The sequence below is a fragment of the Halobacteriovorax sp. HLS genome, from assembly GCF_004006665.1.
GTDB lineage: Bacteria > Bdellovibrionota > Bacteriovoracia > Bacteriovoracales > Bacteriovoracaceae > Halobacteriovorax.
Map to the genome: position 1 here is coordinate 115,344 of NZ_QOCL01000009.1, position 115,343 is coordinate 230,686.

General features: G+C 35.3%; 111 protein-coding genes (2 of these 111 cut by a window edge). 66 read left to right on the plus strand and 45 right to left on the minus strand.

Annotated elements, in window-relative coordinates; all coding sequences use genetic code 11:
* From DPQ89_RS10105 to DPQ89_RS10145, 9 genes are all read left to right on the plus strand, one after another.
* Positions 1 to 352: the 3' portion of a heme-binding domain-containing protein gene (locus DPQ89_RS10105; RefSeq protein WP_127716816.1), read on the plus strand. 116 nt of this gene lie to the left of the window's left edge; 352 of the gene's 468 nt are visible here — the last part of the coding sequence; its start codon lies off the left edge, out of view; it ends in the stop codon at positions 350 to 352.
* Positions 349 to 1,554: a TolC family protein gene (locus DPQ89_RS10110; RefSeq protein WP_127716817.1), complete on the plus strand. Its 1,206-nt coding sequence runs from the start codon at positions 349 to 351 to the stop codon at positions 1,552 to 1,554. Before DPQ89_RS10105 ends, DPQ89_RS10110 begins: the two co-directional genes overlap by 4 nt.
* Positions 1,547 to 2,920, plus strand: a complete 1,374-nt coding sequence (locus DPQ89_RS10115) for an efflux RND transporter periplasmic adaptor subunit (protein WP_127716818.1) — start codon at positions 1,547 to 1,549, stop codon at positions 2,918 to 2,920. The genes DPQ89_RS10110 and DPQ89_RS10115 overlap by 8 nt, the downstream gene beginning before the upstream one ends.
* Before the next feature lie 8 nt (positions 2,921 to 2,928).
* Positions 2,929 to 6,054: an efflux RND transporter permease subunit gene (locus DPQ89_RS10120; protein WP_127716819.1), complete on the plus strand. Its 3,126-nt coding sequence runs from the start codon at positions 2,929 to 2,931 to the stop codon at positions 6,052 to 6,054.
* Positions 6,044 to 6,580, plus strand: coding sequence for a DUF3347 domain-containing protein (locus tag DPQ89_RS10125; RefSeq protein ID WP_127716820.1), 537 nt, complete (start codon positions 6,044 to 6,046; stop codon positions 6,578 to 6,580). The genes DPQ89_RS10120 and DPQ89_RS10125 overlap by 11 nt, the downstream gene beginning before the upstream one ends.
* A 149-nt stretch (positions 6,581 to 6,729) precedes the next feature.
* Positions 6,730 to 7,464 (plus strand): protein kinase, encoded by a 735-nt coding sequence (locus tag DPQ89_RS10130; protein WP_127716821.1) that lies wholly within the window; start codon positions 6,730 to 6,732, stop codon positions 7,462 to 7,464.
* Positions 7,451 to 8,230, plus strand: a complete 780-nt coding sequence (locus tag DPQ89_RS10135) for a PP2C family serine/threonine-protein phosphatase (protein ID WP_127716822.1) — start codon at positions 7,451 to 7,453, stop codon at positions 8,228 to 8,230. The genes DPQ89_RS10130 and DPQ89_RS10135 overlap by 14 nt, the downstream gene beginning before the upstream one ends.
* A 35-nt stretch (positions 8,231 to 8,265) precedes the next feature.
* Positions 8,266 to 9,276, plus strand: coding sequence for a succinylglutamate desuccinylase/aspartoacylase family protein (locus tag DPQ89_RS10140; RefSeq protein ID WP_127716823.1), 1,011 nt, complete (start codon positions 8,266 to 8,268; stop codon positions 9,274 to 9,276).
* A gap of 66 nt (positions 9,277 to 9,342) precedes the next feature.
* On the plus strand, positions 9,343 to 9,963 hold the full coding sequence (locus DPQ89_RS10145) for a LysE family translocator (protein ID WP_127716824.1): 621 nt from the start codon (positions 9,343 to 9,345) through the stop codon (positions 9,961 to 9,963).
* Between the two features lie 14 nt (positions 9,964 to 9,977).
* On the opposite strand, the gene DPQ89_RS10150 is transcribed toward DPQ89_RS10145, so the two are convergent.
* Positions 9,978 to 10,751 (minus strand): TSUP family transporter, encoded by a 774-nt coding sequence (locus tag DPQ89_RS10150; RefSeq protein ID WP_127716825.1) that lies wholly within the window; start codon positions 10,749 to 10,751, stop codon positions 9,978 to 9,980.
* Between the two features lie 188 nt (positions 10,752 to 10,939).
* On the opposite strand from DPQ89_RS10150, the gene DPQ89_RS10155 reads away from it, so the two are divergent.
* From DPQ89_RS10155 to DPQ89_RS10170, 4 genes are read left to right on the plus strand one after another with little or no spacing between them, the layout of a single operon-like run.
* A complete protein-coding gene (locus tag DPQ89_RS10155) occupies positions 10,940 to 12,400 on the plus strand; it encodes a DEAD/DEAH box helicase (protein WP_127716826.1) in 1,461 nt (486 codons plus the stop codon).
* A 1-nt stretch (position 12,401) separates the two neighbouring features.
* Complete coding sequence (locus DPQ89_RS10160) at positions 12,402 to 12,905, plus strand: hypothetical protein (RefSeq protein ID WP_127716827.1); 504 nt, start codon at positions 12,402 to 12,404, stop codon at positions 12,903 to 12,905.
* A gap of 6 nt (positions 12,906 to 12,911) precedes the next feature.
* Positions 12,912 to 14,012 carry a chromate transporter gene (locus DPQ89_RS10165; protein WP_127716828.1) on the plus strand — a complete coding sequence of 367 codons (1,101 nt, stop codon included), beginning with the start codon at positions 12,912 to 12,914 and terminating at the stop codon, positions 14,010 to 14,012.
* Positions 14,003 to 14,539: a YaeQ family protein gene (locus DPQ89_RS10170; RefSeq protein ID WP_127716829.1), complete on the plus strand. Its 537-nt coding sequence runs from the start codon at positions 14,003 to 14,005 to the stop codon at positions 14,537 to 14,539. The genes DPQ89_RS10165 and DPQ89_RS10170 overlap by 10 nt, the downstream gene beginning before the upstream one ends.
* On the opposite strand, the gene DPQ89_RS10175 is transcribed toward DPQ89_RS10170, so the two are convergent.
* The 3 genes from DPQ89_RS10175 to DPQ89_RS10185 all read right to left on the minus strand — a co-directional run bounded on the left by DPQ89_RS10175 (position 14,536) and on the right by DPQ89_RS10185 (position 16,954).
* A complete protein-coding gene (locus DPQ89_RS10175; RefSeq protein WP_127716830.1) occupies positions 14,536 to 14,742 on the minus strand; it encodes a hypothetical protein in 207 nt (68 codons plus the stop codon). The genes DPQ89_RS10170 and DPQ89_RS10175 overlap by 4 nt on opposite strands.
* Before the next feature lie 38 nt (positions 14,743 to 14,780).
* Positions 14,781 to 15,362, minus strand: coding sequence for a hypothetical protein (locus DPQ89_RS10180; protein ID WP_127716831.1), 582 nt, complete (start codon positions 15,360 to 15,362; stop codon positions 14,781 to 14,783).
* A 173-nt stretch (positions 15,363 to 15,535) separates the two neighbouring features.
* Entirely contained in the window at positions 15,536 to 16,954 is a 1,419-nt protein-coding gene (locus DPQ89_RS10185) for a YdiU family protein (protein ID WP_127716832.1), read from the minus strand.
* Between the two features lie 193 nt (positions 16,955 to 17,147).
* Between DPQ89_RS10185 and DPQ89_RS10190 the strand changes: the two genes are divergently transcribed.
* The 7 genes from DPQ89_RS10190 (at position 17,148) to DPQ89_RS10220 (ending at position 24,536) form a co-directional block, all read left to right on the plus strand.
* The gene (locus tag DPQ89_RS10190; protein WP_127716833.1) at positions 17,148 to 18,200 is read left to right on the plus strand and encodes a M14 family zinc carboxypeptidase; all 1,053 of its coding nucleotides are present in this window, start codon (positions 17,148 to 17,150) and stop codon (positions 18,198 to 18,200) included.
* Positions 18,201 to 18,309: 109 nt separating this feature from the next.
* Entirely contained in the window at positions 18,310 to 19,305 is a 996-nt protein-coding gene (locus tag DPQ89_RS10195) for a hypothetical protein (RefSeq protein WP_127716834.1), read from the plus strand.
* A 160-nt stretch (positions 19,306 to 19,465) separates the two neighbouring features.
* Complete coding sequence (locus DPQ89_RS10200; RefSeq protein ID WP_164848347.1) at positions 19,466 to 20,998, plus strand: GH3 auxin-responsive promoter family protein; 1,533 nt, start codon at positions 19,466 to 19,468, stop codon at positions 20,996 to 20,998.
* Entirely contained in the window at positions 20,986 to 21,588 is a 603-nt protein-coding gene (locus tag DPQ89_RS10205; protein ID WP_127716836.1) for a LysE family transporter, read from the plus strand. The genes DPQ89_RS10200 and DPQ89_RS10205 overlap by 13 nt, the downstream gene beginning before the upstream one ends.
* Before the next feature lie 11 nt (positions 21,589 to 21,599).
* Positions 21,600 to 23,615, plus strand: coding sequence for a C45 family peptidase (locus DPQ89_RS10210; RefSeq protein WP_127716837.1), 2,016 nt, complete (start codon positions 21,600 to 21,602; stop codon positions 23,613 to 23,615).
* A gap of 90 nt (positions 23,616 to 23,705) precedes the next feature.
* A complete protein-coding gene (locus tag DPQ89_RS10215; RefSeq protein WP_127716838.1) occupies positions 23,706 to 24,209 on the plus strand; it encodes a TetR/AcrR family transcriptional regulator in 504 nt (167 codons plus the stop codon).
* Between the two features lie 84 nt (positions 24,210 to 24,293).
* Complete coding sequence (locus DPQ89_RS10220) at positions 24,294 to 24,536, plus strand: DUF1456 family protein (RefSeq protein ID WP_127716839.1); 243 nt, start codon at positions 24,294 to 24,296, stop codon at positions 24,534 to 24,536.
* Positions 24,537 to 24,571: 35 nt separating this feature from the next.
* Here the strand turns inward: DPQ89_RS10220 and DPQ89_RS10225 are convergent, their stop codons facing one another.
* Both DPQ89_RS10225 and DPQ89_RS10230 read right to left on the minus strand, forming a co-directional pair.
* Positions 24,572 to 25,303: a YebC/PmpR family DNA-binding transcriptional regulator gene (locus DPQ89_RS10225; protein WP_127716840.1), complete on the minus strand. Its 732-nt coding sequence runs from the start codon at positions 25,301 to 25,303 to the stop codon at positions 24,572 to 24,574.
* Positions 25,304 to 25,312: 9 nt separating this feature from the next.
* Positions 25,313 to 25,867: a YceI family protein gene (locus DPQ89_RS10230; protein ID WP_127716841.1), complete on the minus strand. Its 555-nt coding sequence runs from the start codon at positions 25,865 to 25,867 to the stop codon at positions 25,313 to 25,315.
* A 100-nt stretch (positions 25,868 to 25,967) separates the two neighbouring features.
* Here DPQ89_RS10230 and DPQ89_RS10235 point away from each other — a divergent pair, with 100 nt between their 5' ends.
* On the plus strand, positions 25,968 to 26,570 hold the full coding sequence (locus DPQ89_RS10235; protein WP_127716842.1) for a trimeric intracellular cation channel family protein: 603 nt from the start codon (positions 25,968 to 25,970) through the stop codon (positions 26,568 to 26,570).
* On the opposite strand, the gene DPQ89_RS10240 is transcribed toward DPQ89_RS10235, so the two are convergent.
* Positions 26,571 to 26,792: a hypothetical protein gene (locus DPQ89_RS10240; protein WP_127716843.1), complete on the minus strand. Its 222-nt coding sequence runs from the start codon at positions 26,790 to 26,792 to the stop codon at positions 26,571 to 26,573. It abuts the gene before it with no gap.
* A gap of 112 nt (positions 26,793 to 26,904) precedes the next feature.
* On the opposite strand from DPQ89_RS10240, the gene DPQ89_RS10245 reads away from it, so the two are divergent.
* Positions 26,905 to 27,240, plus strand: coding sequence for a hypothetical protein (locus tag DPQ89_RS10245; protein ID WP_127716844.1), 336 nt, complete (start codon positions 26,905 to 26,907; stop codon positions 27,238 to 27,240).
* Between the two features lies 1 nt (position 27,241).
* Here DPQ89_RS10245 and DPQ89_RS10250 read toward each other — a convergent pair whose 3' ends face one another.
* Positions 27,242 to 27,538 carry a DUF6172 family protein gene (locus tag DPQ89_RS10250; RefSeq protein WP_127716845.1) on the minus strand — a complete coding sequence of 99 codons (297 nt, stop codon included), beginning with the start codon at positions 27,536 to 27,538 and terminating at the stop codon, positions 27,242 to 27,244.
* 115 nt (positions 27,539 to 27,653) lie between these two features.
* On the opposite strand from DPQ89_RS10250, the gene DPQ89_RS10255 reads away from it, so the two are divergent.
* The 5 genes from DPQ89_RS10255 to DPQ89_RS10275 all read left to right on the plus strand — a co-directional run bounded on the left by DPQ89_RS10255 (position 27,654) and on the right by DPQ89_RS10275 (position 32,474).
* Positions 27,654 to 28,538: a D-Ala-D-Ala carboxypeptidase family metallohydrolase gene (locus tag DPQ89_RS10255; RefSeq protein WP_164848348.1), complete on the plus strand. Its 885-nt coding sequence runs from the start codon at positions 27,654 to 27,656 to the stop codon at positions 28,536 to 28,538.
* Position 28,539: 1 nt separating this feature from the next.
* The gene (locus tag DPQ89_RS10260) at positions 28,540 to 29,010 is read left to right on the plus strand and encodes a hypothetical protein (RefSeq protein WP_127716847.1); all 471 of its coding nucleotides are present in this window, start codon (positions 28,540 to 28,542) and stop codon (positions 29,008 to 29,010) included.
* 61 nt (positions 29,011 to 29,071) lie between these two features.
* Positions 29,072 to 30,067 (plus strand): RimK/LysX family protein, encoded by a 996-nt coding sequence (locus DPQ89_RS10265; protein ID WP_127716848.1) that lies wholly within the window; start codon positions 29,072 to 29,074, stop codon positions 30,065 to 30,067.
* Between the two features lie 2 nt (positions 30,068 to 30,069).
* On the plus strand, positions 30,070 to 31,593 hold the full coding sequence (locus DPQ89_RS10270) for a 7TM domain-containing protein (RefSeq protein ID WP_127716849.1): 1,524 nt from the start codon (positions 30,070 to 30,072) through the stop codon (positions 31,591 to 31,593).
* Positions 31,593 to 32,474 carry an alpha-L-glutamate ligase-like protein gene (locus DPQ89_RS10275; RefSeq protein WP_127716850.1) on the plus strand — a complete coding sequence of 294 codons (882 nt, stop codon included), beginning with the start codon at positions 31,593 to 31,595 and terminating at the stop codon, positions 32,472 to 32,474. The genes DPQ89_RS10270 and DPQ89_RS10275 overlap by 1 nt, the downstream gene beginning before the upstream one ends.
* An 11-nt stretch (positions 32,475 to 32,485) precedes the next feature.
* On the opposite strand, the gene DPQ89_RS10280 is transcribed toward DPQ89_RS10275, so the two are convergent.
* Positions 32,486 to 33,352, minus strand: coding sequence for a LysR family transcriptional regulator (locus tag DPQ89_RS10280; protein ID WP_127716851.1), 867 nt, complete (start codon positions 33,350 to 33,352; stop codon positions 32,486 to 32,488).
* A 90-nt stretch (positions 33,353 to 33,442) separates the two neighbouring features.
* Between DPQ89_RS10280 and DPQ89_RS10285 the strand changes: the two genes are divergently transcribed.
* Genes DPQ89_RS10285 through DPQ89_RS10295 form a run of 3 tightly spaced genes read left to right on the plus strand, consistent with a single transcriptional unit; the run spans position 33,443 to position 35,205 of the window.
* Complete coding sequence (locus DPQ89_RS10285) at positions 33,443 to 33,982, plus strand: YceI family protein (RefSeq protein WP_127716852.1); 540 nt, start codon at positions 33,443 to 33,445, stop codon at positions 33,980 to 33,982.
* Positions 33,983 to 33,989: 7 nt separating this feature from the next.
* Positions 33,990 to 34,880 carry a pirin family protein gene (locus DPQ89_RS10290; RefSeq protein ID WP_127716853.1) on the plus strand — a complete coding sequence of 297 codons (891 nt, stop codon included), beginning with the start codon at positions 33,990 to 33,992 and terminating at the stop codon, positions 34,878 to 34,880.
* 40 nt (positions 34,881 to 34,920) lie between these two features.
* Positions 34,921 to 35,205, plus strand: coding sequence for a hypothetical protein (locus DPQ89_RS10295; protein WP_127716854.1), 285 nt, complete (start codon positions 34,921 to 34,923; stop codon positions 35,203 to 35,205).
* Here the strand turns inward: DPQ89_RS10295 and DPQ89_RS10300 are convergent.
* Genes DPQ89_RS10300 through DPQ89_RS10320 form a run of 5 tightly spaced genes read right to left on the minus strand, consistent with a single transcriptional unit; the run spans position 35,202 to position 39,093 of the window.
* On the minus strand, positions 35,202 to 35,855 hold the full coding sequence (locus DPQ89_RS10300; RefSeq protein WP_241558829.1) for a thioredoxin domain-containing protein: 654 nt from the start codon (positions 35,853 to 35,855) through the stop codon (positions 35,202 to 35,204). The genes DPQ89_RS10295 and DPQ89_RS10300 overlap by 4 nt on opposite strands.
* Positions 35,848 to 36,270, minus strand: coding sequence for a disulfide oxidoreductase (locus DPQ89_RS10305; protein ID WP_127716855.1), 423 nt, complete (start codon positions 36,268 to 36,270; stop codon positions 35,848 to 35,850). The genes DPQ89_RS10300 and DPQ89_RS10305 overlap by 8 nt, the downstream gene beginning before the upstream one ends.
* The gene (locus tag DPQ89_RS10310) at positions 36,270 to 37,391 is read right to left on the minus strand and encodes a hypothetical protein (RefSeq protein ID WP_127716856.1); all 1,122 of its coding nucleotides are present in this window, start codon (positions 37,389 to 37,391) and stop codon (positions 36,270 to 36,272) included. Before DPQ89_RS10310 ends, DPQ89_RS10305 begins: the two co-directional genes overlap by 1 nt.
* Entirely contained in the window at positions 37,388 to 38,326 is a 939-nt protein-coding gene (locus DPQ89_RS10315; protein ID WP_127716857.1) for a hypothetical protein, read from the minus strand. The genes DPQ89_RS10310 and DPQ89_RS10315 overlap by 4 nt, the downstream gene beginning before the upstream one ends.
* The gene (locus DPQ89_RS10320; protein WP_164848349.1) at positions 38,323 to 39,093 is read right to left on the minus strand and encodes a phosphatase PAP2 family protein; all 771 of its coding nucleotides are present in this window, start codon (positions 39,091 to 39,093) and stop codon (positions 38,323 to 38,325) included. The genes DPQ89_RS10315 and DPQ89_RS10320 overlap by 4 nt, the downstream gene beginning before the upstream one ends.
* Before the next feature lie 155 nt (positions 39,094 to 39,248).
* Between DPQ89_RS10320 and DPQ89_RS10325 the strand changes: the two genes are divergently transcribed.
* Positions 39,249 to 40,019 (plus strand): metal-dependent hydrolase, encoded by a 771-nt coding sequence (locus tag DPQ89_RS10325; RefSeq protein WP_127716859.1) that lies wholly within the window; start codon positions 39,249 to 39,251, stop codon positions 40,017 to 40,019.
* Here DPQ89_RS10325 and DPQ89_RS10330 read toward each other — a convergent pair.
* Together DPQ89_RS10330 and DPQ89_RS10335 are read right to left on the minus strand one after the other, a co-directional pair.
* Positions 40,016 to 40,216: a hypothetical protein gene (locus tag DPQ89_RS10330; RefSeq protein WP_127716860.1), complete on the minus strand. Its 201-nt coding sequence runs from the start codon at positions 40,214 to 40,216 to the stop codon at positions 40,016 to 40,018. The genes DPQ89_RS10325 and DPQ89_RS10330 overlap by 4 nt on opposite strands.
* Entirely contained in the window at positions 40,216 to 40,620 is a 405-nt protein-coding gene (locus DPQ89_RS10335) for a hypothetical protein (protein WP_127716861.1), read from the minus strand. Before DPQ89_RS10335 ends, DPQ89_RS10330 begins: the two co-directional genes overlap by 1 nt.
* Positions 40,621 to 40,688: 68 nt before the next feature.
* Between DPQ89_RS10335 and DPQ89_RS10340 the strand changes: the two genes are divergently transcribed.
* The 4 genes from DPQ89_RS10340 to DPQ89_RS10355 all read left to right on the plus strand — a co-directional run bounded on the left by DPQ89_RS10340 (position 40,689) and on the right by DPQ89_RS10355 (position 43,378).
* The gene (locus DPQ89_RS10340; RefSeq protein WP_127716862.1) at positions 40,689 to 41,147 is read left to right on the plus strand and encodes an ASCH domain-containing protein; all 459 of its coding nucleotides are present in this window, start codon (positions 40,689 to 40,691) and stop codon (positions 41,145 to 41,147) included.
* Between the two features lie 3 nt (positions 41,148 to 41,150).
* Positions 41,151 to 41,348 carry a DUF1232 domain-containing protein gene (locus DPQ89_RS10345; RefSeq protein WP_127716863.1) on the plus strand — a complete coding sequence of 66 codons (198 nt, stop codon included), beginning with the start codon at positions 41,151 to 41,153 and terminating at the stop codon, positions 41,346 to 41,348.
* A gap of 1 nt (position 41,349) precedes the next feature.
* Positions 41,350 to 41,994: a LysE/ArgO family amino acid transporter gene (locus DPQ89_RS10350; RefSeq protein ID WP_127716864.1), complete on the plus strand. Its 645-nt coding sequence runs from the start codon at positions 41,350 to 41,352 to the stop codon at positions 41,992 to 41,994.
* Positions 41,995 to 42,073: 79 nt separating this feature from the next.
* The gene (locus tag DPQ89_RS10355) at positions 42,074 to 43,378 is read left to right on the plus strand and encodes a cytochrome-c peroxidase (RefSeq protein ID WP_127716865.1); all 1,305 of its coding nucleotides are present in this window, start codon (positions 42,074 to 42,076) and stop codon (positions 43,376 to 43,378) included.
* Here DPQ89_RS10355 and DPQ89_RS10360 read toward each other — a convergent pair.
* The 3 genes from DPQ89_RS10360 to DPQ89_RS10370 all read right to left on the minus strand — a co-directional run bounded on the left by DPQ89_RS10360 (position 43,358) and on the right by DPQ89_RS10370 (position 46,529).
* Entirely contained in the window at positions 43,358 to 44,665 is a 1,308-nt protein-coding gene (locus DPQ89_RS10360) for a deoxyribodipyrimidine photo-lyase (RefSeq protein ID WP_127716866.1), read from the minus strand. The two genes, DPQ89_RS10355 and DPQ89_RS10360, sit on opposite strands and share 21 nt — an antisense overlap.
* Positions 44,665 to 45,621, minus strand: a complete 957-nt coding sequence (locus tag DPQ89_RS10365) for a DUF523 and DUF1722 domain-containing protein (protein WP_127716867.1) — start codon at positions 45,619 to 45,621, stop codon at positions 44,665 to 44,667. The genes DPQ89_RS10360 and DPQ89_RS10365 overlap by 1 nt, the downstream gene beginning before the upstream one ends.
* Before the next feature lie 65 nt (positions 45,622 to 45,686).
* Positions 45,687 to 46,529 carry a hypothetical protein gene (locus DPQ89_RS10370; RefSeq protein WP_127716868.1) on the minus strand — a complete coding sequence of 281 codons (843 nt, stop codon included), beginning with the start codon at positions 46,527 to 46,529 and terminating at the stop codon, positions 45,687 to 45,689.
* 83 nt (positions 46,530 to 46,612) lie between these two features.
* Here DPQ89_RS10370 and DPQ89_RS10375 point away from each other — a divergent pair, with 83 nt between their 5' ends.
* Complete coding sequence (locus DPQ89_RS10375; protein WP_127716869.1) at positions 46,613 to 47,107, plus strand: TerB family tellurite resistance protein; 495 nt, start codon at positions 46,613 to 46,615, stop codon at positions 47,105 to 47,107.
* Positions 47,108 to 47,109: 2 nt separating this feature from the next.
* Entirely contained in the window at positions 47,110 to 47,640 is a 531-nt protein-coding gene (locus tag DPQ89_RS10380) for a GNAT family N-acetyltransferase (RefSeq protein ID WP_127716870.1), read from the plus strand.
* Here DPQ89_RS10380 and DPQ89_RS10385 read toward each other — a convergent pair.
* Positions 47,637 to 48,872, minus strand: a complete 1,236-nt coding sequence (locus tag DPQ89_RS10385; protein ID WP_127716871.1) for a hypothetical protein — start codon at positions 48,870 to 48,872, stop codon at positions 47,637 to 47,639. The genes DPQ89_RS10380 and DPQ89_RS10385 overlap by 4 nt on opposite strands.
* A gap of 130 nt (positions 48,873 to 49,002) precedes the next feature.
* Between DPQ89_RS10385 and DPQ89_RS10390 the strand changes: the two genes are divergently transcribed.
* The 6 genes from DPQ89_RS10390 to DPQ89_RS10415 all read left to right on the plus strand — a co-directional run bounded on the left by DPQ89_RS10390 (position 49,003) and on the right by DPQ89_RS10415 (position 52,533).
* Entirely contained in the window at positions 49,003 to 49,965 is a 963-nt protein-coding gene (locus tag DPQ89_RS10390; protein ID WP_164848350.1) for a serine hydrolase, read from the plus strand.
* Positions 49,966 to 50,250 (plus strand): hypothetical protein, encoded by a 285-nt coding sequence (locus DPQ89_RS10395; RefSeq protein WP_127716873.1) that lies wholly within the window; start codon positions 49,966 to 49,968, stop codon positions 50,248 to 50,250.
* Positions 50,251 to 50,362: 112 nt separating this feature from the next.
* Positions 50,363 to 50,644 carry a DUF2282 domain-containing protein gene (locus tag DPQ89_RS10400; protein ID WP_127716874.1) on the plus strand — a complete coding sequence of 94 codons (282 nt, stop codon included), beginning with the start codon at positions 50,363 to 50,365 and terminating at the stop codon, positions 50,642 to 50,644.
* The gene (locus DPQ89_RS10405; protein ID WP_127716875.1) at positions 50,644 to 51,450 is read left to right on the plus strand and encodes a DUF692 domain-containing protein; all 807 of its coding nucleotides are present in this window, start codon (positions 50,644 to 50,646) and stop codon (positions 51,448 to 51,450) included. Before DPQ89_RS10400 ends, DPQ89_RS10405 begins: the two co-directional genes overlap by 1 nt.
* Positions 51,447 to 51,926, plus strand: a complete 480-nt coding sequence (locus tag DPQ89_RS10410) for a DNA-binding domain-containing protein (protein ID WP_127716876.1) — start codon at positions 51,447 to 51,449, stop codon at positions 51,924 to 51,926. The genes DPQ89_RS10405 and DPQ89_RS10410 overlap by 4 nt, the downstream gene beginning before the upstream one ends.
* Positions 51,927 to 51,936: 10 nt before the next feature.
* Positions 51,937 to 52,533, plus strand: a complete 597-nt coding sequence (locus tag DPQ89_RS10415; RefSeq protein WP_127716877.1) for a YceI family protein — start codon at positions 51,937 to 51,939, stop codon at positions 52,531 to 52,533.
* Between the two features lie 4 nt (positions 52,534 to 52,537).
* Here the strand turns inward: DPQ89_RS10415 and DPQ89_RS10420 are convergent, their stop codons facing one another.
* A complete protein-coding gene (locus DPQ89_RS10420; protein WP_127716878.1) occupies positions 52,538 to 53,473 on the minus strand; it encodes a MerR family transcriptional regulator in 936 nt (311 codons plus the stop codon).
* A gap of 79 nt (positions 53,474 to 53,552) precedes the next feature.
* On the opposite strand from DPQ89_RS10420, the gene DPQ89_RS10425 reads away from it, so the two are divergent.
* Both DPQ89_RS10425 and DPQ89_RS10430 read left to right on the plus strand, forming a co-directional pair.
* The gene (locus tag DPQ89_RS10425) at positions 53,553 to 54,491 is read left to right on the plus strand and encodes a TIGR01777 family oxidoreductase (RefSeq protein WP_127716879.1); all 939 of its coding nucleotides are present in this window, start codon (positions 53,553 to 53,555) and stop codon (positions 54,489 to 54,491) included.
* A gap of 12 nt (positions 54,492 to 54,503) precedes the next feature.
* The gene (locus DPQ89_RS10430; RefSeq protein WP_127716880.1) at positions 54,504 to 55,025 is read left to right on the plus strand and encodes a lipocalin family protein; all 522 of its coding nucleotides are present in this window, start codon (positions 54,504 to 54,506) and stop codon (positions 55,023 to 55,025) included.
* Between the two features lie 19 nt (positions 55,026 to 55,044).
* Here DPQ89_RS10430 and DPQ89_RS10435 read toward each other — a convergent pair whose 3' ends face one another.
* Together DPQ89_RS10435 and DPQ89_RS10440 are read right to left on the minus strand one after the other, a co-directional pair.
* The gene (locus tag DPQ89_RS10435; protein WP_127716881.1) at positions 55,045 to 55,560 is read right to left on the minus strand and encodes a hypothetical protein; all 516 of its coding nucleotides are present in this window, start codon (positions 55,558 to 55,560) and stop codon (positions 55,045 to 55,047) included.
* Positions 55,553 to 56,089, minus strand: a complete 537-nt coding sequence (locus DPQ89_RS10440; protein ID WP_127716882.1) for an RNA polymerase sigma factor — start codon at positions 56,087 to 56,089, stop codon at positions 55,553 to 55,555. Before DPQ89_RS10440 ends, DPQ89_RS10435 begins: the two co-directional genes overlap by 8 nt.
* Before the next feature lie 249 nt (positions 56,090 to 56,338).
* Here DPQ89_RS10440 and DPQ89_RS10445 point away from each other — a divergent pair, with 249 nt between their 5' ends.
* The 4 genes from DPQ89_RS10445 (at position 56,339) to DPQ89_RS10460 (ending at position 61,372) form a co-directional block, all read left to right on the plus strand.
* Complete coding sequence (locus tag DPQ89_RS10445) at positions 56,339 to 58,555, plus strand: NADP-dependent isocitrate dehydrogenase (RefSeq protein ID WP_127716883.1); 2,217 nt, start codon at positions 56,339 to 56,341, stop codon at positions 58,553 to 58,555.
* A gap of 120 nt (positions 58,556 to 58,675) precedes the next feature.
* A complete protein-coding gene (locus tag DPQ89_RS10450) occupies positions 58,676 to 59,155 on the plus strand; it encodes a hypothetical protein (RefSeq protein ID WP_127716884.1) in 480 nt (159 codons plus the stop codon).
* Positions 59,156 to 59,216: 61 nt separating this feature from the next.
* Complete coding sequence (locus tag DPQ89_RS10455) at positions 59,217 to 60,335, plus strand: M14-type cytosolic carboxypeptidase (RefSeq protein ID WP_127717333.1); 1,119 nt, start codon at positions 59,217 to 59,219, stop codon at positions 60,333 to 60,335.
* A 122-nt stretch (positions 60,336 to 60,457) separates the two neighbouring features.
* Positions 60,458 to 61,372, plus strand: a complete 915-nt coding sequence (locus DPQ89_RS10460; RefSeq protein ID WP_127716885.1) for a hypothetical protein — start codon at positions 60,458 to 60,460, stop codon at positions 61,370 to 61,372.
* Between the two features lie 24 nt (positions 61,373 to 61,396).
* On the opposite strand, the gene DPQ89_RS10465 is transcribed toward DPQ89_RS10460, so the two are convergent.
* Complete coding sequence (locus DPQ89_RS10465; protein WP_127716886.1) at positions 61,397 to 61,906, minus strand: hypothetical protein; 510 nt, start codon at positions 61,904 to 61,906, stop codon at positions 61,397 to 61,399.
* Between the two features lie 229 nt (positions 61,907 to 62,135).
* On the opposite strand from DPQ89_RS10465, the gene DPQ89_RS10470 reads away from it, so the two are divergent.
* The 3 genes from DPQ89_RS10470 to DPQ89_RS10480 are packed head-to-tail and all read left to right on the plus strand — an operon-like array spanning position 62,136 to position 63,810.
* Positions 62,136 to 62,939 (plus strand): hypothetical protein, encoded by an 804-nt coding sequence (locus DPQ89_RS10470; RefSeq protein ID WP_127716887.1) that lies wholly within the window; start codon positions 62,136 to 62,138, stop codon positions 62,937 to 62,939.
* Positions 62,920 to 63,363, plus strand: a complete 444-nt coding sequence (locus tag DPQ89_RS10475) for a hypothetical protein (RefSeq protein WP_127716888.1) — start codon at positions 62,920 to 62,922, stop codon at positions 63,361 to 63,363. The genes DPQ89_RS10470 and DPQ89_RS10475 overlap by 20 nt, the downstream gene beginning before the upstream one ends.
* A 24-nt stretch (positions 63,364 to 63,387) precedes the next feature.
* Positions 63,388 to 63,810 (plus strand): GatB/YqeY domain-containing protein, encoded by a 423-nt coding sequence (locus DPQ89_RS10480; protein WP_127716889.1) that lies wholly within the window; start codon positions 63,388 to 63,390, stop codon positions 63,808 to 63,810.
* On the opposite strand, the gene DPQ89_RS10485 is transcribed toward DPQ89_RS10480, so the two are convergent.
* Both DPQ89_RS10485 and DPQ89_RS10490 read right to left on the minus strand, forming a co-directional pair.
* Entirely contained in the window at positions 63,811 to 64,392 is a 582-nt protein-coding gene (locus tag DPQ89_RS10485) for a YiiX/YebB-like N1pC/P60 family cysteine hydrolase (protein ID WP_127716890.1), read from the minus strand.
* Positions 64,393 to 64,398: 6 nt separating this feature from the next.
* Positions 64,399 to 65,193 carry an RNA methyltransferase gene (locus DPQ89_RS10490; protein ID WP_127716891.1) on the minus strand — a complete coding sequence of 265 codons (795 nt, stop codon included), beginning with the start codon at positions 65,191 to 65,193 and terminating at the stop codon, positions 64,399 to 64,401.
* 89 nt (positions 65,194 to 65,282) lie between these two features.
* Here DPQ89_RS10490 and metG point away from each other — a divergent pair, with 89 nt between their 5' ends.
* The 3 genes from metG to DPQ89_RS10505 all read left to right on the plus strand — a co-directional run bounded on the left by metG (position 65,283) and on the right by DPQ89_RS10505 (position 70,116).
* On the plus strand, positions 65,283 to 66,986 hold the full coding sequence (metG, locus tag DPQ89_RS10495) for a methionine--tRNA ligase (RefSeq protein WP_127716892.1): 1,704 nt from the start codon (positions 65,283 to 65,285) through the stop codon (positions 66,984 to 66,986).
* A gap of 9 nt (positions 66,987 to 66,995) precedes the next feature.
* A complete protein-coding gene (locus DPQ89_RS10500) occupies positions 66,996 to 67,526 on the plus strand; it encodes a hypothetical protein (protein ID WP_127716893.1) in 531 nt (176 codons plus the stop codon).
* 64 nt (positions 67,527 to 67,590) lie between these two features.
* On the plus strand, positions 67,591 to 70,116 hold the full coding sequence (locus tag DPQ89_RS10505; RefSeq protein ID WP_127716894.1) for a hypothetical protein: 2,526 nt from the start codon (positions 67,591 to 67,593) through the stop codon (positions 70,114 to 70,116).
* A 25-nt stretch (positions 70,117 to 70,141) separates the two neighbouring features.
* Here the strand turns inward: DPQ89_RS10505 and DPQ89_RS10510 are convergent, their stop codons facing one another.
* The 3 genes from DPQ89_RS10510 to DPQ89_RS10520 are packed head-to-tail and all read right to left on the minus strand — an operon-like array spanning position 70,142 to position 73,059.
* Complete coding sequence (locus tag DPQ89_RS10510) at positions 70,142 to 71,572, minus strand: M17 family metallopeptidase (RefSeq protein ID WP_127716895.1); 1,431 nt, start codon at positions 71,570 to 71,572, stop codon at positions 70,142 to 70,144.
* Positions 71,573 to 71,627: 55 nt separating this feature from the next.
* A complete protein-coding gene (locus DPQ89_RS10515; protein WP_127716896.1) occupies positions 71,628 to 72,005 on the minus strand; it encodes a thiol-disulfide oxidoreductase DCC family protein in 378 nt (125 codons plus the stop codon).
* Positions 71,992 to 73,059 (minus strand): methyltransferase, encoded by a 1,068-nt coding sequence (locus tag DPQ89_RS10520; RefSeq protein WP_164848352.1) that lies wholly within the window; start codon positions 73,057 to 73,059, stop codon positions 71,992 to 71,994. The genes DPQ89_RS10515 and DPQ89_RS10520 overlap by 14 nt, the downstream gene beginning before the upstream one ends.
* A 139-nt stretch (positions 73,060 to 73,198) precedes the next feature.
* On the opposite strand from DPQ89_RS10520, the gene ylqF reads away from it, so the two are divergent.
* Both ylqF and DPQ89_RS10530 read left to right on the plus strand, forming a co-directional pair.
* Positions 73,199 to 74,113, plus strand: coding sequence for a ribosome biogenesis GTPase YlqF (gene ylqF, locus DPQ89_RS10525; protein ID WP_127716898.1), 915 nt, complete (start codon positions 73,199 to 73,201; stop codon positions 74,111 to 74,113).
* 255 nt (positions 74,114 to 74,368) lie between these two features.
* Positions 74,369 to 93,439 (plus strand): LamG-like jellyroll fold domain-containing protein, encoded by a 19,071-nt coding sequence (locus tag DPQ89_RS10530; protein ID WP_127716899.1) that lies wholly within the window; start codon positions 74,369 to 74,371, stop codon positions 93,437 to 93,439.
* On the opposite strand, the gene DPQ89_RS10535 is transcribed toward DPQ89_RS10530, so the two are convergent.
* Positions 93,427 to 93,933 (minus strand): CBS domain-containing protein, encoded by a 507-nt coding sequence (locus tag DPQ89_RS10535; RefSeq protein ID WP_127716900.1) that lies wholly within the window; start codon positions 93,931 to 93,933, stop codon positions 93,427 to 93,429. The genes DPQ89_RS10530 and DPQ89_RS10535 overlap by 13 nt on opposite strands.
* 191 nt (positions 93,934 to 94,124) lie before the next feature.
* Between DPQ89_RS10535 and DPQ89_RS10540 the strand changes: the two genes are divergently transcribed.
* Complete coding sequence (locus DPQ89_RS10540) at positions 94,125 to 94,796, plus strand: outer membrane beta-barrel protein (RefSeq protein ID WP_127716901.1); 672 nt, start codon at positions 94,125 to 94,127, stop codon at positions 94,794 to 94,796.
* On the opposite strand, the gene DPQ89_RS10545 is transcribed toward DPQ89_RS10540, so the two are convergent.
* A complete protein-coding gene (locus DPQ89_RS10545) occupies positions 94,793 to 95,368 on the minus strand; it encodes a 3'-5' exonuclease (RefSeq protein WP_127716902.1) in 576 nt (191 codons plus the stop codon). The two genes, DPQ89_RS10540 and DPQ89_RS10545, sit on opposite strands and share 4 nt — an antisense overlap.
* A 54-nt stretch (positions 95,369 to 95,422) precedes the next feature.
* On the opposite strand from DPQ89_RS10545, the gene DPQ89_RS10550 reads away from it, so the two are divergent.
* Complete coding sequence (locus tag DPQ89_RS10550) at positions 95,423 to 95,986, plus strand: hypothetical protein (RefSeq protein ID WP_127716903.1); 564 nt, start codon at positions 95,423 to 95,425, stop codon at positions 95,984 to 95,986.
* Positions 95,979 to 97,163, plus strand: coding sequence for a hypothetical protein (locus tag DPQ89_RS10555; protein ID WP_127716904.1), 1,185 nt, complete (start codon positions 95,979 to 95,981; stop codon positions 97,161 to 97,163). The genes DPQ89_RS10550 and DPQ89_RS10555 overlap by 8 nt, the downstream gene beginning before the upstream one ends.
* Here DPQ89_RS10555 and DPQ89_RS10560 read toward each other — a convergent pair.
* The 3 genes from DPQ89_RS10560 to DPQ89_RS10570 form a co-directional block, all read right to left on the minus strand.
* Entirely contained in the window at positions 97,149 to 98,216 is a 1,068-nt protein-coding gene (locus DPQ89_RS10560) for a hypothetical protein (protein ID WP_127716905.1), read from the minus strand. The two genes, DPQ89_RS10555 and DPQ89_RS10560, sit on opposite strands and share 15 nt — an antisense overlap.
* Positions 98,217 to 98,299: 83 nt before the next feature.
* Positions 98,300 to 99,271, minus strand: coding sequence for an HD-GYP domain-containing protein (locus DPQ89_RS10565; protein ID WP_127716906.1), 972 nt, complete (start codon positions 99,269 to 99,271; stop codon positions 98,300 to 98,302).
* Between the two features lie 10 nt (positions 99,272 to 99,281).
* Complete coding sequence (locus DPQ89_RS10570) at positions 99,282 to 100,619, minus strand: DUF5690 family protein (RefSeq protein ID WP_206611162.1); 1,338 nt, start codon at positions 100,617 to 100,619, stop codon at positions 99,282 to 99,284.
* Positions 100,620 to 100,745: 126 nt separating this feature from the next.
* On the opposite strand from DPQ89_RS10570, the gene DPQ89_RS10575 reads away from it, so the two are divergent.
* Positions 100,746 to 101,570, plus strand: coding sequence for a DUF5718 family protein (locus DPQ89_RS10575; RefSeq protein ID WP_127716907.1), 825 nt, complete (start codon positions 100,746 to 100,748; stop codon positions 101,568 to 101,570).
* Here the strand turns inward: DPQ89_RS10575 and DPQ89_RS10580 are convergent.
* The 6 genes from DPQ89_RS10580 to DPQ89_RS10605 form a co-directional block, all read right to left on the minus strand.
* Complete coding sequence (locus tag DPQ89_RS10580; protein ID WP_127716908.1) at positions 101,550 to 101,912, minus strand: hypothetical protein; 363 nt, start codon at positions 101,910 to 101,912, stop codon at positions 101,550 to 101,552. The genes DPQ89_RS10575 and DPQ89_RS10580 overlap by 21 nt on opposite strands.
* Entirely contained in the window at positions 101,912 to 102,598 is a 687-nt protein-coding gene (locus DPQ89_RS10585; protein ID WP_127716909.1) for a 1-acyl-sn-glycerol-3-phosphate acyltransferase, read from the minus strand. Before DPQ89_RS10585 ends, DPQ89_RS10580 begins: the two co-directional genes overlap by 1 nt.
* Before the next feature lie 3 nt (positions 102,599 to 102,601).
* A complete protein-coding gene (locus tag DPQ89_RS10590) occupies positions 102,602 to 103,558 on the minus strand; it encodes a phosphatidate cytidylyltransferase (protein ID WP_127716910.1) in 957 nt (318 codons plus the stop codon).
* A complete protein-coding gene (locus tag DPQ89_RS10595; protein WP_127716911.1) occupies positions 103,552 to 104,193 on the minus strand; it encodes a CDP-alcohol phosphatidyltransferase family protein in 642 nt (213 codons plus the stop codon). The genes DPQ89_RS10590 and DPQ89_RS10595 overlap by 7 nt, the downstream gene beginning before the upstream one ends.
* 107 nt (positions 104,194 to 104,300) lie before the next feature.
* Positions 104,301 to 104,723: an MAPEG family protein gene (locus DPQ89_RS10600; RefSeq protein WP_127716912.1), complete on the minus strand. Its 423-nt coding sequence runs from the start codon at positions 104,721 to 104,723 to the stop codon at positions 104,301 to 104,303.
* Positions 104,724 to 104,769: 46 nt separating this feature from the next.
* Positions 104,770 to 105,498 carry a MipA/OmpV family protein gene (locus DPQ89_RS10605; protein ID WP_127716913.1) on the minus strand — a complete coding sequence of 243 codons (729 nt, stop codon included), beginning with the start codon at positions 105,496 to 105,498 and terminating at the stop codon, positions 104,770 to 104,772.
* A gap of 46 nt (positions 105,499 to 105,544) precedes the next feature.
* On the opposite strand from DPQ89_RS10605, the gene DPQ89_RS10610 reads away from it, so the two are divergent.
* Positions 105,545 to 105,937 carry an HIT domain-containing protein gene (locus DPQ89_RS10610; RefSeq protein WP_127716914.1) on the plus strand — a complete coding sequence of 131 codons (393 nt, stop codon included), beginning with the start codon at positions 105,545 to 105,547 and terminating at the stop codon, positions 105,935 to 105,937.
* Here DPQ89_RS10610 and DPQ89_RS10615 read toward each other — a convergent pair.
* Entirely contained in the window at positions 105,921 to 106,925 is a 1,005-nt protein-coding gene (locus DPQ89_RS10615) for a M14 family zinc carboxypeptidase (protein WP_164848353.1), read from the minus strand. The genes DPQ89_RS10610 and DPQ89_RS10615 overlap by 17 nt on opposite strands.
* Before the next feature lie 68 nt (positions 106,926 to 106,993).
* Here DPQ89_RS10615 and DPQ89_RS10620 point away from each other — a divergent pair, with 68 nt between their 5' ends.
* Positions 106,994 to 107,629, plus strand: coding sequence for an HD domain-containing protein (locus tag DPQ89_RS10620; RefSeq protein ID WP_127716916.1), 636 nt, complete (start codon positions 106,994 to 106,996; stop codon positions 107,627 to 107,629).
* Here DPQ89_RS10620 and DPQ89_RS10625 read toward each other — a convergent pair.
* Positions 107,621 to 109,204 carry an ABC-F family ATP-binding cassette domain-containing protein gene (locus tag DPQ89_RS10625; protein ID WP_127716917.1) on the minus strand — a complete coding sequence of 528 codons (1,584 nt, stop codon included), beginning with the start codon at positions 109,202 to 109,204 and terminating at the stop codon, positions 107,621 to 107,623. The two genes, DPQ89_RS10620 and DPQ89_RS10625, sit on opposite strands and share 9 nt — an antisense overlap.
* Positions 109,205 to 109,319: 115 nt before the next feature.
* Between DPQ89_RS10625 and DPQ89_RS10630 the strand changes: the two genes are divergently transcribed.
* Complete coding sequence (locus DPQ89_RS10630; protein WP_127716918.1) at positions 109,320 to 110,003, plus strand: hypothetical protein; 684 nt, start codon at positions 109,320 to 109,322, stop codon at positions 110,001 to 110,003.
* Here the strand turns inward: DPQ89_RS10630 and DPQ89_RS10635 are convergent.
* Positions 109,984 to 110,751 carry an exodeoxyribonuclease III gene (locus DPQ89_RS10635; protein WP_127716919.1) on the minus strand — a complete coding sequence of 256 codons (768 nt, stop codon included), beginning with the start codon at positions 110,749 to 110,751 and terminating at the stop codon, positions 109,984 to 109,986. The two genes, DPQ89_RS10630 and DPQ89_RS10635, sit on opposite strands and share 20 nt — an antisense overlap.
* A gap of 226 nt (positions 110,752 to 110,977) precedes the next feature.
* Between DPQ89_RS10635 and DPQ89_RS10640 the strand changes: the two genes are divergently transcribed.
* Complete coding sequence (locus DPQ89_RS10640; RefSeq protein WP_127716920.1) at positions 110,978 to 111,991, plus strand: YihY/virulence factor BrkB family protein; 1,014 nt, start codon at positions 110,978 to 110,980, stop codon at positions 111,989 to 111,991.
* On the opposite strand, the gene DPQ89_RS10645 is transcribed toward DPQ89_RS10640, so the two are convergent.
* Both DPQ89_RS10645 and ilvA read right to left on the minus strand, forming a co-directional pair.
* Positions 111,988 to 113,520, minus strand: a complete 1,533-nt coding sequence (locus tag DPQ89_RS10645; RefSeq protein ID WP_127716921.1) for a phospholipase D family protein — start codon at positions 113,518 to 113,520, stop codon at positions 111,988 to 111,990. The genes DPQ89_RS10640 and DPQ89_RS10645 overlap by 4 nt on opposite strands.
* 131 nt (positions 113,521 to 113,651) lie before the next feature.
* Complete coding sequence (ilvA, locus tag DPQ89_RS10650; protein ID WP_127716922.1) at positions 113,652 to 114,860, minus strand: threonine ammonia-lyase; 1,209 nt, start codon at positions 114,858 to 114,860, stop codon at positions 113,652 to 113,654.
* 94 nt (positions 114,861 to 114,954) lie between these two features.
* Between ilvA and DPQ89_RS10655 the strand changes: the two genes are divergently transcribed.
* On the plus strand, positions 114,955 to 115,343 hold the 5' portion of the coding sequence (locus DPQ89_RS10655; RefSeq protein WP_127716923.1) for a proline iminopeptidase-family hydrolase. The gene runs 460 nt beyond the window's last position; the window shows 389 of its 849 coding nt (coding positions 1-389); its start codon is at positions 114,955 to 114,957; its stop codon lies off the right edge, out of view.

A 115,343-nucleotide genomic window follows, 5' to 3' on the forward strand; every position in this document is an offset into this window, starting at 1 on the left:
GCTTATTAATGAGCTCTATGTCAAAAATGTAAAAGCAATTTTTAAAAAAGCGTGTTTTGATTGTCACTCTTCTCAAACAGTTTATCCAAGTTACTATAATCTTCCCTTAATTAAAGAGTTAATTGATAAGGATATTAAAGATGCTAAGTGGCATTTGGTTCTAGATGGGGATTATCCATTTCGTGGACATGGAAGTAAGTTAGATGACTTATCGGCCATTGAGCGAAACCTTGATTCTTCAGAAATGCCTCCTCTGAGGTATCGTATTTTTAACTCTAGCTCCACCCTAAGCAAGTCTGAAGTAGAGACGGTAAGAAAGTGGATTAATCAAGCAAGAGAGATTTTAAAATGAAGTTTTTCCTAGTAGTTACATTCTTATTAATACAGTCAAAGTCCTTTGGACTTAGTTTTGAACAGGCCATTAAAAATATTCAAGAGCATGAAGTAGTCAAAGGGCTCGAACATCTCTCCGATTCTCTAAACTCTGAATCACGAATGAAGAGCTCTTGGGGGGATCCTATGCTAAAAGTTGCTGCCAAGAACTTTCCTATTGATACGCTTAAAAATGATCAGACACCTATGACAGGAGTTGAATTCGGATTTAGTCAAAAAATTGCTATGTCTAATAAATATGGAAATATTAGAGACTCTATAGAAAATCTGGCGCGGTCTACAAAATTTGATGCAAAAGATAAAGTTCAAGAGTTGTCACGGATGTTTTGGGAAACTCTAATAAATGAAAGAAAAGTAAAAGAGGAACTCTTCATTTTGAATGAGAATCTTGCATGGAATGGAAAAATCCTTAGTATCAGTAAAAAGCTCTATGTAAATGGAAAAGTTTCACAACAGTCACTACTTGATATTCAAATTAGAAAGTCTGAAATTGAAAGACAGATCAGTAATAAGAATTTTGAATTAGAACAGATCTCCGAAAGAATAAGCTATCTGATAAATGATGATCCCAAAGAGTTAGATAGAAAGAGTATTCCTTGGAGTGTTCTAAGTAGATCGGGGAAAAAAAGAAAGGATTATAAAGAACTTTCTTTACTTGGAAAAGTTAAGGCCAAGGACTTAGGAGTGAAGATTGCTAAGCAAAACTTCATTCCTGATCTAACATTCTCTGTGGGTTATACGAAGAGGGCCAATATTGATAATAATGGAGACTTTATTGGCGCCGCTATTACTTTTCCAATACCATTCTCTGATCAGAAATACGCAAATAGAAATAAAGAAGTCTTTGAAAAATATGCAGTTGAAAGAAAGTACAATAACTATAAACGTTTAAAAGTTAGAGAGAGTAACCTATTACAAAAAGAGATATCTAAGATTGAAAAAGAGCTTTCTATTTTAAATACAAAGACTATCGTCTTCGCCACTAACTCTAGGGCCATAACCTCTAAATCATATGGTCATGGGAATGCGACCTATGTTGAGCTCTTGCAAAGTGAGCTACAATTACAAAATATCTTGCTCTATAAAGTGATGCTAGAAGCAAAGAAAGATATAGAGAAAACAAATCTGATGTACATTCAAGGGGAAGCACTTAATGAATAAATATATTCATCTAACTATTTTACTTCTATCTTTAATTTCCTTTTCTTGCTCTAAAGACTCGTCAACTTCTGTTGAAATAGACAAAAGCGCTAAGAGTGAAATCTATTACACTTGCTCTATGCATCCTCAAGTCAAAGAGAAAGGACCGGGGAAATGTCCTATATGTCATATGAATCTAACTAAAGTTGAAGTAGAGCAGGGTGAGCATGATCATCAAAAGGAAGTCGTTCTTAAGAAATTATATCGCTGTGCTAATTTTCCTGATGTCACTAGTGAAGTGGCAGGAGTTTGTCCAATCGATGGAACAGAGATGATCGCAGAAGATATGGCCCCTATGGTTGAGGATATCATTGCTAAAGTGAAGTTACGTAAGGCCCAAATGAATCACTTCTTTCCAGACTTCTTTCCTGTTACTCCAATGAAGATGAATAAAAAGATTAGAGTTTTAGGATCAGTCTTACAGTCTGAGGAAAAGGAAAGTAGTATTCCTGCACGAGTAGGCGGGAGAGTTGAAGAGGTCTTTGTTAAATCAACAGGAAGTCTTGTCCGAAAAGGAGACCCCGTTCTTGTTCTTTACAGTCCTAAACTTATAACTGCGGGTGAAGAATACTTACTAGCAAAAAAGAGCTTTAAAAAGAATAAGAGTAAAGATTTTAAAGAAATGCTTAAGCAATCTGAGGAAAGACTCCTTCAGTGGGGACTGAAATCCTCACAATTTGAGAAATGGGCGCAAACAAATACTGTTCCAAGGGAGATTACTATCTATTCTAATGCAACAGGAATAGTAAGAAAGAGAAATGCTTTTGTAGGAAAGTATTTTAAAGAAGGTCAGAACTTTTTTGAACTCTCTGATTTAGCCGATGTATGGGTTGAGATGGATGTCTATGAACAAGATTCGGCACTAGTCCATAATGGTCAGAAAGTTGATCTCAGCTTTAATGCGCTACCTGGTGAAACTGTCTCAGGGGTGATTGATTTTGTCAGTCCTGTCTTAGATGATAAATCAAGAACTCTAAAAATTAGATCCACCATTAAGAATGAAGCTGGGAATTTAAAACCCGGGATGATTGCTGATGCAGTTTTAAATATTGAAGTCAAAGGACTTCCTTTGGTTATTCCTCGCACAGCAGTTATAGATACTGGAAAAAGAAAGGTGGTTTGGGTGAAAACTTCGAAGTCAAGTTTTGTAGCGAAAGTGATAAGAACTGGCTATGAGTCTGAAGGTTACGTTGAAGTTAAGCATGGACTTATGGAAGGTGAAGAAGTTGTCATTGAGGGAAACTTTCTTCTTGATGCACAAGCACAACTCTTTGGTGGATACGAAGATCCAATTAGAGATAGCGGGACTTCTCCCAAAAGCAATTAGGATTTAGAATGATTCAAAAACTAATAGAATTATCCATTCGAAATAGAGCCATTGTTGTATTTTCTTTCATACTCATTGCTCTATTTTCAGTATTCAGTCTTAAGACTGCTCGTATAGATGCCATTCCTGATATTGGAGAAAATCAGCAAATCATTTTCACTGATTGGCCAGGTAGATCTCCTAAAGATATTGAAGAGCAGGTTACATATCCTCTTAGTGTCCTTATGCAAGGAGTTCCCGGTGTAAAGAATATAAGAGGAACTTCTGCTTTTGGATTTTCGATTATTTACGTTATTTTTAAAGATGATATTGATTTTTATTGGAGTAGATCTAGAGTTCTTGAAAAACTCACTACTGCAAAAGCTTCTTTACCTGAAGGAGTTGTTCCCAATATGGGACCAGACGCAACAGGGCTGGGACAAATTTACTGGTATACATTGGAAAATGATCCAGAGTCTAAAAATCCTAAATCTCTATCCGAGCTTAGAACAATTCAAGACTTCTATGTAAAGTACTTGCTTCAAAGTGTTGAAGGTGTAAGTGAGGTGGCCGGAATTGGTGGCTTCATTAAAGAATACCAAATTGATGTTGATCCAAAGCGATTATTTGCCTATGACATTCACTTCTCAAAGTTAATTAGCTCTATTCAAAATAGTAATATTGATGTTGGGGCAGAGGTAGTTGAAGAAGGTGATAGAGAGTATATAGTTCGTGGGAAGGGATTTTTTAAGAGCTTAGAGGATATAGAAAATGTCGTAATTGCAGTAAAGAATAAGTCTGCCATTCGTGTCAAAGATGTTGCAACAGTTGGGTTAGGACCAAGTTTTAGAAGAGGTGCCCTAGATAAGAATGGTGTAGAGTCTGTTGGCGGCGTTGTTACTATGCGCTTTGGAGAGAATCCAAAGGAAGTTATTGATAAGGTAAAGAAACAATTAGAAGTTGTCAGACAGGGTTTACCTAGTGGGGTCAAGCTCGTTTCTTTTTACGATAGAACTGAAGTCATAGAGAGAACTATTGGTACTGTCTATAAAGCACTTTCTGAAGAAATTATTATTACAATTATTGTGATCCTTCTTTTTCTTCTTCATTTTAAGTCTTCAATTCTTGTCTCTTTGACTCTTCCTTTTGGTGTTGGAATAAGCTTTATCTTAATGAAGATTCTTGGGATTGATTCAAATGTAATGAGTTTGTCAGGTCTTGTTATTGCTATTGGATCAATGGTTGATATGGGTATTATCATGACTGAGAATGTCTATTCTAACCTAGCTCAAAAAAGCAATCTAAGTAAATCACAGAGAATTAATATAATTATTCATTCAGCAAGGGAGGTAGGCCCAGCTATCCTTACTGCCGTTGCCACTACAATAGTAACCTTCTTACCAGTCTTTGCCCTAGAGGGAAGTGAAGGTAAGCTCTTCGGTCCTCTGGCATGGGCCAAGACTTTAGCGATGTTTGGCTCTGTTATCGTTGCAATTATTCTTGTTCCTGCACTTTCTGTGTTCTTTTTAAATGGTAATCTCAAGCCGATTGAGAAAAATACAGTTAGTAGAGTGATTGTTAGTAGGTATAAGATTGCTCTGAATTTCTTATTAGATCATAAGAGATTATTCTTCATCTTTCCTACCATTATTCTCTCTTTAGGAATCTTTTCTTATACACAGTTGGGAAAGGAGTTTATGCCGTCTCTAAATGAGGGGGAAATACTTTATATGCCTGTGACAACTCCTGATGTAAGTATGACTAAAGCGCGAGAGTTACTTGCCTATACGGATAAAGAGTTAAAGAAACATCCGTTAGTGAAAGATGCAATTGGCAAGCTCGGTAGGGCCGATTCAGCAATTGACCCAGCACCTATTGCAATGTTTGAAACAGTCGTAAAGTTAATTCCTGAAGATGAGTGGCCAAGTGGAACTTCCATTAATGACATTATGGAAGAGTTAGACCAAAAACTTCAAGTTCCGGGACTTGTAAATGCATGGCTCTTTCCAATTGAAAATAGAATTTCAATGATCTCAACTGGCATAAAAACTCAGATCGGAATAAAGATCTTTGGTAAAGATTTAAAGATACTAGAGAAGCTGGCCGCTGAAGTAGGTAGAGAAGTTGAGTCTGTAGATGGTGCCTATGGAGTATTCGCAGAGCAAATAACAGGAAAGCCATATATTGAATTCGATATTGATCGCGTATCTGCTAGTCGTTATGCAATTAATACAGGGACAATAAATAAGATACTTCAAACCGCTGTGGGTGGAATGACTATTGGACAATTTTATGAAGGTCGCGAAAGATATCCTATTCGAGTTCGTTATAAAAAAGAGCTTCGAGATAGAGTAGATGAACTTAAAAAAGTTCTTGTCCCTAGTCCATTGGGTCAGCATATACCACTAGAGCAATTAGCAAAAGTTAAAATTGTTACAGGGCCAGCCGCTATTGCATCTGAAAATGGGATGCTTAGGTCTTTAGTTCTTTTAAATGTAAAAGGAAGAGACTTAATAGGGTTTGTTGAAGAAGCGAAGCAGGTTATTAATAAGAAAATTGAACTTCCGCCAGGTTACTCGATTGTTTGGGCCGGACAATATGAAAATCAAGTTCGCTCAAATAATCGCTTGATGGTCCTTGTACCAATTGCGCTATTAATTAACTTATTTTTAATATTCTTAGGTATTAAGAATCTTAGAAACTCTGCAATCATCTTTAGTGCCGTCCCAATTGCTTTTTCAGGGGGACTAATACTTCTTTGGGTTGGAGGATTTAATACTTCGGTTGCTGTTTGGGTAGGCTTTATCGCTCTGTTTGGTATCGCTGTAGATGACGGCGTTGTAATGATGACCTATTTGCAACAGGCCGTTAAATCTAATACTCCTACAAACTGGAGCGAGCTTAAGGAATGTATTATAGAAGCAGGGTCTAGGAGAATTCGTCCTCTAGTTATGACTACAACAACTACTATTGTCGCCCTTTTGCCAATAATGTGGTCAACTAGTACTGGAAGTGAGGTCATGAAACCGATGGCCATACCTACTTTAGGGGGAATGCTTGTAGAATTAGTAACTTTGTTTATAGTACCAATAGTCTTTTCATATTTTGAATTAAAGAAAATACAATCAATTAAAGGAGAACAATATGCAAATTAAACCACTTTCTATCCTCGCAATCCTAGTTGGGTTGAACTTTTCATTATTGGCAATGGAAGATCACGATCATTCTAAAATGAAAGAATCAAAGACTAAGATCACTAGAAAGGCCTTAGATGAAAGTACAAAAAAGAGTGTCATCAAAGTCTTAGAAATTAATGAAAATTTACATGCCTCATTTTTTAAATATAATCCATCCGAGATTGATAAGAATGCTAAGGCATTAAAGATGGCCATTGTTGAAATTAAGAATGACGAGATATCAAAAATATTAAAATTTGCTACAACAAAGATAGATATGATTACGGCCGATGCAAAAAGAAAAGACAATAATGATAATTACCATCTTGTTTCGATGGCCCTAATCCATGTGGTTAATTCTTATGATATTGGAGGTAAGTACAATGCCTACTCTTGCCCAATGGTTAAAAAGAAGTGGATCCAAGACTCTGATAAGAACGCTAAGGTGAATAATCCTTATGCACCATATATGCCTCATTGCGGATCGAAAGACTCTAGCTACTAAGCTCAAGCGCCTAGGCTGAAATCAGGAAAGCTCCTATTCGATGGTCTAGGCCCATCTATTTTTATTTTAACTTCATTCTCTTTTTTTGTTGGAGTACCACTCTAATAGATATATTCTAGCTTTCAGCATAGTTTTTTCAGGAGGGGTTAATGGTTTCTAAAATTGAGAGTTTTTCGTTAGAAAAAGGAAGAGTTTTAGCTAATCGTTATACGGTTTTAGAGCTACTTGGGGCAGGGGTTGAAGGTGAAGTCTATAAGGTTTCTGAACTTTTAACAAATAAAGTCAGGGCCCTTAAAATATTCTTTCCTCATAGAAATAAGAATTTCAAGATAAGTACTCGAAATGCTAATAAACTTGATAAGTTAAGAGAGAGTCCTATTGTAATGGATTACTTCTCTCATGATGTGATTAGAATGAAGGGGCAGAAAGTTGCTTGTCTTGCTTGCGAATTTATTGAAGGGGAGCTTCTAGGTACCTTTATCGAGAAGCAGAAATTAAAGAAGCTAGGGATTTTTCCATCAATTCACTTATTGTATTCAATAGTTCTTGGGGTTGAGTCTATTCACTTAGAAGGGGAGTATCATGGTGACCTTCATGTGGATAATATCATTATTAAAAGGTTTGGCCTTGAGTTTGATCTAAAAATTATCGACCTGCATCATTGGGGAGACTCAAAGAAGGATAATAGAGATGAGGATATAGTTAAAATAATTCGAATCTTCTACGATATTCTCGGAGGGGCGAAGTACTATAAGAACTTATCACCTTCATTGAAGTATATAATCTGTGGCCTTAAAAGAAGTATCATTCTAAATAGATTTAAAACAATATCAGATCTAAGGTATCACTTAGAGCTAATGGATTGGTCAGATGCAGTTAGATAGTAAGCAACAAATATTCTTACATGATGAACATGAGTATCATTATTCATTCCAAGATATTGATGGTTATAGAATTGGTTTCTTTATTTCTAGAAATAAAGAAAAAACTTTTCAAGAAAATGAAGATACCCTCTTTATCCAAAAGAATGAGCAAGAACTTATTTTTGGTGTTGCTGATGGAGCGGGTGGACACCCAAGAGGGAGAGATGCCGCATTTTTGATTGGTAATGAATTAATTTCTACTGATAGAACAGATCATGTTTATCATATTGATGACCTTAATAAGAAAATTATTGATTTAAAGGTAGGGGCGAAATCAACTTTGGCCTTTGCTGCTATAAAAGAAGACTTAATTAGATTCTATACAGTTGGAGATTCAGAGATCATATATTGGAATGGTCATGGGAATGAAATTTTTACTTCAACTCCACATTCTAATTCAGGGTTAAAAGTTAGGGCAGGAATAACTTCACAGACTGACTCTTTAGATGATCCTGATCGATACCTTGTTAATAATTTGATGGGAGATGAATTTATAAGAATTGAAAGTACTTCCGGCGTGCCTATTAAAAAAGGGCATACGATACTTATCGGTTCAGATGGTCTCTTTGATAATATAAGTCATGAAGATCTCACTGAGATAGTTGGAAGAGGTTCTTTTGATAAGTCTTTTCAAGGATTGGTTGATCTTTGTATTGAGCAAGATCCAGAACGTTGGCTAAAAAATGATGATATTACATTTATTTTTCTTAGAAAAATAAAGGCGTAATTGTGTTTCACAAACAAAGAAACTGAGGAAAAGAAATGAAAGAAAATATTTTAAATATAGACTTAGATAATTATGAAATTGGGAAAACTTCTGTTGATCAAGTAGACTTTCCATCATTTTACGGATTACAAAAAGTAACGGCTCCACTCTATGTTCATCGAGCAACTAAAGAAATTTCTCCGTGTGTTGTTGTTACTGCGTGTGTGCATGGTGATGAAATTAATGGGCTTCGTATTGCTCAATCTTTAATTAAAGGTAAGTTGAAAATTCAAAAAGGAACTCTAATTATAATCCCTGTGGTTAATATTTATGGATTCTTAAATAAACTAAGATACCTTCCAGATAGAAAAGATTTAAATAGGTGCTTTCCGGGGCTTCCAAAAGGAAGTTTTGGTTCAAGATTTGCTCACTTTATTTTCCAGAATATCACAAAGTATGGCGATGTTTTTATTGATCTTCACTCAGGTCCTCCTGGGCGTTTTAATATCCCTCAAATACGCTGTGATTTAAGTAATAAAATTGTACAAGACCTGGTGGACAATATCAGCGTTCCTCTCGTGGTGAATAGCTCTCTTAAGGACGGATCACTGAGAGAGGCCATTGAAAGTACTGGAAAGGCCTGTATTGTTTTTGAAGGTGGAGAAGGCTTAAGGTTTGATGAAACTATTACGAAGTATGGTGTTAATTTAGTTAAGAGTACTCTTGCTCATCTTCAAATGATCAAGACGAAGAAAGAATTCAATAAAGATAAAGTGATTATCAATAAGACAAAATGGCTAAGGGCCAAAGAGGGTGGTCTTTTAATTAATAAGGCACATCATGGAAAAGTTGCCAAAAAAGGTGATATCATTGGTGAACTTAGAAAAATCACGGGAGAGTTAATTACTTATATTAGAATGGATAATGATGGTGTTATTCTTGGTACTAGTAAATCATCCCTGATTATGTCAGGTGATGCACTCTATAATATTGGATTTCTAAATAATGAATACCAAGAAGACGATGAAGAGTTTATGGACTACTTTGATTTTGACTCAGAAGAATAGAGGATTCTTTGTCAGTGTAAAAGTTATCTGTAAAATGAAAAGAGAATCTCTCGCTTTGGTCTGTAAATGATTGCTCTAGTGACAGGAATCATAATAGGTTTTCTTATGTGCATTCCTATTGGTCCTATAAATGTATGGGTAATTAACACTCATTTAAAGCATAGTGCCGCTAGGGCCTTGTCTATTGCTGTGGGTGGTTCTCTTATGGACTTTCTCTACTTCTTTTTTATCTTGTCTGGGCTCTCTTTTATCACCTTTGGTGAACAATTAGTATTTTGGCTAAAGGTTTTTGGAATTATTTTAATATTCTGTCTAGGAATTAAAGAACTCACATCGAAGGTAACCCAAATAGAAAGAAAGACTGAAAAAGAAAGTCCCAATGGTCTTGCCGCAGGTTTTCTTTTGGGAGTCGTTATTTACACTTCTAATCCCACTCTGGTCGTGACAATGACGGCCCTTGGAGCAACTGTAAAAAGCTTTGAACTCTTTGAAATGGGACGATTAAATATTTTCTTAGTTTCTCTTGGATTGGCAATAGGTTCAGTTCTTTGGTTCGTTTTTCTGATCAAGCTCATTGATAGATTTCAGGAAGTAATTAGAAATAAATATTTAAATTATTTCACAAAGGTGAGTGGCGCACTAATGATTGCTTTAAGTTTATTTATGGCAAGTCAGCTTTATATTTAATGAGTTGTACTTACTTAAGTTGTATATAGAGTGTGAATACACTTTATAAATAGGATGAGTAGTACAAAGTTGAAAACGGGTTTTATTACGTCTTTACTTCTAGTTAAAATAAGACCGCTACCTATCCAGTTTCCTAATATACTACCAATCGCACCGATCAGTGTTACTTTCCAAGCAATACTTCCTGCGGAGGCAAAGTAAATAAATGAAGCTATATTGGATGTGAAATTCAATACTCTCGCAGTTGCGTTGGCATTTAGTGCATTCATTCTTAAGAAAAGAAAAAGGGCAATAATTAAAAAAGTACCTGTCCCTGGACCAAAGAATCCATCATAGAATCCTATACATAAACCTGTTAAGGCTGATCTAAAAAATAATTGAAAGTTATTCAGTTTCTCACTGACTTCGTCTCTATTAAAGTTGATCTTCTTACCTAGAAATAAAAGTAGAGGAAGAACTACGATGAGGATATAGATCATATACTCACTAGAGAGAACTTTACTCGCTCTTGCACCAATAAATGCACCTGTTAAAGAGAACACTATGGCAATTGAGCCCTCTTTCCACTTTATCGCTTTATTTCGTATGAATCGTGTGATGGAGCTGAATGTGCCAATAGATGAAACACTCTTGTTGGTTCCTAGGATTAACGATTCTGGTAGACCTACTGAAATATAGAGTGGAATGGTTATAAGTCCTCCACCTCCAGCAATAGAATCAACTAGTCCCGCAAAGAATACACCAACAAAGATGATGAGGTATTGATATATTTCTAACTCGTAGAACACTCATTTCTCCTGCTAAGTGTGAGTGTGACGACTCAATTGTAGCTTCTATTTATTGGTGTAGGTTCTTAAATTTACTTAATTTTTAGTAAATTACATAAATATGCTAAATAATTGTGTAATAAATTCAAATTGAGACTCAATAGGAGTATAAACTGTTATTTTTAAAAGAAAACCTATAGGGAGACCATGTGACTGAAGAGAATTCATTTTCTAATTTGAAACTTATTGATGCGTTGATGAAGTCTATTAACGAGCTAGGGTTTTCAACTCCCACTGAAATCCAAAAGAAGTCCATTCCCATTCTTTTGAAAACAACAAAAGATTTTGTTGGACAGGCCCAAACAGGCACAGGAAAGACTATTGCTTTTGCAATACCACTTCTGCAAAAGCTTGATTATACCAATACTAATGTTCAGGCACTTATTCTTACTCCAACTAGAGAGCTTGCTCAACAAGTTGAAAGCGAAATTGTTAAACTTGCTAAGTATTTAGACTTAAAATCTCTATGTGTTTATGGTGGAACGCCCTATGAGGCCCAAATTCGTGATATGAGAAAAGTTAAACCTCAAGTTGTTGTAGGTACGCCTGGAAGGGTAATTGACTTGATAAAGAAAGGTGTTTTGCATTTAAATAAGGCCAATTTTCTTATTCTAGATGAAGCAGATGAAATGCTAAATATGGGATTCTTTGAAGATGTTGAACTTATTATGACTAAGTTTAAACAAAAGCGTCAGCTGCTCATGTTTTCTGCGACTATGCCCAAACCAATTGTTAAGTTGATCAATAATAGCTTTAATGAGCCTACTGTAGTTAAAATTGAAACCCAGTCTATTAGTAATGATGATATCGAGCAAAAGTATTTTATTGTTCGTGAAAAGCATTTTAAAGAGGCCCTCTCTAGGCTTATTGATAGTGCATCAGCAAAAGTATACGCCATTGTATTCTGTCGTACAAAGATAGAAACAAGAGAAGTTGGAGACGATTTAAAGAAGCGTGGTCATGACGTTGAAGTTTTAAATGGAGATATGGGACAACCTGAAAGGGATCTCGCCATGAATAACTTCAAGAAAAAAAGAGCGACGATTCTCGTATGCACTGATGTTGCTGCTCGTGGAATTGATATAAATAACTTAACTCATGTCTTTAATTATGGCCTTCCAAGAGATAATGAAAGTTACGTGCATAGAATAGGACGTACTGGTAGAGCTGGAATGAAAGGTGTTGCATATACTATCGTTGGTCCTAAGGCGACTTTTGACATTGAAAATCTTGAAAGACATATTAAGAAACGAATTTCTCTTGAAAAATTGCCAAGTGTTGAAGTCTTAAAAGAGAATTTGGTGCTCAGCGAGATAGAAGCAGCAGAGCAAATTCTCTCTGCCATTCAAAGTAAAGGTGACGAGTTTAAAACTGAGGATTCTTATAAATTCTTTGAAGAAAAATTTAAAGACCTCGATCATGATCAGTTCATGAAGTTAATGTTTGTGTGGAAATTTAACAAAGAAATTAGACGGTATAATAACCTGAGTGATATTGAGACAATTAATACGAGCTCATCATCAAGTCGAAAAGATCGTAAAAAGCCTGGTCGCTCAGAGAGAAGACCGGGGACGAAGAATAAGAAAAGTTCTTCTAGAAAGAGGTATTAAAATGCAAGAAATTATTGAAGAAATTGTAGAGAAAATTGATATTGCTAGAAAAGATAAATTAACAAGACTTTTAAATGATTGTATTAAAGTGAGTAAAGATACTCAAACGAGTACGTATGCGGATCACGATAATGTCCTATTTAAGTTAGATTTATTTTTTCCTGGATTTGAAAAGATATCTAACGATATTACTAAAGACAAGAGGCTTCCTATTGGCGTTCAAGCTTTATACACTATTTTTTGGGCATTAGGTTTAGAGATAGATCAAGAAGAGGCGTTCATACTCTATCACCTGAGAAACCAGGGAAAGTTTAGACTTAAAGAGGAAAAGCTTAAAAAAGATCTAAAAGGAATGTGGGGACAACATAAAGAGTTTGCTCTTGAAGACCAAGATTTTTCTCATGCGCTAAAGAGTATGATGAGAATGGGGATTATTGATTACCGTAAAGGAAATCTATCTCTTAAAAAAGGTGTATTAATAACCTACAGAAGAGAGAGAAAGTAGAAACTCATGAGTTCAGTAGGTAATCTAAAAGAGATTGGTTCATTATTCTTTCGTTTAGGTCTTGTCGCATTTGGCGGACCTGCTGCACATATTGCAATAGTACACAAAGAAGTCGTAGTTAAAAGAAAGTGGATGGATGAGTCACATTTTTTAGATCTAATGGGGGCCACTGCGCTTATTCCTGGCCCGAATTCAACAGAGATGGTTCTTCACTGTGGTCATCATAGAGGAGGTCTAAGAGGCCTTGTGTTGGCCGGTGTGAGCTTTATTCTTCCGGCCTGTATCTTATCTGGTTTATTGGCCTACCTTTATACTGAAGCTGTTAAAATCCCAAATTTTAGTGACTATATGATTGGGGTTAAGCCTGTTGTTTTAATTTTAATTTTTCAAGCATTGAAGAAACTCGCTCCAAAAGCGATTAAGAACTACTCTCTAGCGTTTGTTACACTTATCACATTTGCTCTTTGCTTTATTGGTGTGAATGAATTTATTTCTCTACTCGTTGGAGGAAGCATTGGGCTTATCCTAGGTCTTTACAAAGGAGACACTCGTGTTAAAAGTTTTCCACTTCTAAGTATTTTCTATATATTTACTAAAATTGGAGCGATTTTATTTGGCTCAGGATATGTTCTTATTACTTACTTGCAAAAAGAGCTCGTTGAAAATAGGGGATGGTTAACAAACTCTGAAATTGCGGATGCAATTGCCATAGGACAGTTTACTCCGGGACCCGTTCTTTCTACCTCAACATTTATAGGGTATTTACTTGGAAATAGTACTGGAGCTTTGGTTGCGACAGTAGGAATCTTTCTACCTTCATTTGTCTTTGTTTATTTCTTAAACCCTTATATACCAAAACTTAGAGACTCGCTAAAATTTTCATTACTATTAGATGGTGTAAATGCTGCTTCAATGGGTCTTATGGCATTTGCTCTTTATCCTCTTGGGAGGATTTCTTTTCTTCACCCAGGAGCATTGATCATTTTTCTTGTCACATTAATTTTAACTTGGAAAGTGCCTAAGCTTAGTACAGTATATTTAGTTAGTATCTCAATACTCTTAGGTTCAATCTTAACTTTCTTTAACATAGGACAACAATGGCCTTAGGTGCGTCTATATTTAAAGCGAATGTTAATATCTCTAATTTGAATACACATTTTTATGATAGTACATCGCTAACTCTTGCTAAACATCCTTCAGAAGGGGAGCTTCGAATGATGTATAGGCTATGTGCTTTCCTCTATAGCTCTAATTTTGATATTAGTTTTACTAAAGGTTTAAGTAGTACTGAAGAACCTGAAATGTGGCATATCTCACCAACAGGGGAAATCTTAGAGTGGATAGAGCTTGGACTTCCCGATATTAAGAGAGTTAGACAAGCATGTGGAAAATCAAGTCGAGTTAATGTTTTCACTTATCATAAGAATAAAACTGATGAATGGTTTCGAAAGTTTGAGAAAGAGTTTTTACAACTAGATAAACTAAGTATTATTCAAATCTCTGTTGATGAAGAAAATCTACTTGAGGACCTTGCTAAAAGGAACATGAGCATAGATTGTATGATTGAAGATAATACTATGTACTTAAGTTCAGATGAAGCAAGAGTTAATGTTAGTTTTAAACAGCTTTGTTAGGAACTTTGTAGAATCTTTTCAATTCTCATTTCGAAGTCGTTAATTATTATCTCTTTTGGTTTAAACTTTTTTAAAGAGATTATCCTCTGTTTTAAAAGGCTACATTCTTTTCTAATAATTTTCTTTTCTAGCTTCGAGTTAGACTCAATGTCTTGAATATCTTTTTCAATTGTTTCAATCAATCTTTCAATCATAGTACTCATTAATAATTTCCTTTAAGAAATTATATTTTAGGATAACCTCATTTGAAAGTCTTATTTGTTTCACTAACAAATGAAAGATTCTTTAGAGTTTTATTCATCGATTCAAGAGTTCCATTTTTTATCTTCTTAGAAGCAAGGTTTAAAAAGATCCCAGAATACTCTAACTCAACATCATACATGACAAAAGTTCTCTCGCCTCTGGGATGTAATCTATATTTTGACTTAACTCTATCAAAAAGAGGTTTACTCTTTAGGCCCGATGACTTTTCTAACTGTTTAGCCTTGTCTTTTGGAACTTGTTTTTGAGTTATGATGATTTCGTCTTCATTCTTTACATAGCTAATTTTAGAAAAGTACTTGGAGTCAATTGTACTTTGAATATGAGTCCAAATATAGAAACTATTAGGCTCAGACTTCTCATGTCGAAGTATTTTGACTTCCTTGACGGCAGGCATATGATACTTACAAGATTCCTGGCAAGTACTTTCAACGTCAAGGATTCTTCTTACAACTTCACGGATATTGTAATCTAAAGTTATATCCCTAGAGTGTCTGAGCTTCTTGGCAATTACATCATTCGATAAGAATACCAATAAAAATGTAAAACTTATCTTTTTCATTACTCCTCCTCTTACTCAATAGTAGCAAATTGACATATTTATAGTGTTAGACGGTAGTAAGAGTTTTGTTAATTTTTGTCTAAATAAGACATATGAAGCTTTCAAATATTTTAGATTATAATTGTTTCAGATACTTAGATTAGTTTTATCAAGCCTCTGAGCACTTATCTCTTTCAAGTTCCACAAAAGGTTTGATGTACTATCTCATCTTCTGTTGGAAGGTGAGTGTACTTGAGTAGTAATTCATCTGTTTTATAGGGAGATTGAAGAGCTTGAATTAAATCATGCATTGGAGTGAAATCACCCTCTAGAGCGTGGTCGATAATATTTTGCACTTGATGATTTCTTGCTATGATAAATGGGTTTATCGCATTCATATAGTCTTTGATTTCTTGTGATGACTTTCCTTGATCAAGTATTCTTTTAGACCACTTTGAATAGAAAGATCCTTGTTCATTAATTTTCTCTGATAGTGTTCTAAAACTATTTGTAAAATCGAGCTGATTTTTCTCAAGATAGACGAGGTACTCATTTATTAGTTCTAAATCACTGGCTAATGGGTTTAGAATTCCTAACTTATTTCCCATGGTCTTAATCCATACTTGATCGAAGAATCGAGAGTTTCTTTCAAGCTCCTTGCGTAGAAGCTCTACGGCAACAGACTCCTGATCATTAATAAGTGGAATAAAGCAATTCGCTAGAGAGGAGAGATTCCACTGAGCGATCTGTCCTTGATTATTGTAGGCATATCTTGAATTTCTATCAATTGAACTGAAGACTTTGTCGTGTTCAAACTGGTCCATAAATGCGCATGGACCGTAATCGATTGTCTCACCTGTGATAGAAGTATTATCAGTATTCATTACGCCATGAATGAATCCAATACTCATCCATTTAGCAACAAGAGTGAGTTTATTTTCTGATATTGCTCTAAAAAGTTCTAGATATTTTTGGTCTTTATTTTCAAGATCAGGATAAAATCTACTAATGCAATAATCAGCAAGCTCCTTTAGCTCACTGGTTAGCTTTCTCGATGCGAGGAACTCAAATGTTCCAACTCTAATATGGCCTTTGGCAACCCTTGTGATTACTGCCCCTGGCTGATATTGGTCTCTAAGAATTTCTTCTCCTGTTTTTACAATCGCCAGGGCCCTTGTTGTAGGAATATTTAAGGCGTACATGGCCTCGCTCAAGATATATTCTCGTATGGCCGGACCAATTCCACAAAGGCCATCACCGCCTCTAGAATAAAAAGTTCTTCCACTACCTTTTAACTGAATATCATAATGCTCATCGTTATCATTCTTTATTTCTGCGATAAGGGTTGCTCTTCCGTCTCCTAATTGAGGTACGAAGTGGCCAAATTGATGACCAGCGTAGGCAAGAGAAATTGGTTTTGAGTTATCTAAAAGTTCTTGTCCTGAGAAAATACTTGCTAGTTTTGAATTCTCAAGGCTTGAAAGCTTTGGACTCAAGGTCTTAGCTAAAGGGTCATTAAATTTTATTAGTGAAGGGTGGTGAAACTTTCGAAGCTGTGAATGTTCCCATAAAATATCAGGTAAGTGAGAATAGGTTGAAATAATTCTTTTCATAGAGGCTCTTTAGTAAATGAATAAAGTAAATATATAAGGAATACACAGAAATGCAATGAGTTTAGATTGAACATTTTTTAAATTAAATAGCTCGGATATTATTAAATGTAAGTAAGGAATAGATATATTTATTAGTCATATTTGAGATGAATTTGTAGAATTAACTATTAATTAATTGTTCAAGGAAGAACTTATGAAAATATCTCTGGTATTGGTACTATCTCTCATTACTCTCGTTGCAAATGCTGAAACTATTAAGAGCTTTTCAGTCTCTAAATCTAATAGCAAAATTTCCGAAATTGCCACTAGTTTTGAAATTGTTGAAAATAGAGAAAAAGATTTCATCGTCTATGTTCTAGATTCGAAAACGGACAAGTTTAATCGAATGGCCCCTCTTGCTAAATTAATTAGCGAAGATATTAATAAGGAACTTAAGAACAAGAGTCAAAAAATTCAAGGCTATCACTCTTTTGAGGAGGTTCAATCTATCGCAAAAGAGTTAGAACAATCTTTCCCTACGCTGGCTAAAATTGAGCACTATGGAACTTCTAAAAATGGACTTCCTCTTTTTGCTTTAAAAATTACTAAGGACGCAAAAAAGTCTAATAAAGTAAAAAAGAGCATGCTAACGAGTGCTACTCACGGCGATGAGCTCATTACCGTAGAAGTTCTCTTAAGTCTTAGCAGGATGTTACTAGAGTCTTATGGGAAGGATGATAGGCTAACTAGGATTGTAGATGAATCTGAAACTTATTTTATTTTTGTCGTTAATCCCGAAGGTTTTACAAGAAGATCAAGATATGCTGGAGGTATTGATCCTAATCGCCAGTATCCTTGGCCTGGAAACCCGAATAGATCTACTCCTGTAAAGAGTATTGATTCGCTCATGAAATTTTATAAAGAAAAAGATTTTAAAGGGAGTATTGATTTTCATGCTTACGGAAAAATGGTGATGTTTCCATGGGGATATACGAGAGACTTAATTAATTCTTCTGATCATGAACATTTCAATTTATTAACCAAAGATATGGCAAAAGAAAATAGGTATAAGTCTGGTCCTATCTCTAGAGTTATCTATGTGGCAAAAGGCTCTAGTGCAGATTTCTACTATGAGCACAATGGTGGTTCAGCTATTGCTGTTGAACTAGGTAATAGAAAAGTTCCACACCATACAAAGATTGCAGCTGTTGTAGAGCAAGCAAGAGAGATGACTTGGAAATTTCTGGATAGTATTGTCGCTCTTTAAATGAGGCTTTTTTTGGCACTTTATATATAGTAAAACTGTTTAAGTAATTGAAAGTATATAAAATTTGCTTTTATCTTGGTTCAGCTCCATGACAAGCTTATAATAACTTATGAATTTTAAGACCAATATTTTATGTTTCTTATTACTTTCACTTGTCTCTATATCATGTAAGCAAGGAGCTGGTTCAATGGCCCCTTTGTCTGCTTTTGGAACAGGTGGGGGGCTTGCTAGTGAAACAATTCCAAGCTCCTCAAAAGTTAATCAATGGATAGATGATCAAGTTGTTTCATCTCCTAAAAGTTGTCCTATTTATAGTGATGGTGAAACAGATTATTCAGACCTTCCTAAGATTGCGGATAGCTCTAGGCCTTGGGACCCTTCTTGGTCTAAAACTGCTTTAGATACATTAAATGAACCTAAGTTTAAGAGAATGTTAGATATGGAAATTAATAAGGATGATCTTGAAAAATTAAATTGTCCTAACTTTAATGAGATGGAAGAAAAAGATAAAAAGAAATTCTATATTCTACTTATCTCTTCAATGGCCCATGCAGAAAGTGGTTTTAAAGAGAAAACCTACTTTCAAGAACCAAAGCAAAAGAGTGCCATTGATGATTCTTATGGGCTACTTCAGATTGATCCTAATAATGGTCGAAATAGTTATGGTTGTGAAACAAAGAGCTTTAAAAAGAGTGGAAAGGTAGTTCTGGGTCGAGAAAATGATGGTGGAATGTTTGACCCTCATTTGAATATTAAATGTGGTCTACGTATCTTAAAAGGTCAGATACTTAGTAAGTACTCTAGTAGAAGAGGTAGACTTTTTACAAGTAATACATATTGGGCTGCCCTTAGGCCTGGTAATAATGCTTGTAATAAGACGCAAAATAGATTTAAAAGTCAGGTTTCTCAAATATCAGCATGCACTAAGGATTCAGACTCATCGTCTCTTCCAGATGGAGGAACAATCGGCGAGCTTAGAAACTTTAATCTTACTGAACAGTGTGAAAAAGTTTCTGATATTTCTAGAAAATATAAGCCAATTATTGAAAATGATTTATACGATCCATTTACAATTCCAAAAAAGAAGCACTTCTTCGAACTCTAAGCTACTACAAATACGATAAAGCTTTGACACTTTTTAAGACATTCTGTCAAAACGGAGTGCTTTTGACAGAAATCCACTAAATCTGTTCATAGAACAAAAAGACACTCGAAATATCTTTGCCTATAAATAGTCCATACATTTGACTATGAGGAGCAAAGATATGAAAAATTTAAAATCAAAAATCGCGTGTATTTATTTAAGAAGTTTACATGGTATTCTTTTAGCAGATCAGAAAGAGGTTACTAACCTACAAAATACTAATTACAAAAAACTAAGAAAGTCTCTTGATGGAACTAAGGTTAGTCGAAAGTTCGGCCTAGATAATCTTGAATCCTATAAAGAATATGCAGAACACTTTAAAGTTAGAGAGTATGATGATTTCAAACCATTTATTGATGCTCATGTTCATGGCGCAACAAATGTTCTATTTAAAAAAGATGTTCTCTATTTCGGACTAACATCGGGAACTTCAGGGAAAGATTCTAAAAAGGTTCCTTATAATAAAGAGATGATTTCTTCATTTCAAAAAGCTCAGAAATATTTAGCGGCAGTAATCTCTCACGAAGTAAAGGGATTAGATTTGTTAACAGCAAGTCGTTTATCATATGGTTCATCTCCTATTACATATGAAGAAGATGGAATGAGTTTTGGTTATATCTCAGGAATACTCACGGCAAAAACACCTGCCTCGCTAAAGAAAATGACGCATCCATCTATCGATACTCTCTCTATTGAAAATTGGGAACATAAAATGAACGAGATTTATGAGCAAACGATCAATGTAGATCTCAAAGTTGCTTCAGGTATTCCTACATACCTAATCTCAATCTTTGAATATGTTCTTGAGAGAACAGGGAAGAAAACAATTTCTGAAATCTGGCCAAATCTTGAAACTGTTATTTATGGAGCAACAACAATTGATCAATATAGAGATAGGCTCAATGAACTTGTTGGGAAAAGATTAAATTACTTTGGTATCTATGCTTCTACAGAGGCTCCAATTGGAATTGGAATTAATAATGCTAAAGATGAGAAACAAGTCTACACATTTCATCCTGAATTAGTATTTACTTTTAATGAGGTCGAAACCCTTGATCAATGTGGAATAGGGGAGTTAGAAATTGGTGTTGATTACTTTGTAAATACAAGCACGCCTAATGGCTTAATAAATTACGCGATGAAAGATATCATTAGAATTAAATCAGTTAGTCCTGTTCTTACTTTTGAAGTTTTAGGTCGGCAGGGAAGTGGAATAAACTTGGCTGCAGAGAAAACTACAGATGAACATGTTTTGGATTCAGTTGTAGCTTTAAGTAAGAAGATTGGAACAAATGTTGATCATTACTTTCTTTCACCTTCAATAAAAAATGGTAAACATTGCTACAGTTGGACTATCTTTTCCGATGAATTAAATAATGGGGCAAGCTCAACTGAATTAGAAAGTCTTATTGATCAAATTCTATGTGAGAATAATTTGGATTATGCTGACTGCAGAGAAGATTCAATAATCGAATCGCCTGTTGTTACAATTGCTCCATCAAATTTTATCAAAGAATATTTTGATCTTTATAAGAATAAAGGTCAGTTTAAAATGAAGACCGTCTTCGGTTCTAGTGATGATTTTCAAAGCTTTTTGAATAACTCTATTCCGAATTTACAAAGTTATTTAGGTAGTGTGGCATGTCAGTTGTAGGTCAAATTCTTTGTACGGTAGCTTTAGGCATTTTGTCTACGTTACCATTAGGGCCAAGTGGATTAAGTATTGTAAAATCTTTTGCGAGTTGTGGAATACGAAGAGGGATTTACTTACTTGGCGCCCTAGGTGTTGTAGAGATATTCTATCTATGTATTTCGTTAACGCTTAGAAGTCGTGGAGTATTAGAGCTCACAAGTTCAGTCGAGATTCTATTAACTTCGATATTCGGTCTATTCTTACTTCTTTATGGAGTAAGTACATATAGAAGTAGAAAATCTGAATCAACACTTAAAAAAAGTACATTTAAGAAAATTCTTTTCATGTCTTTAATGAATCCAAGTTTAATTATTTCGTATCTTGGTCTAATTATTTTAATGGATAAGTCATCTGGAGGATATACTGCAGCACCAAGAGTTTTACTTCTTATTAGTGTATTTCTTTTGAGTGTCTGGGGAACTCTTACAGCTTTAGGTCTTATTGCACGCTTGAATAATGAATTTCTTAGCAATCATATGAAAAAAATAAACGCAATTATTGGTCCTGTCTTTTTTTGTGCGGGATTAACAACACTATTTTCAACTTTTTAGAGGAGAGTTAGATGAAATATATATTATTAATATTATTACTATTTACTGGCCTACAAATACAGGCGAGTGATGATCATTCTTTGAATTCAACTTGTAAAGTACAGGCAAAAGATGGAAGTCAAACTCACTATATCTGTACAATTAAAGACAAAAAAATTCATTTCTTAGATATAAATGGAACCATGAAAGATGTAGCCTTTTATCACGGAAAATTTCTATCCAGTGAGATTAAAGATGGTGTTATTTCTTCTGTAATGAAGCGTAAGAGAGAATCATTTGCAGCTCTTGAAAAAAAAGAAAGAGAATCATTTGAAACAATATTTAAATGTATCAAAGGAAGATATAAGAGAAGTTTAGAAGATAGTTTCTTAGAAGAGCTCGAAATGCTTGCAAAAGGAGCAGGGATTGATAAGTCGCAAGTTTTGGAAGCAACTCTAATGATTGAGATGTCCAGCTATGTAGACGCATTAGAAGTGAAAATGAAGCAAAATTCAAAGAAGGCCACTATGGAACTAATGTCCCAGTGTGGAGCTTCAATCATAGGTAAGAGTATCTTTAGCATACTTAAAAAAGTTACTAAACCACTAAGAAAGTTAAAAATGGGCTGTACTGGATTTGTTGCTGGTGAAGGGTTTACTAAAAATGGTGAATTTCTTCATGGGCGAAATTTCGATACAGGGTTTTTAGGAGTTTTTGATAAATACCCTGTCATTCTTCGTCATACACCTAAAAAAGGTATCCCTTATATTGGAATGAGTACTGCTGGTCTCCACTATAGTGGTGGGATTACTGGAATGAACGCTCGGGGAATTTCAGTGTCAACACATGAGCTTAGAACAACCAAAGTTCGTACCCTTTATAGTGCGGCGAGATCACATCATAATTTACGTCATGGTATGCGAAAGAAAGAAAAGTTTGGTGTGATAGCTCCTTATATGGCAAATATGATTGTTAAAAATACGACTTCTATTGATCAAGCTGTAAAACTTCTAAAGAGATATGGTCACTTTGGAGCATGGACATTTCTAATTTCTGATAGCAAAACAAATGAGACTGCAAGTGTTGAGGTTTCAGGTGCGATTGTTAGAGTGGCGAAGAGAACAAAGGGGGCCATTTCTCAGGCAAATCATTTTAGACATAAAGATACAGCTAGATATAACTTTGAATACTCTGTAAATAAGAGTCTAGAGTCTAGAGCAAGAATTTTACATGTAGATCAATCCTTAGAAAGATCTAAGGGTTCGATTGATGCTCAGTGGGGAATTGATTTACTCTCAGGTCATATTGATCATTATATGGGAATGCGAACTTTTGGAAGAACTGTTTCTAAAGTATATACATCTATGAGTCATGTTGTTGATTCCGCTTCAAATAATTTTTGGTTTTCTCTAGGAGAGAGTTTTCCAACTAATTATTCAACCTTTCTTGGTATTCATGTTGACTTTGAATCTAAGGATAGGTTCTTTTCATTTATATCTCAGACAAGAGCGCATGAAGAGATTAGATCTCAAATGCCATTTTTTGAGGACCTGTTAAGAAACTACACTCTTGCTTATATGAATAATAGGGACTTTTCTCAAAGTACAGAGAACCTAAAAAAGACTATTTCTTTTTTGAGTCATAATACTCAAATAGCGGGGGAAAATAATTTTTTCGATTTTCCATCTTTAATTATGAAATCAAGGCTAGGTTTAAAATTATATGAGAAGACACAAGACAAACTTCTTCTTCTAGAAATTAAGAATGATCTTCTCTCAATAAGAGAGCAGCACTTTGAAAGTTTACATACTTATGAACGTTCTCAGGTTCTAAGAGATCTCGCTATCATTGAAGACCTTGAGGGCGAAAGAGATAGGGCCGCAAAACTATTTAATAAGTCTTTACTTGAAGTTAGCCAGCTCATTTCTACTTATCCTTCTCACCACTTTATGTGGGTGTATATTGCTGAGCTAAAAGTCTATAAAAAGCGCGGATTTACGAAATGGGATTTAAAAGGGCTAGACCTTCACTTTGCAACAGCTGAATAATTCTGAATACTTAGGCTCAGTCTTGTACTGAGTCTTTGTTCTTTTTTCATAGCAATTTGTACTAAATTTGTTTTCATCATATAGATAGGCATGAAAGATTTTAGTAAAAAAGAGCTCGTGTTTTTTAAAATCTGTGACAGTGTACTTTATCACGAAGTCATGAAAGGGCATTTAAAATGGTCTTTGTCAGATGTTTCTAAGCAGGCCGATGTTACACGTTCTCTAATATACTATTACCTTGGTAAGGAAAAAGTTGATATTGTTCATGAGTCTGTACTCTTTATGCTCGATCTGTTCTTCAATACTTCTGGCGAAAATAAACTCGGGGTTAGAGATCGGATGAAGAATGTGTTAATTCACATGAAAGAAATGCCTCACTTATATCTATATTATATTAGTGAAAGGTCTAAAGATACTAAGTATGGGCGACTTATCCAAGAAACAGAAAAGAACTTAATAGTATATCTTCAAAAAGAGCTTGGGCTTAGCGAAGTTGATGTAATGAGATTACTTATGCTAAATCTTGGAGCTGTCTCTTTTCAGCTCGACCCTTCAAGGGTAGATGAGATTTACTCAATTGTTCCGGCGAATTAGCCATGAAATATGTAAATGGTATGGAATCATAGATTGAAGTCTTATTCACTTTAGGTTAGGTTGTTCCTATTCAGAGAGGTCAAATTGTTAACTAATAATGATATATTAAAGAAAATTCGTGTAGCACTTTCACTTAAAGATGATGAAATTCTTGAAATTTTAAAATTATCAGATTTTGAAATGAGTAAAAGTGAGCTATCGGCTCTTTTTAGAAGAGAGGATCATATCCATTATCGTGAATGTGGTGATCAGGTTCTTAGAAAATTTCTTAATGGACTAATTACTAAAAAACGTGGTCCAAGACCAGAAAAGAAAGAAGTAAAGTAGGTCGCAAAACCTACTTTGATTCTTTTGTATAAAGCTTATAACTCAGCAAATCTCTCATCGTATTCGATATTGTGATAAACCTTTAGTACATCTTCATCCGATTCAAGAGCATCAATCATTTTCATAATCGCTTCATATGTTTCGTCATCCACTTCTTTAAAGGTCTGTGGAATCTGCTCTAGAGTAGCTTCTTCAGGCTGAACTCCTAACTCTTCTAACTTCTTAGAGATTGCTCCAAAGACTTCCATTGGACCGTTGATGCAAAAAATACCATCTTCTAGCTCTATATCTTCTGCTCCGGCATCAATCATCTCTAAAGTGAACTCGTCTTCGTCTAGGTCTCCTTGTGGGACTTCAAATACAGCTTTTCTAGTAAAAACAAATTGTAGTGAGCCTGTCGTTCCTAGTGATCCACCGGCCTTCTTGAAACAAACTCTAACGTTAGCAACAGTTCTTGTTACATTATTAGTAGAGGCCTCAACAAAAATGGCCACGCCATTTGGACCGTATCCTTCATAAGAGATTTCTTGATAACCATCATCATCTCCCCCAAGGCCTTTCTTTATTGCTCTATCAATATTGTCCTTAGGAACATTATTCTTTTTACATTTTTCTAAAGCAATTTTTAAAAGAAAGTTGGTCGCTGGATCTTCTCCACCTGACTTAACAGCTTTAGATACTTCAAATAGTATCTTCGTATAAATTTGGCCTCTCAGCTTATCTGCAGCGCCTTTTTTCTTTACTATATTGGCCCATTTTCTTCCCATACGATCCTCTTACTTACACTTGTTAAATTTTGCATTTATTTGAATAGCAACGTCATTCCATGTTTTTCCTTCATGCTTTGCAAAGCATGCTTTATTTAAAGCAGCTAGTTGCTTATTTAAAGAAAAGTCGAAAACATCTATGACACCCTTTGCTTCTAGTGAGTTCTTTTTCACAGAATAGCTTAGCGGTACATCAACACTCTTGCCATTAATATTAAAAGTCATAACGATTGACTTCTTTTTTAACTCTTTTGTCTTTCCTGTAATCTTACTTCCACCTGTCATTGTTGAGAAGAAGAATTTCGCTATTTTCTTATCTCTACCTAGGTCTTTTGTTGAAACTGAGTCCGTATCAATTGAGAAATGAGCAGATTTTAAAATACTATTAATTGATTTTTGTTTCTTGTCTGTTTTGAAAGTAACTTTCTTAAAAGTTCCACTAACTCCAACCTTTTTGGCCGTTTTGTAAGAGGTCCATTTTATAGAGACTGATTTGTTATCTAGTTGATAGCAGTTTGCTAAACTTGGAAAAGTAAAAAAAAGTAATAATAGTGATAGTTTCATTGGATTCCTTTTGGTGATAAAATTTAATGTATATTATATAAAAGGTTGAGGTCTTTGAAGACGTACTGCGTTTGTTGCAAAGAGCTAAATTAGGATTACGATGAAAGAGCTGATAATTATTTTGGAGTATATTGGAACATTTGCTTTTGCGTTCACTGGAGCGTCTGTTGCGGCAAAATCTGAGTATGATTTCTTTGGTATGTTGTTCTTGGCATTTCTTACTGCTGTTGGTGGGGGAACCATTAGGGATATGCTTCTCGATGTTCCAGTTTTTTGGACTATTTCATCTGTGAGTCTATATATTATTTTGATTGCGACTCTGCTTACTTTATTTGCACGAAGTATATTTAATAAGATGCAGTCCACTATTTTACTCTTTGATACTATTGGACTTGGTATTTTTGCTATACTAGGTGCTCAGAAGGCCTTAGCACTGAATACAAATATAGAGACCGCCATTATCATGGGGATAATTACAGGAGTTCTTGGTGGGATTCTTCGATCTGTCTTTAATAACGAAATTCCAATTATCTTTAAAAAAGAGGTCTATGCGACAACTGCAGCACTTTGTTCAGTTGCTTTTATTGGCCTTTCTTACTTGGAGATACCATACTATTTGAATATATCAGGGACATTGATATTTTGTATTATTTTTAGGTACTCAAGTATTCGCTTTAATATTCACTTACCCAAAGCAAAGTAGTTACAGCTTTATAATGGCCTCATTAACTAGGTTTTCACCAACTGGGCAACACGTATCTATCTTAAAGCGGCCATTGGCCCTATCGAACTCTAGTGAGTTAAGTGCTTTTCCGTGCTCTGGGCATTCTACTTTTTGAAGTTCTTTCTTTGCTAGTTCAAACATCTCTTGAACCTTATCTATTACTGCTTCTTTAATATGTCCTTCATCGATTTCATTGCTCATATATTCTCCTTGAGAAATATTCTACCTATAGAATGTTGCGATGTGCAAGGATAAGTTGCCCGCATAGTTAATTATGGAAATTTCTTTTAAAATAATTAAATAAGGAGATTTTATGAAAAAGTTTATAACAGCTCTTATGCTGATGATGAGTGTTACTAGTTTTGCTGTAAAAATGAACTGTGTCGTTGAGCATAACTCACAGGAAATATTTCAAGAATCATTTACTGTGCAAGCACAAAGTACGTTAGCCTTTTTCAAATTTGATCAGTACACATTTATGATGACTGAAAAGAATAATGCTAAGTTTGAGCTAGAGGTTCTCGACCTCGCAACACCATCTAGAAGTTATGCGGTTTCTAAGCTTGAGAAATCAAATGATATTTTAGAATATGCCCTATGGAGTAGGGATATACTACTAGAGGTAAAGTGTAAGTTACTTAGTAAGTAACTTACTTTGCCTGAGGCTTCTTAGCTCTGTGACCGGGCTTAGCAATAATTTCTAAATAGAAAGCTTCGACTTGATCATTTAAAAGCTTGTCAATTGAAGGATTAATCTCTTGAGAATGGATAATATTGGCATTTGATTCTTCAAGGCCGATTTTACAGTCAAAATCCCAGTAGTCTGCACCTTCAGGAAGGTCTTTCTTTCTCTCTCTTTTAATATACTTTTTTACTTCGTATTTTATTGAGTCGGCCTGTCTTTCAGGTGTTTTGTTGTCTATTTTTAGTTTAAATATCTTTTTCATAGCTACTTTTACAATATGTTTGAGTAAATAGATAGCTGTTTTTAAGTAGTTGTAATTATTATTAAAGTTGAATTCAGGTTTTCCGATAAATTAAATGAATTTAACAAGGAAGCTTATGAAATACGTCTCTTATATTGTTTTGGCACTGCTGGTTAGCTGCTCAATATTTGTTAAAAATTCTCCTCTTAATTGGGAAGAGATCGCTTTATTAAACGGTCATTCATATAATGAAGACAGCTTTAGTGAAAGAGCTACTCATCGAAATCCATCTCAAGTTCCAGAGGGAGAAACTGCTGAGGACAAGTGCGAAGATCAAACCCAAGAGGAACTAGATAATCTTGATGAATTTATTGTTAATTTTAACGGTAAGGTAATGGACCCAGAAGGTTATGACTTTAATCTTGAAGGGTTTCAGAATTATTTAAACGATAGCGGTCTCACTAAATTCTTTAGTGCAAAAGAGATGATCACACCAAACCGTAAAGACGTTGCTAGCTCTTGTGGACATAAGTCTTTACTTCCTAGTAAGTGTCGATGGAAGTCGGCAGTTGCTCAAGGGCTACTTGGAGTTGAGCTTAGAAATCATATTAACAAAGGTCGTTCAGCTTCAAGAGGAATCAAAATCAGAAACTGGTGGCGTCCGTCATGTTACAATAAGAAAGTAGGTGGGGCCAAGAGTAGTGATCATATTCAAGCAAGAGGGTTTGATCTCGACTTTGCTACACCTAAGGATAGAGCAGTTGCACAAGATTACTTGTGCCAAATGTATAAAGATAAGTCTCCGATGAGTTTACAAGTTGGAATAGGCTGTCAAACCTTACATATAGGAATAGGTTCACCAAAGCGATTAAGTAGATATCCCGAAGATGGAGCGAGATTTTGGAAATATGGCTCTTTAAACTCATGTTCTATTAAGAGAGTATCAACTGATAATTGCTGGAAGCAGGCAGAAACTGGAAAATTACATATATTTACTGAATATGGAAAAGGTATTCTTTAAAATGAGACATTTGTTAGTTATCTTGGCCTTGATTCCAAGCTTCACGTTAGCAGATACTCCTCAAGTCTATGAGCTAAAACCTTTTGAGACTGATCTATGTACAATGTTTTCTGAAGAAACCAGAGATGGAAAGATTTCGTGGGAAGATTGCTGTATCAAGCATGATCTCGCGTATTGGGTCGGAGGAACTAAGGATGATATGAAAAGAGCGGATCTTGAAATTCGCTCGTGTGTTAAATCTAAGGGACTCTCAAAACTTTCCTATATGATGTATCTAGGAATAAAGATAGGTCATCTCTCTCCCATTAAAAATAAGTATAAATGGGGCTGGGCCTACCCTAAGAAAGCAAAAACTTACTTTCCAATCTCACAGCAGCAAGAAGCAATCATAAAGAAACAATTAGAAACAGTTTCCACCATTGATCAACAATTAATTAATGACTTCATAAAGTTTAGATTCCAATCTAACTAGCGCACAACTATTTACAGGCCCATTCGTTCTTTGCTACTATTTGTCAGAAATAGGAGTCAAAATGAAAATCAAATATATAAGACTTTTAGTCTTACTCTTTCTTTGTGCCTGTGCTCTTCCTGAAAATAAAAAAGATCTTAATTCCAGTGAGCGAAAAATTGCCATTTGTAGTATTCAAGATAGAGTTCTCCCTCTTATTGGTGAAGTCGAAAAAATTGATATTGTCGGCCTAGGGAGTTTTGCAACTCGTGTAGATACAGGAGCGAAAACCACTTCTGTAAATGCTGCCGAGATAAAAGAACTAGTTAAAAATGGTGAAGACTATATTTCATTTAAAGTTATCGCTAATAATGGTAAATCTAAAACTTTTGTAAAAAAAGTTGAAAAGATCAGTAAAATAAAAAGCGCAAATAATTCTCATAAAAGGTATTTTGTTACTCTAGACCTTTATGTAGAAGGTAAGAAAGTAAAAGCACTAGTAAACTTAAATGATAGATCAAGAATGGATTATAAACTTTTACTAGGAAGGAATATTCTTAGAGGAAGATATAGTGTTGATTCGAGTACGAAGAATCTTATTGCCAAGAGAAAGAAATTCAAAGATGTACTTGATCAAAAAGAAAGTGATTGTAATTCCATTTTTAATCTAAAAGAGTTAGGGTCTTTAGAGAAAGTGACTCTTGATGAGTTGGTCACTTTAAAAGCTCGTATTGATACAGGTGCATCTAGAACTTCTATAAATGCCTATGATTTGAAAGCGTTTAAAAAAGGTAAAGAAGAGTATATCTCATTTAAAATCTCAAATTCAAAGAATAAAGCGGTCTCTATCACTAAAAAGGTTGCAGCTAAGGTGCCAGTTACAAGTGCAACTTCACTTAAACCAGAAATGAGATACGTTGTTCCGTTTGAAGTCGCAATAGGAAATGATAAGCGAAATATAAATGTCTCTTTAGCGGATCGAAGAGGACTTAAGCACAAAATTTTAATTGGACGAGATTATATTAACAATGCTTATGAAGTAAATACTTCTAAAAGCTACATCTATAAGAGTAATTAATTATGAGCAGAACAAAAATAAAGTCTATTGGCCTTGTATTATTTTTAATTGGAATATTCTCAGTAATTTATAAAATTTACGTTTTAGATATGCCACTTACTCCACAAGCGAACTATGATAAGTGGACTATTGAGTATTCAGTGGAGCTTACTAGGGATCGAGATAAAGTTGATGTACTAGTTCCTAAAATTTTTACAAGGGATTATCAGCTTGTATCAAGCGATAAAGAAGTACTGAAAGAAGCCTATAGTGGAGACCTTAAAAAAGGCATCATCTTCAAGAAGAAGTATGAGATATCTTTTAAGAAAAAGAACAAGGCGAGTGGAAAGCCTACGTCATTTGATACTTTCACTGAAGACGAAGAAGATAAAGAATCTATTACAAAAATTTATAATATTTTAATTAAGGCCAATCCAGACAATCTTTCCTTTGCTAAGAACGTTGGACATTATATTCATGCAGAGATGGGGACTTCTAAAAAAGATGTCGGTAGCTTTGAAAAAGTTCTCTTGACTGAAACGGCCAGTTTAAAAGAGAAAGCTTTGCTTTATCACTTTTTAATGCTGAGAAAAGGTGTGAGTTCTAAGATTTTATTAGGAATCGATTTAAACTCTAAGGAACTAAGAAATGTAAATAGCTCTGTTGAGGCGTCGGTCTCTTTTGTGAACCAAGTCTATATCAATGACAAATGGATTAGTATTGGCTTTGATCTAGAAGAAGGAATCTTTAACCCAAATCGTTTTATTATTGTTACTGATAATTTTGTAAAGTATAGATCTCTTTTTGAGCACGACTCTATCAATGTCTCTTTCTTAGTTAAGCCTGGTACAGTTTCTGGCGTGAATGGAGTTTCTTATAATAAAGATCTAAAACAAAAGAGTGCTTTCTACTCTTCTTTTAACCTCTATCAATTTCCGCTCGCTATGCAGAAATTTTATTTTTATATTTTAATTATACCTTTTGGGACATTGGTCTTGGCCGTATGTCGAAATATGATTGGAATAAAAACTTTTGGTATCTTTATGCCTATACTATTAGGACTATTTCTTGCCTCTTCTTCTTTTTGGATGGGACTCTTTACTCTCTTTCTGGTAGTTCTCCTGGGACTTGTTGAGAGATATGTCTTGGATAAATTCTATCTATTAGCAGTTCCTCGTTTGTCCATTATTCTAACTTTAATTGTAGGTCTATTTTTATTCATGGGTGTAATGAACTTTAATTTTGACCTATTTAATCCTCAGATGTTCTCCGGGGTTCCAATAGTCATTCTTGCTGTATTTGTAGAAACTCTAAGTGTACAGCTATTGGAGGAAGGTTTTAAGAAGTCTTTACCGCCAATATTAGGAACACTATTTATTGCAGTTCTAAGTTACTTTTTATACCAATTTCTCTTTGTAAAAATAGTACTTTTCACACATCCTGAATTACTTATTTCTGTGATTGGATTACTTATTCTAATTGGCTCTTATCATGGTTATAGAATCTCTGAGTTGATTAGATTTAAAAGCTTTATTGAGGATAAATAATGTTTGGATATTTTAAAAAACTTCGAGCTGCCGGTGTACTTGGTATAAATGAAAGAGTAGGGCGCTACATTCTTCCTTTAAATGAAAGAAAGTTCTTTCCACTGGTGGACGATAAAGTTCTTACTGAAAAGAGAGCTAAAGAGTTGAATGTTCCAATGCCTAGAAATTACTTTGTAGTTTCAGAGAACTTTCATCTTAAAAGTCTTGAAAGTGAAATTCGCAAGCTAGACTCTTTCGTCATAAAACCATCGTGTGGAGCAATGGGAAATGGAATTATCCTAATCACTAAAATTGAGAAAACGGACAATTCTGTATTATGCTATAACCCAAGTGGAAAAAAGTTTACTTTAAGAGATATTTCCCAACATATCTCAGGGATTCTATCAGGACTTTATTCATTATCTGGTAATTCTGATAAGGCCATGATTCAGGAATTAATTTTCTGTCACGACATCTTTGATAGATTTTCATATAAAGGAATTCCAGATGTACGTGTCATAGTTCATAAAGGTGTTCCCGTGATGGCAATGACTCGATTACCAACTAAAGAAAGTGATGGTAAAGCAAACCTTCATCAAGGGGCCATAGGTTGTGGAATTGATCTTAAAACTGGAAGAGTTAATTACGGTGTTCATAAAGATGTACCTATCACTCATCATCCCGACACAGGTGTAGATATTCAAGAGCTAGTAATTCCTTATTGGGATACAATCTTAGAGATGGCCGCAAACTGTTATAAAATGGCACACCTTGGCTATCTTGGAGCAGATATAATCTTAGATCAACAAAGAGGACCGATGCTTTTAGAAGTGAATGCAAGACCTGGACTTGCTATTCAAACAGCTAACAAGTGTGGACTACTAAATGTTTTAGAAAAATAATAAGTAAACTTTTATATACTTATTTCTTTTGCGATTTCTATAAATTTTCTAACCTTTTGAGGTAAATTCTTTGTGGGTGAGTAAACAATGTGGACAGGAGATTTCTTTCCTTTCCACTTAGGTAAGATATGCGTGAGCATTCCACTTTCTAGGTAGCTTTTACAGTAATAATCTGGAAGGATACTTATTCCTTGCCCGTCAAGAGCAAGCCTTAAGAGCATTGAAAAGCTATCGGATGTTATTACTGTTTTAAAACTATCAAGCATGAATTCTGAGTTTGCTATAGTATGAATATCTCTAAAAGAAAGAAAACGATGACCTTCAAGCTCACTTAAGCTATTCGGACAACCATACTTTTTCAAATATTTATTACTAGCGACAAGTATAAGACCAACATCCGTAAGCTTATTTTGAATTAGATTTGAATCCTTTAAAGTACCAACCCTAAGAGCGAGGTCAATATTTTCTTTGGCAAGATCAAGGTATTGATTCGTTATTATACTTTGAATTTCTACCTTAGGATAAGCTTCAATATACTTTGAAATCATATCTGAGAGTATTGTCTGTGACATATCCTCTGGTGCCGTTATTCGTATTACGCCCTTTATCTCATTTGTTGCTTCACTTATATGTTGAATTTCTTGGTCCAGCCTAATGAGCAAAGGAGATATACTTATAAAAAACTCTTCACCAGCACTAGTTAAACTTGTTTGCCTTGTGGTTCTACGGATGAGTTGAGTACCTAGCTCTAACTCGAGGGAAGCTATTGCACGACTCACTCGTGACTTTGGCATATTTAATGCCTTAGCGGCCTTAGTAAAGCTTCCTAATTCCGATACTTTACAAAATATTTTTAGTAGGTTTAAGTTTGTTGTCATTTATGCAACAGTATAAATTGATTGTGTCTCCTTTTGCAACTTTATTGTACGTATCATAATAGGCTTAATAAAAACCAAAAAGGAGAATTTATGAGAGTAATTATTTTATGGACTACATTATTAATGGGATTATCCATCCAGGCCAACTCAGTTGATTTGAGTAAAAGTGACTTTACTTGGAAAGGCACAAAAATAACAGGTGAGCACTTCGGGAAGATCTCCCTAAAAGAAGCAAAGATTGAGCGTAATAAAGATGGATCAATTCAGAGTGCTGACTTTGTGATGGATATGAACTCAATTAAAATAACAGACTTAAGTGGAGAATGGGCCGATAAGTTTATCTCGCATATTAAGAGTTCCGATTTTTTTAATGTTGAGAAGTTTCCAGAAGCTTCATTGAAGATCCTATCTGTAAAAGGAGATACTGCGACTGCTAATATGACAATAAAAGGAAAGACAAATACTGTTAAATTTAAATTTCTAGAGAAAGGTAAGAATATTAAAGGTGTTTTAAATTTTGATAGAACAAAATTTGATATGATTTATGGGTCTGGAAATTTTTTCAAAAATCTTGGTGATAAAACAATACATGACGAAGTAAGTGTTCAGTTTAATGTAGTGACAAGGTAGGTAAACGATGAATCCATTGCTCAAAAAAGTTAGAGTTAAGCTAAGTGAAAAACAAAAACATTGGGTGGGGAATGGATTCTATGTAAACGGAGTCCTACGACCTACAAAAGAGTTGTATCCACTAACGAGTCCTTTTTTATTGATGGACTATGCTGCTCCAAAGCTCTTTGCCAGCTCCAGTGAGCGACGTGGTGTGGGAGAACATCCTCATAGAGGTTTTGAAACAGTTACATTTGCTTTACAGGGAGAGATTGAGCATAGAGACTCTGCAGGGGGCGGAGGTATTATAGCCCCTGGGGGTGTTCAGTGGATGACAGCTGGGAAAGGTATTATCCACGATGAATACCATTCTCCCTCTTTTTCTAAGGCCGGTGGTGTATTTGAAATGATTCAGTTATGGGTTAATCTACCGAAGGCCTACAAGCTAAGTCCTGCTAAATATCAAGGGGTGACTAGTGAAGAATTTTCTGTTTACGAGCTAAGTAAGGGCAGTTCATTGAAAATAATTGCTGGGGATTATCATGATAGACAGGGGAAATTTAAAACTTTTTCAGCTATTGATATATTTCAAGCAAAAATTTCAAAAGGAGAGTCTCATAATATTGAGGTAAAAGAGTCTATGAATACCTTAGCTTTTATTATTTCTGGCGAAGGATTTATCGCAGAAGAGCTTGTAAAGGAGGGAGAGTTCGTTATTTTAGAAAGCAAAGGCAGTCTTCTCGAAATTAATTCAAAAAGTGATATGAATATTCTTATATTAAGTGGACAGCCTATTAAGGAGCCCTTTGTCGCCCATGGTCCATTTGTAATGAGTACTAAAGATGAAATTTATGAAGCGATTTTAGATTATCAGTCTGGAAGTATGGGGAAAATTTTAGATGGTAAAAATGAATCCTAAGTTCTAAGATATCGAAAATAACTTAGCAATTGGAAATAATGTGATTATTATAAGACGTTATAAGAAATTAGACTGGTGGTCATTCTTAGATCAAATTGAGATCGAGTTAAGTAGGGACGCTGATGTTGAATGCTTTATTGAACTTGCTGATGAATTAAGACTTAGAATGTTAGAGTGCGTATCAGAAGGTGGTCTTTTTAAACTAAAAGCACCGGCGAAGAACTTAAAAAAAGTGTTTGATGAAAGAAAGCAAAGAGATATAGATTTCGCTAAACTCGAACAAATTGACGAGTTTAACGAAATTATTAATACTGTAATAGATTAATAGTTCTTATTAATCTCTTGTTCAACTAGCTTCTTTAATTGCTCAAAGCCAAAAGTCTCTAACCCTTTCCCATTTACAAAGAACGATGGAGTTCCTCTTACTTGTAATGTTTTAGAGTCGGCAAAGTCTGTTTCAATAACCTTATCAATAGCAGGTGACTTCATATCTTCTTTTAACTTATTAATGTCGACACCAATTTTTTCAAGAATTGGAAACACTTTTTCTGGTCTTGGGTCATGATGAGATGCCCATACTGATTGTTGGTTAAACATCTCTTCTAGTGATTGCCAAAATAGGTTTTGCTTTCTACTTGCTTCTAGAACCTTAATTGCATGCCTTGAGTTCTTGTGAAATGGAACATATCTAACCACAAGTTTAATCTTTCCAGGATAGAGTTTAAGCAATTGTTTTACAGAAGGATAAAATGCCTTACAGCTTTCACACTCTGGATCTAGAAACTCAACAAGGTAGACCTTAGCATCAGGTTCTCCTAAGATTGGTGAGTGGTCTCTGACAAAAATCTCTACATTGTCTAGTGCCATAAAGCTTAATGCTTTTTTCTTATTCTCTTTAAAAACATACGTAGATATGAAAAAGAGTGCAATTATCGCTATGGCAGAGATAGAAATAGCTTTTACTTTGTTATTCATGATTAATAATCCTTTTATAATTCACTAATAATATTAAAATCAAACTAAATGCAATTGATGAAAGTAACGGTATACTCATGAAGCCGAACCAATCTATAAATACAGCTGAACAACTTATTCCCTCTCTACAAGGAGAAATACTTTCAGGGATAACTCCGTAGTAGATTAAGTTGTGATACATGGAAATTAGCCAACCGATAGCGGCCAGAGGGAGAGCGTATATTCTAGCGGATAAGTCGTCAGTAACTGCGCCAATCAGAAAGATGATCACTAGAGGATACATCGCAATTCTTTGGTACCAACAAAGTATACATGGAGGAAACTCCATAACTTCACTAAAAAATAAACTACCAAGCGTTGCTATAAAGCTCAGTATCCAGCAAGGATAGAGTAGTTTCCAGTTCTTATCTTTCATTAAATGGCCTCTGAGAGAGCAAAGTACATTGTAAAGACTTCTTCCTTTCCGTAGGCAAAGTCTACTCTCGCGGTAATATTTTCTTTTGGTAAAATCTTGTAACGTGGACCAAATCCAATATGAGGAAGTAGTGGAGCATCACTTATTGATGAAGGTAGTGGGTTTCCAACTTTTGAAATACCCCCAAAAGCAGTTCCGAGACCAGCAAAAGAAGCTATTCCGAATCTTTCATTTAAAAAGCTTGAAAAGAAATACTTGTGTTCTGCTTCAATTCGGATCATATTTCGGCCTTCATAGACACCACCTGTATAACCTCTTTGTGAACCACCTCTTCCATAATTATAGTTATAATTTGAATTTGTTTGGCCTATCCCAATACTGGTTTCAAAAATATATGAAATCATTTGATTAGATCTTGTTTTAAGTGTTTGGTATTTACTAATGTTAAAGTTTAAAACCTCAAAGTCGGCCTCATTATTTAATGATTTTCTGTAAATATTAAACTTTGCGAGAGAGCGAATACCAGATGTTGGAGAGAAAGTATTATCTCTCGAGTCGTATTCAGAGTGAATATTTAAAGCGTTATTACTTGTTTCTTGTTGCATTCCGTTGTCTGCTTTGAAATTAATCTCTGTACCAACGTAGCCAGCACCTACAAAAAGGTTTTTATAAACTTTTCTTGAAAAATCAAAAAGGTATGCAAGTACATTTGAATTTGTTCTTGTGAATCTACTTACGTCCATTAAGTACATCTCTCCAATAAAGTCACCTTTAAAAGCACCGTAGCCGAATCTCCAATTATCTTCATCATAGTATAATTTCCCCCCTAAGCCTCCGGCCCAAGAGTCATTGGTCGTAAGCATTGCTAGGCCTAAGAACCTTGATGGAGGAGAGATCGTATCACTTTCATCAAGCTTGAAAAGTTTCATGGCCATTAAACTTACACCAAATTTTTGTTGAGGATTGTAAGAAGGACCTGGAACAACTAAGAAGGTTTTTTCTTTCTTTTCTTGCTCCTCTTTCGTTTCATCAGAGTTAGTCTTCTCTTCTGATGCGACAGATGTACTGAAACAAGTCGTTACGAGTAATAGTGAGAGGAAGAGTAGTTTTGTAAGTTTCATTTAAACCTTTTTTCTAATGTTAGTGTTGTAAGCATTGTTTTAGTATCAGATCTTAGGTCTGAGCTACTATAAGTTACTCTGTTATACATTGCTTTGTAAGTGAAATCGATTGAGATTATCGCAAAAGACTTTTCAAATTTCTTATACTCAAGTGATGTTCGGTAGCTACTCATGAGTACTTCATCGATATGAATATTTTGAGTTGTAGATTTCATATCATATGCGTTCACTGTTGATGCATCAAAGGCAAACTTCCAATTGAGTTGTTGATTTAGTCTAATTAGTACTTCAGCTCCATATCCTATCGAGTATGTAAAATCACTTCTAAAAACGTCATCCAGTAGAGCAAATTGTGAACTCATTTGAGAGTAGAAATCGATATGCAGGTTAGTTCTAAGTTGTATATTTTTAAATAGGTATCCAACTTCTCCTGCAATAGTTGAAGTATTTTTTCCTGAGTAAGGTCTTGCTTGCCTAGTTCTATTTCCTTCAGCATATGTATTTGTTTTAAAGATTTGATTTAAAAAGATATCAACAAATATAAGATCTTTTTCGATTGCTCTGTACCTAAGCTCTAGTGTGGGATCAAAGAGACCATGAATAGTATTAGTCTTATATTCATTGTCAAAAATATCTTCGAAGTGAGTGCTTAGATCCTTTGTTTGGTATTTAAAAGAGAGTTGTAGCAGAAAATTATTTGTAATAGAGTATTTATAAGTTGGCTCAAGAATTAAAACTTGTTGATCAAATTCCTGTATGTCTCCCGGGGTTAGGTTTACAGACTTGTCATCGTATTCAACCTCGAACTCTTTTAAACTTGATGAAAATTTAAAGCTTGATTCTCCCTTGTGTGGGAAAAAGTATAATTCTTGTAGTTCAGAGGAAAATGTACTTCTTATGATGAGGATAGATAATGTAAGGAGTAAGTATTTCAAAACTTCATCCTCCAGTTTAGACCATAGGATTTATTAATAGGGTCAATAGTTGGAGTAATTGCCATTTTAGACTTGTATCTGTAGTTTCCATACTCATCGAAGTGGGCATTATACATTAAGTAGCTTGTTATTGTTCCAATAACAGCTCCTCCTAGAACATCAGTAAAAGAATGTTTGTTAGCATCAATTCGTGTCCATCCAATATAAATTGAGTAAATCATAGGAAGAGAGGCGATTACTTTGTTTTTTGAAAAACTCTTAGATCTATATAACTCAAGGGACATCCATGATCCTAATGTAAAAGCATGAGTAGTGTGCCCACTAGGAAAAGACAGATAGTTTGACTCATCCGGTCTCTGTTTTCTAAAAGCGTACTTTGCTCCAAAAGTTATTCCCTGAGATATAAGTAGTGACTCTGTTAAAACAAATGCTTTATCGAATGACTCAGAACTATTTTGATATAAGTAGTTTGAGTAAAGAGCAATGGTCATCAGTGTCGGTCCATGATTGCCGAAAAAGTATGCCCATTCGGGGACAGATAAGTCATCTTTATTATATTGAAAATCTCCTGTGTCGGAGGCACTTCTTACATAGTCAGGGTTTATGAGCCAGAGGGTGGCCATCTCAGTTGCAAAAAATAATGAAAGATACTTTACTTGAGGTGGTGATATATCAAGTTTACTTTCTCTCACATGCTCGGTGGATTTATTATTTACAATTGCAAAGCTGTTAAAGCTTAACAAGAGTATGAAAAGAGCAATTTTCATAGAGGTCATTTTCCTTCATTAATTTTTGATTAATATAGTACAGAAAACGAGAAAAAACAAAGGGGAGCAGTGTGTTGTTTTTTTGTCTATCTATTAGATTTTGACTTATTCTATAAACCAATTTTAACTATTATAAACATTTCTTGTGAGGTTATATGAAAATTCTTATTTCTTTGATGCTATTTGTTAGTACTGCAATGGCAACAGAGGTTACTTGGTTAGGTCAAGCAGCATTTCTTATTAAAACAAATGAGGGAAAGCGGATACTAATTGATCCTTTTATTTTTTCTAATCCAAAAACCCCTGCGTCTTTCAAAGACGAAAAGTTATACAAGAATATTGATCTCATCCTTCTGACTCATGGGCATGGAGATCATGTAGGTGACTTTAAGAAGATAATGGAGCTGTCGCCGAACTCTAAGATTTCAATGAATGCAGACATGGGAAATGTAATGCTAGCAAATGGCCTAATCACTAAAGATAGGTATTTCCCTCTCAATAAGTCTGGGGAGATTTTACCATTTGAAGATAAGACAAAAGTTATCATGGTTAGGGCGGAACATAGCTCATCTTTAAAGATTGAAGGAAAGGTTCACTATGGAGGAGAACCTGTAGGATATGTCATTCAATTTTCTAATGGAAAATCTTTATACCATGCTGGAGATACTGGAGTTTTTGGTGATATGAAAATGATTGGTTCTTACTATAGACCTGATCTAGCGTTGCTGCCAATTGGCGGTAATTATACAATGGGGCCTAAAGAGGCCGCTTTCGCTATTGATAACTTTATAAAGCCTAAAGTTGTAGTTCCTATGCACTATGGAACATTTCCAATTTTAAAGGGAACGCCTTCACAGTTAAAAGGTTATCTAAAGAATAAGAAAGTACTTAATGTGATCGACCCTGGTCAGAAAGTTACTCTTTAGTTCCAGTTAACTACAGAGTAGCCTTTTTTATTTAAGCACTTTATTTGTTCATCTCTATCGCCTGCTTTTTCGCAGGCGATAATATCCTTAGCAATGACCTCTTTATTTGTGATCACTTTGTGAGCGACCACTGGACCAGGCCTTACGCTAGCACATGACAAAAGAGATAGAGAAGTCAGTAGGAGGAAGTACTTCACTAATTCCAACCGTATATTTTGTAGCCTTTCTCAGTTAGGCAATCAGATTGAATATTTCTCTTAACGGCTTCTCTTTGCTTTTTAGAACCAGCCGCTCCTGCTAGAGCTCCAAGTGCCGCACCATACTTAGCGCTAGTCTTTCTTTGAGATGAGTTTCCTCCGTATATGGCCGAACCTAGTGCTGAAGCGGCAGCTCCTTTTGCAGAACCTTTAACTGCTCCTGTAGCAGCGCCACCTTTTTTACCTTGTTGAGCAATAATTGTAGTTGCTTGAGAGTCACAGTAGGCCACGTCTGCCGCTATTTTTGCAGTATCAGTTATTGATGCATGTTGAACAATTGGTCCTGGTTTTGTTGATGCGCAAGATGCTAAAGCGATTAAAGCGAGAAATGTTATAGTTTTCATAGAAACTCCGGAATTAATTATCTAATATAGGCATTATTATACATAAAGTTTCTTAATAAGGAATATTGATGAAATCAATAACGGATATTTTTTGGAATAAGTATTTAGATACTATTGGAAGTCCTCTTGGGGACGCCCATGTAGAGATTTCAATTGCCGGAAATATAGAAATCGCTGATGAGCTACTTAATCTATTCTTGCAGGGAAAGAAAACTGCAGGTAGTGGCTTGGTGAAAGACTTTATTTTGGCCGAAGATGATTTACCTAAAGTAGGTAATTATTGGATGATTCTAGATTCTAAAGAAGTGCCTCGTTGTATCGTTAAAACGGTAAAAGTAGAGAGAAACCTTTTTAAAGATATTTCTTGTGAAATTGCTAAGGCAGAAGGTGAAGGGGATCTCTCTGTAGAGTATTGGAAGAAAGTTCATCGCAGCTTCTTTACTCCTTACCTTGAACAGTGGGGAATAACTAATCTAGATGAAGAAGAGGTCGTTACGGAGTTTTTTGAACTCGTTTATAAGGAATAAGTAATGTTGAAAACAGTTTGGACTCTTTTGTGTGGGATCATTGGTTTAATTTATATTTTAAATCCTACAGCGGGTGTTATTGAGCTTATTCCTGATAATATTCCACTTATAGGTAATTTAGATGAAGCCTTGGCGGTTGTTCTTGTTCTTGGTGCCTTAAGGCATTTTGGTATCGATATTACAAAAATATTTAAGAAGTAGTATGAGTAGTATTTTTCTAGAAGGATTTTTTTTACAAGCGGGCTTGATACTTGCTCTAGGAGCACAAAATATTTTTGTACTTGAATCTGGTATTAAGAATCAAAATCAATATCTTGTAGCTTTTGTCTGTTCTGTTTGCGATTTTCTTCTTATCGCAATTGGAGTTCTTGGTGCGGCCACAATCTTTGTAAAGTTCCCTTATATCAAGATTGTCTTTGGTGCTCTAGGAGTTTGCTTCTTATTTATCTATGCTCTGCAGAAGCTGCGTCAAAGCTTTAGTGAGAATGAGTTTGAAGAATTTGAAATACACTCTTCTTTAGATCCTAAAAAGAGTATATTACTTGCATTAGGTTTCAGCTTATTAAATCCCCATGTTTATCTCGATACAATAGTCCTAATTGGAGGCTTTTCTTCAAAGTTTAGTGAATTAAATAATAGATTGATTTTCGGTCTTGGTGCAGGGATTTTTTCTTCACTTTGGTTCTTTGGTCTGGCGTCTTTTTCACGACTTCTCAAGCGTGCGCTGCGCACAAAAAAATCTATGAGAAAGCTTAATTTTGGTGCATCTTTGTTACTTCTTTACCTAGGTCTTACTCTTGCGTTGGACGTTTACGAATGGTGTAATGAACTGTTCATAGGCCGATAATAATCATCTTTTTTAAAACTATTTGACTACCTCTTGAAGTGCTACATAGAATTGTGCCTAAACCTAAGGAACAACTCGTATGATTAAAAAATTACTAATTGTAGCTTTATTAAATATTTCAATAAATTCTTACGCAAGCGATACTGATCAAATTCTTTCTGACTATATTAAAATTTTTCAATTTAAGCCGTTAAAAGCACCAAGTAACTTTAATCAAGAAGTATACGACCTTGGAAAAGAGTTATTCTTTGAAAAGCTAGTTTCAGGAAATAAGAATATAAGTTGTTCTACTTGTCATCATCCAGATTTATTCTCTGGTGATGCCTTACCGTTATCTGTGGGAGAAGGGGGAGTTGGTTTAGGTCAAGCTCGTAGGTCATCTAGATCAAGTCGAACTATCGCTAGAAATTCCCCTGCGCTTTATAACCTTGGTCATGACTCTATGAATATTCTATTTTGGGATGGTAGAGTGAGTTATAGATCAGATTGGGATGAATTTACAACGCCAGCTGAAGTTCTCAATGGTGAGTATCCAGAGCGTGAAGATATAACAAAAGTTCTTGGTAGTGCTCTGGCCGCTCAAGCTTTGTTTCCTCCTCTATCTCATGATGAAATGAGAGGGAAAAAAGGAACTAACGATATAGCAAATGCGCCAGATAATCAAAGCAGTTGGAAAATTATTATGCAAAGGCTTCTCTCGAAGCAGAAGTATAAAGACTTGTTTAGCAAAGCATTCAAAGGGACCAGTAAGTTTAACATTGGTCACTTTGGAAATGCGCTAGCACATTTTCAAAAGCATGAGTTCTCTGCTCATGAAACACCTTGGGATAATTACTTAAATGGTGACTTAGATGCAATGAGTGAGTCTCAAAAAAGAGGTGCTCTTCTATTTATGACTGAGGCCCAGTGTACAAAGTGTCACTTAGGGGACTTGCTAGGAGGAGATCGTTTTGAGTCAATTGCATCACCACAAATTGGCCCAGGCAAAGATATTAGAAAAAATGATGAAGGAAGATTTCTAATTACAAAGAATGAAAAAGATTTATATCAATTTAGAGTTCCGCCACTAAGAAATGTTGCTCTTACTGGTCCATACTTTCATTCTGGTGCCTATGATACTTTAGAAAAGGTCGTGGACCACTATATTGAAGGTGCTAGGTCAATTGATAATTATGATAGTCGTTGGCTTTCGAATCTTACAAATGTATATAGTGAACAACTCTTTGTTGAGACAGATCGTTATATGAACTTTAAAAAGAAAAATGCAGCTCATCCTCTAGTTCGTAGTGGAGTAATTACTTTATCTACTCAGGAAAGAAGAGATTTATTGAATTTTCTTAAATACTCATTAACAGATAAGAAATTACAGCGCTTCATTAAGTGATATTTTATAAATATGTATGGCCCTGTGGTAGGCCGTACTATGATCAACCATTGGAGGGGGGTAATCTTCAGAGTCAAATTCTGGGACCCACTTTCTAATATATTTAAATTCCGGATCGAACTTCTTTTGTTGAGTGTAAGGATTAAAAACCCGAAAGTAAGGGGATGCATCACATCCTGTTCCTGCTACCCATTGCCAATTTCCATTATTAGCACTTTTATCGTAATCAAGTAGCTTTTGTGCAAAATACTTCTCACCCCATCTCCAGTCGATAAGAAGATGCTTTACAAGAAAACTGGCCGTGATCATCCTCACTCTATTATGCATAAGACCTGTCGTATTAAGCTCTCTCATTCCTGCATCAACTATAGGATAACCAGTATTTCCATCACACCATTTCTTAAATTCGCTTCTTTTATTTAACCATTGAATTTTTTCGTATTTCTTTTTAAATGGACCTTTTTCAACATGAGGAAAGTTATAGAGAATTTGCATGAAGAAATCTCTCCAGATCAATTCACTTAACCAGGTCTTATTTGTTTCCATTGCAATTTGAATACATTTTCTAATGCTAATTGTTCCAAATCGTAAGTGAACACTTAGGTTTGATGTTCCATTGATCCCTGGTAAGTCTCTTGTTTCTTGATAGTTCAAAAGTTTCGACTTTCTTATAACTCTTTTTGGAGGACTAATCTTAGTTTCTCTATGTCCTAGATCAGAAAGATTTATAGAGCTTTTGGATTCAAAAGAGTAAAGATTACCAAGTTTTTTGACAGTATTAATTGAAGCCATATCATTGGGGGTAATCTGTTCAAGCCACTTGTTCTTATAAGCAGTAAAGACAGTATATGGGGTTCCATCTTTTTTTATAATTTCTAATTCTTCAAAAATACATTGATCTTTATATTGAATAAAATTTGCTCGACTAAACATCTTTTGAATTCGTTTGTCTCTTGTGATAGCGAAGCTTTCGTAGTCTTTATTAGAAAAGATATTTTCAATTTCATAATTTTTGAAAAGGTAAGAAAAAACGTTTTCAGGAGAGTCATGGAAAACTTCTAAATCACTACCGTATTTATGTAGCTCATTTTTTAGCCGCTGTAGTGACTCTAGTATGAATTCAACCCTGGCATCCTCTTTGTCTTTTAATTTATCTAGGATTGCAGGATCAAAGATAAAGATAGGTATAACAGGGGTATTTTCGCAAAGAGCAAAGTATAAGGCCCTATTATCATTTAGTCTTAGATCCCTTCGAAACCAGAATATATTTACTTTAACTTTTTCCATTATGCGATACTTTGGTGAATTTTAAGTTCTTTTGGATAAGGATTAAAGTAGTAGTGATCTTGTAGGTAAGTAACATTAAATTTAGCAATAAAGAATTCAAAAAGACTCTTTGGAACGGCATGCAAATGATAATTTTTCTTATAGTCTTCAAAGAGATTTAATATATGAACTTTTTCTTCTTTAGATAAATCTCTTTTTAAATAGCCCATAATATGTTGAAGAACATTAAATCTACCTCCTTGAGTAGGAGGAGCTTCAAGGCTTTTTTGAAAGATTTTTTCGTATTGGTCAAAGTGTAACTCAATATCTTTCATGTCATTTCCTGCTGCGAGATTACCTAGCGTCTTTAAATTTGCTGGAGAGTGCTCCATCAAGATATACTTATACCTTTTATGAAAGTCTTGGAGAGAAGCAATATCTCTATTTAAGTTCTTGAATCTGAATGAGGCAAATACTCGCTTCATGAAGTTCTCTCTTAATTGCGAATTATTCATTCTCCCACTGTCTATATAAGGAAGATTGGGGAAGAAATCGATAACGAACTTTGCAAATAAGCCTGTATTAAAAGTCACGGGACCATCACCGCTTACTTCAACCGTTTTTACATTGTCAGTTCCACAACTAGGAGATTTTCTCATAAAGATAAAGCCATCTAATTCACTTAAGGCCATGGGCGGTGCAATTGACTTATAGGTCTCATTTGCCAAATCAGTATAATCTAGATGGCTCTTTCTTCCTCGAATTTTGATGCTATTCTTATTTTTACCTTCATAGTTGAGATATATCTCTTCTCTAGGTACTCCAAGACCCATCTCTACCTCAGGGCAAATAGGATAGAAGTCCACATACTTTCCTAACTCATTCACAATCCATGAGTCTCTAGTATGACCTTTGTTGTAACGTACATTATTGCCAAGTAGGCAGGAGCTAATTCCAATTTTTGGTTTATCTTTCATTGAGCACTCCACCGTAGTTTATTTGATAATATAGTATCTCTTATATATGAGAATAATATCAAGGACTATCGATGGTTGCGTAATGTTTGTGTAACGCTGAATAGGCAAAGTAGGTTTGTACATAGTGAGAAGATGACGCCTATTAAAGGGGATTTTCCTTTTAATACTCTCGCAAGCTCGAGATAATCTTTAGGAGACTTTAAGAAATCTATAAAAATTTCTTGATGCGATATTGGTGTTTTATTCCAGCTTAGATATCCAATGATAACCATGAAGGAGATAAAAGATAGAGTTATAACTAATTTTAATATTGTGTAATTACCTTTTTCATTTTCTATTTGAATATTGCTCGTATAACAATCGAGATAGTTTCTATTGTTTATATCAACTAGAGTTGTTCTTAAAAGATCATCCTTCAGTTTATTTAGTAATGATTTCCTTTCTAATATTTTATAGATAAGAAAGTAGATGCAGCTGTAAATTAAGAGGTGTGTTGCTAGCGCTGATTTATGTTGAATATTTGAAATATATATAAATATTGAAATAATGCTAGCTAGGCCGAATGCAATTATAAATATATTATTAACAATACTGAAATATTGGGTGTACTCTGCTCCTTTACTTAAGTTATAGAGCTTAACCTTTTGAGAAATCTTGTGAAGAAAGTGATTACTGCCTGGGCCGTACAGGTGAAATTTTTCTCCATTGAATGAGAATTCTATTAGACTTCTATACAGGGCAGACTTTCTCCTCTTAGAGTCGATACTTTCATATTTTTCAATGGCAACAATTTTACCTGTAATAACTCTTCCATATCTAGTGTAGTAGAGCTTGAGGTATAGTAGGTATAGAGAGAAGGTAAAGAAGAATGAAGCCGTAAGGCCTAGAAAGAATAGTCCGATTTCCATGACTAATAATATCAGAATTTTGCATTAATATCTGATTAATTTTGTGTTACAATTTTTTATATTTATTTTTAAAGGTGGAGTGAATGTCTCAATTAAAGAATGAAATTAGCGATAGTAAGTTTAATATGTGGCGAGCATGTCTTGCAATTATTTCAATTGATGGAAGACATTCTGAGGAAGAGAAACTATGGCTTTCTGAGCGAGCTCGCATTGTTAAGTTTTCAAAAGAGCAACTTGAGACTTTGGAAAGAGAGTTGAAAAAGCCTGTCGATATAGAGAGCATACTACCTCTTATTACAGATAAGAAAGATCTCGCTTTTTTAATGCATCAAATTCGTGTGATTGGAAATATTGATGGGCTCTATGATGAAGATGAGAAAGCTGCCTTCAAAAAAGTTGAGTCTATTGTGATGAAGGGAATAGATCTTACTTCAATTGAAAAAGAAGTCCAAAAGATGGAAGACGAATCTTACCACGAGGATGTAGTTTATAAGTCCGGAAACTCGGCCTCTTATTTAGAGAACTGGTTCTTAGGATTTAAAAAGTGGATAAATCCTGGGGACTATAAAGAGCCTTAGTTGTGAATATTCATTTTGTTGAAGTCGACATTAGTAATAAAGCACATCTAGAAGCTTTACTCGTAAAAGAAAATGATGAAAGTATTCGACATCTCATAATTCCAAAAAATGAAAAAATTAATGAACCTATAAGAACAGAAGAACAATTGGTGCACTATTACCAAAGTTCTTCTGAATACCAGTTTTTTTATCTCATTAAAGTTGATGAAAAAATTGTGGGAGATATTTCTTTAATGATTAACCCTTCTCATCTATTAAAGAAAGATCAGGAAAGTGGGTGGATCGGAATCGCAATTTGGGATAGGGACTTTTGGGGAAAAGATATTGCAAGCAGGGCAATGGATTTCTTAGAAGAGCTTACTAAAGATGTCGGTTTGCGTAGAATGGAGTTAGGTGTTTTTGAATTTAATATTCGAGCAAAGAAATTCTATGAAAAGTGTGGCTTTAAGCAGTTTTCTAGAATTCCAAAATTTACAAAATGGGATGACAAGTTTTGGGATGATATTAGAATGGAGAAGGTTTTAGAGGATTAGTTTAAGTCGTCTATATTAAAAGAGTCTTTTAGAAAGTTTGAAAACCAAGGCAGATGTCTAAAGCCAAAGTGGCCTCCGGTTGGAAGAATAATGGTATCTTCATTTTGTTCTATATCTTCTTGTGAGTTTAAAAAGTCATTCTTGGCAATTAAGAATCTAAAATTGTCATAACCTGATTCAATGGCCCTGTTTTTCCAGTAGTATAAGTTACCTTTCTCACTTTCTATAACCCTTAGATTATCTGGAGCATATGTTTGAAAGTATTTCTTAAATGTAAAAGAATACCTCCACTCTCTATAGGAACGACTCAGCTTTCTAAAAATACGACCAGGGACAAGTTTTAGCTCAAAGATGGAGTCAAATTTAGTAACACTATTAATAAGTTCATCAAAAAAACCTCCTCTGATAACAAGTCCTTCTGCTATTTGAAGAGTTTCTTTTGAGGCATTAGAGTCATTTTCAAACTTACAAATCTTCGAATATCTAGAGTAGAGTTTGTATAGATTCAATTTCAGAGTTTCTTTATTTCTAAGAACAAGTGAGTCGAGATTCTTTAGTGTCTTAGAGAAATCTATTGGTGGAGATATAATTGTCGTATCTATGAGCTGAAGGGGATTGTTTTGCTCACTATTGAGAGCTGATACTGCTGCAGATATAAATCCTCCGTAGCTAACTCCTACTAATCTTGATTGACCATTAGAGATATTAAATTCTTGTGCTATTTGATGAGCACTTTTTAAAAGCTCAAATATTGATTTAGCTTCGTCCTCAACATTTCCAATAGGTTTTCTTAGTTTAGTTTTTATAAAATCTGTTCCCCAAGGGTTAGGAAAAATAAAGACATGATATCCAAGCTTGCCTAAGTCATGCATAAATCTCTTGGTTTGGGATATATCTAGGTTTGAAAATGCTCCAGGAATGAAATAGGCAATTGGTGCTTGTTTGTACTGACCATTCTCACTTTCTAAAAATGCGCCTTTTATCTTAAATTTTTTCTTGGCGATATTTGGTTGATAGACTTTAAATGTATGCACTTTTCCAGGCATTTCAGAATATTTATACTTAGGTTTGTTACAGCTGCCCTGCAGTGTGGCCATATGACCATTTTTAAACGGAAAGTTATATTTACTTGTTAAGTTACTTAATTGCTCTTTCCACTCATATGCAGATGAGTTAGAGATAATTATTAAAAAAAGAATTTTACCAATCAGTAAAAATTTACAAGAATACATATAGTGTAACAATACAATTTGTTTTTTAGAGAGGCAACCGATGTCATATTTTTTTAGGATTTGTTTAGCTTTAGTGTTCTTGATTAATTCTAGGAGTGCTTTTAGTAGTACTGTTAGTAATTATAGTGAATTGTTAGAATACGCCTTTGATACTAAAGCAGGATATAAAACTGACGGGCTTGTTGTTATTCATAAAGGACATATTGTCGTAGAAAATTACGCAAACGGCTATAATAGAGAATCTCTTCACCTACTTTGGTCTATAAGTAAGAGCGTAACGAGTTTGCTAACAGGTATTTTAATCAAAGAGGGAAGAGTTTCTTTAGATGACAAAATATCTGAATATTATCCTGGTCTGGGTGAAGTATCTGTTAAAAACCTTCTTCAGATGAGTTCTGGTATTGCATGGAATGAGGGGTATGAGAATAATCCACTTGATAGTAATGTTATTCAAATGCTCTATACGTCTGGTCACAAAGATATGGCCAGCTACACCTCTAAAGTCAAAATTGGATCTCCTCCTAATACCACTTTCAAATATTCTTCAGGAGAAACAAATTTATTAATGGGTTTTATTAAAAATAGAATCGCCCATTCTGATAATTACGCTAATCTTCCATGGGAGAAAATATTCACACCTCTAGGCATTAGTGAAGCCGTTTGGGAGAGGGATCTAAGTGGAACATTTGTTGGTAGTTCTTACCTCTATTTAAGACCCTTGGATCTTGCAAAGATTGGTCAGCTCTATCTACAAAATGGAAGCTTTAATGACAATGAAATTATTAGTTCCAAATGGGTTAACTTTTCACGCTCAATGGCCCCTGCTTTTGAGCAGACTTATCTAGAGGGTACAGCAAATGGGGAAAGTTACGGTGCAATGTGGTGGTTGAATCTACCTAGTCTTTCAAAGAAAACTACTCGTCCGTATCCAAGTGCTCCTAAAGACCTCTATATGGCATTAGGGCATCATGGACAAATGTTGGCGATTATACCTTCTCTTGATCTTATTGTTGTCAGAACTGCAGAAGATAAGTCACAGGCCTTAGATAAGGACTATCTTTTTAAACTCTTAATTAATTCATTGGAAAAATAGATGAGAAAAATATTATTACTTATAACACTGGTTTTAGTTCAGTCTTGCGAGTTTCGTTATGTGGTATCGGCGAATTTTGCTAAGGAGTATTGTTCATGTTTATTCGTAGTTAAAAGAAGTGAAGATAATTGCTATGAACAATCGAAGCAATTTGTAACCCCTAACTTCAAAGTTAGAAATAGCACGAAGGAAGTCACAGCAAGTTTTCTTTTGGCAGATACTGTCGCTAGGTATGACGACTTGAAGTATGGATGTATCTTAGACAAGAGTTACTTAGACAAGTGATCTACATTTGCTCCTAAATACATTTAATTACATATATTTTATAAAAAGTGCATAATAAGTGTAACAAAAAATCGATCTAAGTAACTAAGTAATAACTAACAAGGAGCAAAGTATGAAAAAAGAACTTTTATTATCAGTCGCAGTAGCAGGTCTAGTAACAGTATCAACTACAAGTAATGTAGAGGCCGCACCAAAGTGGGCAAAAAGTGGAGACACTATTGTAAAGTGTAGAGGAATTGCTAAAAAAGGTGCCAATGATTGTGGCGCAAACGGACATGACTGTGCCAATCAAGCGAAGGTTGATAATGATCCTAAAGAGTGGGTATATGTTCCACAAGGTGTTTGCGAAAAACTAGCTGGTGGAGTTGTTTATAAGTCTAAAAAAGTAAATTAATGTCTGACAAAATTAGAGGTGTAGGTTTAAACCTACGCCTCGAGTTTATTGATGAGTTTTTAGATCGCTCTCCAAGTGTTGATTTTGTTGAAGTCATTGTAGACAATTATCACTCACATGGACCTCATCATGAGAAATTATTAAAGGTAAGAGAGAACTATGAAATTTCTTTTCACTGTGTTGGGATGAATCTCGCAGGAGAGGATGATTTAAATATCTCTTATCTAAACACTGTAAAAAAACTTATGCATAAGTTTGATCCTTTTTTGATTTCAGATCATTTATGCTTTCAAAAGAATAAGAATATTTGTTTTCATGATTTACTCCCTTTCCCACTTACAAAGGAGTATTTAGATCATGTCACTGAAAGAGTAGCAAGAGTACAAGAAGTCATTGGGAAGTCTCTTCTTATAGAGAACCTGTCATATTATGTTGAATTTAATAATAGTGAAATGAGTGAGTATGAGTTTTTAAATGAGCTTAGTCGTAGAGCAGGCTCAAAAATCCTTTTGGATTTTAATAATATATGGGTTAATGAAAAGAACCTGGCCAAAAGTAGTAGAGAATATTTAGAAAATATAAATTGGAATCTTGTTGGAGAATGCCATTTTGCTGGGGCTGAAAAGATTGATGATCTCTATGTTGATACACATGGAACAAATATTGATAATGAGGTTTTACTTCTTGCGAGTGAGTATAGTAAAGAGCTAAAAAACACTCCTCTTGTCTATGAAAGAGATAATAATATACCGGCCCTTGATGAATTACTCGGCCAGAGAAATCGTCTTATAGAGAGTTTACAATGAGTAAGAATATTGAACTCAATGAATTTGCAAACTTGATTTTAAACCGATCAGCTTCTTTGGAAGATATACACATTGATAAGGCAACCAGAGAAAATCTATGGGTTTATAGAAATAATTTTCTCATGGGACATATTAAACATTTAAAAGAAGTTTTTCCAATTAGCTGTGAAATTTTAGGAGATAGAAATTTTAATTTCTTCGTAGCTCATTACTTAGATGAATACCCTCCCCAAAGTGAAAATCTTAATAACTATGGAGCCTCTCTAAGTATCTTTTTTGCAAATAGGGAAGAACTAAAAGAAATCAATTATATCTCATATCTTTCTAAGCTAGAGTGGGCCGTTTTTAGTCAAGATATAAGTGAGTTAGAGCTTCCTCGCGGAGTGTACTCTTTATGGGAGGCGATTAGTAATAAAGAAGATTGTCAGCAAATTATTATAGATGAAAATGAAATAGAAAGAATTAAATTTGAATAATGGAGAACATATGAAAAAACTAATATTATCACTATTACTAGCAATTACTTTTAGCGCCCAAGCAAAGTCTGAAAAATGGATTATTGATACTGCTCATTCCAAGGTCGGCTTTGAAATTAGCCACCTTGTTATAGCTACTGTAGAAGGAAAGTTTACGCAATTTTCTGGAGATATTTTCTTTGATGCTAGGGATAAAGGTAACGCTAAGAGCTCGTTGAAAATTAAAACATCTATCGATGCTTCGACAATTGATACGGGTAATGAAAAGAGGGATCAACACTTAAAAAGTGGAGACTTCTTTGATGTCAAAAAATTTCCAAAAGTAACCTTTGTTTCTACAAGAGTCGCTTCAAAGGATAATAGAAATTTAAAAATTGAAGGTGATCTAACGATGGCCGGTGTAACAAAGAAGGTAACTCTCGATACTACTTATCTTGGAGCTGTTGAAGCTTATGATGTAAAGAGAATTGCTTTTAAAGCAACCACAACAATAAAAAGAGAGGATTTTGGGCTGAAGTGGAATGATGTTGTTGAGGCCGGTCCTGTAGTAGGCTCAGAAGTTACAATTGAATTAAGAATTCAAGCAAAAAGAGCTGCTGATCTCTAGTTTATTACAGTTGGGCTAGATACTTATCTAGCTCAATGAAACTTTCCATTGGCAATAAGTTCTTTGTATTTTTAAATTGATCTTTGTTATATCTACCTGGACCTCCAAGTATCAACTTCTGAGACTTACTAATATTATATGTAATCGTACGAATATATTCTGTCAGGTTATTAGAGTAACTTTTCTTTGCTGAATAATGAGTTCCAATAATAATAGTACTAATATCTAATGCCTTCACTGTTTCTAATAAAGCAAGGGGAGGTAGATTAGGTCCAAGATAAATTATTTCGTGATCATATTCAAGGCATAAAAGACTTGCGAGTAGAATTCCAAATTCATGTAATTCTCCCTCCATTGTTGTTAGTGCAATTTTCTGCCTCTGCCCCGATGATGATTCATACTCACTATAGATATACTGACCAATGTGAAACTTTATTATACTTGATAGAGCATGCTCGTGAGAAATACTCAGTCGTTCATCATAAACCATCTGACCGACTCTTTGTAATAGAGGAGATAGTACTTTAAAGACCAAATCTTTTGGACGTAGGTTTAATTTTATTTTCTTTAACTCATGAGTAATAATTTCAAGTCTATATTCTTTAAGTGCTAAAAGAAGTCCTTCTACTATTTTTTCTATCTCAGATTCTTTTAAGGTATTCAGTGCCTTTTCATTGATTATGTAAGAATGGCCTTCATATTCTTTAATGAGTGCCTCTAACTCTTTAATAGATTTATTAGCGACCTTACTAATTGAATGGCCTTGTGTTGTAAGGGCCTTTAGATAACGAAGCTTCTTGATATCTGACTTAGTATATTCTCTGTATCCAGAAGTCGACCTATTAGGTGTTACTGCTTGATAGCGGTTTTCCCAGGCCCTTAGTGTAAGGGCTGGGATTTCTGTAATTTTAGACACTTGGGATATCGAGTATATAGACATACTTAATTATACAACATGTATAGGGTTTGTGGAATGCTTTTAAACAATTAATCTTATATATTAGTGTAAAGGAGTTCTTATGAATATTTTAATTACTGGTGCTAGCGGTTTTGTAGGTTCAAGTTTAATCGATCAATTAACCAGACTAGGAAAATATAAGATACGAGTTCTGACAACAGGATCTAAGAGTAATTTTGATGAATCAATTGAGGTCTTTAATTGGAATGTGTCCACTGGGTATATTGAACAGGGAGCTCTAGATGGAGTTGATTCGATTATTCACCTAGCTGGTGCAGGAATCGCTGATGCCAGATGGACGCAAGAGCGTAAGAAGTTAATTTTGGACTCAAGAGTTATGGGGACACAATTACTACTCAATGAAATAAAAGAAAATTCACTAAAGCTTAAATCCTTTGTAACAGCTTCGGCCATCGGTATTTATGGAAGTTGTGGAAGTGAAGTCTTAAATGAACTCTCAGAAAGAGGTAGTGGTTATTTAAGTGATGTATGCTCAAAATGGGAAGAATCATTACTCGCTAGCGATCTTGGTGATACTAGAAAAGTGGCCTTAAGAACAGGAATTGTTTTAGGCGATGGTGGAGCTTTGGCCAAGATGAAAATGCCCTTCTATCTAGGAGCAGGTGGGCGCCTTGGAAGTGGTAAGCAGTATATGAGTTGGATACATATCAATGACCTTTGTCGTATGTATATTGAGGCAATTGAAAATGACGACATTGAGGGAGTCTTGAATGCAACTGCACCAACACCTGTGACTAATAGTGAGTTCACTAATATCTTTGGAAAACTTATTAAAAGGCCGACTTTTATACCTGTTCCGTCTCTTTCTTTGAAAATTTTATTTGGTGAAATGAGTGAGATTCTACTAGAGGGACAAAATGTAGAGCCTCAGAAGTTTTTAGAAAAAGGGTTTGTCTTTAAATATCCAGATCTTGAAAGTGCACTGAAGAATGCATTAAATATAAAATCGAAGCTCAAAGAAGTTTGGGCTGTTTTTTAGGAGTTAATGATTATGAAATTTATGTTGTTGTTATTGTTATCGTTAAGTTTCAGCGTTAATGCTAAAGTTGAAACAGTTGAGAAAGTGGAGTTAGATAGATACCTAGGTAAATGGTATGAAATAGCATCTTATCCGCAATGGTTTCAAAAGGATTGCACAGCTGTTTCTGCTGAATACTCTTTAAAAAAGAGTGGGAATATTAGAGTTATAAACTCTTGTCGAAAATTTAGCCCAGATGGTGAACTTAAAATTGCTAAGGGAACAGCAAGGGTAAAGGATAAGGAAACAGGAGCGAAGCTATCAGTTCAGTTTTTCTTACCATTTATCAGAATACCTTTTCTTGAAGGAAAGTATTGGGTAATAATGCTTGATGAGCAAGACTACCAATACTCAGTTGTAAGTGACCCAAAAATGGAGACTCTATGGATTCTCTCTAGAACTAAGGTTATGGATGAATATCTTTACCAGACGATTTTAGACGAGCTAAAGTATAAGGGTTATGATCTTTCTAAATTAAAGAAAATGGTTCACTAAAAAAATGGTTGAGCAAATTTTATATTTGCTCAACTCTACTTCTTAAATAATGTCCGCAAAATATTCCAATAAAAGAAGAGCTTAGCGCTCCCAAAATCCAAAATAGACTTGTCATCATAAAAATATCTGCACCTGCTAATAGAAATACACTTAAAGAAATTAAGAGTAATGAGACAAAGTATAATCCATTTGTTTTTAGTATAAGATTTAATTCACTACGACTTATAATTAAGCCCGCAAATAACATTGATGGTCCCATGAAGATTGCACCACAAATAAGCATGCAAATGATTGCACCGAAATTATGATGGAAGTAGTGAAATACTTCGTAATTTGAGGTAAAACTCAAGTGGTATTGAGGGCATATTAGAAGAGTTATCATTCCTACAAAAAGTTGAACCAAGAAAATCTTGAAAAAAACATTTACATGAGTTGGGTGAAGCTCTGTCATGATAGTATTTTCTAAGGTCTTAGAAAGCTCTTTAGGCGGACTCATCTGATCTTCTTTTAAAAAACTAATATAGTCTTTATTCATTTGAATCTCCTGCTAGATACTTCTTTCTGAGTTTGCCTATGCCTCTAGAGATGATTTTTCTTACATTCGAGCTACTCGTATTGAGTAAAATTGAAATCTCCTCAAACTCATTATCAGAAAAGTATCTAAGATCTATTGCTTTTTTTTCATTAGAGCTTAAAGAAGCATTTTCTAGATTTATATCGATTTTCTCAGAACTCTCTTCCTCTAGGATGAGAAGTTCTTCTTGAAGTTCAGTCGTTTCAACCTTCTTCTTTTTGACGTAGTCTAGGAACTCATTCCTAGTTATTGTATAAATCCATTGAAGAACTTCATATTTAGGGTCGTACTTGAATCTTACTTTGTGAAACTTCAAAAAGGTATTTTGAAAGATATCATTTATGGAGTTTGTATCGGATAGACGCTTATATAAATAAGTATAGACTTTGGATTGATGTCTTTCATATAGAACTTGAAAAGCTTGAGACTCATCTGCTTGATAAAGTTCCATCAATTTCTTGTCATCTAAATGTGAAAATGGGTTGCCCATCTCCTGTCCTATTTATTGGTTGGCCATCATATATACCATACTGGATATCAATGACTTTCTCGACTAAATGATTGAAAAGGGCTTGATGCCACTATGCGTTGTCGAGTTTTATTTATAAAATACAATAATACTCTTTGATATTGAATAATTTTATTGATGAAGTACAGCGAAAAGGTGCATGGCACCTTTATAAAAATAACACTTTATTATATTATTCCCTTAATTTTCACACTCTTTCAAAGGTAACTCATGTCTAAAATCATTTATACAAAAACTGATGAAGCACCAGCATTAGCAACAGAATCTTTACTTCCTATTGTTAAAGCATTTACATCTACTGCCAATATCAATGTAGAGACAAAAGATATCTCTCTTGCTGCAAGGATTATCTCAAGCTTTCCTGAGAATTTAACTACTGAGCAAAAAATGTCTGATGCTCTAAGTGAGCTAGGAGAACTTGCAAAAACTCCTGAAGCAAATATAGTGAAGCTTCCAAATATTTCGGCATCTCTACCTCAACTAAACGAGGCCATCTCTGAATTACAATCTCAAGGATATAAAATACCTAATTACCCTGAAAACCCTAGCAATGATGAGCAGAAAGATATCAAAGCTAGATATGCAAAAGTTCTAGGTTCTGCTGTAAATCCTGTTCTTAGAGAGGGGAACTCTGATAGAAGAGTTGCTGGACCAGTTAAAACATATGCAAAGAATAATCCTCACTCTATGGGGCAGTGGAAGAGTGACTCTAAGTCGCACGTTTCACATATGAGCGAAAATGACTTCTTTGGATCTGAACAATCATATGTGATGCCAAGTGCTGGGAACGTAAGAATTGAATTTACTTCGCAGGATGGAAAAACAACGGTTTTAAAAGAAAAAACAGAGCTAACGAGTGGTGAAGTTATTGATTCATCTGTCATGAATAAGAACTCTCTTAGAGCATTTCTAAGTGAACAAGTTGAAGATGCTAAGAAGCAAGACGTTCTTTATTCGATACATATGAAAGCAACAATGATGAAAGTGTCTGACCCAATTATTTTTGGTCACGCAGTTAGTACTTTCTTTGCTGATGTATTTGAAAAATATGCCTCAGAGTTTAAAGAGATTGGAGTTAATCCGAATAATGGTCTTGGAGATGTTTATAGTAAATTAAGCTCGCTTGATGCTGCTAAGAAGTCTGAGATTGAAGCGGCTCTTAAGGCCGCTCTTGATAATGGTCCTGCCATGGCAATGGTTGATTCTGATAAGGGGATTACTAACCTTCACGTACCAAGTGATGTTATTATTGATGCTTCTATGCCGGCTGCTATTAGAACTTCTGGTCAAATGTGGGGACCTGATGGAAAACTAAAAGACACTAAGTTTATTATACCGGATCGTTGTTATGCTGGGATCTATAAAGAAACAGTTGAGTTCTGCAAGAAGAATGGAGCATTTGATCCTAAGACAATGGGGAATGTTGCAAATGTTGGTTTAATGGCCAAGAAAGCAGAAGAGTATGGTTCTCACGATAAGACTTTTGAAATGAGCGCTAATGGTGTTGTTAAAGTGATTGATGAATCAGGTAAAACTTTGATGGAACATAATGTAGAGTCTGGAGATATTTTCAGAATGTGCCAGACAAAAGATGTTGCAATCAAGGATTGGGTTAAGCTTGGTGTGAATCGTGCTAAAGCAACTGGAAATCCAGCTATCTTCTGGCTTTCTAAAGATAGGGCCCATGATGCTAGCCTTATTGAGAAAGTTAATACTTACTTAAAAGACCACGACACTACTGGACTAGAGATTAAAATTCTTTCTCCAGAAGATGCAATTAAATATACTCTCGATAGAGTAAAGTCCGGGACTGATACTATCTCTGTCACTGGAAATGTTTTAAGAGACTATCTAACTGACTTATTTCCAATTTTAGAGCTTGGAACTTCTGCCAAGATGTTATCAATTGTTCCATTACTTGCTGGTGGTGGTTTATTTGAAACAGGTGCCGGTGGATCAGCTCCTAAGCATGTTCAACAATTTGTTGAAGAAAATCATTTAAGATGGGATTCTCTAGGAGAGTTCCTTGCTCTGGCCGTTTCAATTGAAGACCTTGGGCAAAAAACAAATAACTCTAAAGCACTGGTTTTGGCCAAGGCGCTTGATAAAGCTAATGATAAGTTTCTTGCAACAGATAAGTCTCCTTCTAGAAAAGTAGGAGAACTTGATAATAGAGGTTCTCACTTCTATCTTGCAATGTACTGGGCGCAGGCAATGGCAGAGCAAACTGAGGATCAAGCTTTAAAAGATATCTTTACTCCAGTTGCTACGAAGTTAACTGAGAATGAATCTAAAATTGTAGAAGAGCTTAATTCTGCTCAAGGTGTTAAGATCGATATGGGTGGCTACTACCATAGTGACGTTGCAAAAGTTTCTCTGGCCATGAGACCAAGTGAAACTTTTAATTCTATTCTAGCTTCTTTATAATTTTCGTTATGCAGGCCTTTCAATTTGGAAGGCCTGTAATATAGATAGTATCTAATTATTCTAATTCAAATTTCACAAGTGAGTTGATAGAAGTTTCTAAATTAATTTTTAGGAGTTTTTATGAAGTTACTGGCATTGATATTATTTATTTCAACAAGTTTTCAGGTGTTTGCAAATGATTTAACAAGTACTGAATCTTATGACTTATCAACGGATCTGGATAATATCTGTGGAGATACTTGGTGCGAGGGAGACTTTAACTGGTCTGTAGATAACTTTAGCTGTGATTTAAAAAATGAGACTTGTACAGTCGATCTTACATTGATTGAAGAGTTCTATTATGATGAATATACAACAAGAGAAGAGTTTCTTACTCAAAAGAAAAAAGTAGAGACTAAATTAAATATCGATATCGTTGAAGATTATGAATATTCTTCAATTCACTGGCAACAAACTTGTACAATTACTGATGTAAAATCAAAAGAGTCTCTCTTTGATGAAACAAAGTATCATGTATTTTCTGATATGGTTTATTACAATGTTTTAGACTGTGTAACTGAAATTGAAGAAGCCTACTGGTCTGCGGCAGACTCTCTTTAAAAAATATCTGACTTTTTATCAAAATAATCATAAACTATCGCCCATCAGGAGATAGTTTATGATTAAAATTACAGACAGCTTTGATAGTGGAAATATTAGAGTATTAGATTGCTCTGACCCAAATAATATCCAATTAGAAATTAAAAAAGATCACCAATCAGACTTCTTTCAATGGTTTCACTTCCAAGTGCAAGCTACTCCTGGAACAAAGCTTAAGTTGAGAATTATGAACGCACACGAGAGTGCTTATGTCCCTGGTTGGAAAGATTATAAGGCCGTTGCAAGTTACGATAAATTAGACTGGTTTAGAGTAGAGACAACTTCATTTGATGGCAAAGAATTAGTCATAGAATTTACTCCTCAGTTCAGTAGTACTCGTTTTTGTTACTTCGCTCCTTACAGTAATGAGAGGCATTTAGATTTACTAGAAAGCTCTCAATTAGATGTTAAGTGTACTTCTTTCTCTTTAGGAGAAACTCTTGATGGAAGGGAGATGACTTTATTAAAAGTGGGAAGCGGAGAAAAGAAGGTTTGGATGACCGCACGTCAACACCCTGGTGAGTCTATGGCAGAGTGGTTTGTTGAAGGATTTTTAGAAACCTTACTCAATGAGGCTGAGCCGATATCTCGAAAAGTACTAGAGAAGGCGAGCTTTTATATTGTGCCTAATATGAACCCTGACGGTTCATTTAGAGGACATTTACGCACGAATGCTGCTGGCATAAACCTTAATCGTGAGTGGCAAACTCCTAGTCTAGAGAAAAGCCCAGAGGTTTTCCATGTGAGAAATATGATGGATGATGTGGGAGTTGACCTCTTCTTAGATATTCATGGAGATGAAAATCTTCCGTACAACTTTGTTGCTGGCTGTGAGGGAAATGCGAGTTTCACTGATGAAATTGAGCGCCTTGGAAATTTATTTAGAGAAGCTTTTGTTCTTTCATCTCCAGACTTTCAAACAGAGTTTGGTTATCCTGTGAATAAGAAAGGTGAGGGGAATATGACTGTTGCAACTAATGCTGTCAGTGATAGATTTAACTGCTTGGCCTTTACTTTAGAGATGCCCTTTAAAGATAATGCTAAATTACCATGTCCTAAATATGGATGGTCACCACAAAGAAGTAAAATTCTTGGAAGAGATATTCTGAGACCTATTCTTACTGTACTAGAGCAAATCTAAGTCATTAATTTTATTGCTCCACAGATATTGAATAGTTTCTGTGGAGTGTCTAATACCACTCGTCTCCATATAAGTTTTACAAGAATTCCTTCATTTCATAATTTTCTATTTATAGTAACTCTATGAAGTCTATATTTATCTATCTTTGTTTTATTACGAACACTTTCGCATTATTTCAAACCCATTGTGGGGAGAATACTTTTGAACACTCTCAGGCATATGTCATAAAAGAGCGTTCTATTACTTGTGAAAAAATTGATTATTTTCAAAGTATAATTAAAGATATTTCAAACTTCTTTGAAGAGCCTCCATTTGTTAGGCTATTCATAGGCCTTAAATCATCTAATGCCTCTTTTGACTATGGAGAATCGATTAATATTCCTCTTCAGTTAGTCTATGCAAATCATTATGGTAGTGAGTACTATCCTGATTCGAACCTTAGTGAATATATACTTGCTCACGAATATGGACATGCGATTTTTACAAACCTCTTGAAGAATAATGAGTTCTATAGAGAGATATATCTAGTAGATAAACAAGTATCAAAACTAGAATTTAAAAGAAAGATAGAAGGGAGTCTTGAAGAAGATGATCAGTTAAGACTAGCTGATTTAACTCTAAAGAAAAGAAGCTTTAATAAAGTTAGAAGACTTCTTAATGACTATAGTGAGTTCTTTTCTGATGTCGTTGCAGTTTACTATGCTAATGATAAAGAAGTTATGGTCGATGCACTTTATTCGTTTTCGATGTCAGATCAACAGTTTAGCCTTGCCATGGCAAGAAGCTTTAGTGAGAGAGAGATAGATATTGAGGACCGTCTTTATACAGAAGAGCATGCTTCTCTTGTTCTTGTAAGACAATTTGTTGGAAAGAATTTTTGGCCAAAAACCGATGATGAGAAAACGAATAATTTAAAATTAATATTTAAATCAATTGAACAAGAGATTCTTTTACGATTGAGGCAAGAAGAGTTTCGTCTTAATCCTAAAATTATGAATGAAAGACTTATAAAACGAATTGAAAATCAGAATTTCTAGGCCTCTTTGAGAGGCCTAGAGGCATTATTTTCTAGAGATAGAAACTAGGTGTTTCTTACTTGCTGTTCTAGCTGTTGAAACTTCAAATAACTCAGTAGCGAGTCTAACAAATTTCTCTTTGCTAGAGAAGATTGTTCTCTTAGAGTTTAAGATTTCAATTTCTTCATCTGATAGGTCATTTAATGAAGTATTAAATGTGATGAATTCTACTTTTTTCCCATTAGTAACTTCTCCATCTCTTCCAACTGTTCCAGTCGGTCTGTAACTTAATACAACTTGAGCTACATTGATAGAAGTTGTTGTTACAACGTCACAGTTAAATTGTCTGTCTCTTGCTCTTCTTGTGTCACATCTTCTTGATGTTGTTGTCTTTGATGATACGACTTTAGCTAATTTAAAATCAAAAATTCTCATTGAATTTAAGTTAGATGATGATTCAACAGTTTTTTGAGTTTTAAAAACATCATAGTTAATTGTTCCTGCAGAAACTGCAGAAGATACTAGTAGTGTTAGTGCGATTAATAAACCTTTCATAAATTCTCCTTTTGTTTTTTTTTATCCTCGCAAAACAAAAAACAATAAGAAATAAATTCAGTTATTCGGCCAGTTTTTGTGAGACATATATCCATAAATGTCTAGTTTTTGTGAAATTTGAGACATTTGCTAAAATATGTCCAAAACAGAAAAAGTCTAAGCCCATAGAAATTCGTAAGAGCTTTAAGAAGACATTGTTTTAAGATGCATTTTGTGAAATAAGTTCTCTATGCCTACACAATCACAGAGCCTAGATTCTAAAGATCTTGTTAGAGATCAATTAGTTAGTGATCTTAATGAGTACTTTTCTCATTTTAAAGATCGCTCTCTAGCTCAAAAGAGTTTAGCTAAGAAGTCTGGGGTCCATTTAAAAACTATTCAAAGATTGTGCCGTAGGGAAAATAATCCTGGTCATATAACACTGCTAAAGATTTATAAAATTTTACTTGGGCAGTCTGATTATCAAAAACTATTTTCTTTGTTACCAGATGTAGTTAGAGTTAGTTTATCAATTGATCAGGCCACAATTCCAGTTTCAACTATCGACTATAGTGAAGAGATTCGAAGAGAGTTGTTAACAGATAAAGTCTTTCTGGAAATATACTTTCTTGTAGATGCTGGAACAGTTTCTAGAGAACTCATACAATTTAAGTTTGGAGAAAATGGGCTAGAGATACTTCAAAAGATGCTTGCTCTTAATGCTCTAAGCTTTAATTCAGAAGGTATGATTGTATTGGGCTCTCAGCGAGTACAACTGGATCCACAGATCATTAAAAGAGCTGGTCTTCTTTTATCGTCTAGTTATGCAAAACCTGTTAACAGTGAAGTGAAAGGTGAGAACTTTATAGGTCTCTATGTTGAATCTCTTCCAGAGCAGGCCTATCAGAAGTGGTTACAAATTGATAAAGAGGCATTTTTACAAAAAGCGCAAATAGCAAAAGAATTTAAGGATAATACTAAAGGAAAGAAGGTCTTTACTTATATGGTAACAGATTCTCTAATTAAAGGTGATAATGAAAACTATAATCATTAATATTTTACTACTTTTTACAATAGAATATGCAATTGCGGGGGGAGATTATGGTGGCGGCCCTAGAGTTGTTACTCTCTATAAATTGGATAGTCCGCTTGCCCTAAACGATCTAAAGTTGTCAAAGGATAAAAACTCGGTTGAGTTAACTGTTGCTTACAGAATGGTCAGAACTCATATTGACCCACTTCTCACTGAAGAGGAAAATAAGAAATTACGACTAGGTAAGACTACATTTATTAAATATAATTACGATAAGAGCTTATTTGCTGATGATACTATTGAAATATTAGAAAAGCGTAAGAGATTTACTATATTTAAGAAAAAGTATAAGAAGCTTGCTAAGAAGTATTTTGAAATTGAAAGAATTAAGTCTGTTAATAAAGATGCATCTGATTTTAAACATTATGAAGTTAGGTTGAGATAGTTCATAAACTATCGAGGAGAGAATATGAGTGATTCGATTAAAGATATCGTCAGTTCGCAAATTATAGCTGCAATGAAGGCCAAAGATAAAGTGCGTCTCAATGCTTTAAGATATTTAAAAAAGCTCTTTATTGAAAATGATACTGCCAAAAAGGTTGTTCCAGAGATTGATATCGTGATCTCTTATACGAAGAAAGTAAAAGATTCTATTTCTTTATATCCGCAAGGAAGTTCTCAAAGAGCAGAATTAGAGGCCGAGGTCGCTGTTCTCAGCGAGTTTTTACCAAAACAATTAGAAGAAAGTGAAGTTCAGGCCATGATTGATACTTTAAAATCTTCACAAGAAAACCCTAATATGGGCTCATTAATGAAAGAGCTACAGACAAAGACTAAAGGTCAATTTGATGGTAAAAAACTGTCTCAAATGGTTCAAGCATCGTTAAAATAACTACTTTACTGAGTCGTAGATTAGTTTAAAGTCTTTTGACTTGTTGAAGTCCTCAGGAGATATGCCCGGCATATCCTGAGGTGGCGTTGTACCAAAGTGATCTTCCCAGTAATTCCAGTTATTAGAAAAATCCATAGGCGCTACCTCAAAGTTTTTAAAGTCTATTAAAGCATTCATAAACTTGTAGATAAATTCGGAGCAGTATAGAGATTCGTCATCCCATAAGTAGAGATAGTCAAAAGGAAGTTGATAGTAATTTCTTTTATAGACTTGCCAGTGATATTTTTTAAAACGATCGATATTAACAACTGGTCTTTTAACAATAAATTTCTTGGTCATTCTTAGAAAGTCGTTAACTTTTAGATGGTGAACATTCGACAGCGATTGGGCCACATATAATTCTCTTCCATCACTAATTACAACACCAGAGTGTGAAAACCTGCTATTGGTTTCATCTTCAATTACTTGACAGCTATAGCAATCTAAATCAAGCAGAATAATATCCCCAACTTTTAATTTAGGCATAGCAGAGAGCGCATTAATTGAAAGAACGAATGATATTGTAAGAAGTAGCCTTTTCATAAAACCCTAGGAATTTTCAACGAAGTGGTAGATCGCCATTGCACCACAAATTCCTACATTTAGTGAATTCTTTTTCCCGTGTAAAGTAATCTTTACAAGTTCATCGGCCCTTTTGAGAACCGGAGCGCTAAGCCCATATCTTTCATTTCCGAGAATTATTGCAGATTTACCTTCTGGCTTAATATCTAAGAGGCTTGTAGCATTGGCCTCCGTTTCAAAAGCGTATATTGTATGACCTTGTTCTTTTAGGTATTCGAGGCACTCTAGAGTGCTTTCCCAACTCTTCCATTTTACCCACTTGTCGGTACCAAGAGCAGACTTAGCTGTCTTAGAGTTTTCTGGGGTTGGTGTGTAGCCACATAGATGGACCATTTCTATACCAAGTGCTTCAGCTGTTCTAAATAGACTTCCAACGTTAAAAGAGCTTCTAAGGTTATCTAAAACTAAGTGGATTGGCGAAATTGCTATTTCGGCCTTATCAAACTCATCAATTGTACTAACCAGAAAATCAGAATCTCTGAGGTCTTTTTTCATGAGTCGCTCAAGAATCATTAACCAATCCTGCATAGATTTTGGATCTTTTGGAAAATAATCTTCTAGTTTTTGTGCTAATTCAGATACTTTCGGTTCTTCATGCTTGTGAAGAGTCTTTAAGTTATCAGCTATATACTTTAGAGCAACTGTTCTTTTCTCTGATGAATCCCAGCTATCTTCAATTTGTTTACCCGCTCGCCACATTGTGTCAACGCACTGTTTGTAGCTAAATGATAAAAAGGCCTTATTTGGTATCTTTATTGCCATAAATCTCTCTTGGTTTTGATAGAACTTATAGCAATATACTCTCAATTTTGCTAAATTTTCTGTTGATAAAAATCATTTGGAGCTAGTTAATGACACAGAAGAAATTCCTTATTACTTCGGCACTTCCGTATGCCAATGGACCTATACATTTCGGACACATGGCCGGAGCATATCTTTCGGGCGACGTTTATAATCGTCATAGAAAACTGCAAGGTCATAAGACTTTATTTATAAGTGGAAGTGATGAGCACGGTGTGGCCATAATGCTTAATGCTAAAAAAACTGGTGAAGATTATCAAGAATATGTGAATAAATGGCACAAAGAACATGCGGACTTATTTGTAAAGTACGGTGTAGATTTTGACTTCTTTGGACAAACATCTGCTGATTACCATGAAAAAGAAGTTGTTGAGTGGTTTAAAGTTCTTCATGACAAAGGGTATATAGAGCCTAGAGATTCACAACAATTATATTGTAATGATTGTAATAATCACTTACCTGATAGGTTTGTTGAAGGGCAGTGCTATAAATGTGATTACGAGCATGCAAGAGGGGATGAGTGTCCTAATTGTGGAGAATTCATTGATCCAATAAAGTTAACGAAAACTGTTTGTAAAATATGTGGATCAAATAATATTAAAGAAGTTACTGTTACACAGTATTACATTCTTCTATCTAAGTACCATAAAGAATATAGACAGTGGTTTGCAACAAAGTCTGACTGGAGAAAAACAGTTTATCCTTATGTTGATAGCCTTACCAAAGAAAATCTTCACGATAGAGCAATTACTAGAGATATAGATTGGGGAATAGATGTTCCTCTTCCTAATACAGAAGGAAAGAAACTCTACGTTTGGTTTGATGCTCCTATTGGTTACGTTTCAAATACGAAGAAGTTTCTTGAGCAGACAAACTCTAGTGAGGACTACCTAAAAGATTGGTGGAATAACGACGATGTTGAACTAACTCACTTTATTGGTAAAGATAATATTATTTTTCATACAGTAATTTTTCCTACAATGAGTTTAGCCTCTGGAATTTGTAAGGCCGCTGATCAGGTTCCTGCAAATCAATTCTTAAATTTAGAAGGTAAGCAATTTTCTAAATCAGCTGGTCACTATGTCGATGCAGGAGTTGCAATCGGTAAGTTTGGACAAGACGCTCTGAGATACTATTTACTATCTATCCTACCTGAGACTACAGACTCAAGCTTTAGCTGGGAGCAACTACAGGCCAAGGTTAATAATGAACTCGCAAATAATATTGGTAATTTTTTGAATCGCTGTTTAAAATTTACTCAAAAAAATTGGGCCGAAGGTATGCCTGCTAAGTACTATGAAGGCTTCTCGAGCTCTGAGTGGGCAGATAAACTAAAAGAAGATATTTTAGAGCTTCATGAGTTAGTGAATGAATACTCGATAAAGAAAGGGATTGAAAAGGTTATGAGTATCGGACAATCTGCTAATAACTTCTTTTCGGAAAATGCTCCATGGGCGCAGATTAAAACTGATGTGGACGCCGCAGGTAAGACTTTAGCCTATTCTTCAATTTATGCTCTTTGCTTAGGAGTTGTAATGAAGCCTTTCTTACCTGAATTATCAAAGAATATACTTGTTCATTTTAATAATGTCTTAGATGAAGAAATGGAAAAGAGGATCTATGCTGCAGATTTAAGTGTACTTGATTCAATCTTTGCAAATGGTCACGTTCTTACTCAACCAGTAGAAGCATTGGTACCTAAGATCGATGATTCACTTATAAAAGAAGAGCTAGAAGCTCTGGCCAGTAAGTAGGAGTATAAGATGGCAACAGTAGGTAATCCAAGTTTTCCAAGCACGGAATGGGCATGGCAAATTTCTAAACTTGAGGGAGAGACTGCTAAAATCATTCACCCAAGTGGATTTGCATTTGTATCTCCAGTTGTCCTCAATAGGGAAGATCGACTTGAGGGTCATGAAACTTACTTGTATAAGTTAACTGAAAAAGACTCATTTCTATTAAGTTATACAATTGACTACTTTCAAAATAAGGCAAGAGTAAAAGGTCTTTCGCATCATGAGTCCATGATTCTTGCGGCCAATATGGTATGTTCTTACAGGTTTAGAAAGCCACTAGGAGTTGAGATTTTTACAGATCAAAATTCTAGCGATGATGAGTGGAGAAAGTTTGGTGAGCATCTTGTTGTCTGTGATGAAAAAGAATATGAGGTCTTCGTAATAGGCCATAATAAGGGAACTCTTGTTGCTGTAGTCATGGATGAAATCCCAACCAAGGCACCTAAATTAGAACTATTAGAACTCCCTAGATCTTTTTTTAAACGTAACTTCGCATAATTTTAGTCACTTAGAAAGACTTAATATCTTATGTTTTTGGTCGGTTATGCCGATATAATAGGGTATGAGTTATTTAAAAATAATAATTATTTTTTCAATAGTTACGAGTTCTAATGCATTTTTTGCAAGACTTATTACAGACCCAATTGAAAGCTGTAAAAAAGAAGAGGATCCTCTAGGGCTTGAAAAATTTAACTGTATTGAGAATTTACAGACTAATGTGAGGCTAAAAGAGTTAGATAATCTATCTGGTTCTCTTCAGGATTCAGTTGTTCAAAACTATGAAGATATAAATGCTGCGAGTATTATAAGTTCAAAAATTGTCTCTCAAACTAATCAAACATTAAAAAACTATAAGAGAATAAAATCTGATCTTAAGGCCGATAAGACAAGCAGTAAAGAGCAAGAAATTTCTGATGGAATAAATCTACTGGCAAATCTTGAATATAAAATTCAGCTTATCGATATGAGTTCTAGATGTGTAGGTAGGTCTAACACTCCTGAAAACTCTCGAAAATTAAAGGCCTGTAGAGATAGAAAGAATGAAAAACTAGCTCCACTTCTTATGAATAAGGCCTTACTTATTTCCGCCAATCCTCTTCTTGGAAATAAGCATATTTCTGAAATAATATCAAAAAGAATAGATGGTATTAACACAAATTATAATAAGCAACGTAGGGCCATTCAAAATTGCCACCGAAATAATCGTAGATCTTCAAAGGGGAAAGTTTGTGATGATGCTGATGAAGTTCTGAAAAAGAAAAGAAACGAAGTTTTGAGCTTTAATAGAGAACAATACTTACCAGGACTAAAGAAGGCGATTGATAGTTCAATAGACTCTTCTATGAAATTAAACAAAAGACACTCTGAAATAAAAAATAAAATTAGACGATTTAATTCGATTGATAGAAGTGTCGAAGATATGGAAGAGCTAAGAGATGAGCTCTATCATAATCGAGACATTGCAACAGATTACTATGTCAGTGCGGCTTTCACTAAAGATAGTGCCATCAATGAGGCATCGAGGTGTCGCTTAATTGCAGAATATAATGCTAACGAGAGAAATTCACTTATAAATTCAATCGCTTTAGACCTTGCTGTTTTGGCCATTCCAATGGGAGGGCCTCTACTTATGGCAAGGGCAGTCTCTAGAGTTTCAAAGTTATCCAAAGGATTGCAAAAATTCTTTACAGCTAAAAAGATTGCGACAACAGCGAAGGTAGGCACTATTAGGTATGAGCTGACAGCGATGGGGTTTGATATAAAGAACCTTTATAATGAAAAAGATCACTGTGAAGAAGTTATTTCTAAGGCCGAAGCATTAGGACAAATTAGTTCTGAATTAAATGATAGTTATGAAAGTTGTAAATCGACATTGAATAATATGACAATGAGTTTAGTTGCAGCAAGTATGGGTGGTGCAATGGGGACATTTTCTTTAGGAAAATTTCTCCCTAAACACTTACAGACAAAGAACGTTTTAAAGCTTAAGAGTGAGTCTAAACTATCTTCAGATCAAATATCAGAACTTTCGGCCTTGAAAGATGGGAATCGATTCCCACTAATTGGAAAGGCCGACTTAGAAACCTTATCTTTAACTCCAAAGAATGCGACTTTAGAAGTTGAAGTGAAAACAATGTTTTCAAGCGAGAAGAAAGTTTTCACTGTTGATGAGTTTCAAGATTTTGCCAAAAGTAATGAATTAGATTCTATAAAGATAGTAAAAATTAATCATAACAGAGAGTTTTCTAAAAAAGAGCTTGAACTAGCAAATTCTAAAATGACAGCGAATAGCTTAGAGAGACTCGAAGAAACTCCAAACGAGAAATTAAGCTTCGTTGTTGAGTATCAATCTGGTGAGCTAGGCTCTTATTCAGGAAATTCAGCAATGATAAGAGAGCTTGCTTTACGCGATGATATTAAATCTATTAATCACAGTTTCTCAATTCCAAGAAGTGTTGAATCGGGTCATAGAGTACCTGCATCAAGTAGAGATTCTTCTTTTAAGTTAATTGAAAATACGTTTTCCAAAGTTGGAAGTGATTCAAAGTATAGTATTTCTAAAGGTGCTGCAGGTGACCTTGAAGACCTTAATCTCTATCATGGAACTATCAAGGAGATGGAAGCATCTGTACGTGGTGGCCCAAAGAATGTCGGTAAAGGTTTTGGTGGAAGAGGGTTGTATTTAGATGTGTCTAGTGACGCTCGTATTGCTAAGGAGTATTCTATGCACGCTCAAGCCGCAGCTCAAAATAGGCTTGGAAATATCTCTGATAATGCTGCTGAGGTTGTTAAGAATGCTGATACTACACCAGTAGTTATGACAGGAAAGTTAAACCTCGGCAAGAAGGACCTTAAAGTTGGAAAATTTACAATTGTTCGCTCTGGAGAAGTAGATCTCGAAAAAGGTATTCTTCCGGCCAACTGGGATGAAGATCCTAGACTTGTAAAAATGATGGAAGAGAAGTTTCATATACTTGATTTAAGAGGAATGAAAAGTAACGGATTAAATTTAGATACCGATCGAATTCTTATCATTCATGAAAATGCGGGAAAAAATATTGTTAAGTGGAAAGACGGTGTAGACTAGTGTCTACACCATTATTATAGTAGATTTATAATTTACTGAAGTATCCAATTAGTGTTTCTACACCCTGACCACTTCCTCCAAGTTGCTTTAAACTCGGCTTCGCTCCGCTGGTCCATCCAAATATATCTAAGTGGGCCCACTTCGTTTTTCCTACAAATTTCTCAAGAAATAGTGCCGCTGTAATTGCTCCACCTGGCCCAGAAGCCGAGTTAGATACATCACAAAACTCAGATTTAAGTGCAGCGTAGTAAGGGAGATATAGTGGCATCTTCCATACCAAGTCTCCCATTTCATTAGAAACACTTTGTAGATCATTTGCTAGTTTGTCATCATTAGAAAATAAGCTTGCAATGTCTTGACCTAGAGCAACTTTTCCTGCTCCAGTTAGAGTTGCAACATCAATCATGATCTCAGGTTTTAACTCTAGTGCTAGATCCATTGCGTCCGCCAGTGCCAGTCTTCCTTCAGCATCGGTATTGTGAATTTCTACTTTCATACCATTTCTGGCAGTAATAATATCACTAGGTCTTGTTGCATTTTCACTTACTGCATTCTCTGCGAGAGCCAGATATATATCTACGTTCACTTTTACTGAGCTATTCTCTAGCCAGCGAGTAAATCCAACAAGTGTAGCTGAACCACCCATATCTTTTTTCATAAATCTCATGCCTGCCGCAGACTTCATATCTAGTCCACCTGAATCGAATGTAATTCCTTTTCCAATTAGAGCAATTGATTTTTTAGACTTTGCTTTCACGGGTCTATATTTAATGTGTACTATTCGTGGCTTGTTATTTGAAGACATCCCCACACTTAATAGAAGATTACAGTTCTCTTTTTGTAACTTCTTTTCATCGAGAATAGATACTTTAAGAGTTTTACTTTTTGAATAGAGTGCTTTTACTGCGTTTGCATAACTGACAGGATGTAGCTCGTTAGGAGGAAGATTTACAAGATGTCTGGCCTGATTAACTGCTACTGAGATTTCTTTTGCTTTTGAAACTAGTGATTTTGTAAGTACTTTTCCATCTTTGAGAAATTTTACCTTTCCAATACTTTGATCTGAAGTAAAAGAGTAGAGTGATAAATCAATACCAACTAATGCTCCCTTAATCGAGTCGTCCTCTAGATTTAAGAAGTGAATATGAACTTCTTTAGAATTATTACTTAAAAGAATATCTATTAAAGGACCCATTTCTTCTCTTGCTATAGCGTAGTCGCTTGGAGAAAGTTCCTTTTTATTAGATTTAGATAATGGGACAGAGATTATTGGGCCAGTTGAACCCGAAAGTTGTGTTAGATTATTTTTAAGAGCGAGTTCAGCTTCCCATTTAGACAGGCTGACTGTATTGATAAATAACTTTGAGTCAGATTTTTTATAAATATAAACTTCTGTAGTGTTTTTATTTGTTTTAGAATTAGTTTTACTTAAATTATACTTCGCTTCAAAATTCATAATATCTCCTATTTGTACTCTTATACCTAATTAAGTGAAAGGTGTTAAGGAATTGTTAAAGAAATCTAGATCTTTGTTCTTTTGTTGGTACTTTACAGACGCTAGACCTCTTAAAAAGTTTATTTCTATTCTTCGATATAAGACGATATGAATAATCTCTTAGAGTTTTCGGAATAACGAGCAGTAATAGAGAAATTTTCCAAGGTCCAGGTAATAGAGAGATTGCTCTGATCGCGGCCTCTGACTCTGTATAGGTTCTACCATTAAATTTTAAAATAACAGTTTCAAAGTCTAACTGGTGCGGATCTAGTTTTTGTAAAGGTGAGAAGAATAGGACTCTTTTAGAATCAAATTTTAATAAGAAATCTACAAAGAAATTACATAGGCCGCAGTGTCCATCAAAGTAAATAATAGCTCTACTATCTGAGTGCATCAATGATCACAAATTTCTTGTTTTGATTAACTATCGTGTAATTACCAAATATTTTATTTAATTTGACATGGTAGCCTAAGTGTCTATTTCCTATTATCCTTAATTTTCCTCCGGGCTTAAGTGCTTGGTGAGACTCTTTAAACATTTGAATAGCTATAAAATCTCCAACAGTCGTTCCTTGATGAAAAGGAGGGTTGCAAAGAATAAGGTCAAATTTTTTATGTTCATTTCCTTCTAGACAATTCGTCCAAACAAAGTCTGCACTATCGTCAAATTGATTAGAGTAGTTCTCTTTAGCACTCTTTATGGCCATTGCAGATTCGTCGATAAAGGTAATGGAGCTTGATGGGTTTAACTGTTTGGCCTTGAGTCCAATAATGCCATTAGCACATCCAAGATCAAGAATATTTTCAAAGTCACCTTTTGGAATATTTTCTAAGAAAAAGCGTGTCCCTATATCTAATTTCTCTCTGGAGAAAAGATTACTATGATTGGTTAGAGGAACTTTCCATTGTTCAATACTTACTTTTAGTGGATACTTATTTTTGTGAATGACACCATTAAAGTCTGCATAGATGAGTCTCGCTTTCTTTTGAGCTAACGAAGTTGTCGTTTCTCCTATGTATTTATTTAGTAAGTCAAAGTGCCCTTTAGAGATGTGCTTAACCATTGAAGCGCAAACGACTTTGGTGTTAACTTTCATTTTTTGAGACAATCGAATTAATATATCTTCAAAAAAAGATAGGTTCTTAGGTAGTCTTAAGATAACTGTTTGGAAATCACAAGGGAGCTGATCTAATTCTGATATCACCTTAGCAGAATTATTACTATTTTTTTGTATCGAAGAGTAAGACACATAGGAGTCGGTGTAACATAGAGGACTGAACTCTTGGAGCCCTACACAGAGCGCTCCAAAATTATCATTAATTATGAGTGGATGATTCAAAATAAGTTCTTCTTTCTTTGAAAGAATTAACTCATCTGCAGCATCCCACGCCCTTAGCTCTTTTGGTCCATTAAGAGGATAACGCTTTAAGTTTTTTAAAAATTCCATTCTTATAAATACCATGTGTGATTAGTTTTAGCTATTTAGCTCCATTTGTTTGTATTTATTTCGCAATTTTTACCCTTTGTGTTGAATTCTTGGCCTTTGGCCGTTAACTATTTGAAATTGAATTAATATTGAGGACCTAATGGCCAAGAAAGTACGTAGAAGTTATAGCGAAGATGTCACTCTTACTGAGTATAGAGATCATAAGAAAGCATTTAATTGGTTTCCAGGACATATGGCAAAAGCAACCAAACAGGTGAGTAATAAACTTAAAATGGTTGATATTGTTTTAGAAATTCGTGATGCTCGTATTCCATTACTTTCGGGAAATGAAGATTTAAAAAAGTTAATTGGAACTAAGAGTAGGCTTATTGTTCTCAATAAAATGAACCTCTCTGATCCAATCGAACTTGAAAAGTGGAAAGCTTGGTTCAAGGAAAATGAAGAGAATTATATCTTTGTTAATGCATTAGATAGAAAATCGATTCGTGAAATAATAAATAAATCCAAAGAAATTGTATCAAAGAATAGAGCTGCATCTGGAGCAACTTCTGAAAGTGTTCGAAAGTTCAGAATGATGATGGTTGGACTTCCAAACACTGGTAAGTCAACTTTGATTAATGCTCTTGGAGGTCGAAAGGCCACCAAGTGCGGTGATAAACCTGGACTTACTCAATCGCAGCAGTGGATTAAACTAGACGGAGATATTGAGCTCTTAGATACTCCTGGGATTATGCCTCGTCGTATTGACTCTAAAGAAAATGGTCTTTGGTTATGTGCAACACATGCTATTAGAGATGAGATTTTGGGACAAGAAGAGGTAGCGTGTTTTATAGTAGAGTACCTTTTAAAATATAGACCTTCTTCTCTTGTAGATAGATATCAAGTAGAGAATTTATCAGTTAGTGTTGGAGAAGTTTTAGAGGAGATAGCACTTAACCGTCACTTTATTCGAAAAAAAGGAGAGGCTGATTTTGATAGAGCATTCAAAGCAGTTTTGTCAGATTTTAGAAGTGGTGAGTTGGGATTAATAACCTTCGAAAAAGCTCCAGAATAAATAAAGACTTCCTGGTTTCTTATCTTAAGGTGACAAGAATATGTGCCTAAATACACATTGGATATGCCCATAATTTGCATCACTTTATAGATTTACTCAAGAATGAAAGTATTTTTCATTATTAAAGAGATGGAAAAATAATCCCCTTAATTCAGCTACTTAAGGAAAAGTTTAGATTAATTTTATTTTCTTCCGATAGGAGAGTCTGTAGTCCTTTAAAATTTAAAGGATCTGCAAACTTAAATATTGGAATTTATGACAAGTAAACTATTACTCATTTTATTGGCCATTGCGCTTTTTGGAACTTCTTGTTCTAAGGAATCTCTGTCTGGAAAGATTGAAGTGAAAGGACTTGTTAATCCAGACGAAAAGTCCCCATTAGTTTCATTTGTAACTACTGCTCCAACAACGATGAATGGTTGGCAAGACTTTGAGCTTGAATATACAGTTGTAGATGACCCTGAAGATTTTAGTGGTATTTCGAAGACTCAATTATATTATACTCCTGATTATGACACCGTCGGATTTTCTCTGGTTGGAGATATTCCTAATGGCGTAAATCAGAAAGTACAATTCTGTGTTCCAAACTTAAATCATCCTAAGCCTGCTTTTAAAATTATTGCTTTTGATAACAATAATAATAATGCTGAACAAACGCTTGGGCATGAGCTTGGACAAAATTTTTCAATTAATATCGAAACTGATCCTACTGTCCCAACGATGAGTTCTAGTCTTGGAGTATTGACTAAGAATAATCCAACTACGATGAATATCTCTTCATGTGGTTATAATTCATGTTCGGCAGGAGCACTACACTTTAACAAAAATTCTAATACAACTTACTTACTTGTAAATACAACAGGTGTTCAGCCATCGGCCGGTGATGCTGGATGGATTAGCTGTGAAAGTGTTGCTTCTTCTGGAATGGTTCAGTCACTTTTTGGAGCAGATGGAACTTACAACTATCATCTATGGTCTAAATCTGTAGAACTCGATTTTGATGGAATTACTTCTTTAGAATATATTTCAAGTACGAGCTCTGATGTAACTATAACCTACGATTCAACTGCACCTATTGATATTCCAGCGAATCTTCAATTTACAAATGGATTTAGTTTTACTGGAGATAATGTTGCTGTGACTTGGAATGGTTTTACAGACATGAATGTTGTAGACCATAGAATTAAGACATACAAAGACTCATCTTGTATTACTGGCGAAGCAGTTCACGGAACTACTTCTTCGGGCCTTGCTGCTGACTCTATTATAGTTGATGGTCTTACGGAGGGGCAGTACTGGGCCACTGTTACAGCTATTGACCATGTTGGACTTGAGACAACATCAGCTTGTTCAACTGATTCTATTATCGTTGATTCAACTGCTCCTGTTGATAATGGAGCAAATTTACAATTTGCAGATACTTTAGATATTGATGGTGATAATTTAGATATTTCGTGGACGGCTTTTACAGACTTCACTCTAGCTAATCACAGAATTAGAACTTATACCAATTCTACTTGTACACTGGGAGAGGTGATTCATGCTTACACTGGAAATGCTTCAAGTGCTGACAATGCTTCTGTTGATGGACTTCCTACTGGAGATTATTGGGCGAGAGTTGAAGCGTTTGATGGTTTTGGAACATCAACACTTTCAGCATGTTCGACAGACACAATTAGAGTAGATAAAGATTCACCGATTGATAATGGAGCTAATTTACAATTTGCAGATACTCACGATATTGATGGAAATAACTTATCTGTTTCTTGGACAGCTTTTACAGACGGTAATGGAATTCCTAATCACAAGCTTTATACTTATACGAACTCTGCTTGTACTCTTGGTGAAACTGACCATGGTGGGACAGGAAGTGGTACTAACTCTGATGCGGCAATAATCGATGGTCTAGCAGATGGACAGTACTGGGGGATTGTAGAATCTTTCGATACTATTGGTAATAGTACAAAGTCTGCCTGTTCAACAGATTCCATTATTGTAGATGCTACTAACCCTGTAGATAATACAGCAGATATTCAGTTCGCTCTGGTGAATACGAATTTAAATAATGATGTAGCAATTTCGTGGACGGCATTTACAGATGCTACTTTAACAAATCACAGAATTCACCTCTATAGAGATTCAGCTACGTGTGTCGCTAATGAGACAGACTTTGGATTAACAGGCTCTACGACTAATTCCAATAACACTCTTATTGATGGTCTCGCTGATGGTGTTTATAAAGCAAAAGTTACAGCTATAGATTTTCTTGGTAGATCTACTCAATCGGCATGTTCGACTGATACTATTATCATTGATAAGACTAACCCTACAGATAATACTGCTAGTTTAACGTTTACTAATGCATATAATAATACCGGTGATAACCTTGCAATTACTTGGACCGCCTTTAGTGACTCTTACTTAAAAGAGCATAAAATAATTACTTATACTAATTCTGGTTGTACTCTTGGAGCTGTTGATCATGGTTATAATGCTTCGACTTCAAATAGTGATAACACCTCTGTAGATGGATTAACCACAGGGACTTACTGGGCAACCGTGACAGCTATTGATGAAGCTGGTAATACTACAACTTCATCATGTTCAACTGATTCGATAATAATTGATACAACGAAACCAACAGATAATACTGCTAATGTTCAATTTACTGATGCATTCGATGTTGACGGTGATAACTTAGCTATTACTTGGACGGCCTTTAGTGATACGAATAGTATTGCTGATCATGAAATTCTAACTTATACAGATTCAGGCTGTACTACGGGGGAGATTGTTCACCCTAAGACTGCATCTGGGACAAACTCAAATTCAACAACAGTAGATTCTTTGGCAGATGATCAATACTGGGCTAAAGTAAGGGCCTTTGACTCCGCTGGTAATTTCGAGACCTCTGCATGTTCGAGTGATTCCATTATTGTAGACTCACAAGCACCGACAGATAATACTGCAAATATTCAGTTTACTCTAACTCATACAAACTTAAATGATAATCAAGCTGTAACTTGGACAGCGTTTACTGATGTAACTCTTGCTAATCACCAACTTTATACTTACACAGACTCTCTTTGTTCTGCTGGTGAAGTTGATCATGGGCTAACTGGGTCTTCTAGCGCTTCAGATAGTGCTGTTATAGATGGACTTGGAGAAGGTCAGTACTGGGCAAAGGTTAAGGCAATAGATCAACTTTCGCAAAGCACTACCTCTGCTTGTTCAACAGATTCAATCATTGTTGATCAAACTCTACCAGTTGATAATGGAGCAAATTTAACATTTACAAATGATTATAATAACACTGGTGATAATGTTGCTGTAACATGGACTGCTTTTACTGATACTTACTTAGATCACCATATTCTTCTTACTTATACAGACTCTGGTTGTACTCTTGGAGAGGTAGCACACCCATCAACTGGAAGTGCGACAAACTCCAATAATACAGTAATTGATGGTCTTACAGATGGTGTTTATTATGGAAAGGTTAAGGCCGTTGATGCTGCTGGAAATGAGAGACTTTCTGCCTGTTCTACAGATTCAATAACTATCGATACTATTGCTCCAACTGATAACACTGCTACTCTTACTTTTACAAATGATTATGATAACGACAGAAATGATATCGCTGTAACATGGAGTGCTTTTTCAGATTTAAATGGAATTGTTGATCATAGAATTATTACTTATACCAATAGTGGATGTACAGTAATTGATACAACTCATGCTTTAACTAGTTCTGGCACGAATTCAGATTCTGTAACGGTAGATGTTAGCTCTGATGGAATTAAGTATGCAAAAGTTAGAGCTTATGACCCAGCTGGAAACTACACAGAGTCTGCTTGTTCAACCGATTCAATTACAGTTGACTCTACTGCTCCTGTCGATGCTCCAGCAAACTTACAATTTACTCTCTCTCATTACAACTCTAGTGATAATGTTGCGGTCACTTGGACGGCATTTACAGATTTAACTTTAGAAAATCACAGATTGATTACTTATACAGATTCAAACTGTACTTTAGGTGAAGATATCCATGGACTTACTGGCGCTTCAACTAATTCAAACAATACAATAATTGATGGGCTTGCAGAAGGTCAGTACTGGGGGAAAGTTGTTGCAATTGACCATATGGGATTTGAAACAACTTCGGCCTGTTCTACTGATTCGATTATAATTGATTTAACGAACCCAACTGATAATACAGCAACTCTTACTTTTACTAATGATTATAGTAGCACTGGGGATAATGTTGCTGTCACATGGACTGCTTTTTCAGATACATATTTAAGTGATCATAGACTTTATACTTATACTGATTCTGGTTGTTCTTTAGGTGAGATTGATCATGGTCTGATTGGTAATGCAACAAACTCTGACAGTGTAGAGATAGATGGTCTTGATGATGCTGGAGCCAACAAAGGTGTATACTACGCGATAGTTGAGGCCATTGACCTTGCTGGGAATAAAACAAAATCTGCTTGTTCATCAGATTATATCACCGTAGATGAAACTGATCCTACAGATAATACAGCTAATCTTCAGTTTACAAATGATTATAATAATACGGGAAGCAACCTTGCTGTGACTTGGACGGCATTTACAGATACAGCTCCAGGTGTGATAGCTAATCATCAGATTGCTACTTATTCTAACTCTGCATGTAGTACTGACGAAACGATTCACCCACTTACAGGTTCTTCTACAAATTCAGATAGCACAACTGTTGATGGACTTGTAGATGGTCAATATTGGGCAAAGGTAACTTCATTTGATGGAGCTGGAAACTCTGTTACATCAGCATGTTCAACTGATTCTATAGTTGTGGATACTGTTGCTCCTGATCAAAGTCCTCTTACTGTTGTTGGTACTGTTGTTACAGGACAAGCATTAGGTCTATATAAGCTAAGTGCTTGTACTGATGTAGATAAAGTTAAAATAACTCAAGGTGCTGGAGCACCTCCTCTTGATGGAGATTCAGGTTGGCAAAATTGTGATGCTGTAAATTACACGATCACGACAACTGCACTGAATCAAGGATTAAACAATCTTCAATTCTGGATTAAGGATTTAGCAGGCAATGTTCAATCAACATATCTTGCCCATCAAACTTTCTATATTCCACCGACAATTACGGTTGAAAATGGACCGACTATAAATACAGATGTTGCGTCCATGACAATTAATTACTGTGCTGAATCGGATATTTCATATGTTCTTTTCAATGAAACGGGCACAGCGCCTACTGTTGGTGATGGAGCTTGGCAGCCTTGTTCAAAGGCCATTGGTGCGCTTTCCTCGGCATCTTTAAGTCCAGGAGACCATACTTTAAAAGCTTTTTTCAAGTATTCTGATGATAGTATCTCAGTTGTACCTATGGATGTGCCAGTTCGCTATGAACCAACTATTGCTTGGGTTGAAACTCCATCAATCAATAGACCACACGTAAGCTTTACACTTGGTAGCTGTACTGGGGTTTCTGAAATTCTGTTTAACCAAGGAACTCAACCTGCAGTAGGAGATGTCGCTTGGCAACCTTGCTCTACTGCCAATGGTGGACTTACTCACACTCTAACTACAACTGGCAGCCAGAGTTTAAATGTTTGGTATAAAGATTTAAGCTCTACTGTTCTGAGCGACTACTCGCAGGTTACTGTTAATTTTCAACCACCGACTGCTTCGATCTTTGGTGGAGCGGCCATTAGTACTAATTCTCCAAAATTATCAATCAATGACTGTACAAATATTTCAAAGGTTTTTGTTAAGTTAAATGATTCAACTCCTACGACTCCTGTAGCTGTTGATTTCACAGGAAGTGGTCAAAACTGTACGACAGCATTAAATGGAATTGATGTTCCTGTTTTACCTGAAGAGGGAGTACACACACTAGATGTTTGGTTCTACTTTAGCGATGCTTATATTTTAGATCCTTGGTATTCAAGAGTAAGTGTTACTTATACTGCTGTTGACACTACTGCTCCTCCTATCACAGGAGGCCAAGGAGCAGCTGTACCTCTTTCTATGAACTTGGAAAATGGTGATGCGTCTTCGCCTCCAATTCTCCAAGCTTTCTCTTCAAGAGCTGAATTTACACTAAATACTTGTTCTCCAAACCCGGATGTTGCTCTTACTGGTACTGTTACCGTTTCAGCAGCTTCAAGCTCTGTGACTGGATCTGGAACTACGTTTACAACAGAACTGAGTGCCGGTGATTTTATCGATATATCTGGAGAGCTTTTAAAGATTAAGTCAGTTGATTCTAATACTGCTCTTACTTTGGTACTTACACATACTGCTGGCGCAACTTCTGTAGCAGCAACAAAGAAGTATCCACTAGATACTATTACTGGAATGATTATAACTGAATCATCTACGGCGCCTAGTGCTGCTGATCCTGATTGGTTAATCTGTTCAAACGCTACTGGTGCACTTAAATCAAAGTCATTAGAGCCGGACGGAGTAAAGAACTTGTATGGTTGGTTTAAAGATGCTGCCGGAAATCTTTCTGTAACATCGTTATCTCAACAAGTTGAAGTTCAAACTTCGGCAGATACAACACCTCCTCCAAGACCAGAGGTTATTGTAGAGGGGGCCCCTAACTTGTCGACATCTCCAGCTGAGTTAACGATTACTAGTTGTACAGACGTTGATCAAGTTTATCTTGAGCCTTCTGTTTATCCATCTGCTTATGTTGCTCCTAGTGCTGCTGCAAGTGGATGGCAGAACTGTTCTGAAGCTATAGGGGATATTAAATACTATCTAACACTATCTGGTAGTTATACTTTATCTGTTTGGTTTAAAGACGCTGCTGGAAATATTAATCCAACTCCAAGAGATGTTTCTTTTATTTTCGATCCTTCAATTGGAAGTTTCTCAACACCTCTTGCTTATTGGACTATGGATAAAGTTCATAAGAAGACTTCTCAGATTTTAGATATGAAAGGTGATAATCATCTTTATATGTGGGATAAAGCAAATTTGACGGAAGTTACAGGTAGAAGTAATGAAGCTATAAATTTTTCTGGGACAAATAGTTATTTATTTGCAGTCAATGATGCTGATCTTCAACCAACAATCTCTGTTACTATGTCAATGTGGGCATATCTAACCAATAGCGATGTTTCTACTAAGGCCCTTGCGGGAAATATTCAAGCAGGTGTTGGTGGTTACGGCTTCAAATTAAATGGTGGTAATTTACATTTCTATGCAAGTGGGCAATCTACGAGTGTTGCGACTTCAACTTACTCAACAGGATGGCAACATATTGTTGGTACTTCTGATGGTCGTTATATCAATATTTATATTAATGGTGTTCTAAAGAATACTTTTGATATGGGAGCTGCTGCAAATCTTACTTATGGTTGCTCTCAAGTATTTGCGATAGGTTCTGATACTGATTGTTCTCCTAATCCTACTGCAACCAATTCTTTCAATGAAAGAATTGATGAAGTTGTTATTTGGGGGCAGTACTTCACTGAAGAAGAAGTCATGAGCCATTTTATTGATAGCTTTAATGATAATAAAGTAGGTGTAACAACAACTAAACCTGCTGATATTGCTTCGGCGACTTTCTATGGAGAGCACTTACAAAATGCTCTTTTAACAGTTAATGATTGTGGTACAAATAAATTCATCTATGTTAACGAAACGACTCACCCTCCAACAGTAGACTCTGATGATTGGCAACTTTGTACTACTGTAAAAGGTGCAACAATTCATAAGAATTTATCTCAAGGGCCTCATGAATTAAAGATTTGGGGTAAAGATGAGTACAATAATATAACTAATAGTTATATCAAAGTAGATACAACTATCACTGGACTTGAATACCAAAAGCCAGGACTTTTATATTACTCTCTAGATAATAATCACCTAAATCTTAATACGGCATATGATATTTTCTCTGGTCATCATGCAACAAATGTTGGAGCTTCTGCAAATCAAACAGGTATTCAGAATGAAGGTTTCTTGTTTGAAAGAGCAAATAATGACTATCTAGAAAGAAAGTATTCTTCTAATTCTCAACCAACTGATAAAGTAACAATATCTGTATGGGCCAACCTTACACAAGGTGACAATAGAGCTCAAGTGATAGCTGGTAATAGAATGACTAACCATGGTTATTCTATTGAAATAGATAATACTAACTCTGAGTTGAGATTCTTCGTTGAGTCAGCTGCAGGAACAAGGTTTGCTGGTGTATCAACTGCGAGTTTCACAAGCGGACTACATCAAATTATTGGTGTATATGATGGACAAGTAACGAAGTTATATATAGATGCTCTTGAAGTTGCTAGTAATGACGTAGGATCTGTTTCACCAATTAATTATACTTGTTTAAGTGCATTTACAATTGGAGCTGGAACTACTTGTAACTCTGGACCTGTTGCAAGCACGAATTTTGATAATATAATTGATGAAGTTTTCGTTTGGAATGATGCTTTAACTCAGACAGTGATTGATTTCTTCTTCAATGGTCAGGATACTGTTCCACCACTACCTTCAACTATTACTCCTAAGGATAATGCTTATACTGTGGGCATTCCTATCGCAAGGTTTAATGTAGGTAGTTGTTCAGATATCGCAAGTGTATATATTGCTCTCGATGATACTAAGCCTTTGGCAAATATTGATAATTGGCAATCATGTGCCACCAGTGGAGATACGATTAAATCACCTTTACTTGAAACTGGAGCGAATACTGTTAAAGCTTGGTTTAAAGATGCTGCTGGTAATGTTTCAGACACATCAACTGATCTGGTTATTACTTATTCCCATGACTTCACTATTCCTAATCCAAACTCTTATTGGACACTTGATAATGTAAATATTGATGGTACTAAAGTATTTGATGTTGTTAGCGCAAAAGATGGTGAAAGTGATGGAACGACAAGTATCGTCGGTAAAGCAGATGAAGGACTAAAGTTTAATGGAACAAGCGACTTTGTTGAAGTTCCATTTGATGCATCTTTTCAGCCAGTAAATAGAGTAACTCTATCTGCGTGGTTTAGAACTTCTTCTTATGATGCAAATGATCACATAATCGTAGGTAATTTAAATGCAGGTGGATATGAGCTCGCTCTAGGAAATAACACTGTGGAGTTTAGAGTTCAAGCAATTGGTTCCACTCAGGTTGCATCATTTTCAACTGGAACACTGGCCGTTGATACTTGGCACCATGTTGCTGGAGTTTGGGATGATGGAACAATAAGACTTTTTGTAAATGGTAGTGAAGAAGTTAATACTGTTATTGCGGCCAATGCAAATATTGAATATACCAATTCGAATTCATTAAATATTGGTGCGGCCGCTACTACTACAACTGGTCAAAATGGAGATTTCTTCAGTGGTGACCTCGATGAAATAGCATTTTGGAATAGTGCGCTTACTGGTCCAGTTATAACTGAGATCTTTAACAGAGGAACAGATGAAGACAAAGTTTTCTATGATGTAACTCCACCAACTATTCCGGTTAGTTTAAATATTATTTACTATAATTCTCTAGTTTCTAGAGCGAATCTTACAGTTACAGATTGTACAGGTCTTGATTATATAATCGTTACAAATGATGAATTTCCACCAGATGTTAATGATGAAGACTGGCAACTTTGTAACACTCTTACTGGTGGGCTTCTTTCTAAAGAATTATCTAGTAGTGAAAACTATGGTAAGTTTTGGACAAAAGATCTTTTTGGAAATATTTCTAAAACTTTTGAGTACGTACCTTTAGTTACAAATTATGACAAACCAATAGCGCGTCCAGTTGTTCATTGGACTTTTGATGACTCTCATTACTCTAGTAGAGAAGCTCTCGATCGTATTTCTCAGATTAAATTAAAGAGTGATAGAATTGTTAATTTACAAACTGCCATGCCTGGGAATTCATGTCCAACATCTGACTTTTATGATGGAACTGCTGGTGCAATTACCCCTGGTGGAGCTGGTGTTCTAAATGAAGGACTTAGCTTTTCAGATGGAAAGTGGCTTCGTTCAGATCATCCACTTAATTCAAAAACTAAACCTACTAGTACTATCTCTGTGGCGACTTGGGTTTACTTAACTGGTTCTGCTTCTCATACGAATGAGCATATTGTTAGTACTGAATATAATGGAAAGGGGTGGTCTCTTCGTTTAGATGCTGCAAACCAAGATGATAAAGGACTTCGTTTTACAGTTCATACAACGGGTGGCGTACTTGAGCCGTACCTCGAAACGAAGAACTATGTTACTGGCTGGCACCTTGTAATGGGTGTCTATGATGGGCAAACAGCTTCACTATACTTTGATGGTATTTTCGTTAAGTCATTTTCAAATGCTTCTCCTGAGGCAATCGTCTATGAACCTGGAGTAAATACAATTGTTGGAGCACAAGCTTCAACAACTGTAACACCAACTAGATGGACTATTAAGTCTTCTACTGGTGGACCTTTAAGTTGTCCAGTTACAAATCATGCAAATAGTTATTTTGAAGGAAATATTGATGAAGTTCTTGTTTGGGATAAGGGATTAACAGCTCTTGAAGCATCTTCACTTTATCATAATGGAGCAGATATTCTCTATCCAACTGATACAACAGCTCCTGCTCTTCCTTCATTGACTCTTGAAAATACAAGACCGGATATGTTCTCGGATAAGGCATTTTTTACTCTTAGTACTTGTTCAGATATTTCAGGAGTACTTGTTAATGAAGGTACTCGTCCTGATAAGCAAGATGATAGATGGGAAATTTGTAGAACAAGAAAGGGGTCGTTTGGTATAGAAAACCTCACTGATGGTGGTCACACAATTACTAGTTGGTATAAAGACTTAGCAGGAAATGTGACACCATTATCTGCAGACCTTGTTGTTAATTATAATGCTGTTTCTGTTCCGTATGCGAATGCTTCTTGGCCTCTTGATAAAGCAGCTTCTGTTGGTAATTTTGCAAGAGATGTCGTTGAGTTGGGTGTTCATGACTTAATTCAAACAAATATCGACACACCTGCTTATCCTCTAGCTACTCATCAGGCCGGTAAAGTAAATGAAGGCCTTGATTTACAAGGAGGAGGTTCTTACTTAAGTACTCCTTCTACTACTTTATTAAGTCCAGTTAACTTTATGACTGTCGGTGGATGGTTTTACTTAACACAATCAGATACTTCTTCAAAAGTTTTGATTGATCACCATGAGTATACTAGTGATACAAACCGTGGTGGTTATAAAATTTTCCTTGAAGGTGGACAACTTAAATTCAAAGTAGAGCTTGATATTGTAAAAACTGTCAACTTACAATACTCAACAAGTTCTTATACTACTGGTTGGCATCATGTTTTAGGTGTATGGACTGGATTTGAAGTAAAGTTTTACATTGATGGAACTCAGGTTGCTACAACGGGAACTTTAGCTGAAAGAGATTATATGAGATATGATGACTCCACTGACTTTAGAATTGGTGCAGAGTCTGATGATTTAGCTAACCCAGTAAACTTCTTCAATGCAAAGGTTGATGAAGTCGCTCTTTGGGGATTCGATTTAAGTGCTTCTCAGGTAACTAGTGCTAAGACTAAAGGGGATACGGCCACACATATTGCTGATCCTCTTCCAACACCTTCAAATGTTGATAATGCTTATATCTATCACTATGATAATTTTGGCTCTAGAGCAAGAATGACAATGTTAAATTGTACTAATACACCTTGGATTTATGTAACAATTCAAGGTGGACCTGCTCCAAGTGCTGTTGGTGAAGATTGGAATGAATGTAGAACAGAAAAAGGGGCGATTCTTTCTGAGAAGCTGCCGCTGACGACAACTTATGTTGATGTTTATTCAAAGAATGCTGATGGAGTTGTTTCTTTAGCAGCAGGAACCAAAGAGATTACACCTATTGAACAAGACTATGATCTAGTCTTACCAATTCTTTATCACTCGTTCAATAATGATCATGTTAGTGGTAGCTCAGTATTAGATTTTATGAGTCATGTGACTTCTACCAGTTATGGGACTCCAACTCTTACATCTAATCTTGATGGTCATGAAATGATTCTTGATGGAACAGATGATTATATAGATATACCTTCTACGAAGAATTTCGATCTAAGAAAAGTTATTACAATTGCTATTTGGGCAGATCTCACGACTGGAGATAGCAGTAATAGAAGACTTGTTTCTAGAATGAGTGATGTAGACGATACGGCAATTATTTTAGAAGATGGTTTCCTAAAATTTAAGGTTAATGTTACTCATGGACAATCATATCTAAGGACTTCTGATTATACTGAAGCAGTATTTCCAACAGCAAATATTCCAACGGGTAAGTATTTTATTATAGGGGAATATGACGGAACAAAGGTTAATCTTTATTTAAATTCGAATTTAGTCGACTCGGCCGATCCTGGATATAATAATTTTACAGCAACAAATGTCAGATCTATCGCAATGGATAGGGTTGATGGATTTAGAGTATCAGATAGCGCAAGTTCATTTTGGCAAGGTAATATTGATGAATTTATGGTTTTTGATCAGCTACTAAGTGATGAAGAAAAGAACGCTCACTATCGTAGATATATTGATGTAATGATCCCAAATGATTCAACTGCTCCTGCAACTGTTCCTGCTATCTCTGTAGTATCATCTACCTTTGGAACAAATTGGCCAACAGATAATGCTAATCCAAAGTATACACTAGATAACTGTACAGATATCGATGGTGTTTATATTACGGTTGATAATGCAACTCCTCCAAGTTCCAATTCAAGTGCATGGCAAATCTGTTCGACAGGTGAGGGACATTTTGAAGGACCTACTTTAGGACCTGGAGCACACACAGTATATTTCTGGTTTAGAGATGCAAGTGGAAATGTTTCACCGGCCCAAACAATTGATGTTAATTATACAATTCCTCCAACATACGTACCTGTTGCTTACTGGTCAATGGATGATGACACAGTTGTTGGAAAGAAAATTTACGAGCCTGTTAATCAGTTGCATGCTGAGATTTATGAAGCGGATCTTGTCGCTGGTCAGGTTGGAACAGCTGCGCAGTTTGATGGTTCTAGAAAGTATATAGAAGTTGAAGACAACTCTATTATTAAACCAGTTGAACAAATGTCTATTTCATTTTGGGCAAATATTAATGCTGATGAAGATATACGTGCATATAGAACTCTTTTAGGTAATCGTGGTGACTCGGCAGAAGGTTTTAGTTTTAAATGGAATTGTGGAGAATCTCCGTGTCCAGCTTCCGGTTTAATTACAGATCTTGAGTTTTTTGATTTTACTCTAAACTTAGAAGGAACTGACTATCTTCTAACTCTGCCACAAGCGCAAATTGGTTCGGGATGGAAACACTTTGTTGCAACTTTTGATGGAAGATATATAAAACTTTATATTAATGCGATTTTAAGAAGAGAGTTAGATGTTGGTGTTGAAAAGAATATTTATTATAATCCTGCTTCAAAAACTTCTCTTATTATTGGTGCAGATGCTTCTGATGTTGAAAAGCCTTCAGGGTCTTATTTTGAAGGGCAGATTGATGAGGTTACTTTCTGGGATAAGGCCTTACATGCTACCCATGTTACCGACTTGTACAATAATTATGCTAATAATAATGCACATATTTACGATCCGGCCCTAGCTGTTATAACACCACCTAATACACGGACTCAGATTCATAATAGTGGTGAAAAATCGTTTGGTTCTAGATTAAGACTAACTATCAGTGATTGTAGTGATATGAATATGGTCCTCGTTAATGATTCAACAATTGCTCCTGCTGCAAATGACGAGAACTGGCAACCATGTAATACCTATGCTGGTGGTATCCTTTCCGCTCCTCTGTCACCTGGGGTAGTTACCCCAAGAGTTTGGGCCAGATCATTTACTGGTACAGTTAGTGCTTCTTCAGGAACTGCTAATAATGCTACTTATAATATGCCAACATATGTTTCAGATATACCAAGACCATTTGTCCATTGGTCTCTTGATTCTGCTGGAACTGGTTATTTTAGTTCTCCTAATATTTTTGATTCACTATCTTGGGCGCATGGAAAGTTAGACCTTATTACACCACCTGAAACGACTGTCACTTCTGGTGGTGAATCTGTTATTGAGGAAGGTTTTGATTTTAATGGTATTGATGAGTTGATAAGTATTCATCCAACAGCTGCCACAAATCCAATGTATGATCTATCTATATCTGCATGGGTGGAACTTAAAAAAGGCGAGACTCAACATAGACATATTGTCGGTAATATTCAAAACAACCTTACTGCTTCAGGCGCTGGTTCTGGACTAAGATTACTTGGTGGTGAATTACAATTCTATGTTACTGCATGGACAGGATCAGCAAGAAGAACTTACACCGTTGGAGTTGATACAAATATCTTCAATACGGGGCTCCATCATGTAACGGGCGTCTATAATGGTAGAGATTTAAAACTCTATTTAGATGGAGTTTTTGTTAAGAAGTACTTAATTCAATTTTATAATGCTGATAGATATTGGTTATACCATGACGATTACAGTCACTGGACTATTGGTGCTGAGACTGATGCTGCAAATGCAGGAGCTAGTGGTACGTTCTTTAGTGGTGTTGTTGATGATATTAGAATTTGGCACACTCCACTTACCGAGCAACAAGTTTTCTACGCCTATGAATATGGATCAGACTTTCTTCCTACGAGTACTTCAGATGGTATTGCTCCTACTGATCCGGGAATCTTTATTGCAAATAATCAAACAACAACTTCGATGCCTTGGATGTATTTTACAATGCCTACATGTACAGGAGCGAACGGAGTTGAAATTAATGCAATTTACATTAATACTGACTCAGATGCAGCACCTTCTAAAGATGATGTAGGATGGCAGTATTGTTCATTAGATAATGCTTACTTAATTTCTAAGCTTATAGATAGAGGTTCAAGTAATATCACAGTTTACTTTAGAGATGAGGAAGGGGATATTTCAGGATCTACTACTTTTCCTGTTGCTTATAGCCCTCCAGAGCTTATTCATCCAAACGCATACTACTCATTTAACGCTGTGGACAGATCGAGTGATTCAACTTTTTATGATCTCGCTGGTGGAAAAACAGCAACGATGGAAACAAGAACTTTTTCTCCAACTAAACCAGGGATTTTTGGAGATGGCTATCAGGTAGATGCTGCGAACTGGGGAGCTGATGATACCAATCAGTATCCAATTACAAAGACCTCTACCTTTGATTATAATATTAATAGAAACTTTACCGTTGCTTTCTGGTTCAATCCTGCACCTGTTTATTCTAGTCAAGTGACACTTCTAAATACTGGTAAGCTTGCAATTGAGAGATCGTCTTCAGATGGAATCAAAGTTATTGCTAAACATGTGGGAACTGTTTTCTCACTTGAAAGACTTGTTCCGAGTGTTTGGAACCATATCACTGTAAGTAGACAAGATAGAAACTTAAAAATCTATTTAAATGGAAAGCTAGATAGTTCACACCTAGTGAGTAATCTTGATTTAAAAAATGAAGCTTCTCGTTTAGTCTTTGCTGACTCTGATGGAATCTATGATGAACTCGTAACTTATGAATCAGCACTTACTGATGAACAAGTTGCTTATATTTATTTTAAAGGTGAGAAGCAAGAGTATATTGATGTCATGCCAGATAACGTGGTTCAGCCGAAGACGCCTGTTAACTACTGGAGCTTCGATGATTCAGCTTATTCGAATCCTATCTTGAGTGATATTGTAGGTGATATAGATCTTACAAGAGTGAGTGCTGTTACAACTGGTGCTGCTGGAAAAGTAGGGGAGGCCCTTAGCTTCACTCGTAAAGAAGATGTTATTTTTCCAGGTGGAACTCCAGCAGAAGTTGAGAATATCGTAGGTTCTCCTGAATACTTAACAGCAGCTAGAGATCAGTTAATGAGTTTACCACAACAGTTTACTCTTAGCCTTTGGGTTAAGCAGCCAACATCGACCGGACATGAGGGAGATTCAACTGTAGTTCTAGATCAATGGGGTATTGATAAGAGTGATCAGTTATTTAGACTTCTCTATACAAGAGGCTCTACGTCTCCTAAATACACTTTTTCAATGAGATTTGGAAATAATGACGGTACTGATGTTATAGATTTAGAAACAGAGCTTACCTCTTTTGCTACTACTACTGATTGGGTAAACCTTATCATTAGAAGAAATTACGGTGAATTTACAATGTATGTAAATGGTAGAGAGTCTGGTTCAGCAAATACTAATAAAGTCGCTGCCATGTCTTTAACTTCTGGTTCTGAAGCAAGACTTCTCTTTGGAGAAAGTAATTTAAGTGGTTATGAAGAAATATCTGGATACGTAACCATTACATCTGGAACTGCTGTGGCCACAGGTGTTGGAACTCAATTTACTAAAGAATTTTTCAAGCACGCAAGTGGTTCTGTTTCTATTGGTAGTGGTACAACACTTGTAACAGGTCTAAATACATTATTTACAACTGAATTCTCTGTAGGAGATCGTATTGTTATAGCTGATGAGGAACATATTGTTGCTGCGATAGCTACGAATACATCGTTGACTTTACAGAGTAACCATACATCTGGAGCAACTAGAGAAAGAATTAGAAAGTATCTATCAGGTACTGTCGATATCGCGAGTGGAACTAGTACAGTAACTGGGACTTCAACGTTATTTACGACGGAGCTTCTCGTTGGTCAAAGAATTAGAATTGGTAATGAGTTCTTTACAGTTGCAAGTATAGCGAATGATACGAGCTTAAATGTTACAGAAGTTGCTATTGATAACTCTTCGACAGCAAATCTTTCATTAGTTGAAGGTCTAACTTACAAAATTGCTTCTGAAGACTTTGTACCAAGACGAATTGTAGATGATTCTAATTTAGCTCTTTCTGTTTCTCATATGCTAGGAGCAACTGGAGAATCTATAATTTATTCATCTGGATTAACTAATGATGAATATAGATTCAACGGTAGCTTAGATGAAATTGCTTTTTGGGATACGGCCTTCAGTTACGCTCAAGTAAAAAGTATATATAATAAAGGGCAAGCTGGTCAGGCAATTAGTGTTGAACCAGTTCTTGCTTTAGATGGAAATAAGACAATTATTAGCACACCTACAACTGGTCTTACTCTAAATAGTTGTAACGGTTATACTCACGTTTGGGTTGGCACAACTGCTGATGCTGATCCACTTGATGGAACTGCTGGCTGGGTCGCTTGTAGCACAGTTGCAGGAGCAATTTCTTCTGGAGCTCTTGTTAGTGATTCTGTAAATAATATTAAGATATGGTTTAAAACAGGCAGTATAGTTTCAACTTATACGAATCAAATAAATATAACTCATGTTTCTGGTGATACTACTCCTCCTTTAGTTCCAAGTATAACTATGGAAAGCCCAGCTGTTACGGATCTTTCATTTGCGAGATTCACCATTGGTAACTGTTCAGATATTGCTGGTGTCTATGTTGGTGTTACTGGTCCTTCTCCAATTGCTACACAATCTGGATGGGTGAATTGTACAACTATCAATTCTGCTATTTTATCTTCTGTGTTAAATGACGGAGCAAATAGTATCTCTATTTGGTTTAAAGACTCATCGGGTAACGTTACAGCAAGTTCGGATTTCGCTATTACTCATAATAAGCCGTCCATTGCTAACCCTAATATGTACTTAACTTTTGATGATGAGCAGACTGAGACAATCTTCACAAGAGATATCTCCAATGGAATTATTGCTCAGGCTTCAAATATTGCAGACCTTACTAAAGGTCTTACTGGACAAGTTGATGAATCAATTCAGTTCTTACTAACGAGTTATTATGAATTACTTGATAATCCAATTAACTTAACTCGTGACTTTACTTTTGCAAGTTGGATTTATCTTAATATTTCAACTTCTGACTCTACTCTAATAAATAGATGGGATGAATCACAAACAGATGATCAATTCTCAGTAAGAATTGATAATACAGGTAGAATATGTCTTGATCTACAAACCAACTCAAGTGCTGGAACTTGGAATACGGCCTCTTATAAGAGAGTTTGTAGTACAGGTAAAATTACTTATAATGAATGGGGACATGTTGGTGTTACTAGAAGCGCTGGAACTATTAAATTCTATTACAATAATGTGCTAGTGGGAACTGAGGTTGTCGACTCTTCCAACTTTATGGCCTCTTCGTTGCCTATTAGGATTGCAAACCAAGAAAGAGGTGGAGTATCAAGTTCTGCTAATGGTGAATTAGATGACATGGTTCTCTGGGATACTGTCCTTACAACTACTGAGTTCGAGTCCGTTTATGCTCAAGGGTTTAAGGCAAAGCAATTTGTAGATAGTATTCAACCTCAACATCCAGCCGTTGCTGAAAACTTATGGAATTTTGATACAGCTAGTTTTGCTACTTCTACCTTAAGTGATGTTATGGGTAATAATAATCTTGTCGATACCTTCCCACTTACTGCAGGAGCCGTGTCTACAGGTGAAACTGGTCAAATTGTGGATTCAATTGGGTTTGCAAATGGGCAAATAATGGAAGCAGCATCGAACACAGTAAATCTTGGTGATCAATTTACGATCTCTACTTGGGTTAACTTAACTGATGATAGTGATGACTTAGGAATGATCATAAATAAATGGAATACTGCAGACGTTGATCTTCAAGAGTTTAGACTTTATACAAGTGCTCAGACAGTTGTTTTTGATTATCATGCAACGACAACGAGTACAGATACATTCCCAATGCTAGGCTTTGACAGTATTACAAGTATTGATAAGTTGAGTTTTGGTCAATGGGCCCATATTGCTGTTACCAGAAAAGTTGATAAGTTATATATGTATATTAATGGAAACTTACAGGCCATAAAAGAAATCGGAACTGATCCAATGAAGAATATTGGTGCCGTTCCACTTCGCTTCGGTGGTGAAGACAATACGGGATCTAACTTCCTCACCGGTAAGATTGACGATACTTATATTTCTAAATCTTTTAGTGATGAGAGACAGATTCAGTACCTTTATAATCTTGGGGCCTCAAACTCTTCTGCACCAAGTACTGTAAATCCAGTTATTAGTGTTGCAGCTGCTTCTAATACAGTTAGTACTACGACAGCTAAGCTTACAATTTCAGACTGTAAAGGTAATGCGAAGGTTCTTATTCAGGACTCTGGTCTAGCGGCACCGGCAGCAGGCGCTTTAACTCTTGATTGTTCTTCAAGTGTTGGAGCTCATGTGTCTTCTACTCTTCCTGCAACTGGAAATACTGTTGATGTCTATCTAGGTGATGGATCATCAACAGTAATTGGACCTTTCCAAGTCATTATTAACTATGCTCCATAATTAAATGCTGGACTTAAATTAGTATTCGCTCTTTCTGTTGCACTAAGAAGGGCTCCAGAGAAATTTCTTAGAATATCTCTTTTAGTTATTATCCCAACGAGCTTTCCATTATTAATAATAGGTAGTCTAGAAACTTTATTTCTTACCATTGACTCATTAGCGTCACTTAGTGAAGCAGTAGGAGGTAGTGAGAAAATTTTCTTATTCATCACATTTTCTACTTTAAAGTTCTTGGCCTTATTAAATATGGATTCAATATCGGCCTTGTAGTGTGTTTGCCCAAGAAGCTTAGTCAAAGAAACCATGGCGTGAGGGACATTTACTTTTCTACCGATAAAGTCTGATTCTGTTAGAATCCCTACAATATTCTGCTCTTCATCTATAATTGGAAGTCCTCCAATATTATTATCTAGCATTATTTTTGCTGCTTCTTTTACTGTTGACCATGGATAAGCTGCAATTACATTCTTTGTCATAATTTCTTTTACTTGCATGTGAACTCCTGGGTTTGTTGAACAAGTTATCTGTTCAAATTTCTTAAATCTAGAATACAGTTTATGGGGAATGTGGTTGTCATCTGTTGGCCAAAAAATTGTCAAATCGGTGTTAAGTATTTGGTCATTTTCTAAAAAGAGCTTTTATTATGTCTAAAAATTAGTTAGATTGTGCATTTAGGGGAAATAGAATGAATTATATACTAGCACTACTTTTACTCGTAATTTCAACATCTTCTGCTGCTAAGCTAAGAGCTTTTAATGATAAAAGTCCTAGAGAGAAGTCAGCAGAGTTAGCACTTGGCTTTAGAAAGTTAGGTGAATACAAATTCTCGGGAAAGCAATCCGGAACTTTAAATGCACAATCGAGTTATGGCTTTGTATTTGAGGGTGGATATAACTATACACAAAATTGGTACTTTGGAGGTTTTTTCGCTCTAACGAGCTCTGATTATCAGGCCGACGTTGTGCGTGAGGACGGTTCTCCAGACACTGTATATTCTTCTCTAAGCTACTTCGATCTCCAACTTGTGACTAGATTCAATATGCTTCGTACTTCGCTTACTCCTTATATTGAAGCAGGCTTGGGTATGACGAGTATCGATAGTGGAGTTGCCAGTGGAAAGATTGTTGAGACCTGCTGGTATGACCCTCTTTTTGATAGATATATCTGTGGTTATAGACAACCAAATAAGTCTGTAACAGATCTATCGGCCACTGTTGGTATTGGGGTGAGATACGAGACGACTAATAAAAGTTTTATAAAGCTCTCTACAAATTACAGATTAATTAATTATACTAAGACAAAGGAGAGACCTCTACTTGGAGATATCTCCTTCTCTATAGGAATGTTAGTCGATTAGAGTTCGCTCATTATATTATATAGTCGATAACCGGCCCATGCATCACATGCGGCATAGTGAATCTGTGCCTTTGTGAGCTTTTCCTGTTCCCAATTTGTTATCTTGGCCCGCTTAGATAGTCGTTGTTCTAAGAAAATTGCACATAGTGCTCGCAATCCAAAGTTCTTAAATTGTTTTTCTTTGGCAATTGTTGCGAGATCAATGAATGAATTATCATCGAACGGATATAGCTTCTGAATTCCTTTAATATCATCTCTAACTGCGACACCTGCCTTAATAACGGTAGGATCTGCTAAGAGATCAATAATTTCCTGAGGAAGTGTGTGAAGATTCATTCTAAAAAGATAAGCATCTGATTGCGTGGCCAATTGAAGTAGAGAAATATCGTAGTATTCTCCCTTTTTAAAGCTTGGACGTGTTTCAGTGTCAAAGCCTAAGACTTTATGCTTGGCAAGTGCTTTTGCCGCTTCAAGAGCATCTTGCTTTGTTGTGATTAAATGAATCTTTCCCGGAAAAGTCATTGTCGGTAATTCATTGATTTCATCTTTAGATATTTTCATTTTATATTTCATTGCGGAAGTCTAGCATGATATATTTAGTGGCGCTACAATACTTTAGGTTTCAATATGATTTTAGTTACAGGTTTCGAACCATTTCAGGGAAAGACGGTGAATGCTTCTATGAAGCTTGCAGAACTATTATCCTCAACAGATGTTAAAGTTCAGATACTACCAGTTGTTCATAAGAAGAGCTTCGAAAAATTATTAGAAGTTGTAGACAGTTCTATTTCCCACATTATTATGCTTGGAGAGGTGTCAGATAGAAGCTTTCTGAGCTTTGAAAAAAATGCATTTAATAAGTGTGATTATAGAATTGCTGACAATGAAGATAATATCATTAAGGGCATAGAAGTTGTAAAAAAGGGACCCTCAGTATTGCACAGTACAATTGATCTTAATCATCTCATGAATATACCTCTTGAGATTCCGCGTGAAATTTCTGATTGTGCAGGTCGATTTGTTTGTAATGAGATCTTCTATAGAGCGCTTCATTATTTCAATGACTCTGATATTAAAATTGGTTTCTTTCATGTTCCAAGTTCAATTGCTCTCAATGAACCTCAGCTCACGTTATATAAAGAGTCATTTTTGAAAATATTAAAAACATTAGGTTGTGATAAGAATGTTTAAATTCCTACGAAGAATTTTTCTATGTATTATTTTAATTTTGGCAATAATCTCTACTTCAATACAATTTGGTGCGGTAAACTTATTTCTAACTCCTTATTTGAAGGAAATATTCTCAAAGTATGTTCCGGAGTTACACATTTCTTCTATTTCTTATAATCTTTTTGATTTCTCTAGTTTTACAGTTAGAAATGTTCAGTACAAGAGAGAGAGTTTATTTTTAGAAGCAAGCGAAGTTTACGTTACAGTTGATTCATTAACTGAGTTGATTAAATCTTTAAGCTCTAATACCGAAATTATCTATAAAGAGCTCTTTCTAAATCTTGATGTTGAAATCTCTAATTTTGAATTTAATAAAAAGGGGTTGGGAAATATTCGTTTTCAGCTTCTTAAAGAAAGGGGAGAGAAGTTATATTTTAATAATTTTGTAATTGAAAAAATGAATCATAGCTTAGACCTCAACTTCTATGTTGATACTCTAAACGATAGATTACTCTTAGATTCTAATAAAGTAGATTTACTTTCAATTTTAAAATTGATCGATGAGAAATATTCTATCTCGGCGTTAGTTGATGTACATGTAGATTTGGATTGGACCAATGAATTCAGAGGAAAAGTAAGACTCTTTTCAGATGATTTCTATTTAAAAGGAATACAAGTCGATAAAATTATGGATACTTTCTCTAGGCCTGCTAAGACAGAGTTTTTAGATGTTGCAACTATCGTTGCTTTAGGCCCTATGGGGCTACTTACCACTAGTGCTACAAAAATGGGAGGAGATTTAATTCTTTACTCTGGGGGGGAGACGTATCTTTCTCAATTAGCAATTGATTTAGTTATTAATCAAAGTGTTCTAACTTTTGAAGATGTGGCCTTCGCCACTAAGAAGAACAGGGCGGCTTTAATAGGGAAGATTAATCTAGATACTCTTTCATTAGTAGAGACAACATTTTATATTCTTGATACTAATGATTGTGCTCTTATTTCTCAGGATATTAAGGGAACTATCCTCGCACCAAAGGTTCAACCTACAGTTACACTGATAAACTCTCTTATTTCTCCACTGGTTAGTTTTGCAAAGAAAGCATCACCTCTTTCTTGTAAGAAAGTTTATTCAGGTAAGGTGAAGCCTCCCCAGAAAAATAGTAGAGGGAAATTTCTCTTCTTAAAGACAGAATGATTCAAGAGAGAAGTCTTCAGGCTGAATATCCTCGAATTTCTTTTTTAACCACTCTTTTTCATAAATTTTATTTTTAGAAATACTTTTAAATGAGTGGTAGAATTCCCTTTGTCTAACCACAAAAGGTGAATCTAGTTTTTTACACTCGTTGCGTCTTTCAAAAGTTTTAACGACAGACTCATTCCATTTCTTTTGTGTGAAAAGAGAATTATTCCAAGACTCATCCCAATTTGGATTTACGTAATCTTTGACTGTAAAATCTTTCAACTTTATGAATTCCCACTTTTCACCATCAAAGAAGAGTTTAACTTTAGAATCTTCACTACATAATGAGCGAGTAAAAACTAGACCTTGATAGTTGGCCTCTAGGTCTGCTCGACTAAATACTTTTGTAAGTAGCATCCCAACATAACTTTTTTCAGATCTATGGCCATAATGAAGTACTTTATTTAAGGCCTCATCATAACTTCTTCCCTTATTCATTAAGTTATAAATTTTTTTTAAGTAGCGAGCCCCAAAGGATGTGAAGTGTCCAAACTTATCGGCCCCTACATAGACACCATAGATATTCACAATTCTTGAAAGTGGGCTGTTGAGTGGACTTTTTTGAACAATACTTTCTTTTAGATATTCATCATCAGTCATATATCCATTTTCAACTGTTTGGTTTAATTCTTGTCTTGCTTCTTCCGATTTTAAAGGTCTTCTTGGATAAGTATCTAGTTCCTTACTATTATCAATAAAGCCTTCTATTTTTTGATAAGTAGGAGAATAGAAGGCCTCTTTCATAATTTTATGGGCCACTAATTCACAGCTATCATACCACTTGGCAATTACTTTTTTTCTTCTAGCAGATCGAGGATGAACTCTTACAAATTGATATTTATTTTCATTTATGACTTGGATAGACTTTTGTAAGTTTTCATAAATATACTTATCCACCAACTTTCCTGAATCTCTAAGCTCAACACCCCAGGCGAGATAGTTATCAACCTCTCTGGAGTTAACGTGAGTTGAGGCCAATATAAAGAATATAAGTATCAGATTTTTCATATATATCATTAGAAATTACTAACATTTGAAAGAGCGGAGTTAAAGGAATTTTGGTTATGAATTATAGGAATTGTAAAATTTTCTTAGAGAATATGAACTAACTTTAGTCCATCTGTACACCTTTCAACCATTTCAGGGTTAAAGTTCTTTCCTCTATCGTATTCAATGACTTTAATTGCCATTTTAAACATTTCTTTTTCTGACTTTTGTGAATTTTCAGTGCATGAATTATCAAATATATTTGCAAGGGAAATAAGTTGAGAAAACACTGATATTTCTTCACCTTTTAATCCATGAGGATATCCTTTTCCATTAAATTGCTCGTGATGTTGCTCTACTATTGAGGCAACTTCTGAATTTATGAAACTCATCTCTCGAATTGCTGATGCACCTTTTATAGGGTGAAATTCCATGGCCTGTTTGTAAAGATTGCTCTGAGGATTTTCAAGGACATTGTCTGGGATTTTAACCTTTCCATAATCATGCAATAGTGCGCTCATATATATAGTTCTTAATTTTTCTGGCTCGCCGTGACCTAAGACCATTGCTAGGTAGATAGATAAATTCGCAGTATTAACGCTGTGATCTGCTATGGTCTGACTTCTCTTTGTAAGTTTTGCAAGGACAACTTTTGATTCATCTAGATTCTTGGCCTTATTGATGAAGCTTTCAACGTTATTTTGTAAATGTTCAACAAGTGCAGCATCCATTTTCTTACCAGCAAAGACTTGATAGACGGTCTCTTTCATTTCTTCCCTTGCTAAGGCCAATTCAGTATTTTCTACACCAACTTTTTGAATTGTTTCTTGGACAGACTCTTCTTTCTTGGTCTTTAGCCACTCCATAAAAATTTCAATATCTTTGATTAGGATATAGATTTCTTGAATATCGCTACTTAGAAATTGATCATACTTTGCTGCACTTATTACTTCGCCTGTATTTTTATACTTTATAAACTTCTGATTAATAAGCAAGTAAATGTCACAGCATAATACAACATCTGGATAGAATTTAGACAATGGGACGGCTACATGACTCTGTTCAGCTTTACTCATTTTTCCCACTTTATACTAATACTTCATTATTCTTAGTTTCTACTTGCGGATCTTCATCATTATCTTTTCTTCTAGATACTTTATATTCAAAATATATATAAGAAAGAGCAAAGCAGAATGTACAGATAATCGACGTTGCGTAGCTTAATTTTATGAAAAAATTCAACCAAGAAATATCAGGATTACCAAAATTCTTAAATAACATTAAAGCGACGCTTCCTAAGTAACCAAAAGCATCTGTCATGTAAATCATAAAACCTGCTGTTCCAACAAAACCAACCGCTGCTATAAGCCTATCAAATAGAACGCAACCATACGGAACATATCCAAGATATAAACCGAGTCCTACTAGAATCATCCATGCTACTGGAGAAATTAATTCAAGTTGAAATGCAAAAGTACTGGCACCTATAATTACTGTTCCCGTGATCATTATATAATGTATAAAACGCATCGCTTTCTTATTGTCTTTGATGAGAAATAGAAGACCTAGACTAATAAGGACTATAATAATAATTGGAAGCTCACTTAAAGAGTAAATTGAGGCCTTACCTTGAAAACCAAGAGCATCCCATATCTCTCTTGCAAAATTATCTCTAAAGTCTCTATAGGCAGTTAGAAGCATATAAAGAACTGTTAGAGGAACCAGACCTTTGGCATAAGTCTTAAAAAATCTCCACCTCTCTGATCCATCCATCGGTGCTCTTTTTACTTTTAGTGCGATATCTTCCTTTGTCGGTTTAGGAAGTTTTGTTAATAGATATACTGCAAATAGAAACAGTGGCATGAACATTAGACCTGTTACAAAAGGCATCCACTGTTCACTAACACCATTGTCTAGATTTACTTTTCCAACTGTTTTAACAACTCCACTCGCAAGGATATAAGAAGCAGACATTCCTGCACCGAGAAGTTCGGAAGTTTTCCTACCTTCTAAAAATCCAAAGACCATTCCCCAAACCATACCTAGTGGTAATCCATTAAGAAAGAGACAGATTATTCCCCAAGGTTTAGGAAGAACACCAAAACCTAATAAAGTTAATTCCGCAAATGCTATAAGTAAAATGAGTGTGAGACCTCTTTTAGAACCACTTGTTTCAGATACGACCTTGATTCCTATAAATTTTGATAGTGTATAACCTAATACCTGAGAGATAATAAGGATAACTTTATAATCTACAATTAAGTCTAGTATCTCTACAGTTCCGTCAAATCTCCCTACTGAGAATGGTTTTCTAAACGCATACATTGAGAAGTAGGCGCAAAAGGCCGCAACAATTGCGTAACTATTAAAAACAAACGGATGTGCACTTTCTAACCATGAGGTTAATTTAGACTTCTTGCTCACTTTATATCCTTTATCAATTTATAGTTATATTCTGCCTTAAGAGTGTGTTTAGATCAAATGAATAGCTTTCTTGATATGAAATGAAAGATTGAGTACAATTATTGAAATATTAGGATGGGAATTATTATGAGTTATGAAAACTACTTTGGCATTGGTGTTGCGGGAAATTTTACGGGTCATCTTGAACAGGCCAATGAGGCAAAAGACTTTGAAGAAATTAAGGTTTCTGATGCAAACCAGCCAAAGGCCATCTTTCCATTTTATATGCCAAAGTTAGAGGGAAGCTTCTTAAGTATATATCCTCTCAGCTCTAATTCAATTGCTCTTCCTACAGAAGCTTTTGATGTTCAAATTGAGCCAGAAGTTGCTCTTATATGCGATGTTAAATATGTAGATGGTAAAGTAAGTGTGCTAAAGCCTACACATTTTAGTGCTTATAATGACTGCTCAATTCGAAGAGCTGATGCAAAGAAAATTAGCCATAAGAAAAATTGGGGAAGTAATACGAAAGGAATTAGTTCTGATCTGATTGCTATTGATAGTTATGACTCTAAAGGAATTTTGGAGAATTTTTCAATAGCCAGCTTCCACGAGAGCGACAACAAAATACATCAATATGGTGAAACTAGTGAAGTTGCAAGTTATAGTTATAAGAATGAGCAACTGCTTGATTGGATTATTGATAGATTAAATCATCAAGAAGATATTGGACCTGCTGAAAATCTCTCTAAGTATTTAAGTGAAAGTGACTTTCCACAGAAATGTATTATTAGTATTGGTGCGACAAGGTATACAAGCTATGGAGAGTCAAACTTTCTTAAAAAGGGTGATAAGAGTATTGTCGCGGTTTTTGATCATAGAGTTCTAACTATTGATGATGTTCTGCAATCTATTCAAAGTAGAGATTATGATAAGACTCAATTATCTCTTCTAATTCAGAACATTATTTGAATAGTAAGCAATAGTACTAATGCCTACTATTACGAGAGTTAGTCCAACTAATTGACCAATATTCCATGCTTCTTTATCTATAAGAATGCCTAGAATACATCCCCAAATAAATGTTGTGGCATACATTGGATAGGTCACAGAAATTTTTCCACCTAATTTGAATGCCCAAATAAATAATCCCATTACGAGTGTGAATAATGCGGCCCCAGTAATAATTTGCCAATTAAGATAGAGGGGAACTTCTTTTAATCTTTGAGAGCCGGCTTTGTACAAATACTGTCCAGCTGCCCCAACTAGAGCAGCAAGAAGGTTAATTAATATAGGGTATGTTTGATTTTCCATTACTTTAAATTCACAATATTGTTTTTCATATCTAATAGAATTTTCTCTATACTGTCATTTGCATTAACTCTAGTTGCTTTTCCTATTTGAACATTTGAATTATAAGGGATTGGCATCCCATCGCCCTTAGGCATAACTTTATCAAGACCATCTAGATAAATTGGTATGTATGGTATTTGAGGATTATTCTTTAGTAGAATGGCCACTCCTTTTTTAAAGTCTTGTAGGACTCCTGCTTCACCTCTAGAGCCTTCGGGAAATATGATTATAGAGCGACCACGTTTTAACATTCTATCGATGCTATTAATGGTTTCTCTACCTCCATTTTCTCTATTTATAAGCTTTGTATTAACCATAACTTTAAAAAATAAAGATGTTACACTGGTTTTTCCAAAGTAGTCTCCTGCTGCAACCGGGTGTACATATGGCAGAGACTTTGTTGGTAAAGAGGATAAGATGGCCATTGTATCAACATGAGAATTATGATTTGCGACAATTATGTACTGCTTTTCATTTCTTATGGCTTCATTACTAGAGAAAGTAGTACCAATAAACATTTTTAAAAAGGTTCTCATTCCTAATCTATAAATTAAAAATAGTAGAAATCTTCTATAATGAATAAATAGTGCTGAGGTTATATTAGAGATATAATCCTTCAATTCAAATTGATTAGTATTTTCAATCACACATTACTCCCAGCAAAAAAAGTGTATCAAATGCATAAATACAAGTGATGTATAAGTTAAAGAATCTATTCTATCCATAATTCCACCATGTCCTGGAATTGTATTTCCCATGTCTTTTATTCCGTAATCTCGTTTTATTGAAGAAACAACGACATCTCCACAAAAGCCAGTCACTGCTATCATAAAGCCCATGATTAGTGCTTGTTGTGAGTTTAGAGGCGTTAGAAATTTCAATAGATAGGCCAAAATTGTTGTTGAGAATACACCACCTAGAAATCCTTCCCAAGTTTTGTTTGGGCTAACTTTTGGAAGTATTTTTTTCTTGCCCAGAGTCTTTCCCCAGATAAATTGAAGAACATCATTAAATTGAGTTAAGAATATGAGATAAAGTAGTAGACCTCCATTTCCTGCACTAAAGCCAGGAAGTGGAGATTTATTCAATAGGAATGCAATATGGCTAATGCTAAACACAGTCAGCATTAGCGACCATTGAATAATTGAAAATGAGCGAGTTACGTTAACAGTATCTCCAGTAATAACTGCACGAAATGGAAGAATAAGAAAAATTATTACAGGAATGAAGATAATAAAAAGTCCGTAGTTGTTTTGATAGGCAAGGTAGAATTGTATCGGAATTGCTATATAGCACCAAAGCAGCATCCTTCTATCACTTAAGCGAAGATCCAGCGAAGATGTTAATTCCCTTAGTGCCAGAAAGCTTAAGTATGCAAGTCCACAAACAGCGACAGCTTTATTAATGAACATAGTGACCGTGAATATTGTGAATATTATCCACCATGAATTCGTTCTTTTTTTCAATTCTTCTAGTTTTGCTTTTGGGTTTACTTTTTCCCATACAAAGAAGAGTACCGTGAAAAATGTTAATAGACTTAGTATAACGCCGAGTACAGTCGTTACTTCATTTGTGAGTAGTCCATTTGGAAATAGTTTTTCTAACATTGCTGAGTACCTTTTAAGTCTTTGACTATTTTAGCTAGTCTCGTAAAACAGGTAACTAGCCCTCCAACAACTATAATCCATAATGAGATGTACAAAAGATTAAAGGTGATATCAAACTTAACTAATACTATATTTACAAGTGCACTGACTGTTAATATTGCCATTCTTTGAGGCTTTGCCATTATTCCACTAAAGTAGTTAGGGGACTTTAATGATGCTCCAAGAACTCTAATATAAGCAGTAAGTATCGCTACTGCTCCTCCTGTATAGGCCAGTGGTAGTGCCAAGAAGTGATCACTAACTGCATATCCTGCACCAACGATTATAAAAAAATCTGCAAATCTATCAGGTACGTCGTTAAAGATATCTCCTAAGACAGTTTTCTTATTATGTTCAACTGCAACCATTCCATCCATTAGGTTGCAAATAAGTCTAAGCTGAATAAAAAGGGCGGCTAAAAAAAGAGCTACAATAGAGTTAGAGTCTTTAGAATAGTAGAAAGATATCGCAGCTAATGCTGCAAAGAAAACACTTAGAAGTGATATTTGATTTGGTGTAATACCAAGCCCCGCCAATTTCTTTGCCATTGATTGGGCCCATTTAGCACTTCTTGTTTTGAGTGGTCGTCTTTGCATTATTTCTCCTTAGATATAAATAATATCCTATGAGAGGAGAAACCTTTATGAGATTGAACTTATTTCAATAAGTGAGTATTCTTTAGACAGTTTTTAACTGGTTGATTTTAAAGGGATAGTGCAACTTTGAAGGCCATTATGATCAATAAGACCCAACTTAGAGCATAGGCCACAAGCCTAGGTGTGACTTTGTTCACTGTAATGTGATTGGCAGTATGTAGTATTCTTGTAGCAACATAGGTCCACGCAATAAAGAGAAGAGTTTGATCTACAACTTTTGCACTTAGTGCAAAGGCACATAGAAAGTAAAAAAGAGTAGGACTCTCTTGTAAGTTAGAAAAATTTCTAGAAGCTTGAACGATGAGATTTGGCTCTCTAGCTTCTGTATTATAGGTTTTATAGTATCTGACATCTACTTCTTTAGCTTTGATAGACTTTACTCTTCTAATAAACATTGTAAGTAGTACAAGCCCAGTTAAAAGAATTAGAACAAGACATGGAAAGAAAATAAGTGTTTGATTGAAGTTCATATATTAAGACTAACAAATGTTCTTTTATTGTCTAGTTTATTAATTGTTAAATTGTTACGACAAATAAAAAAACTGATGAGAATTGATCATTGCCGTTTACTATTGGAGAATTTGTGACTTCTGGGGGCAAGTTTCTATAAGTAAGCATGAATCTTATTGCCAGCCAATCAGTAGGTAAGAACATATTCCCCAGAGTTATTGCAGGCACCATACTTGTTGACTCACTAAAGCTATAGGGAGAAAATTCCACTGCCTCATGTGGAGCAATTCCGTAATAGTGATTCATAAAGTTCTCACTAAATTTCTCAACGCCAATTCTTGGCATGAAGATCCACCAATTTGTAAGTTTGAAAGGGAATATTAAATATGCATCAAAGATAGAGCCATTACTTTTTGAACTAATATCAGTATTGTAGCGTAAGTTTAGAATAAGTAGTCTTATACTGGCTCCGCCAAAGAAGCTGGGACCTCTTTTACTTACATACTGATTAACATACTCTGGACCAAAGTAACGTAGGTTTAATTTGAAATCGAATAGAGACTTATTTCCAAAGAAGCTATAACGTGCCCCTAAACCTCGAATTGCAAACTTTCCATATTCGAAGGATATAGCTGGGAAGGCAGTTCCTCCGTATTTTCCATTTTTAATCTTTTTTGAAGAGTCATTCTTTACAAAATTATTTGCATAGCTTATGCCAGCGCCAACTCCAAAGTTAAATTTATTCTTTGCAAGAGCTGGAGTTATAAATAGAAGAAGTAATAGAAGAATTTTCATTCATAGATTATAGTATAGAAAATAGATAAAAACGATGGAGTAATAAATGAAGATCAATGAAAGATTGGTTAATGATTCTGAGCATATAGCAAACCTGTGTCTGAGTGAACTTAGGCTCATTCGTGACGGTGAGCTCGATTGGTTTATGTTGATTCCTTTAAAAGATGGACTTACTGAATGGTTTGAACTTTCTCACGAGGATCAATGCAAGTTGAGCGAGGAAATTACTCTAGTATCTAAGCTTTTAAAAAGTGAAGATATAACGAAGGTAAATGTAGGTAGCTTGGGAAATGTCGTATCACAACTACACATTCATATTATTGGGAGAAAGAGTTCTGACCGAGCGTGGCCGAATGCTGTATGGGGAACTCAATCTCCGAACCCTTTCAATATGGAAAGGGTAGAGTATTGGAGAGAAAAATTTAGTAAAGAGCTTTAATGCTCTCTAAAACATCAAGGCCTTGCTGTTTAAGGTCTTGAATTGATCTATTTGCACTTAGTGAAATATCTCTTTGAGTTTCATGTGTAAGAGCATTAATACCAAATTCTCTTACAAGCATAATTCTTGCCATTTTGTGATGACCATTGGAGAGTTGAAAATTACCATCCTGGAATCGATCAAATCTTCCTAATGTGTCTATGAAGGACTGCTGAGTATTAAAAAACTCTTCTCCTTTAAAACTTTTCTTTACTCTATAAATAAAGTCTTCGGTAAATGAGCCATGCATATCTAGAGCTATAATAGGTTTATGATCATTTAGAAAAATTCTGTTAAGGTGTGTATGAATCTGTCCTACTTCATCTTTAGATCTTGACGAAGATACGTCCCAGACTCTGTTGAGATCTCTTCCTCTTTTATTATAGCGAACTCTATTTTCAGCTCCATCTGGATTGACCATTGGATAGAGAATTAACTGGAAAGAGTTATTTGCAGAAGAGTCACTAAGGAAGTTATTTAGAAAACCTTCAATGATCCAATTTGCAGTTCCTTCATCTCCATGATGACGACCAAACATAAGGATTGTTTTTTTCTTTTCTTCAATTTCTTTTGGGTAGATTGAGTAGAGACTTCTTCCTTGAATACTTTTTCCTACAATTTCGACAACGTAACCTAGTTGTTCTAAAATTTCTTTTTTCTCTTCGATATAAGTCTGTATTCTTTCATATCTATAATATTGAACATACCTATCGTCGTAGTCTTTCTTTATTTGCGGTTGATTTTTTTGAAGATGATAAATAGTGCTTGGACTTATAACTTTTATGTCCTTTAATTGTTGATAGGAACCATCACTTTGTTGATAATAAGTATTATCTAAGTCCATTGTTTGAAATGTTGAAAGTAGGTTCACTCCCGAAATTTTTGTTTCATGAACACAGACGGCATAGAGTGATTGAGTAATAAATAGGCATAGAAGAATTTTTTTCATAGCTTCATTATCTATGAAGCTTTGAAAACTTACCATTCATGTAAGGGTTTATAAGAAAAGAGGAAGGGATGAAAGATTTAGTTTACTGGGAAAATGAAATAGTCAACTACCTCAGAGGTTTAGAGTTTAGTGACTCTTCCCACGATTTAGCTCACTTTAAAAGAGTTTGGCATATGGCCAAGAGCTTTAGCGATGATGGTGCCGATCTTCTAGTTATTCTCGCTGCAAGTTATTTTCACGACCTTGTAAGTTACCCTAAGAATCATCCTGACCGTGCCCTCAGCTCTAGACATGCTGCAGACAAAGCAGTTGAAATCTTAGAACAGATGAGTTTTCCAAAAGATAAACTTGGGGACGTCGCTCACGCAATTGAGGCCCATTCCTATAGTGCAAATATTCGACCTTTAACTCATGAGGCGATGGTCGTGCAAGATGCTGATAGAATGGAGTCTCTTGGATGCATTGGTATCGCTAGGACATTCTATGTCTCGGGACTTATGAAGGGGAGTTTATTCAATTCGCAAGACCCTTTTGCGCAGAATAGAAGTCTTGATGATAAGAATTTTGCAGTTGATCACTTCTATACTAAACTACTAAAACTAGAAGAAACTATTTTAACATCAAAAGCAAGAGCGCTTGCAAAGAAGCGCTCAGATACTTTAAGACTATTTTTAAATCAACTGAAAGAAGAGCTTCTAGTCTAGCCCTAGGTACTCGTCATATGAAATATACTTATCATTTACAAGCTTCACGTCGATATCAATAATTCTATTGGCAACTGTTTGAATAAATTCGTGATCATGAGAAGTAAATAGTGCTGTTCCTGTGAACTTAACAAGTCCCTCATTTACAGCGGTAATACTTTCAAGATCGAGGTGATTAGTAGGTCCATCAAGAATCAGAACATTTGCTCCAGATAGCATCATCTTGGAGAGCATACATCTCACTTTCTCTCCACCTGAGAGAACATTTGTTTTCTTTAGGGCCTCTTCACCTGAAAAGAGCATTTTTCCTAAGAAACCGCGAACAAAAGACTCATCCTTGTTTTCAGAATATTGTCTTAACCAGTCTGTAATTGAGTATTTACCATCCATAAAGTATGAAGAGTTATCACTTGGAAAGTAGGCCTGAGTTGTAGTTACTCCCCATTCAAATGAACCTTGGTCGGCTTCAACTTCACCCATTAGAATTTGGAAAAGTGTCGTTTTTGCCACATCATTATCACCAAGGAAAATAACTTTATCACCTTTATTTAACGTGAACGAAATATTATCAAGAATTTTTTCTCCATCAATAGTCTTGCTAATACCGTCAACTCTAAGAAGTTCTTTACCTGCTTCTCTCGTTGGTTGAAAGTGAATATATGGATACTTTCTTGATGAAATTGGAAGATCTCCAATTTTAATTTTATCAAGTTGTTTTTGTCTCGATGTTGCTTGTTTCGATTTAGAGGCGTTGGCAGAAAATCTTTGGATAAAGCCTTTTAACTCTGCAACTTTATCTTCGGCCTTTCTTCTTTGGTCACTTCTTAGCTGAATTGCAAGTTCAGAAGCTTGTCTCCAGAAGTCATAGTTTCCAGCGTAAACACTAATTTTTCCAAAATCAATATCAGCAATGTGAGTACACACTTTATTTAAAAAGTGTCTATCGTGTGAAACAACAATAACTGTATTGCTAAAGTCTAGAAGAAAGTTCTCTAGCCATTGAATAGCTTTGATATCTAAGTGGTTGGTAGGCTCATCTAGTAATAAGACGTCAGGTTGTCCAAATAGAGATTGTGCTAAAAGTACCTTTACTTTTTCTGAACCAGTTAGGTCTTTCATGAACTTATCATGCATGTCCGTTCCAATACCTAAACCTGCAAGTAGTTGTGCGGCCTCAGATTCGGCTTCCCAACCATTTAGTTCTGCAAACTCTGCTTCAAGCTCAGCTGCTTTTACACCATCTTCATCACTGAAGTCTTCCTTCATATAGATCGCGTCTTTCTCAGTCATTATCCCATAAAGCTTTTGATTACCCATCAGAACAGTTTTTAAAACTTGATGTTCATCAAACGCAAAGTGATCCTGCTTTAGTACAGAAAGTCTCTCTCCAGGGCCCATATCAATAGTCCCCGTTTGGGCCTCAATATCTCCTGAAAGAATTTTGATAAAAGTTGATTTACCCGCCCCATTTGCTCCGATTAAACCATAGCAATTTCCTGGGACAAATTTAATATTTACTTCATCAAAAAGTTTTCTGCCACCAAAGGCCAAACTTATATTGTTAGCACTGATCATTGAGTAATCCTTGTATCTTAATTTTTGATTGTTTTATCAAAAAATAAGCGTTTAGTCACACTTTCGGCACGACAAAATCCTCACAAAATAGATTTAATTTGATAGAATAATCTCTATGTTATTTAAGTTAGTTATCTTATTGTCTTTGAGTTATCAGTGTCTAGGTGCTGATAAAGTGCGTATCGCCTATGCTCAAGTTATAGCTACTCTAGCACCGCAATATATAACTACTGTAGATAATATCTATCGAAATATAGGTCTAGAAGTAGAGAAGACTATTCTTCCATCGGCCAGAGGAATTAAGTATTTTGAGGATCGCTCTGTGGATGCACTCGGTGTGAGAATAAGAGGATATGAATTACTTAATCCTGATGCCGTTAGAATCGATGTAAATGTCCTAAATACACTAGAAACAAGAATATGGATTTTAAAGAAGAATCAGGAATCTTTCTCAAAACTTAAAAGTATAGATATTGTCGCAGTGAGAGGAGATATAGCACCAATCGTATTTGAAAAAAAACATAATATAAAAATAGATAACTTTGCTTCAACCATTGGTAACGCTTTAGAAATGCTCAAAAGGGAAAGAGTCAAAGGCATCCTCGTCTCAAAAGAAGTTTTGGCGTATTATCCTATTAAGAATGAACTAGTTCCTTATGGTGAACTTGTTGACATTCACTCCCTTCATCACTTTATTCATAAATCTAAAATTCACTTAAAAGAAAAACTTGAAGCTGAATTCCTAAGAGCGAAGGAGAAAGGGTTATTCGACTTTACTCCTAGAGCTTTAAAGAAATAGGGCAGTGATCACTTCCTAGCACATCAGTATGATGTTTGCAGGACTTAATCTTTTTAACAAGATCATCTGTTGTCCAAAAGTAGTCTATTCTCCATCCAATATTTCTTTCTCTACAGTCTCCTCGATAGGTCCACCATGTATAGTGACCGTTTTCTTGTGGAGTAAAGTGTCGGAAAATATCAGTGAAGCCTTGTTCTTGAAACTCATCCATCCACTCTCTTTCAATTTCTAAGAAGCCTGTTGATTTCTTATTCGTTTTAGGATTGGCCAGGTCTATTGGATGGTGAGCAGTATTATAGTCTCCTGTGATAATCACAGGCTTCTTCTTTTTCTTTTTTAATTCTAAGGCCCTCTTTGCAATGGCCCTAGAGTAGTTGAGCTTATAAGGAACTCTTGCATGATCTCTTTGTCCATTTGGAAAGTAGCAATTAAAGAGAATAAAATCATCAAACTCAGTAATGAGAGTTCTAGCTTCATCATCAAACTCTTCAATTCCTAGACCAATAGTATGCTTATGGTTAATTCCTTTTTTTACCCAAGTTGCTACACCTGAGTAACCTTTTTTCTTTGCAGAAACATATTGAGCATCATGATTTTTAGGATTAACGAGCTGATCACTTAACTGCTCAACCATTGCCTTTGTTTCTTGAAAACAGAGAATATCACCACGTGCTTTAAGGTACCAATCATATAGGCCTTTTTTCTCGCAGGCCCTGATTCCAGCAACGTTCCATGAATAAATCTGCATATATAAATCCTTTTATCTAAAAAATAGTGGTTGATAATATGTCACTTTTTTTATCTTCTGGCATTAGAAAATATATATGACTGCTACGATAGTCACTATAGGTTATAGAGGTGGCAATAATTTGGGTCTAGTTTTAGCCATTTCGCATATTACAACGATATCCTAAGTTGTTCAAATTACTTACTTTTAGGGGACGGGTAGCTAAAGAAACATATCTTGGAGCATAATGCAATCTATGGAAAATCAACAAAATAAGATACTTGTTATCGGTAAGAACTACGAAAGCTACAGCTATAAGCTAACTAGTGCCATTGTCTCTAAACTACTTAATGGATTCTTTCTCTTTAAAAAGAGAAAGGGTGAGATCCTAGCTGGAGCTACCACATTCTTTGCTGTGTTAAGTTTAATCCCATCACTATTATTATTTATATCAATTCTTGGATTTGTAACTGGTGATGTTGCTCAATCAAAGGCCATCGTTCTTGAAACGTTAAATTCTAATATTCCTCACCTTGCACCTTGGATTTTAAAGAGCATCTCCTCAATTGTAGAAGGTCAACTAAACTCTTCAACTTCTGCTAATCTGATGAATATAGCTTTTCTGGGCTATTCTCTTATTGGACTGGTTTCGGCCTTCATGTATGGCGTTCGAACTATTGGTAAAAAAGAAGCGAAGGGAGGGTTTATCATAGAGGATATAAAGTCTTTTTCGATTGGCTCAATTATGACGTTCTTTATGGGAGTTCTACTTATAATCTCTAATAAGACATTATTTAAAATGGTTTTTTTCTCAAAGGCGCAGAGTCTTCCGGAAGTGACTTCATTTCTATTTGATTATCAAGTTGTGCCTGTACTTCTTTCTCTTGGGTTCTTTACACTCTTTTATAGATTTTCAAACGGTAAGAAGATCTCGTACTCTAATTCTTTTTTAGGAGCAGTAGCATTTGTAGGGTGTTTCTTGGCCGGCAAATCTGGTTATTGGATTTATCTAAATTCTTCAAAGAGTGAATTGGCCCAGAACTATGGAAACTTCTATACTATTGTTATGGCGGCCGTTTGGATTTATTACTTAGTTTGTTCTTTCTTTTATGGAGCAAGTATTTCTAATCTTGATGAGAAAGAACTCTATACAATTAAACCTGTCGTTGGAAAGCAATCAAAGAGCGATCTTCCTCCTGAACTTCCAAGTGTGGCCGTTAAAGAGAACACGGCCACGGAATATTTTAAAAAGGTTTCTTAGAGTAAATCTTTTAAAAGAATTGAAGGAATGGCAATTGCATTCATAATGAACTTACTCATTCCTGTTGGATTTCCATAGACATCTGTTCTAATATCTTTAGAGTCAACGGACTCATGGTCACCAATAATTTTATATCCGGCTCGAGACCTTTCGTGAATACTTTCTCGTACTTCTGCAGTTAATTCTGGATTACCTTTACAAAAAAGGGCCATCTCAGAGTTATAAAAATTAGATCTATTATCTACATTATAAGTACCAATCATAACTTCGTTATTATCATAGATTTGTGTCTTAGAATGAGTTCCCCATTTTGCTTTCTTTACACCTTCTGAAATTGTTGGGTGTTTCGGAAACCATGTTCCGTTATGAATATATGGTACGACACCTTTTTCTTGCCACTTAAAAACATCTTTGTAAAAGTTTGCCGCCACATAGATCGCGTCTGTAGAGCCAAGACTATTAGTGTAGATTTCAATATCTACATTCTTATCGATAAGAGTATTCATAAGACTCTTTGTGTGACCATTATGAATAAAGTAAGGTGAAGAAACGATTATTTCAGAGGTTACATTTTCAATTTTTTGAGCGAAAACTTTTCTTAGTACTCTGAATTTATCAGTAAAATCACTTTCAATTCGTTTAGAGAATCTGGCCCCTGGAACATCTGCAGCATAAGTTGTTTGAGGGCAATTATACATTTTCTTTGAGTCAAGAATTGGTCTAGCTATTTCTTCGACCTTTTCTAGTAGATCTCTGTCTGCTTGGGTTTGAGTCAAAAATGCCTTTGCATTCTTCTGAGCACTTATAAAGTTTTTCATTCTTTGTTCGAATTGTCTCTTAAGTGCTCTTCTTCTTTCTGGTCTAAATCCTGCTGACATTTTTCTAGGAATTTCTGGCGTTTTAGGATTTTCAGTTACTTTATGTTTAAAGTATTCGTCAAATGATTCTCTCATTGCTTTTACAATAGTCCCTTTTACATATAGGTCTCTATCGAGAAAGTTGAAGTGTTCTGAAAGATCAAAGTAATCATCTCCAATATTTCTTCCTCCTGTTATCGCTTCAATATCATCAATAACAAATAGTTTTCTATGTGATCTAAATTGAGCTGTTGATAACTGTAGGGCAGAAGCATCGTTATAAAATCTTAGATCGACACCGACTTCTCTAAGTTCTTTTGCAATATGTGCATCAAGAGCGAAAACAGGAAGAGATTTATCAACCAACATTCTGACTTTTACACCTCTTTTTGCGGCCTCTACAAGTGCTTGTGTTAAAACTCTTCCGGCCCTATCTTGATTATAAATAAAATATTCAACTTCTATACTTTTCTTCGCTCTTTTGATCATATCTAAACGAAGTAGAAGAGAGGCGATCCCACTATTTGAAACCATCATTTCATTGCTCACACTATTTTGCATAGATGCCACTTGCTCTTGGTAGAAAGGGTATTTGAGAGCAGAGTTTTCGTCTGCTGAACTCAATGGTCCTGTGAGCATTAATAGAGAGAGTGCGATGGTCTGCAATTTCATAAGAGTTCCTTTTAAATAAATTTCTCTTATTTTATGTTGGTTTCGTCCCTAGATGGGCTGAGTGAGTAGGATTTTCAGGGGGTGTTATAAACCTAGACACCCTCGGGGAGATGCCTAAGTGCTTAACTTTATTAGGTTTTTTTGACTGTTAGACCATGCTCTTTAATAGCTTTGGTAATTTCTTTAATATGATTATGTCCCTTTGTCTCTAAAGTGAAATGAACTGCTGTCTCTCCCAAGTGAGTATTGGAGAAGGTTCTATTATGATAAATATCGACAATATTTGCACCAAACTTTGCAACAATTGAAGATATATCAGAAATAATACCAGGAGAGTCTGGAACTATTATTTTTAGAGTGACTAGTCTTCCATCTTCGGAAAGACCTCTTTCTAGAACTTTTGATAGAAAGTTAATATCGATATTTCCACCAGAGACGACAACGCCAACTTTCTTACCTGTAATATCACTAATCTTTCCATGGGCCACTGCTGAAAATGCAGCGGCTCCTGCACCTTCAACAAGAACTTTTTCAATTTCTAAGAGTTTCATTATTGAGTGTGCCATCTCTACCTCAGAGACAGTCACAATTTCATCTACAAGTTGTGAAACAATATTGAATGTATTTTCTTGTACTGTCGTTACTGCAATACCATCAGCGATTGTTTTACACTTTTCGATCTGAACTATCTTCTTTTGCTCTACGCTGGTTTTCATTGCCGCCATTTGTTCGGCCTCTACACCAATGATTCTAATCTTTGGATTTAACTTCTTTAATGCAATGGCAATACCCGAGATGAGACCACCTCCGCCGATTGGTACGACAAGAACATCTAGGTTAGGATGATCTTCATGAATCTCTAGGCCAATAGTTCCCTGACCCGCGATTATGTGATCGTCATTAAAAGGGTGAATAAATGTAAGCTTCTTCTTCTTTTGTATTTCGAGGGCCTTCTCGTAAGCATCATCATAGAAGAGACCGTGAAGAATGACATTTGCTCCGAATTTCTTGGTTCCTTGTATTTTAGATAGTGGAGTTGTTTCGGGCATAACTATAGTTGCTTTTATGCCTAACTTCTTGGCCGCGAGTGCCACTCCTTGAGCGTGGTTTCCTGCCGAAGATGCAATTACCCCTCGTAACTTTTCTTCATCACTAAGTTGAGAAAGTCTATTAAGTGCGCCTCTCACTTTATAAGCGCCAGTTAGTTGTAGATTCTCTAGCTTTAAGAAAACTTTGCAATCTACTATAGTACTAAGAGTACTAGAATAGGTGCATGGCGTTCTTATTATCTCGTCTTTGATTCTATCGTGGGCTGATTGTATATCTTCAAATTGAACCATAATTTCCTCTTCGTTTTACAATATTCTAGTCCAGATTTCTTTACCGGCAAAGTGTTACGCGTTATTCTAGTGCATATTTAAAAAAGGATAAATAATGGCAAAGATTAAGCATAAATTTGGAACAACTTACTATGAAAAAAAAGGCAGAAAGAATAAGACTCCTATCGTGTGTCTGCATGGAGGGCCAGGGGGAACATCTAAAAACTTGAGGCCTATGCTTGAACTCTCTGATGAGCGTCAGGTTTATATCTATGACCAAATCGGCGGTGGAAAGAGTAGTGAAATTGAGCAAAAACTTTGGAAGATTGAAACATTTGTCGAAGAACTAGATATACTAATTAAAGAGTGGGGCTTAGATGAGTTCTATTTAATGGGTGGATCATGGGGAACGACACTCGCTCTTGAGTATTACCTTAGAAAGAAGAATAATAAAATTAAAGGGCTTATTTTTCAATCACCAATGTTTAGTGCAAAAGATTGGCA

Excerpts from the sequence above, each read along its gene's own strand:
- DPQ89_RS10110 (WP_127716817.1), top strand. The coding sequence starts at position 349 with ATGAAGTTTTTCCTAGTAGTTACATTCTTATTAATACAGTCAAAGTCC.
- DPQ89_RS10115 (WP_127716818.1), top strand. The coding sequence starts at position 1,547 with ATGAATAAATATATTCATCTAACTATTTTACTTCTATCTTTAATTTCC.
- DPQ89_RS10120 (WP_127716819.1), top strand. The coding sequence starts at position 2,929 with ATGATTCAAAAACTAATAGAATTATCCATTCGAAATAGAGCCATTGTT.
- DPQ89_RS10125 (WP_127716820.1), top strand. The coding sequence starts at position 6,044 with ATGCAAATTAAACCACTTTCTATCCTCGCAATCCTAGTTGGGTTGAAC.
- DPQ89_RS10130 (WP_127716821.1), top strand. The coding sequence starts at position 6,730 with ATGGTTTCTAAAATTGAGAGTTTTTCGTTAGAAAAAGGAAGAGTTTTA.
- DPQ89_RS10135 (WP_127716822.1), top strand. The coding sequence starts at position 7,451 with ATGCAGTTAGATAGTAAGCAACAAATATTCTTACATGATGAACATGAG.
- DPQ89_RS10140 (WP_127716823.1), top strand. The coding sequence starts at position 8,266 with ATGAAAGAAAATATTTTAAATATAGACTTAGATAATTATGAAATTGGG.
- DPQ89_RS10145 (WP_127716824.1), top strand. The coding sequence starts at position 9,343 with ATGATTGCTCTAGTGACAGGAATCATAATAGGTTTTCTTATGTGCATT.
- DPQ89_RS10160 (WP_127716827.1), top strand. The coding sequence starts at position 12,402 with ATGCAAGAAATTATTGAAGAAATTGTAGAGAAAATTGATATTGCTAGA.
- DPQ89_RS10165 (WP_127716828.1), top strand. The coding sequence starts at position 12,912 with ATGAGTTCAGTAGGTAATCTAAAAGAGATTGGTTCATTATTCTTTCGT.
- DPQ89_RS10170 (WP_127716829.1), top strand. The coding sequence starts at position 14,003 with ATGGCCTTAGGTGCGTCTATATTTAAAGCGAATGTTAATATCTCTAAT.
- DPQ89_RS10175 (WP_127716830.1), bottom strand. The coding sequence starts at position 14,742 with ATGAGTACTATGATTGAAAGATTGATTGAAACAATTGAAAAAGATATT.
- DPQ89_RS10180 (WP_127716831.1), bottom strand. The coding sequence starts at position 15,362 with ATGAAAAAGATAAGTTTTACATTTTTATTGGTATTCTTATCGAATGAT.
- DPQ89_RS10185 (WP_127716832.1), bottom strand. The coding sequence starts at position 16,954 with ATGAAAAGAATTATTTCAACCTATTCTCACTTACCTGATATTTTATGG.
- DPQ89_RS10190 (WP_127716833.1), top strand. The coding sequence starts at position 17,148 with ATGAAAATATCTCTGGTATTGGTACTATCTCTCATTACTCTCGTTGCA.
- DPQ89_RS10195 (WP_127716834.1), top strand. The coding sequence starts at position 18,310 with ATGAATTTTAAGACCAATATTTTATGTTTCTTATTACTTTCACTTGTC.
- DPQ89_RS10200 (WP_164848347.1), top strand. The coding sequence starts at position 19,466 with ATGAAAAATTTAAAATCAAAAATCGCGTGTATTTATTTAAGAAGTTTA.
- DPQ89_RS10205 (WP_127716836.1), top strand. The coding sequence starts at position 20,986 with ATGTCAGTTGTAGGTCAAATTCTTTGTACGGTAGCTTTAGGCATTTTG.
- DPQ89_RS10210 (WP_127716837.1), top strand. The coding sequence starts at position 21,600 with ATGAAATATATATTATTAATATTATTACTATTTACTGGCCTACAAATA.
- DPQ89_RS10215 (WP_127716838.1), top strand. The coding sequence starts at position 23,706 with ATGAAAGATTTTAGTAAAAAAGAGCTCGTGTTTTTTAAAATCTGTGAC.
- DPQ89_RS10225 (WP_127716840.1), bottom strand. The coding sequence starts at position 25,303 with ATGGGAAGAAAATGGGCCAATATAGTAAAGAAAAAAGGCGCTGCAGAT.
- DPQ89_RS10230 (WP_127716841.1), bottom strand. The coding sequence starts at position 25,867 with ATGAAACTATCACTATTATTACTTTTTTTTACTTTTCCAAGTTTAGCA.
- DPQ89_RS10235 (WP_127716842.1), top strand. The coding sequence starts at position 25,968 with ATGAAAGAGCTGATAATTATTTTGGAGTATATTGGAACATTTGCTTTT.
- DPQ89_RS10240 (WP_127716843.1), bottom strand. The coding sequence starts at position 26,792 with ATGAGCAATGAAATCGATGAAGGACATATTAAAGAAGCAGTAATAGAT.
- DPQ89_RS10245 (WP_127716844.1), top strand. The coding sequence starts at position 26,905 with ATGAAAAAGTTTATAACAGCTCTTATGCTGATGATGAGTGTTACTAGT.
- DPQ89_RS10250 (WP_127716845.1), bottom strand. The coding sequence starts at position 27,538 with ATGAAAAAGATATTTAAACTAAAAATAGACAACAAAACACCTGAAAGA.
- DPQ89_RS10255 (WP_164848348.1), top strand. The coding sequence starts at position 27,654 with ATGAAATACGTCTCTTATATTGTTTTGGCACTGCTGGTTAGCTGCTCA.
- DPQ89_RS10260 (WP_127716847.1), top strand. The coding sequence starts at position 28,540 with ATGAGACATTTGTTAGTTATCTTGGCCTTGATTCCAAGCTTCACGTTA.
- DPQ89_RS10265 (WP_127716848.1), top strand. The coding sequence starts at position 29,072 with ATGAAAATCAAATATATAAGACTTTTAGTCTTACTCTTTCTTTGTGCC.
- DPQ89_RS10270 (WP_127716849.1), top strand. The coding sequence starts at position 30,070 with ATGAGCAGAACAAAAATAAAGTCTATTGGCCTTGTATTATTTTTAATT.
- DPQ89_RS10275 (WP_127716850.1), top strand. The coding sequence starts at position 31,593 with ATGTTTGGATATTTTAAAAAACTTCGAGCTGCCGGTGTACTTGGTATA.
- DPQ89_RS10280 (WP_127716851.1), bottom strand. The coding sequence starts at position 33,352 with ATGACAACAAACTTAAACCTACTAAAAATATTTTGTAAAGTATCGGAA.
- DPQ89_RS10285 (WP_127716852.1), top strand. The coding sequence starts at position 33,443 with ATGAGAGTAATTATTTTATGGACTACATTATTAATGGGATTATCCATC.
- DPQ89_RS10290 (WP_127716853.1), top strand. The coding sequence starts at position 33,990 with ATGAATCCATTGCTCAAAAAAGTTAGAGTTAAGCTAAGTGAAAAACAA.
- DPQ89_RS10300 (WP_241558829.1), bottom strand. The coding sequence starts at position 35,855 with ATGAATAACAAAGTAAAAGCTATTTCTATCTCTGCCATAGCGATAATT.
- DPQ89_RS10305 (WP_127716855.1), bottom strand. The coding sequence starts at position 36,270 with ATGAAAGATAAGAACTGGAAACTACTCTATCCTTGCTGGATACTGAGC.
- DPQ89_RS10310 (WP_127716856.1), bottom strand. The coding sequence starts at position 37,391 with ATGAAACTTACAAAACTACTCTTCCTCTCACTATTACTCGTAACGACT.
- DPQ89_RS10320 (WP_164848349.1), bottom strand. The coding sequence starts at position 39,093 with ATGAAAATTGCTCTTTTCATACTCTTGTTAAGCTTTAACAGCTTTGCA.
- DPQ89_RS10325 (WP_127716859.1), top strand. The coding sequence starts at position 39,249 with ATGAAAATTCTTATTTCTTTGATGCTATTTGTTAGTACTGCAATGGCA.
- DPQ89_RS10335 (WP_127716861.1), bottom strand. The coding sequence starts at position 40,620 with ATGAAAACTATAACATTTCTCGCTTTAATCGCTTTAGCATCTTGCGCA.
- DPQ89_RS10340 (WP_127716862.1), top strand. The coding sequence starts at position 40,689 with ATGAAATCAATAACGGATATTTTTTGGAATAAGTATTTAGATACTATT.
- DPQ89_RS10345 (WP_127716863.1), top strand. The coding sequence starts at position 41,151 with ATGTTGAAAACAGTTTGGACTCTTTTGTGTGGGATCATTGGTTTAATT.
- DPQ89_RS10350 (WP_127716864.1), top strand. The coding sequence starts at position 41,350 with ATGAGTAGTATTTTTCTAGAAGGATTTTTTTTACAAGCGGGCTTGATA.
- DPQ89_RS10355 (WP_127716865.1), top strand. The coding sequence starts at position 42,074 with ATGATTAAAAAATTACTAATTGTAGCTTTATTAAATATTTCAATAAAT.
- DPQ89_RS10360 (WP_127716866.1), bottom strand. The coding sequence starts at position 44,665 with ATGGAAAAAGTTAAAGTAAATATATTCTGGTTTCGAAGGGATCTAAGA.
- DPQ89_RS10365 (WP_127716867.1), bottom strand. The coding sequence starts at position 45,621 with ATGAAAGATAAACCAAAAATTGGAATTAGCTCCTGCCTACTTGGCAAT.
- DPQ89_RS10370 (WP_127716868.1), bottom strand. The coding sequence starts at position 46,529 with ATGGAAATCGGACTATTCTTTCTAGGCCTTACGGCTTCATTCTTCTTT.
- DPQ89_RS10375 (WP_127716869.1), top strand. The coding sequence starts at position 46,613 with ATGTCTCAATTAAAGAATGAAATTAGCGATAGTAAGTTTAATATGTGG.
- DPQ89_RS10385 (WP_127716871.1), bottom strand. The coding sequence starts at position 48,872 with ATGTATTCTTGTAAATTTTTACTGATTGGTAAAATTCTTTTTTTAATA.
- DPQ89_RS10395 (WP_127716873.1), top strand. The coding sequence starts at position 49,966 with ATGAGAAAAATATTATTACTTATAACACTGGTTTTAGTTCAGTCTTGC.
- DPQ89_RS10400 (WP_127716874.1), top strand. The coding sequence starts at position 50,363 with ATGAAAAAAGAACTTTTATTATCAGTCGCAGTAGCAGGTCTAGTAACA.
- DPQ89_RS10405 (WP_127716875.1), top strand. The coding sequence starts at position 50,644 with ATGTCTGACAAAATTAGAGGTGTAGGTTTAAACCTACGCCTCGAGTTT.
- DPQ89_RS10410 (WP_127716876.1), top strand. The coding sequence starts at position 51,447 with ATGAGTAAGAATATTGAACTCAATGAATTTGCAAACTTGATTTTAAAC.
- DPQ89_RS10415 (WP_127716877.1), top strand. The coding sequence starts at position 51,937 with ATGAAAAAACTAATATTATCACTATTACTAGCAATTACTTTTAGCGCC.
- DPQ89_RS10420 (WP_127716878.1), bottom strand. The coding sequence starts at position 53,473 with ATGTCTATATACTCGATATCCCAAGTGTCTAAAATTACAGAAATCCCA.
- DPQ89_RS10425 (WP_127716879.1), top strand. The coding sequence starts at position 53,553 with ATGAATATTTTAATTACTGGTGCTAGCGGTTTTGTAGGTTCAAGTTTA.
- DPQ89_RS10430 (WP_127716880.1), top strand. The coding sequence starts at position 54,504 with ATGAAATTTATGTTGTTGTTATTGTTATCGTTAAGTTTCAGCGTTAAT.
- DPQ89_RS10435 (WP_127716881.1), bottom strand. The coding sequence starts at position 55,560 with ATGAATAAAGACTATATTAGTTTTTTAAAAGAAGATCAGATGAGTCCG.
- DPQ89_RS10440 (WP_127716882.1), bottom strand. The coding sequence starts at position 56,089 with ATGGGCAACCCATTTTCACATTTAGATGACAAGAAATTGATGGAACTT.
- DPQ89_RS10445 (WP_127716883.1), top strand. The coding sequence starts at position 56,339 with ATGTCTAAAATCATTTATACAAAAACTGATGAAGCACCAGCATTAGCA.
- DPQ89_RS10450 (WP_127716884.1), top strand. The coding sequence starts at position 58,676 with ATGAAGTTACTGGCATTGATATTATTTATTTCAACAAGTTTTCAGGTG.
- DPQ89_RS10460 (WP_127716885.1), top strand. The coding sequence starts at position 60,458 with ATGAAGTCTATATTTATCTATCTTTGTTTTATTACGAACACTTTCGCA.
- DPQ89_RS10465 (WP_127716886.1), bottom strand. The coding sequence starts at position 61,906 with ATGAAAGGTTTATTAATCGCACTAACACTACTAGTATCTTCTGCAGTT.
- DPQ89_RS10470 (WP_127716887.1), top strand. The coding sequence starts at position 62,136 with ATGCCTACACAATCACAGAGCCTAGATTCTAAAGATCTTGTTAGAGAT.
- DPQ89_RS10475 (WP_127716888.1), top strand. The coding sequence starts at position 62,920 with ATGAAAACTATAATCATTAATATTTTACTACTTTTTACAATAGAATAT.
- DPQ89_RS10480 (WP_127716889.1), top strand. The coding sequence starts at position 63,388 with ATGAGTGATTCGATTAAAGATATCGTCAGTTCGCAAATTATAGCTGCA.
- DPQ89_RS10485 (WP_127716890.1), bottom strand. The coding sequence starts at position 64,392 with ATGAAAAGGCTACTTCTTACAATATCATTCGTTCTTTCAATTAATGCG.
- DPQ89_RS10490 (WP_127716891.1), bottom strand. The coding sequence starts at position 65,193 with ATGGCAATAAAGATACCAAATAAGGCCTTTTTATCATTTAGCTACAAA.
- metG (WP_127716892.1), top strand. The coding sequence starts at position 65,283 with ATGACACAGAAGAAATTCCTTATTACTTCGGCACTTCCGTATGCCAAT.
- DPQ89_RS10500 (WP_127716893.1), top strand. The coding sequence starts at position 66,996 with ATGGCAACAGTAGGTAATCCAAGTTTTCCAAGCACGGAATGGGCATGG.
- DPQ89_RS10505 (WP_127716894.1), top strand. The coding sequence starts at position 67,591 with ATGAGTTATTTAAAAATAATAATTATTTTTTCAATAGTTACGAGTTCT.
- DPQ89_RS10510 (WP_127716895.1), bottom strand. The coding sequence starts at position 71,572 with ATGAATTTTGAAGCGAAGTATAATTTAAGTAAAACTAATTCTAAAACA.
- DPQ89_RS10515 (WP_127716896.1), bottom strand. The coding sequence starts at position 72,005 with ATGCACTCAGATAGTAGAGCTATTATTTACTTTGATGGACACTGCGGC.
- DPQ89_RS10520 (WP_164848352.1), bottom strand. The coding sequence starts at position 73,059 with ATGGAATTTTTAAAAAACTTAAAGCGTTATCCTCTTAATGGACCAAAA.
- ylqF (WP_127716898.1), top strand. The coding sequence starts at position 73,199 with ATGGCCAAGAAAGTACGTAGAAGTTATAGCGAAGATGTCACTCTTACT.
- DPQ89_RS10530 (WP_127716899.1), top strand. The coding sequence starts at position 74,369 with ATGACAAGTAAACTATTACTCATTTTATTGGCCATTGCGCTTTTTGGA.
- DPQ89_RS10535 (WP_127716900.1), bottom strand. The coding sequence starts at position 93,933 with ATGCAAGTAAAAGAAATTATGACAAAGAATGTAATTGCAGCTTATCCA.
- DPQ89_RS10540 (WP_127716901.1), top strand. The coding sequence starts at position 94,125 with ATGAATTATATACTAGCACTACTTTTACTCGTAATTTCAACATCTTCT.
- DPQ89_RS10545 (WP_127716902.1), bottom strand. The coding sequence starts at position 95,368 with ATGAAATATAAAATGAAAATATCTAAAGATGAAATCAATGAATTACCG.
- DPQ89_RS10550 (WP_127716903.1), top strand. The coding sequence starts at position 95,423 with ATGATTTTAGTTACAGGTTTCGAACCATTTCAGGGAAAGACGGTGAAT.
- DPQ89_RS10555 (WP_127716904.1), top strand. The coding sequence starts at position 95,979 with ATGTTTAAATTCCTACGAAGAATTTTTCTATGTATTATTTTAATTTTG.
- DPQ89_RS10560 (WP_127716905.1), bottom strand. The coding sequence starts at position 98,216 with ATGAAAAATCTGATACTTATATTCTTTATATTGGCCTCAACTCACGTT.
- DPQ89_RS10565 (WP_127716906.1), bottom strand. The coding sequence starts at position 99,271 with ATGAGTAAAGCTGAACAGAGTCATGTAGCCGTCCCATTGTCTAAATTC.
- DPQ89_RS10575 (WP_127716907.1), top strand. The coding sequence starts at position 100,746 with ATGAGTTATGAAAACTACTTTGGCATTGGTGTTGCGGGAAATTTTACG.
- DPQ89_RS10580 (WP_127716908.1), bottom strand. The coding sequence starts at position 101,912 with ATGGAAAATCAAACATACCCTATATTAATTAACCTTCTTGCTGCTCTA.
- DPQ89_RS10590 (WP_127716910.1), bottom strand. The coding sequence starts at position 103,558 with ATGTTAGAAAAACTATTTCCAAATGGACTACTCACAAATGAAGTAACG.
- DPQ89_RS10595 (WP_127716911.1), bottom strand. The coding sequence starts at position 104,193 with ATGCAAAGACGACCACTCAAAACAAGAAGTGCTAAATGGGCCCAATCA.
- DPQ89_RS10600 (WP_127716912.1), bottom strand. The coding sequence starts at position 104,723 with ATGAACTTCAATCAAACACTTATTTTCTTTCCATGTCTTGTTCTAATT.
- DPQ89_RS10605 (WP_127716913.1), bottom strand. The coding sequence starts at position 105,498 with ATGAAAATTCTTCTATTACTTCTTCTATTTATAACTCCAGCTCTTGCA.
- DPQ89_RS10610 (WP_127716914.1), top strand. The coding sequence starts at position 105,545 with ATGAAGATCAATGAAAGATTGGTTAATGATTCTGAGCATATAGCAAAC.
- DPQ89_RS10615 (WP_164848353.1), bottom strand. The coding sequence starts at position 106,925 with ATGAAAAAAATTCTTCTATGCCTATTTATTACTCAATCACTCTATGCC.
- DPQ89_RS10620 (WP_127716916.1), top strand. The coding sequence starts at position 106,994 with ATGAAAGATTTAGTTTACTGGGAAAATGAAATAGTCAACTACCTCAGA.
- DPQ89_RS10625 (WP_127716917.1), bottom strand. The coding sequence starts at position 109,204 with ATGATCAGTGCTAACAATATAAGTTTGGCCTTTGGTGGCAGAAAACTT.
- DPQ89_RS10630 (WP_127716918.1), top strand. The coding sequence starts at position 109,320 with ATGTTATTTAAGTTAGTTATCTTATTGTCTTTGAGTTATCAGTGTCTA.
- DPQ89_RS10635 (WP_127716919.1), bottom strand. The coding sequence starts at position 110,751 with ATGCAGATTTATTCATGGAACGTTGCTGGAATCAGGGCCTGCGAGAAA.
- DPQ89_RS10640 (WP_127716920.1), top strand. The coding sequence starts at position 110,978 with ATGCAATCTATGGAAAATCAACAAAATAAGATACTTGTTATCGGTAAG.
- DPQ89_RS10645 (WP_127716921.1), bottom strand. The coding sequence starts at position 113,520 with ATGAAATTGCAGACCATCGCACTCTCTCTATTAATGCTCACAGGACCA.
- ilvA (WP_127716922.1), bottom strand. The coding sequence starts at position 114,860 with ATGGTTCAATTTGAAGATATACAATCAGCCCACGATAGAATCAAAGAC.